106 protein-coding genes (2 of these 106 cut by a window edge) are annotated in these 114,850 nt (G+C 69.0%); 50 read left to right on the plus strand and 56 right to left on the minus strand.

What is annotated here, in order from left to right; translation table 11 throughout:
* The 4 genes from NM1_RS08785 to NM1_RS08800 all read right to left on the minus strand — a co-directional run.
* Window positions 1–61, minus strand: partial view of an FAS1-like dehydratase domain-containing protein gene (locus NM1_RS08785; RefSeq protein ID WP_211339306.1) — the start only. The gene continues 1,121 nt to the left of window position 1, outside the view; the window shows 61 of its 1,182 coding nt (coding positions 1–61); its start codon is at window positions 59–61; its stop codon lies off the left edge, out of view.
* 10 nt (window positions 62–71) lie between these two features.
* Window positions 72–1,055 (minus strand): acrylyl-CoA reductase (NADPH), encoded by a 984-nt coding sequence (gene acuI, locus NM1_RS08790; RefSeq protein ID WP_068016381.1) that lies wholly within the window; start codon window positions 1,053–1,055, stop codon window positions 72–74.
* A 113-nt stretch (window positions 1,056–1,168) separates the two neighbouring features.
* A complete protein-coding gene (locus NM1_RS08795) occupies window positions 1,169–1,939 on the minus strand; it encodes an SDR family NAD(P)-dependent oxidoreductase (protein ID WP_068016384.1) in 771 nt (256 codons plus the stop codon).
* Window positions 1,936–3,489 (minus strand): class I adenylate-forming enzyme family protein, encoded by a 1,554-nt coding sequence (locus tag NM1_RS08800; RefSeq protein ID WP_068016867.1) that lies wholly within the window; start codon window positions 3,487–3,489, stop codon window positions 1,936–1,938. The genes NM1_RS08795 and NM1_RS08800 overlap by 4 nt, the downstream gene beginning before the upstream one ends.
* Before the next feature lie 110 nt (window positions 3,490–3,599).
* On the opposite strand from NM1_RS08800, the gene NM1_RS08805 reads away from it, so the two are divergent.
* Genes NM1_RS08805 through NM1_RS08815 form a run of 3 tightly spaced genes read left to right on the plus strand, consistent with a single transcriptional unit; the run spans window position 3,600 to window position 6,801 of the window.
* Window positions 3,600–4,766 carry a CaiB/BaiF CoA transferase family protein gene (locus NM1_RS08805; RefSeq protein ID WP_068016387.1) on the plus strand — a complete coding sequence of 389 codons (1,167 nt, stop codon included), beginning with the start codon at window positions 3,600–3,602 and terminating at the stop codon, window positions 4,764–4,766.
* Entirely contained in the window at window positions 4,763–6,034 is a 1,272-nt protein-coding gene (locus NM1_RS08810) for an acetyl-CoA hydrolase/transferase family protein (protein ID WP_068016391.1), read from the plus strand. The genes NM1_RS08805 and NM1_RS08810 overlap by 4 nt, the downstream gene beginning before the upstream one ends.
* A complete protein-coding gene (locus NM1_RS08815; RefSeq protein ID WP_068016395.1) occupies window positions 6,034–6,801 on the plus strand; it encodes an enoyl-CoA hydratase/isomerase family protein in 768 nt (255 codons plus the stop codon). Before NM1_RS08810 ends, NM1_RS08815 begins: the two co-directional genes overlap by 1 nt.
* Before the next feature lie 31 nt (window positions 6,802–6,832).
* Here NM1_RS08815 and NM1_RS08820 read toward each other — a convergent pair whose 3' ends face one another.
* Together NM1_RS08820 and NM1_RS08825 are read right to left on the minus strand one after the other, a co-directional pair.
* Window positions 6,833–8,083, minus strand: coding sequence for an acyl-CoA dehydrogenase family protein (locus NM1_RS08820; protein ID WP_068016398.1), 1,251 nt, complete (start codon window positions 8,081–8,083; stop codon window positions 6,833–6,835).
* A gap of 10 nt (window positions 8,084–8,093) precedes the next feature.
* Window positions 8,094–9,245: an acyl-CoA dehydrogenase family protein gene (locus tag NM1_RS08825; protein WP_068016400.1), complete on the minus strand. Its 1,152-nt coding sequence runs from the start codon at window positions 9,243–9,245 to the stop codon at window positions 8,094–8,096.
* 145 nt (window positions 9,246–9,390) lie between these two features.
* On the opposite strand from NM1_RS08825, the gene NM1_RS08830 reads away from it, so the two are divergent.
* Both NM1_RS08830 and NM1_RS08835 read left to right on the plus strand, forming a co-directional pair.
* Window positions 9,391–10,683, plus strand: a complete 1,293-nt coding sequence (locus tag NM1_RS08830; protein WP_068016403.1) for a cytochrome P450 — start codon at window positions 9,391–9,393, stop codon at window positions 10,681–10,683.
* Window positions 10,680–10,868, plus strand: coding sequence for a ferredoxin (locus NM1_RS08835; protein ID WP_068016406.1), 189 nt, complete (start codon window positions 10,680–10,682; stop codon window positions 10,866–10,868). The genes NM1_RS08830 and NM1_RS08835 overlap by 4 nt, the downstream gene beginning before the upstream one ends.
* A gap of 126 nt (window positions 10,869–10,994) precedes the next feature.
* Here NM1_RS08835 and NM1_RS08840 read toward each other — a convergent pair whose 3' ends face one another.
* From NM1_RS08840 to NM1_RS08870, 7 genes are all read right to left on the minus strand, one after another.
* Window positions 10,995–11,861, minus strand: coding sequence for an NAD(P)-dependent oxidoreductase (locus NM1_RS08840; protein WP_342773673.1), 867 nt, complete (start codon window positions 11,859–11,861; stop codon window positions 10,995–10,997).
* A gap of 45 nt (window positions 11,862–11,906) precedes the next feature.
* Window positions 11,907–12,728 (minus strand): NAD(P)-dependent oxidoreductase, encoded by an 822-nt coding sequence (locus NM1_RS08845; RefSeq protein WP_068016870.1) that lies wholly within the window; start codon window positions 12,726–12,728, stop codon window positions 11,907–11,909.
* A 73-nt stretch (window positions 12,729–12,801) separates the two neighbouring features.
* Window positions 12,802–13,371, minus strand: a complete 570-nt coding sequence (locus NM1_RS08850; RefSeq protein ID WP_068016874.1) for a DoxX family protein — start codon at window positions 13,369–13,371, stop codon at window positions 12,802–12,804.
* Between the two features lie 5 nt (window positions 13,372–13,376).
* Complete coding sequence (locus NM1_RS08855; RefSeq protein WP_114699398.1) at window positions 13,377–14,354, minus strand: alpha/beta hydrolase; 978 nt, start codon at window positions 14,352–14,354, stop codon at window positions 13,377–13,379.
* A 155-nt stretch (window positions 14,355–14,509) separates the two neighbouring features.
* A complete protein-coding gene (locus tag NM1_RS08860) occupies window positions 14,510–16,192 on the minus strand; it encodes a thiolase C-terminal domain-containing protein (protein WP_068016412.1) in 1,683 nt (560 codons plus the stop codon).
* A 42-nt stretch (window positions 16,193–16,234) separates the two neighbouring features.
* Entirely contained in the window at window positions 16,235–16,429 is a 195-nt protein-coding gene (locus NM1_RS08865) for a ferredoxin (RefSeq protein ID WP_068016415.1), read from the minus strand.
* A 16-nt stretch (window positions 16,430–16,445) separates the two neighbouring features.
* Complete coding sequence (locus NM1_RS08870) at window positions 16,446–17,153, minus strand: SDR family NAD(P)-dependent oxidoreductase (protein WP_068016418.1); 708 nt, start codon at window positions 17,151–17,153, stop codon at window positions 16,446–16,448.
* Between the two features lie 247 nt (window positions 17,154–17,400).
* Here NM1_RS08870 and NM1_RS08875 point away from each other — a divergent pair, with 247 nt between their 5' ends.
* From NM1_RS08875 to NM1_RS08890, 4 genes are all read left to right on the plus strand, one after another.
* Window positions 17,401–18,867: an aldehyde dehydrogenase family protein gene (locus NM1_RS08875; RefSeq protein WP_068016421.1), complete on the plus strand. Its 1,467-nt coding sequence runs from the start codon at window positions 17,401–17,403 to the stop codon at window positions 18,865–18,867.
* Between the two features lie 73 nt (window positions 18,868–18,940).
* Window positions 18,941–20,149, plus strand: coding sequence for a CaiB/BaiF CoA transferase family protein (locus NM1_RS08880; RefSeq protein WP_084519298.1), 1,209 nt, complete (start codon window positions 18,941–18,943; stop codon window positions 20,147–20,149).
* A 19-nt stretch (window positions 20,150–20,168) separates the two neighbouring features.
* Entirely contained in the window at window positions 20,169–21,344 is a 1,176-nt protein-coding gene (locus NM1_RS08885; protein WP_068016424.1) for an OB-fold domain-containing protein, read from the plus strand.
* Between the two features lie 184 nt (window positions 21,345–21,528).
* Window positions 21,529–22,686: a thiolase C-terminal domain-containing protein gene (locus NM1_RS08890; protein WP_068016426.1), complete on the plus strand. Its 1,158-nt coding sequence runs from the start codon at window positions 21,529–21,531 to the stop codon at window positions 22,684–22,686.
* A gap of 21 nt (window positions 22,687–22,707) precedes the next feature.
* On the opposite strand, the gene NM1_RS08895 is transcribed toward NM1_RS08890, so the two are convergent.
* From NM1_RS08895 to NM1_RS08905, 3 genes are read right to left on the minus strand one after another with little or no spacing between them, the layout of a single operon-like run.
* Window positions 22,708–24,132, minus strand: a complete 1,425-nt coding sequence (locus NM1_RS08895) for a FadD3 family acyl-CoA ligase (protein ID WP_068016430.1) — start codon at window positions 24,130–24,132, stop codon at window positions 22,708–22,710.
* Entirely contained in the window at window positions 24,129–25,322 is a 1,194-nt protein-coding gene (locus tag NM1_RS08900; protein WP_068016432.1) for an amidohydrolase family protein, read from the minus strand. Before NM1_RS08900 ends, NM1_RS08895 begins: the two co-directional genes overlap by 4 nt.
* A 38-nt stretch (window positions 25,323–25,360) precedes the next feature.
* On the minus strand, window positions 25,361–26,908 hold the full coding sequence (locus NM1_RS08905; RefSeq protein ID WP_068016435.1) for an AMP-binding protein: 1,548 nt from the start codon (window positions 26,906–26,908) through the stop codon (window positions 25,361–25,363).
* A 115-nt stretch (window positions 26,909–27,023) separates the two neighbouring features.
* On the opposite strand from NM1_RS08905, the gene NM1_RS08910 reads away from it, so the two are divergent.
* The 4 genes from NM1_RS08910 (at window position 27,024) to NM1_RS08925 (ending at window position 31,111) form a co-directional block, all read left to right on the plus strand.
* The gene (locus NM1_RS08910) at window positions 27,024–27,740 is read left to right on the plus strand and encodes an enoyl-CoA hydratase/isomerase family protein (protein WP_068016884.1); all 717 of its coding nucleotides are present in this window, start codon (window positions 27,024–27,026) and stop codon (window positions 27,738–27,740) included.
* A gap of 363 nt (window positions 27,741–28,103) precedes the next feature.
* Window positions 28,104–28,718: a hypothetical protein gene (locus NM1_RS08915; protein ID WP_246010771.1), complete on the plus strand. Its 615-nt coding sequence runs from the start codon at window positions 28,104–28,106 to the stop codon at window positions 28,716–28,718.
* Window positions 28,719–28,974: 256 nt separating this feature from the next.
* Window positions 28,975–30,252 carry a cytochrome P450 gene (locus NM1_RS08920; protein WP_068016436.1) on the plus strand — a complete coding sequence of 426 codons (1,278 nt, stop codon included), beginning with the start codon at window positions 28,975–28,977 and terminating at the stop codon, window positions 30,250–30,252.
* Window positions 30,253–30,274: 22 nt separating this feature from the next.
* Window positions 30,275–31,111: a mycofactocin-coupled SDR family oxidoreductase gene (locus NM1_RS08925; RefSeq protein WP_068016440.1), complete on the plus strand. Its 837-nt coding sequence runs from the start codon at window positions 30,275–30,277 to the stop codon at window positions 31,109–31,111.
* Window positions 31,112–31,196: 85 nt separating this feature from the next.
* On the opposite strand, the gene NM1_RS08930 is transcribed toward NM1_RS08925, so the two are convergent.
* Complete coding sequence (locus NM1_RS08930; RefSeq protein WP_084519299.1) at window positions 31,197–32,528, minus strand: lipase family protein; 1,332 nt, start codon at window positions 32,526–32,528, stop codon at window positions 31,197–31,199.
* Window positions 32,529–32,758: 230 nt separating this feature from the next.
* Window positions 32,759–33,433, minus strand: coding sequence for a TetR/AcrR family transcriptional regulator (locus tag NM1_RS08935; RefSeq protein ID WP_068016444.1), 675 nt, complete (start codon window positions 33,431–33,433; stop codon window positions 32,759–32,761).
* A 224-nt stretch (window positions 33,434–33,657) separates the two neighbouring features.
* Between NM1_RS08935 and NM1_RS08940 the strand changes: the two genes are divergently transcribed.
* The gene (locus tag NM1_RS08940; RefSeq protein WP_174556856.1) at window positions 33,658–35,253 is read left to right on the plus strand and encodes a GMC oxidoreductase; all 1,596 of its coding nucleotides are present in this window, start codon (window positions 33,658–33,660) and stop codon (window positions 35,251–35,253) included.
* Window positions 35,254–35,286: 33 nt separating this feature from the next.
* Here the strand turns inward: NM1_RS08940 and NM1_RS08945 are convergent, their stop codons facing one another.
* On the minus strand, window positions 35,287–36,858 hold the full coding sequence (locus tag NM1_RS08945; protein ID WP_068016448.1) for an MFS transporter: 1,572 nt from the start codon (window positions 36,856–36,858) through the stop codon (window positions 35,287–35,289).
* A 104-nt stretch (window positions 36,859–36,962) separates the two neighbouring features.
* Here NM1_RS08945 and NM1_RS08950 point away from each other — a divergent pair, with 104 nt between their 5' ends.
* From NM1_RS08950 to NM1_RS08960, 4 genes are all read left to right on the plus strand, one after another.
* Window positions 36,963–37,613 (plus strand): TetR/AcrR family transcriptional regulator, encoded by a 651-nt coding sequence (locus NM1_RS08950; protein ID WP_068016451.1) that lies wholly within the window; start codon window positions 36,963–36,965, stop codon window positions 37,611–37,613.
* 814 nt (window positions 37,614–38,427) lie between these two features.
* Window positions 38,428–38,568, plus strand: coding sequence for a hypothetical protein (locus NM1_RS42085; RefSeq protein WP_157123877.1), 141 nt, complete (start codon window positions 38,428–38,430; stop codon window positions 38,566–38,568).
* A 354-nt stretch (window positions 38,569–38,922) separates the two neighbouring features.
* Entirely contained in the window at window positions 38,923–39,213 is a 291-nt protein-coding gene (locus NM1_RS08955) for a DUF6290 family protein (protein WP_068016453.1), read from the plus strand.
* 190 nt (window positions 39,214–39,403) lie between these two features.
* Window positions 39,404–39,844: a hypothetical protein gene (locus tag NM1_RS08960; protein WP_068016456.1), complete on the plus strand. Its 441-nt coding sequence runs from the start codon at window positions 39,404–39,406 to the stop codon at window positions 39,842–39,844.
* Here the strand turns inward: NM1_RS08960 and NM1_RS08965 are convergent.
* From NM1_RS08965 to NM1_RS09000, 8 genes are all read right to left on the minus strand, one after another.
* On the minus strand, window positions 39,834–41,138 hold the full coding sequence (locus NM1_RS08965) for an XdhC family protein (RefSeq protein ID WP_068016459.1): 1,305 nt from the start codon (window positions 41,136–41,138) through the stop codon (window positions 39,834–39,836). The two genes, NM1_RS08960 and NM1_RS08965, sit on opposite strands and share 11 nt — an antisense overlap.
* 66 nt (window positions 41,139–41,204) lie before the next feature.
* Window positions 41,205–42,098, minus strand: a complete 894-nt coding sequence (locus NM1_RS08970) for an FAD binding domain-containing protein (RefSeq protein WP_068016463.1) — start codon at window positions 42,096–42,098, stop codon at window positions 41,205–41,207.
* Window positions 42,099–42,122: 24 nt separating this feature from the next.
* Window positions 42,123–43,109: a CobW family GTP-binding protein gene (locus NM1_RS08975; RefSeq protein ID WP_068016464.1), complete on the minus strand. Its 987-nt coding sequence runs from the start codon at window positions 43,107–43,109 to the stop codon at window positions 42,123–42,125.
* Window positions 43,102–44,493 carry a UbiD family decarboxylase gene (locus NM1_RS08980; RefSeq protein ID WP_068016467.1) on the minus strand — a complete coding sequence of 464 codons (1,392 nt, stop codon included), beginning with the start codon at window positions 44,491–44,493 and terminating at the stop codon, window positions 43,102–43,104. The genes NM1_RS08975 and NM1_RS08980 overlap by 8 nt, the downstream gene beginning before the upstream one ends.
* Entirely contained in the window at window positions 44,490–45,122 is a 633-nt protein-coding gene (locus tag NM1_RS08985; RefSeq protein WP_068016470.1) for a UbiX family flavin prenyltransferase, read from the minus strand. Before NM1_RS08985 ends, NM1_RS08980 begins: the two co-directional genes overlap by 4 nt.
* Window positions 45,123–45,168: 46 nt before the next feature.
* The gene (locus NM1_RS08990; RefSeq protein ID WP_068016474.1) at window positions 45,169–46,527 is read right to left on the minus strand and encodes a nucleobase:cation symporter-2 family protein; all 1,359 of its coding nucleotides are present in this window, start codon (window positions 46,525–46,527) and stop codon (window positions 45,169–45,171) included.
* An 8-nt stretch (window positions 46,528–46,535) separates the two neighbouring features.
* Window positions 46,536–47,954: a uracil-xanthine permease family protein gene (locus NM1_RS08995; protein WP_084519300.1), complete on the minus strand. Its 1,419-nt coding sequence runs from the start codon at window positions 47,952–47,954 to the stop codon at window positions 46,536–46,538.
* Between the two features lie 81 nt (window positions 47,955–48,035).
* Complete coding sequence (locus tag NM1_RS09000) at window positions 48,036–49,439, minus strand: amidohydrolase family protein (RefSeq protein WP_068016899.1); 1,404 nt, start codon at window positions 49,437–49,439, stop codon at window positions 48,036–48,038.
* Window positions 49,440–49,877: 438 nt separating this feature from the next.
* Between NM1_RS09000 and NM1_RS09005 the strand changes: the two genes are divergently transcribed.
* Window positions 49,878–50,864, plus strand: coding sequence for an amidohydrolase family protein (locus NM1_RS09005; RefSeq protein WP_068016477.1), 987 nt, complete (start codon window positions 49,878–49,880; stop codon window positions 50,862–50,864).
* Between the two features lie 13 nt (window positions 50,865–50,877).
* On the opposite strand, the gene NM1_RS09010 is transcribed toward NM1_RS09005, so the two are convergent.
* Complete coding sequence (locus tag NM1_RS09010) at window positions 50,878–51,699, minus strand: GntR family transcriptional regulator (RefSeq protein ID WP_068016479.1); 822 nt, start codon at window positions 51,697–51,699, stop codon at window positions 50,878–50,880.
* Between the two features lie 141 nt (window positions 51,700–51,840).
* Between NM1_RS09010 and pucD the strand changes: the two genes are divergently transcribed.
* Both pucD and NM1_RS09020 read left to right on the plus strand, forming a co-directional pair.
* Window positions 51,841–54,204, plus strand: coding sequence for a xanthine dehydrogenase subunit D (pucD, locus tag NM1_RS09015; RefSeq protein WP_084519302.1), 2,364 nt, complete (start codon window positions 51,841–51,843; stop codon window positions 54,202–54,204).
* 45 nt (window positions 54,205–54,249) lie between these two features.
* Entirely contained in the window at window positions 54,250–54,729 is a 480-nt protein-coding gene (locus NM1_RS09020; RefSeq protein ID WP_068016481.1) for a (2Fe-2S)-binding protein, read from the plus strand.
* A gap of 52 nt (window positions 54,730–54,781) precedes the next feature.
* Here NM1_RS09020 and NM1_RS09025 read toward each other — a convergent pair whose 3' ends face one another.
* On the minus strand, window positions 54,782–55,486 hold the full coding sequence (locus NM1_RS09025; protein WP_068016484.1) for a YczE/YyaS/YitT family protein: 705 nt from the start codon (window positions 55,484–55,486) through the stop codon (window positions 54,782–54,784).
* Window positions 55,487–55,518: 32 nt separating this feature from the next.
* Complete coding sequence (locus tag NM1_RS09030) at window positions 55,519–57,282, minus strand: adenine deaminase C-terminal domain-containing protein (protein ID WP_068016904.1); 1,764 nt, start codon at window positions 57,280–57,282, stop codon at window positions 55,519–55,521.
* A 126-nt stretch (window positions 57,283–57,408) separates the two neighbouring features.
* Between NM1_RS09030 and NM1_RS09035 the strand changes: the two genes are divergently transcribed.
* From NM1_RS09035 to NM1_RS09075, 9 genes are all read left to right on the plus strand, one after another.
* On the plus strand, window positions 57,409–58,323 hold the full coding sequence (locus NM1_RS09035; RefSeq protein WP_068016485.1) for a LysR family transcriptional regulator: 915 nt from the start codon (window positions 57,409–57,411) through the stop codon (window positions 58,321–58,323).
* A gap of 186 nt (window positions 58,324–58,509) precedes the next feature.
* Window positions 58,510–59,271 (plus strand): GntR family transcriptional regulator, encoded by a 762-nt coding sequence (locus NM1_RS09040; protein ID WP_068016488.1) that lies wholly within the window; start codon window positions 58,510–58,512, stop codon window positions 59,269–59,271.
* On the plus strand, window positions 59,272–59,499 hold the full coding sequence (locus tag NM1_RS09045; protein ID WP_068016491.1) for a 4Fe-4S dicluster domain-containing protein: 228 nt from the start codon (window positions 59,272–59,274) through the stop codon (window positions 59,497–59,499).
* Between the two features lie 9 nt (window positions 59,500–59,508).
* Complete coding sequence (locus NM1_RS09050) at window positions 59,509–60,936, plus strand: ABC transporter substrate-binding protein (RefSeq protein ID WP_068016496.1); 1,428 nt, start codon at window positions 59,509–59,511, stop codon at window positions 60,934–60,936.
* A 176-nt stretch (window positions 60,937–61,112) separates the two neighbouring features.
* Window positions 61,113–61,904: an ABC transporter permease gene (locus NM1_RS09055; RefSeq protein WP_084519303.1), complete on the plus strand. Its 792-nt coding sequence runs from the start codon at window positions 61,113–61,115 to the stop codon at window positions 61,902–61,904.
* Window positions 61,901–62,671, plus strand: coding sequence for an ABC transporter ATP-binding protein (locus tag NM1_RS09060; protein ID WP_068016499.1), 771 nt, complete (start codon window positions 61,901–61,903; stop codon window positions 62,669–62,671). The genes NM1_RS09055 and NM1_RS09060 overlap by 4 nt, the downstream gene beginning before the upstream one ends.
* A gap of 23 nt (window positions 62,672–62,694) precedes the next feature.
* Window positions 62,695–65,373, plus strand: coding sequence for a fumarate reductase/succinate dehydrogenase flavoprotein subunit (locus tag NM1_RS09065; RefSeq protein ID WP_068016908.1), 2,679 nt, complete (start codon window positions 62,695–62,697; stop codon window positions 65,371–65,373).
* A 69-nt stretch (window positions 65,374–65,442) separates the two neighbouring features.
* Window positions 65,443–65,928, plus strand: coding sequence for a MarR family winged helix-turn-helix transcriptional regulator (locus NM1_RS09070; RefSeq protein ID WP_068016911.1), 486 nt, complete (start codon window positions 65,443–65,445; stop codon window positions 65,926–65,928).
* Between the two features lie 244 nt (window positions 65,929–66,172).
* Complete coding sequence (locus NM1_RS09075; RefSeq protein ID WP_068016502.1) at window positions 66,173–66,538, plus strand: hypothetical protein; 366 nt, start codon at window positions 66,173–66,175, stop codon at window positions 66,536–66,538.
* On the opposite strand, the gene NM1_RS09080 is transcribed toward NM1_RS09075, so the two are convergent.
* Window positions 66,527–67,378: an alpha/beta fold hydrolase gene (locus NM1_RS09080; protein ID WP_068016505.1), complete on the minus strand. Its 852-nt coding sequence runs from the start codon at window positions 67,376–67,378 to the stop codon at window positions 66,527–66,529. The genes NM1_RS09075 and NM1_RS09080 overlap by 12 nt on opposite strands.
* Before the next feature lie 99 nt (window positions 67,379–67,477).
* Between NM1_RS09080 and NM1_RS09085 the strand changes: the two genes are divergently transcribed.
* Window positions 67,478–67,858: a winged helix-turn-helix transcriptional regulator gene (locus tag NM1_RS09085; protein ID WP_084519304.1), complete on the plus strand. Its 381-nt coding sequence runs from the start codon at window positions 67,478–67,480 to the stop codon at window positions 67,856–67,858.
* Here NM1_RS09085 and NM1_RS09090 read toward each other — a convergent pair.
* Window positions 67,827–68,189 carry a winged helix-turn-helix transcriptional regulator gene (locus NM1_RS09090; RefSeq protein ID WP_068016508.1) on the minus strand — a complete coding sequence of 121 codons (363 nt, stop codon included), beginning with the start codon at window positions 68,187–68,189 and terminating at the stop codon, window positions 67,827–67,829. The two genes, NM1_RS09085 and NM1_RS09090, sit on opposite strands and share 32 nt — an antisense overlap.
* A 66-nt stretch (window positions 68,190–68,255) precedes the next feature.
* Between NM1_RS09090 and NM1_RS09095 the strand changes: the two genes are divergently transcribed.
* Window positions 68,256–68,645, plus strand: a complete 390-nt coding sequence (locus NM1_RS09095) for a VOC family protein (protein ID WP_068016511.1) — start codon at window positions 68,256–68,258, stop codon at window positions 68,643–68,645.
* Between the two features lie 95 nt (window positions 68,646–68,740).
* Entirely contained in the window at window positions 68,741–69,490 is a 750-nt protein-coding gene (locus NM1_RS09100) for a MerR family transcriptional regulator (RefSeq protein ID WP_068016513.1), read from the plus strand.
* Between the two features lie 16 nt (window positions 69,491–69,506).
* On the opposite strand, the gene NM1_RS09105 is transcribed toward NM1_RS09100, so the two are convergent.
* Window positions 69,507–70,958, minus strand: coding sequence for an aspartate ammonia-lyase (locus tag NM1_RS09105; RefSeq protein WP_211339305.1), 1,452 nt, complete (start codon window positions 70,956–70,958; stop codon window positions 69,507–69,509).
* 121 nt (window positions 70,959–71,079) lie between these two features.
* Here NM1_RS09105 and NM1_RS09110 point away from each other — a divergent pair, with 121 nt between their 5' ends.
* The 3 genes from NM1_RS09110 (at window position 71,080) to NM1_RS09120 (ending at window position 73,719) form a co-directional block, all read left to right on the plus strand.
* Window positions 71,080–71,961, plus strand: a complete 882-nt coding sequence (locus tag NM1_RS09110) for an LLM class flavin-dependent oxidoreductase (RefSeq protein WP_068016916.1) — start codon at window positions 71,080–71,082, stop codon at window positions 71,959–71,961.
* A gap of 208 nt (window positions 71,962–72,169) precedes the next feature.
* Complete coding sequence (locus NM1_RS09115; protein ID WP_068016521.1) at window positions 72,170–72,952, plus strand: GntR family transcriptional regulator; 783 nt, start codon at window positions 72,170–72,172, stop codon at window positions 72,950–72,952.
* On the plus strand, window positions 72,952–73,719 hold the full coding sequence (locus NM1_RS09120) for a sulfite exporter TauE/SafE family protein (protein WP_068016525.1): 768 nt from the start codon (window positions 72,952–72,954) through the stop codon (window positions 73,717–73,719). The genes NM1_RS09115 and NM1_RS09120 overlap by 1 nt, the downstream gene beginning before the upstream one ends.
* On the opposite strand, the gene NM1_RS09125 is transcribed toward NM1_RS09120, so the two are convergent.
* From NM1_RS09125 to NM1_RS09135, 3 genes are read right to left on the minus strand one after another with little or no spacing between them, the layout of a single operon-like run.
* On the minus strand, window positions 73,695–74,762 hold the full coding sequence (locus NM1_RS09125) for an acetamidase/formamidase family protein (RefSeq protein ID WP_246010769.1): 1,068 nt from the start codon (window positions 74,760–74,762) through the stop codon (window positions 73,695–73,697). The two genes, NM1_RS09120 and NM1_RS09125, sit on opposite strands and share 25 nt — an antisense overlap.
* Window positions 74,759–75,199, minus strand: a complete 441-nt coding sequence (locus NM1_RS09130; RefSeq protein ID WP_068016530.1) for a cupin domain-containing protein — start codon at window positions 75,197–75,199, stop codon at window positions 74,759–74,761. The genes NM1_RS09125 and NM1_RS09130 overlap by 4 nt, the downstream gene beginning before the upstream one ends.
* A 28-nt stretch (window positions 75,200–75,227) precedes the next feature.
* Window positions 75,228–76,145, minus strand: coding sequence for an MBL fold metallo-hydrolase (locus tag NM1_RS09135; RefSeq protein WP_068016919.1), 918 nt, complete (start codon window positions 76,143–76,145; stop codon window positions 75,228–75,230).
* Window positions 76,146–76,339: 194 nt separating this feature from the next.
* Here NM1_RS09135 and NM1_RS09140 point away from each other — a divergent pair, with 194 nt between their 5' ends.
* Entirely contained in the window at window positions 76,340–77,941 is a 1,602-nt protein-coding gene (locus tag NM1_RS09140) for an AtzH-like domain-containing protein (RefSeq protein WP_068016533.1), read from the plus strand.
* Window positions 77,942–78,029: 88 nt separating this feature from the next.
* Window positions 78,030–78,782 carry a cysteine hydrolase family protein gene (locus tag NM1_RS09145; protein WP_068016536.1) on the plus strand — a complete coding sequence of 251 codons (753 nt, stop codon included), beginning with the start codon at window positions 78,030–78,032 and terminating at the stop codon, window positions 78,780–78,782.
* 14 nt (window positions 78,783–78,796) lie between these two features.
* On the opposite strand, the gene NM1_RS09150 is transcribed toward NM1_RS09145, so the two are convergent.
* The 3 genes from NM1_RS09150 to NM1_RS42090 are packed head-to-tail and all read right to left on the minus strand — an operon-like array spanning window position 78,797 to window position 80,628.
* Window positions 78,797–79,747, minus strand: coding sequence for a PDR/VanB family oxidoreductase (locus NM1_RS09150; RefSeq protein WP_068016539.1), 951 nt, complete (start codon window positions 79,745–79,747; stop codon window positions 78,797–78,799).
* Window positions 79,748–79,780: 33 nt separating this feature from the next.
* The gene (locus NM1_RS09155) at window positions 79,781–80,425 is read right to left on the minus strand and encodes a helix-turn-helix domain-containing protein (RefSeq protein ID WP_068016542.1); all 645 of its coding nucleotides are present in this window, start codon (window positions 80,423–80,425) and stop codon (window positions 79,781–79,783) included.
* Entirely contained in the window at window positions 80,422–80,628 is a 207-nt protein-coding gene (locus NM1_RS42090) for a hypothetical protein (RefSeq protein WP_147288828.1), read from the minus strand. The genes NM1_RS09155 and NM1_RS42090 overlap by 4 nt, the downstream gene beginning before the upstream one ends.
* 13 nt (window positions 80,629–80,641) lie before the next feature.
* On the opposite strand from NM1_RS42090, the gene NM1_RS09160 reads away from it, so the two are divergent.
* The 6 genes from NM1_RS09160 to NM1_RS09185 are packed head-to-tail and all read left to right on the plus strand — an operon-like array spanning window position 80,642 to window position 86,788.
* Window positions 80,642–81,901, plus strand: a complete 1,260-nt coding sequence (locus NM1_RS09160; protein WP_068016545.1) for an amidohydrolase family protein — start codon at window positions 80,642–80,644, stop codon at window positions 81,899–81,901.
* 17 nt (window positions 81,902–81,918) lie between these two features.
* Window positions 81,919–82,677 (plus strand): ABC transporter ATP-binding protein, encoded by a 759-nt coding sequence (locus NM1_RS09165; RefSeq protein ID WP_211339319.1) that lies wholly within the window; start codon window positions 81,919–81,921, stop codon window positions 82,675–82,677.
* Complete coding sequence (locus NM1_RS09170; RefSeq protein WP_084519305.1) at window positions 82,674–83,504, plus strand: ABC transporter permease; 831 nt, start codon at window positions 82,674–82,676, stop codon at window positions 83,502–83,504. The genes NM1_RS09165 and NM1_RS09170 overlap by 4 nt, the downstream gene beginning before the upstream one ends.
* 16 nt (window positions 83,505–83,520) lie before the next feature.
* Window positions 83,521–84,690, plus strand: a complete 1,170-nt coding sequence (locus NM1_RS09175) for a substrate-binding domain-containing protein (protein WP_068016548.1) — start codon at window positions 83,521–83,523, stop codon at window positions 84,688–84,690.
* Complete coding sequence (locus NM1_RS09180; protein ID WP_068016551.1) at window positions 84,687–86,009, plus strand: FAD-binding oxidoreductase; 1,323 nt, start codon at window positions 84,687–84,689, stop codon at window positions 86,007–86,009. The genes NM1_RS09175 and NM1_RS09180 overlap by 4 nt, the downstream gene beginning before the upstream one ends.
* The gene (locus NM1_RS09185; protein WP_068016928.1) at window positions 86,009–86,788 is read left to right on the plus strand and encodes a creatininase family protein; all 780 of its coding nucleotides are present in this window, start codon (window positions 86,009–86,011) and stop codon (window positions 86,786–86,788) included. The genes NM1_RS09180 and NM1_RS09185 overlap by 1 nt, the downstream gene beginning before the upstream one ends.
* A 17-nt stretch (window positions 86,789–86,805) precedes the next feature.
* Here NM1_RS09185 and NM1_RS09190 read toward each other — a convergent pair whose 3' ends face one another.
* From NM1_RS09190 to NM1_RS09205, 4 genes are all read right to left on the minus strand, one after another.
* Entirely contained in the window at window positions 86,806–87,726 is a 921-nt protein-coding gene (locus NM1_RS09190) for a phosphotransferase (protein WP_068016930.1), read from the minus strand.
* Window positions 87,727–87,958: 232 nt separating this feature from the next.
* Window positions 87,959–88,462 (minus strand): LppA family lipoprotein, encoded by a 504-nt coding sequence (locus tag NM1_RS09195; RefSeq protein ID WP_169814221.1) that lies wholly within the window; start codon window positions 88,460–88,462, stop codon window positions 87,959–87,961.
* Between the two features lie 83 nt (window positions 88,463–88,545).
* Window positions 88,546–90,339 carry an alpha/beta hydrolase gene (locus NM1_RS09200; RefSeq protein WP_068016557.1) on the minus strand — a complete coding sequence of 598 codons (1,794 nt, stop codon included), beginning with the start codon at window positions 90,337–90,339 and terminating at the stop codon, window positions 88,546–88,548.
* Window positions 90,336–90,605 carry a hypothetical protein gene (locus NM1_RS09205; RefSeq protein ID WP_068016560.1) on the minus strand — a complete coding sequence of 90 codons (270 nt, stop codon included), beginning with the start codon at window positions 90,603–90,605 and terminating at the stop codon, window positions 90,336–90,338. Before NM1_RS09205 ends, NM1_RS09200 begins: the two co-directional genes overlap by 4 nt.
* A 160-nt stretch (window positions 90,606–90,765) precedes the next feature.
* Here NM1_RS09205 and NM1_RS09210 point away from each other — a divergent pair, with 160 nt between their 5' ends.
* The 3 genes from NM1_RS09210 (at window position 90,766) to NM1_RS09220 (ending at window position 94,444) form a co-directional block, all read left to right on the plus strand.
* Complete coding sequence (locus NM1_RS09210; RefSeq protein WP_068016564.1) at window positions 90,766–91,215, plus strand: hypothetical protein; 450 nt, start codon at window positions 90,766–90,768, stop codon at window positions 91,213–91,215.
* A gap of 201 nt (window positions 91,216–91,416) precedes the next feature.
* Entirely contained in the window at window positions 91,417–92,430 is a 1,014-nt protein-coding gene (locus tag NM1_RS09215) for a ScoMcrA-related endonuclease (RefSeq protein WP_068016568.1), read from the plus strand.
* Window positions 92,431–93,037: 607 nt separating this feature from the next.
* Window positions 93,038–94,444, plus strand: coding sequence for a serine hydrolase domain-containing protein (locus NM1_RS09220; protein WP_246010766.1), 1,407 nt, complete (start codon window positions 93,038–93,040; stop codon window positions 94,442–94,444).
* 171 nt (window positions 94,445–94,615) lie between these two features.
* Here the strand turns inward: NM1_RS09220 and NM1_RS09225 are convergent, their stop codons facing one another.
* The 8 genes from NM1_RS09225 to NM1_RS09255 all read right to left on the minus strand — a co-directional run bounded on the left by NM1_RS09225 (window position 94,616) and on the right by NM1_RS09255 (window position 104,961).
* The gene (locus tag NM1_RS09225; RefSeq protein ID WP_068016571.1) at window positions 94,616–95,494 is read right to left on the minus strand and encodes a hypothetical protein; all 879 of its coding nucleotides are present in this window, start codon (window positions 95,492–95,494) and stop codon (window positions 94,616–94,618) included.
* A gap of 141 nt (window positions 95,495–95,635) precedes the next feature.
* Window positions 95,636–96,316 carry a cysteine hydrolase family protein gene (locus NM1_RS09230; RefSeq protein WP_068016574.1) on the minus strand — a complete coding sequence of 227 codons (681 nt, stop codon included), beginning with the start codon at window positions 96,314–96,316 and terminating at the stop codon, window positions 95,636–95,638.
* 774 nt (window positions 96,317–97,090) lie between these two features.
* A complete protein-coding gene (locus tag NM1_RS09235; protein ID WP_068016577.1) occupies window positions 97,091–98,554 on the minus strand; it encodes an aldehyde dehydrogenase family protein in 1,464 nt (487 codons plus the stop codon).
* A gap of 41 nt (window positions 98,555–98,595) precedes the next feature.
* Window positions 98,596–99,360 (minus strand): SDR family NAD(P)-dependent oxidoreductase, encoded by a 765-nt coding sequence (locus tag NM1_RS09240; RefSeq protein WP_068016578.1) that lies wholly within the window; start codon window positions 99,358–99,360, stop codon window positions 98,596–98,598.
* Window positions 99,361–99,457: 97 nt separating this feature from the next.
* Window positions 99,458–99,718: a hypothetical protein gene (locus NM1_RS40960; RefSeq protein ID WP_084519308.1), complete on the minus strand. Its 261-nt coding sequence runs from the start codon at window positions 99,716–99,718 to the stop codon at window positions 99,458–99,460.
* Between the two features lie 15 nt (window positions 99,719–99,733).
* A complete protein-coding gene (locus NM1_RS09245; RefSeq protein ID WP_068016581.1) occupies window positions 99,734–101,653 on the minus strand; it encodes a hydantoinase B/oxoprolinase family protein in 1,920 nt (639 codons plus the stop codon).
* Between the two features lie 11 nt (window positions 101,654–101,664).
* Window positions 101,665–103,731, minus strand: coding sequence for a hydantoinase/oxoprolinase family protein (locus NM1_RS09250; RefSeq protein WP_068016936.1), 2,067 nt, complete (start codon window positions 103,729–103,731; stop codon window positions 101,665–101,667).
* A 141-nt stretch (window positions 103,732–103,872) separates the two neighbouring features.
* Window positions 103,873–104,961, minus strand: a complete 1,089-nt coding sequence (locus NM1_RS09255; protein ID WP_068016584.1) for a LuxR C-terminal-related transcriptional regulator — start codon at window positions 104,959–104,961, stop codon at window positions 103,873–103,875.
* 194 nt (window positions 104,962–105,155) lie between these two features.
* Between NM1_RS09255 and NM1_RS09260 the strand changes: the two genes are divergently transcribed.
* The gene (locus tag NM1_RS09260; RefSeq protein WP_169814222.1) at window positions 105,156–106,319 is read left to right on the plus strand and encodes a lactonase family protein; all 1,164 of its coding nucleotides are present in this window, start codon (window positions 105,156–105,158) and stop codon (window positions 106,317–106,319) included.
* A gap of 139 nt (window positions 106,320–106,458) precedes the next feature.
* On the opposite strand, the gene NM1_RS09265 is transcribed toward NM1_RS09260, so the two are convergent.
* On the minus strand, window positions 106,459–107,628 hold the full coding sequence (locus NM1_RS09265; RefSeq protein ID WP_068016591.1) for a PucR family transcriptional regulator: 1,170 nt from the start codon (window positions 107,626–107,628) through the stop codon (window positions 106,459–106,461).
* A gap of 435 nt (window positions 107,629–108,063) precedes the next feature.
* Here NM1_RS09265 and NM1_RS09270 point away from each other — a divergent pair, with 435 nt between their 5' ends.
* Window positions 108,064–109,710: a sigma-54-dependent Fis family transcriptional regulator gene (locus NM1_RS09270; protein ID WP_507762179.1), complete on the plus strand. Its 1,647-nt coding sequence runs from the start codon at window positions 108,064–108,066 to the stop codon at window positions 109,708–109,710.
* A gap of 80 nt (window positions 109,711–109,790) precedes the next feature.
* Here the strand turns inward: NM1_RS09270 and NM1_RS09275 are convergent, their stop codons facing one another.
* The 4 genes from NM1_RS09275 to NM1_RS09290 all read right to left on the minus strand — a co-directional run bounded on the left by NM1_RS09275 (window position 109,791) and on the right by NM1_RS09290 (window position 113,958).
* The gene (locus NM1_RS09275; protein WP_068016598.1) at window positions 109,791–110,162 is read right to left on the minus strand and encodes a DUF742 domain-containing protein; all 372 of its coding nucleotides are present in this window, start codon (window positions 110,160–110,162) and stop codon (window positions 109,791–109,793) included.
* Window positions 110,159–110,593 (minus strand): roadblock/LC7 domain-containing protein, encoded by a 435-nt coding sequence (locus NM1_RS09280; RefSeq protein WP_211339304.1) that lies wholly within the window; start codon window positions 110,591–110,593, stop codon window positions 110,159–110,161. The genes NM1_RS09275 and NM1_RS09280 overlap by 4 nt, the downstream gene beginning before the upstream one ends.
* A gap of 15 nt (window positions 110,594–110,608) precedes the next feature.
* Window positions 110,609–112,750 (minus strand): sensor histidine kinase, encoded by a 2,142-nt coding sequence (locus tag NM1_RS09285; RefSeq protein ID WP_068016601.1) that lies wholly within the window; start codon window positions 112,748–112,750, stop codon window positions 110,609–110,611.
* A 302-nt stretch (window positions 112,751–113,052) separates the two neighbouring features.
* Window positions 113,053–113,958, minus strand: coding sequence for a helix-turn-helix domain-containing protein (locus tag NM1_RS09290; RefSeq protein WP_068016604.1), 906 nt, complete (start codon window positions 113,956–113,958; stop codon window positions 113,053–113,055).
* A gap of 156 nt (window positions 113,959–114,114) precedes the next feature.
* Between NM1_RS09290 and NM1_RS09295 the strand changes: the two genes are divergently transcribed.
* On the plus strand, window positions 114,115–114,850 hold the 5' portion of the coding sequence (locus tag NM1_RS09295; protein ID WP_068016607.1) for an alpha/beta hydrolase. 191 nt of this gene lie beyond the right edge of the window; only the first 736 of its 927 coding nucleotides appear in the window; it begins with the start codon at window positions 114,115–114,117; its stop codon lies beyond the right edge, outside the window.

Below are 114,850 nucleotides of genomic sequence, written 5' to 3' on the forward strand. Positions count from 1 at the left end.
CCGGCTTGCCGACGCGGTGGTCGACATCGGTGAGGTCGAGCTCGATCGTCTTCTCGGTCACGGCAAACTCCTCAGCGATTCACGTCCACGACGAAACGGCCGCGCACGGCGCCGTCGACGAGCCGGTCCGCCGCGGCGATCGTGTCGCCCAGCGAGATCTCCGTGGCGATCGAATCCAGTGCGGCCGGGTCGAGGTCGCGGGCGAGCCGGGTCCAGGCCTCCAGGCGACGCGGCGTGGCGGCCCGCACGCTGTCGATGCCGAGCAGTGTCACCCCGCGCAGGATGAACGGCGCGACCGTGGCCGGGAAGTCCATGCCCTGCGCGAGACCGCACGCAGCGATCGCGCCGCCGTACCGAATCTGCGCGCACACATTGGCGAGGGTGTGGCTGCCCACGGTGTCGACCCCACCGGCCCAGCGTTCTCGCTGCAGCGGTTTGCCGCGCTCGGCCAGATCTGCGCGGTCGACCACGGAACTCGCGCCGAGATCTCGGAGATAGCCTGTCTCCGAGGACTTCCCGGTCGCGGCGGCCACGGTGAATCCGGCCTTCGCCAGCAGCGCGATGGCGATACTGCCGACGCCGCCCGTCGCGCCGGTCACCAGGATCTCGCCCTGATCCGGCGCGATGCCCTGCCGCTGCAGTGCGTCGACGCAGAGCGCGGCCGTGTAACCCGCGGTGCCGATCGCCATCGCCTGGCGCGCGCTGAATTCGGCGGGCAGCGGCACCAGCCAGTCACCGTCCACCCGGGCGCGCTGGGCCAGTCCGCCCCAGTGGCCCTCGCCCACGCCCCAGCCGTTGAGCACGACGGAGTCGCCGGCCGACCAGTCCGGGTGCGTGCTCTCGGCGACGACACCGGCCAGGTCGATGCCGGGCACCATCGGGAACGAGCGGATGATCGGGGATGCGCCCGTAATGGCCAGGGCGTCTTTGTAATTGAGAGTCGAGTACGCGACGTCGATGCGGACATTCCCCTCCGGTAGGTCCGCCTCGTTCACCTCCGTCAGCGCGACCTTCGGGTTCGCATCGGCCTTGTCGATGAGCAGTGCCGTGAACATTCGCCTGCGAGTTCCTTTCTCGGCGCTGTGAGAGAATATCATTCTCTCACATGTAAATTCTGCTTCTATTCTTGTTCGGGGGTCTGTCGGCGTTCCGTGGACGGAGCCGCCGGTCAGCGGGCGGTCCAGCCGCCGTCCACGACGATGGTCTGTCCGGTCACGTAGCGGGCGGCATCCCCGGCGAGCCACACCACGGCGCCGACCATGTCCTCCGGCTTCGCCTCGGCGGGTAGCGGGGTGTTGCGGCGCAGGTATGCCGCGCCGCGCTCGTCGTCGTAGAGGCTGTCGGTGATCTCGCTGCGAAAGAATCCGGGCGCCACGGTGTTCACGCGGATCGAGTGCCGCGCCCACTGCACGGCCAGCTCTGCCGTGAGGCCGGAGAGCCCCGACTTGCTCGCGGCGTAGGACGCCTGGGGGATACCCGGTATGCCGACGCGTCCGCTGATCGACGAGATGTTGACGATCGAGCCCCGCCCACGGGACCGCATGTGCGGGAACACTTCCTGCGCGAGGCGGAAGGGGGCGACCAGGTTGAGTGCCAGGGTCCGGTCGATCGCGTCCGGCGTCTCGGATTCGGCCGGATCCTCGGAGAAGCGGTTCCCGGCGGCGTTGATCAGGATCTCCGGTGGCCCGAGCGCGGCGACCACCGACGGGACCACGGCGTCGGCGCCCTCGGCCAGATCGCACGGCACGCAGTGGCCGTCGATCCGCGCCGCCAGGTCGGTCAGCCGGTCCACCCGCCGAGCCACCACCGCCACCCGGGCGCCGAGCGCGGCCAGGCTCTCCGCGACCGCCTCCCCGAGTCCGGACGACGCACCGGTGACGATCGCGACCCGGCCGTCGAGGCCGAACAGATCGGCGATGTGGTCCAGGGGCGTGCTCACGGCCGCCTCCGCGGCATGCGTGCGGTGAGATCGACTGCCGTGGCGGTCCCGGAGACGAGTTCGGCAAGGCGGGTTCGTTCGATCTTGCCCATGGCGTTGAGGGGGAGAGCGTCGACCCGCGACCAGATCTCCGGGACCTTGTAGGCAGCGAGCTCTCGTCTGCACAGCGCGGCGAGGGACTCGAAATCCACTGCCGGATGGATGCTTTCGATCACCGCGGCGACCTTCTGGCCGAGCCGCTCGTCGGGGATGCCGCAGACCGCGACCTGGGCGACGTCGGGGTGCGCGCCGAGGACTCGCTCCACCTCGAGCGGGTACACGTTGGCGCCGCCGCGGATGATCACCAGCTTCTTGCGGTCCAGCACGGCGAGACTGCCGCCGGTGTCGACGGCGCCGATATCGCCGGTAGGGATCGGGCCCGGCGGCAGGGGGCGGATGCGGCCGCCGTCCCAATGGCCGAGCATCGGCGTCCACAGCCCGGCCCACGGGCCCGACTGTGCCCCGGCGAGTTTCAGTTCGCCGGAGGTACCTGCCGGGAGCCGTCGGCCGTGCTCGTCGTAGGCGGCGACGTCGAGATGCGGCAGCACCCGGCCGCTACTCCCCGGCACCCATTCGCCGCCGGGCGGATCGATCGCGACCACGGTCGGCGCCTCGGTCAGGCCGTAGGTCGCGCGCGGCACCGGACCGTGCGCGGCGGCGAACGCGGTGCGCACCGAATCGGGAGTGTCGCTGCCGCCGCTCCAGACCTCGTGCAGCGAGCCGAGATCCGCCGTCGTGCGGCGTGCCAGATCGTAGAGCTGGGCGGGCGCGCCGTTCCAGACCGTGACTCGGTGCCCCTCGATCCACTCGGCGACACCGTCGGCGTCTCGGCGGTCCATGATGACCGCGCATCCGCCCGCCTGCGCGGTGAGCAGGGTCGACAGCACCAGCAGATTGAGCGTGGTCAGCGGGAAGCTGTCGCCCTTGCGCAGTTCCGGCCCCCAGCCGCGCGCCGCGACCAGTACCGCGCCGGGCAGCAGCAGATTGCGCTGGCTGTGCACTACCGCCTTGGGTGCGCCGGAAGTGCCACTGGTGAAGGCGATTCCGGCGGGGGCGTCCAGAGTCTGATCAATGCGGGGGGCCGTCGGCGCGGTGCGCAACAGCTCCGCCCAGCGGGCGGGGTCGATGGTGGTGCGGGAGTCCACGAGGCACCGGGGCCCGGCCAGAACCGCTGCGGCATCGCAGAGCCCGGCCAGTCGCTGCTGTTCGCTCGCCGACAGTGCCTCGCCGATCCCCGCCCAGATCGCACCTACGCGCTGGGCGCCGTGGAAGGCGGCGACGATATCGAGATCGTTGGGCAGGCAGGCGGCGACCCGGTCGCCGGGGCGCACGCCGAGCGACCAGAGCGCACCGGCCGCGCGCTCGGACCGCTCGTCGAGTTCGGCGTAACTCCAAGCGCCCGAGGCGGCTTCGACGGCCGTGGCCTCCGGCCGCGCCGCGAGGGCCGCGTCCAGCACCCGAGCGATCGGCCGGAGCGGACCCGGCGGGCCCGCGCCATTGACACTGTCCACGCAGTCCTTGATATCACTATCCTTATAAAGATTCATCAGATAGACCGAAATCGCCGAGAGTCCGGGGCCGTGCGCCCGGCGCCGGTGCGGTCGCGAACGAGGACGTGGCGATGGAATATGCAGGACCGCTGTCCGGAATCCGAGTCATCGACCTGACGGCGATGGTGATGGGCCCGTATTGCACGCAGATCATGGCCGATATGGGTGCCGAGGTCGTCAAGATCGAGCCGCCCGGTGGAGACAACACCCGCTACATCTCGACCGGGCCCGAGCGCGGGATGGCCGGTGTCTTCGTCAATGTGAACCGGGGAAAGCGCAGCGTGCTGCTGGACCTGCGCACCGCCGACGGCAGGGCGACGCTGCGCGAACTCGTCACGGGGGCAGACGTTTTCATCCACTCGATGCGCGCCGCCGCGATCGACCGGCTCGGCTTCGGCTACGCGGAGGTGGCCGCGGTGAACCCGGCGATCGTCTACACCAACTGCTACGGCTACGGCCGCCGCGGGCGCGACGCCGGCCGCGCCGCCTACGACGACACCATCCAGGCCGAATGCGGCCTGCCGTCCGTGCAGCAGCAATTGACCGGCACCGCAAGCTATGTCGGCACCATCATGGCCGACAAGATCGCCGGGCTGACCGCGCTGTACGCCACCACGATGGCGCTGTTCCATCGCGAGCGCACCGGGGAGGGGCAGGAGGTCGAGGTCGCCATGTTCGAGACCATGGCGGCGTTCATGCTCGTGGAACACGCCAACGGGGCGATGTTCGACCCGCCGCTGGGCACCGCGGCGTATCCGCGTGCGGTGACGCCGAATCGGCGGCCCTATCGCACCGCCGACGGTCATATCGCCGCGCTCGTCTACAACGACAAGCAGTGGGCGGCGTTCGTGGACGCCGTGCATCCGCCCTGGGCCGGAAGGGAATTCGCCACCCTGGAGCAGCGGGCGGCCCGCATCGACACCGTCTATGCCCGGCTCGCCGAGACATTCGCCGAGCGCACCACCGGGGAGTGGCTGGAACTGCTGCACGCACTGGATATTCCGGCGGCGCCGGTGCGCTCCCTCGACGACCTCTTCGACAATCCGCATCTGCTCGACGCGGGCTTCTTCGAGACCGTGGACGGCCCGTACGGGCCGGTGCGCTTCCCCGGGCCGCCGACCTGGTTCTCCCGCACGCCGGGACGGGTCGCGGGACCGGCTCCGCGGCTGGGCGCCGACACCGAGGAGGTGGTCGGCCGAATGCGGGCTGCCGAGGCGGATGGGCGGGTGCGCGGATGACGGCGGTGATCGAGGCGGCAGATCTGGATCTGCGCGAGATCCTGCGGCCGGGTGACCGGATAGTCGTGGGGCAGGCTTGCGGTGAGCCGACCACGCTGATCGAGGCGCTGATCGCCCAGGGTGGAGAGATCGGCGGGCTGTCGGTGTTCATCGCCACCAGCTTCTCGGGGCTGTTCACCCCGGCCGCCACCGATTCCTTCGCACTGTCCAGCATGGGCGCCATCGGTGCGCTGCGGTCCGTGGCCGCGAAGCACCGGCTGGCGATCGTGCCGTGTCACGTCAGCCGGGTCGGGCCGCTGATCGAGGCCGGAATCCTCGGCTGCGACGTGGCTTTCGTGCAAGTGAGCTCGGCCGACAGCAGGGGCGTGCACAGTCTTGGGCTGATCAGCGACTACGCTCGGGCGGCCGTCACGGCGGCTCGGGTGGTGATCGCGGAGGTGAACGATCGGGTGCCCCGGACGGCCGGCGCCGTCCTCCGGCGTTCCGAGATCGACTACGCGATACCGGCTTCCCAGCCTCCCGTGCGGGTGCCGCCCGCCCGGATCGGCCCGGTCGACGAGCAGATCGCCGCGCATGCGGCCGCGTACATCGAGGACGGCGCGGTCCTGCAGACGGGCATCGGCGCGGTTCCCGAGGCCATCCTGCGGCTGCTGCACGACCGCACCGATCTCGGCGTGCACTCCGGCATGATCGGCGACGGCGTGGTGGATCTGGTGGAGGCGGGTGTGATCACCAACGCGCGCAAGGAGATCGATCGCGGGGTCTCGATCACCGGTGCGCTCATCGGCACCGAGCGCCTGTACCGGTTCGCCGACGGTAATCCGGCCCTCCGGATGTGCGCCACGGATTACACGCACGATGCGGTGGTGCTGTCCCGGCTCGAGCGGCTGGTGACCGTCAACTCGGCGCTGGAGGTCGATCTCACCGGCCAGGTGAACGCCGAACAGAGCGGTGCGGCGTATCTCGGCGGTACCGGCGGTCAGGTGGATTTCGTTCGGGCGGGGGCGCGTTCGCCGGGCGGGCACGCGATCATCGCGCTGCCCGCCACCGCCAAGGGCGGCACCGTCAGCCGGATCACCGCGTCGCTCACCGGGCCGGTCACCACGGCACGCAGCGACGTCGACGTGATCGTGACGGAATTCGGCGCGGCAGAACTCGCCGGGCGGACCCTCGCCGAACGCACACGTCGGCTGATTGCCGTGGCACATCCGGATTTTCGAGAAGGGCTGGAGCATGCGGCGCATGTCGTCCGGCGGAGAGGCTACTGATGTCCGATGCCGTGATCTTCGAGGCCCGCACCGACGGCATCGCCGTCCTCACCCTGAACCGGCCGGAGCGACGCAACTGCCTGTCGGCGGAGGTGCGGGCCGGGCTGTTCGAGGCGTGGGACCGGTTCGAGCGCGATCCCGCGCTGCGCGTCGCGATTCTCACGGGCGCCGGGACGAAGGCATTCTGCGCGGGCGGCGATCTCGAGGAGATGGTCGACAGCGGGATGGGCGTGCCGCCCCGCGAGATGTTCCCGCTGCCCTACGACACCCTCGAACTGTCCAAACCCACCATCGCCGCGGTCAACGGCGCGGCGTTCGCCGGTGGGTGGATGATCGCGCAGGCCTGCGATCTGTGCGTCGCGAGCACCGCCGCCACCTTCGCGATCACCGAGGTGAAGGTGGGCCGCAGCTCCCCGTGGGCGGCGCCGCTGATCCACATGATCCCGCAGCGAATCATGATGGAACTGCTGCTGACCGGGCGGCCCATCGATGCGCGCCGCGCGTACGAGATCGGACTGGTCAATCGTCTCGCCGAGCCGGACGAATTACTCGGCGCCGCACTGGGATTGGCCACCGAGATCCTGGCGGGCGCGCCGCTGTCGGTCCGCGCCGCCCGCGACACCGTCATGCTCGCCACCGAGATGGGCCGCTCCGCCGCCCTCCAGGCCGCGCGGCACGCCGCGGTCGAGTGCTACGCGAGCGAGGACGCGCAGGAGGGCCCTCGCGCCTTCGCGGAGAAGCGGCGGCCGCGCTGGAAAGGATGCTGAGCCTTGATCTTCCGGCATCGGCCGGTGCGTCCTACCGGCGGCCGCGCTCGACCTGGTTGAACGGCACGTCGCGGTCGGCCGCGTATTCGCGCGGCATGCCGAGTACCCGTTCGCTGATCACATTGCGCGCCATCTCCGTGCTGCCGCCCGCCAGGCTCCACGCGGCGCGGAACAGGTAGTCGAGTCCGATCTTCTCGGTGTCGGCCGGGTCGCCCGGTGCGTGGGTGGCCGCCGTGGATCCGGCGATGCGCAGCGCGGTATCCGTTTGCAGCCAAGCGTTTTCGGCGCTGAACAGGCGGGTGATGGCGCCCGCGGAAGGCGGCAGGGCACCGCTGGCGATCGCCGCGGTGACGTGGCCGATGAGCTGATCGCGCACGACGTTCATGGCCCGTGCCTCGCCGATGTCCTCGCGGGTGCGCGGATCGTCGAGTTGTCCGGTGGCGCGGGCCAATTCGAGCAGCCGCTCCGCTTCGCCGCCCAGATGCGGGCGGGCGCCGCTGGTGTAGGGCGAGGTGCCGCCGAGCGCCGCCCGCTCGTGCCCGAGCAACCGGGACGCGGCGTCCCAGCCCTCGTCGACCCGGCCGAGCACCGCCTCCTCGGGCAGCGCGACATCGTCGAAGAACTCCTGACAGAACTCGGTGGAGCCGGTGACCTGCCGGATGCGCTGCACGGTCACGCCCTCGCCGCGCACCGGCACCAGGAACAGGGTGAGCCCGCGATGCTTGGGCGCCTCCCAGTTGGTGCGCGCCAGGCACAGCCCGTAGTCGGCGGCGTACGCGCCGGAGCTCCAGATCTTGGAGCCGTTGAGGATCCAGCGCTCCCCGTCGCGTTCGGCGCGGGTGGTGAGCCCCGCCAGATCCGATCCGCCGCTCGGTTCGGACAGGAACTGCACCAGGATCTCCTCGCCGCGCAGCACGGCGGGCAGGTGCGCCCGCTTCTGCTCCTCGGTGCCGAGATCGAGCAGGGTCGCCGCGCAGATGGCGAGCGTGGGGACGTTGAGCAGCAGCGGCATTTCGTAGGCGGCGGATTCCTCGGTGAACGCCTGCTGATGGGCGGGGGTCAGGCCGCGGCCGCCGTATTCGTCGGGGAAGCAGATGCCCGCGTATCCGCCGTCGTAGAGGATGCGCTGCAACTGCCGGGCGCGCTCCCACGACTCCTCGCTGTAGGCATCGCCGTCCGGCGGGGGAGCGGGTGGCAGATGCTGCCGCAACCAGGTACGCGCCCGGTCCCGGAATTCGGAGACGGACTCGAGGTCGGTGACGGGCTCCGTATCGGTGGTCATGGCGGCCTCCTCAGGCGGCGTCGAGTAGATCGGTGATGCGGCGGCGGTGTTCCTCGGGGGTGCCGTACAGGGCGCGGCCGAGGGTGATCCGGCGCAGGTACAGGTGCAGGTCGTGCTCCCACGTGACGCCGATGCCGCCGTGCAGCTGCACACAGTCCTGGCCGATCACCGGAGCCTTCGCGCCCACATACGATTTCGCGATGCCGACCGCCTCGGCCGCCGTCGCCGGATCGTCGTCCCAGGCCGCCGCGGCGGCGGCCGCGGTCGCCCGGCACGCCTCCAGCCAGGTCTTGTTGTCGGCCATGCGGTGTTTGAGCGCCTGGTAGGACGCCAGCGGGCGGCCGAAGGTGTAGCGGTCGGACAGCCAGGCGAGGGTGGCGTCGAAGGCGCTGTCGGCCGCGCCGACCGACTCGGCCGCGGTCAGCACGGCCGCGGTGAGTGCCTGTGCGCGGACGGCTGTTTCGGCCTCGGCGCCGATGTTCACGACGGCGTCGGAGGGAACCGCGACGTGGTCGAACGTCACTCGCGCGGTGCGGCGGACGAGGTCGAGTGTCCACGCGGGTTCCACGGTGACGCCGGGTGCATCGGCGGGAACGAGCACCTGGACCGGACCTCGGGGGCCGGAAGCGGTCACCAGGAACAGGTCGGCCTGATCACCCGCCTCGACACGGTCCTTGACGCCGGTGAGCCGGACGCCGGTGCCGTCGGATTCGATGCGGGTGGCATAGGCGGCCCGTCCTGCCGGTGTACCGGTTCCGAGAGCGTCGAAGCCGCGGCCCGGTTCATACACCGCCCACACCGCAATCCGTTCGCCGGACAGGACGGCGGTCACGATATCGGCGAACCGCTCGGCGTGTGGCGCCAAACCCGCCAGCACGGCATTGGTCGTGACGAACGGCCCCGGCGCGCACGAGCGGCCCAGTTCCATCGCGACCAGCGCCAACTCTGTCATCGGCCGTCCGGAAACCGTTCCGCCGCCGAGGGATTCGGGCACCAGCATGGCGGTCCAGCCCAATTCGGCGCCGCGCCGCCACCACCGACGGTCGAATCCGGTGCCCGTCTCGCCGAGTTCGCGCACGGTGGCGACGGGCATGGTCCCGGCCAGGAAGTCGCGGGTGGTCGCCTGGAAGAACCGCTGGTCCGCGGCGGGATCGTGGGGCATGGTGCCGGTCCTCTGGTTGACGCGGGGCTACAGATGTGGAAATCTCATACTCACAGATGAGAGGAAGATTCTCAATCACGGAAGTCGACTGGCGAACGGTCCGGAGGCCGCGCCGGTCGTGGGTGTCGAAGGGAACCGTCGAGTCGTGAAAAACTTCGAAGAGCTGGACTTCTTCCTCGGACGGGAACTGGTCGACGATCCGTACTCGTACTTCGATGCCCTGCGGGCGCAGTGCCCGGTGACGCGCGAGAAACACCACGACGTGATGATGGTGACCGGATACGACGAGGCGCTCGAGGTCTACAACGACGTCGAGCGCTTCTCCTCGTGCATCTCGGTGACCGGCCCGTTTCCGGGTTTTCCTGTGCCGCTGGACGATTCGTCGGATGTCGAGGCACTCATCGCCGCGCATCGGGACACGCTGCCGATGAGCGATCAGCTGCCGACCCTGGACCCGCCGGTGCACACCGATCACCGGGCCCTGCTCATGCGGCTGATCACGCCGAAGCGCCTGAAGGAGAACGAGGCGGCGATGTGGGCCATCGCCGACCGGCTGCTGGATCGGTACCTGGCCACCGGCGGCGACTGCATCCGGGAGTTCGCGGGACCGTTCACGCTGTATGTGATCGCCGACCTGCTGGGCGTGCCGGAGGCCGACCAGGAGGAGTTCCTGCAGGCGCTACAGCGCGATCCGCACCGGGAGGGTTCCAGCGTGGGCAGCACCGACGGGGAAGGCATGTCGCACAACCCGATCGAGTTCCTGTACGCCCGGTTCTCGGCTTACGTCGAGGACCGGCGGGCGAATCCGACCGGGGACGTGCTCACCAGCATGGCGACCGCGACGTTCCCGGACGGCCGGCAGCCCGAGGTGCTGGATGTGGTGCGGGTGGCCGCGAACCTGTTCTCCGCCGGTCAGGAGACCACCGTCCGGTTGCTCAGCTCGGCGCTGAAGCTGCTGGCGGAGCGGCCGGACATCCAGCGGTATCTGCGTGAGGACCGCAGCCGGATCCAGAATTTCATCGAGGAGTCGCTGCGGATGGAGAGTCCGGTGAAGGGCGATTTCCGGCTGGCCAAGTGCCCGACCACGGTCGGCGGGACCGAGGTGCCGGTGGGCACGGTGCTGATGGTGGTCAACGGCGCGGCGAACCGGGATCCGCGGCGCTTCGAGGATCCGACCACGTTCGAGGCGGGGCGTTCGAATGCCCGCTCGCACTTGGCCTTCGGCCGCGGCGTGCACACCTGCCCCGGCGCCCCGCTGGCCCGCGCCGAGGCCCGGGTGGCGATCGAGCGGCTCCTCGAACGCACCGCCGACCTGCGGATCGACGAGAGCGTGCACGGCCCCGCCGGCGCCCGCCGCTACCACTACCTGCCGACCTTCATCCTGCGCGGCCTCACCTCGCTGCACCTGGAATTCGATGTCGAGGAGGCCGCCCGATGAAGGTCACCGTCGACGAGGACCGCTGCCGCGGCCACGGCGTCTGCCTGGGCGCCTGCCCGGAGGTCTTCACCCTCACCGACGACGGCTACGCCGAGGTCACCACGGCGGACGTACCCGAGGAGTACGAGCGCGCGGTACAGGAAGCGGAGCAGTCCTGCCCGGAACGAGCCATCGTGATCGAGTGAGTGGCTGCGCCGCTGACTGTCCAACGCCGAGGCAGGGGCTCGGGTGCACCAGGTCGCGTGGGTCGGGACCCTTCATGATGGGCACCGCTGCCGCGTGACCCGGTAGACCGTTGGACCAGGGCACGCTCAGCCCTGCCTTGGAGTTCGCAGGGCCGTGGCGATGGCGGCGTGCAGTATTCCGAGGTCGGCGCCCAGATCGGTGGCCAGATCTCGGGCGACCGTTACGTCTTTGCGGAGGAAATCGCCGACCGAGGTGCGGAAGGATTCGACCGTGCCCTTGTGGGCGATACTTGTGAGGGCGCGGCTCGAGCTGCTGGCGTGGGGGAGGGCTGCGAGGAGAGTGCTCTCCGGGACGCCGAGTTGGTTGCCGAGGCGGACGGCGTCCGTGACGAGGCCGATTTGCGCGGCGAACAAGGCGTTGTTGACGAGTTTGACGCGTTGGCCCGTGCCGAGTGGGCCGACGTGGAGGATCGGATCGGCGTAGGCGGACAAGACTTTTCGTGCGTCGGCTGCCGCCGTTTCGACGCCGCCGACGAACACGGTGAGGTCGCCCGCGGCGATATTGTGCGGACCCCCGCTGACCGGCGCGTCGACGACCTCGACGCCGCGAGGCTCGGCCGCGGCGGCGACATCGGCGATGGTGCCGGGGCTGCCGGTCGTGTGCACGATCAGCGTGGCGCCACGCGGAAGGGACTGCAGCAGCGGCCCGCTCAGGCATACCTCGCGGACCTGCTCGTCGGTGAAGACACACACCACCGCGGCCTCGGCGTCGCGGACGGCGCCGGCGACGGTCTCGGCGGGTTCTGCGCCGAATTCAGCTAGGGCATCGCGGGTTTCGGCGGATCTCCCCACTGCGCGGACCGTATGGCCCGCTCCCACCAGTCGCCGGGCCATCGGCCGTCCCATGCGCCCCGCCCCTATGAATCCGATCCGCATGCTTCTCCTTCTGCGTGACGCCGCAGGCCGTGCACACCCGGCCGCGACAGTTGGCAGTGGCGGTGGGTTACGTTCGCGCGGTAGGGCTTTGGTTGTTCATGCTCAACGCGACCGGTCCATCATGGTGAGAGCGGCGTCGGCTGCGCCGAATACGATGCCCGGCTCGACGATGCCCGCGGCCTCCGCCAGCCGGGCCACCAGGCCGACGTCCTTACGGAGGAGATCCCCGGCGTGGTAGGCGAGTCGGTCCAGCGTGCCGCCCGCGGAAGTGATGCGGCCCAGGGCGAAGCTGTTCGCGGTGCCGTGGGTGATCACCTCTCCGAGCCGGTCCGGGCTGATGCCGAGGGCCTTGCCGAGGGTCAGGGTGCTCATGGCGGTGGCGAGATTCGCGGTGAACAGCAGGTTGTTGAGCAGCTTGGTGGCCTGCCCGGCGCCGAGGTCGCCCAGGTGCACGATCGGGTCGGCGTAGGTCGCGAACACGGGGCGGCAGCGCTCGACCGCCTCGGTCGCGCCGCCGACCATGACCAGCAGATTGCCGGACTCGGCGGCCCGGCCGCCACCGCTGACCGGAGCGTCGATGATCGAGACCTGTTGTGCCGCCGACAGTTCGGCCAGCTCCCGGCAGGTGTCGGGATGCACGGTGGAATGGATGGCGATGATCGACCCCGGCGCCATTCCGGCCAGCACCCCGCTCTCGCCGGTAACCACCTCACGCACATCCGCGTCACCGACCACGCACAGGCACACGAGATCACTCCGCTCGGCCAGCTCGGCGGGCGAATTCGCCGTCGTGGCAGGCGTATCGGCGAACGGCTCCAATGATGCTGCCCGCCGCGCCCACAGCGTCGTCGGATACCCACCCTCCGCAATCCGCCGAGCCATGGGCCCACCCTGACTCCCGACCCCGATGAACCCGACCCGCATCACCGCACCCCCCACAACTCAGGCCTCCGCGGCGCACGGTGTGTGCTGCCGGATCCGGTGGGCACGGCAGGCATCAGCGCACCTCTTCGGTTGCGGAGTCCGCTATCGGCACATCCGTTGTGGCAGAGTCGGTTCGAGTGGGCGCGGGAGGATCCGAAGCCGGGCGGTAGAACACCGCCAGGAGTCCGGCGGTGGCCGCGGCGCCCAGGAACATTGCGATGCCGCCCCCGGCCCACCCGGTGACCTCGATTCCGGCCGCATGGTCGAGGGACAGCCACCCCGGCCCGAGTAGCCCCAGCGCCACCGCGGCGGCCGCCAGCACGAGCACGTACTCGTAGCCGTCCTTGAAGACGAAGAATCCATTGCCGCGATGGGCCAGCAGACCGGCGACGAGCATGACCGACACGATCGCCGCGGCGGCGAACGGCGTCAGGAGGCCGAGGACGAGCAGTGCGCCCGCACCGATCTCGACGATCACGCTCAACCACGCCTGCAGCAGGCCGCGGCGCAGCCCGAGCGAGGCGAACCAGCGCCCGGTCCCGGCGATCTTGCCACCACCGATCCAGTGGTTGACGCCGTGCGCGATCATGGTGCCGCCCACGACCAGGCGCAGCAGAATCAGCGCGACATCAGCGGCCGCCATGGTGCTCACCTCCTCCGCGACGCCTGCGCGCCGCTGTCCGATGTGACGGCAGAGCCGTCGAATTGCTGTGCGGGCGCGGTGAATTCGCCGGTCGAGGCGGCCACCACGCACTCCTCCACGAAGGAGAGCACCTTCAGGTGGTACGCCGCCGCCGTGTAGCCCAGGCTCGAGTTGTGCCCGGTGTTGGGCTGCAGATTGAGCACCACACGCGGCGCCGCGCCGAACAGCGTGGCGATATCGGCGAGTTCCTCCGGGTCGTTGCGCCACACCGTCTCGTACTCGCCCACGCTCCAGCGCACGGGAACTCGGACCCGCGCCGCCATGCGCGGCAGATCCTTCCCCGCCCAGTCGGTGATCGACGCGGCCTCGAGCCGCGGCCCGGGCACGGCGATGGTCGCGCCGCCGAGAAGTTCGGGCGGGTACAGGCGTCCGGGCTGCCACAGCAGCGCGCCGACACCGGTCGGCCGCGTGCCCTCCGGCCACGGACCCAGCAGCTTCTCCGCCGCGGGGTGCGGGCTGCGACCGGTCCCCGCCACCTCGAGGCCGAGCAGGTCGCGCCCGCGCTCGTCACCGGCCATTCGCAGCGCGAGTTCGCAACCGGCGGAATGGGCGAGCAAGAAGACACCCGCGCCGCGCGCCCGCCCCGCGAGGTGTTCGGCGACGGCCCCGTACATCAGATCGACCCGGCGCCGCGGTGGTGCCAGCTGGTCGGTGAACGGTCCCGAACTCCCGTATCCGGGCCGGTCCAACGCCAGCGCGGTGAATCCCAGGCGCTGCGCGGTGCGCAGCAGCGACAGCTCGGGATGCCCGGGGCAGTCGAAATACGCCGCGGTGGTGGCACCGCCGTGCAGCGCGACCACGACGGCCCGCGGCGACGGCACCTCCGCCAGCAGGCCCGACACCGGGATGCCGTCGACGTCGGCGACCACGGGTATCGGTGCGGCATCGTCCACGGGCGACAGATCGGATTGCGTGAGTGTCATCGCGCCCCTGTCGAGGTCGACATGATCCGCGGCCTCCGGCGATGCGGGCTCGGCGTGCCTGAGTTCCGTTGCGTACCAACCGAAGTCAACACGGCCCTGCCCCTGTTAACTCGTCGTATTCGAATAACATTGCCTACCAATCGATGTCGAGTCGGTCAGGAATCTCTTCGCAGCAGCATCGCGCCGCCCGGGGTGAGTCCGCCGCTGGAGACGACCGCGACCCGTGCGTCCTCCACCTGGCGTGGGCCCGCGGCCCCGCGCAACTGCACCACCGCCTCGTGCAGCAGCCCCATCCCGTGCGTGCGGCCGTGTGAGAGCTGGCCGCCGTGGGTGTTGACCGGGATCGTGCCGTCGCGGGCGATGGCCTTGCCGCCGTCGAGGAAATCGCGGGCCTCGCCGATGCCGCAGAAGCCGAGCGCCTCGATCCAGGACAGGCAGTTGAAGGTGAACCCGTCGTAGAGCTCGGCGACGTCGACGTCCTCCGGCCGCAGCGTGGTGCGCGTCCACAGGTGCGCGGCCGGGCCGAGCACCTGCGGTTCGTGGGTGAGCGTGCTCTGATCCCATTCGATGCGCTCGACGATCTGGGTGCCCACGGCCTCCACCAGCACCGGCGGCGCGGGCAGGTCGCGGGCCGCGTCGACGGCCGAGACGATCACCGCGAGGGCGCCGTCGCACGGCACATCGCAGTCGTAGAGCCCGAACGGGGTGGTGATGGGCCGCGCCGCGAGATAGTCGTCCATCGTCATCGGGTCGCGGTAGACCGCGGTCGGCTCCAACTCCGCATTGGCGCGCTGGTTGAGCGCGATCCAGCCGAGCGTCTCGCGCGTGGTCCCGTAGCGGTGGAAGTGCCGCTGGGCGTTCTGCGCCAAATGATGTGCGGCCGAGGTGGCGCCGAACGGCATCATCCAGCTGGTGGTGCGCCCGCCCGACGGCGTGACGCGCCCTTGCTTCACCAGTTCGTTGAACGTCGCCTCCCACACCGTGCGGAAGCACAGCACGTGCCGGGCCAGTCCGGCCGCGACCGCCGTCATGGCGGCGATCACCGAACCGCCCGGCCCGAAGGTTTCGATGCCGCCGTTGTGCCAGGTGGGCCGCAGGCCGAGGGCGGCCTCGAGTGCGGTGACGCCGCCTTCTCCGAATCCGCCCAGATTCCCGCCGCCGGGATAGGAGGACAGGCCGTCGATATCGTCGAGGGCCAGTCCGGCATCGGCGACGGCTCGCTCGCACGCCTCGATCGTCAGCTCCAGCGGCGGCACCATCAACCGGCGGCCCAGCCGGGACATGCCGATCCCCGTGAGCGCCACCTTCTCCTCGAACTTCTCCTGCCGGATCATCGGCCGCACCTGCTCGGCGAAGCGCCCGGGGTCGATCTCGTCCACCGGCAGCGGTGCGAGCGCGGGCTGGTCGGCGACGGGCCGGAACAGCGGGAGCCAGACATCGCCGTCCCGCCGGAAGACCACCTCCAGCCGCATGCCGAGCACCAGCTCGTCCGGGTCGGCGTCGATGATGTTGGTGGTCAACCGAACTCGCGTATCCTCCACCAGCGCCACCTGCGCCACCACATAGGGCGGCGGCAGTCCGGGCAGCGCGAACCGGTGGTTCACCGTGAAGCTCGCCAGCGTGGCCGCGCCCGACACCTCCCGGATACCGAGGTCGTGCCCGCGGCAGTACCGGCACACCGGCTGCGGCGGATGCAGCAGCGCCGAACAGGCGCGGCACTCCCGGATGCGCAACTTTCCGTCGGCCCCCGCGGTCCAGAAGAATTCGACGTCCGGGGTCAGCAGCGGCAGTGGGCGGCCCGACGGCTCACCCGCCGCCGCAGAGGTCTGCTCTGCCACGCGGTCTCCTCGTGTTGTCTCCCACCGGAATTCGGCGCGGTGCTACTCGGTGACAGCGATCGCCCGCTCCGGGCAGGAATGCACCGCCTCGCGCACCTGCTCCTGCTGATCGGCGGGGACCGTTTCGTCGACCGGGGTCGAATGGCCGTCGATCTCGCTGAGTTCGAACGCCTTCGGGGCGATCATCGCGCACAGCGTGTGCCCCTGACAGCGTTCCTGGTCGACTCGGACTCTCACGTGTACTTCCTCTCGATCAGGTGTTGCGCCCGCCGTTGACGCCGAGGATCTGGCCGGTGATGTAGCCGGCCTCCTCGGAGATGAGGAACGCGCAGGCCGCGGCGATATCCCCGGGCGTGCCGACGCGGCGGACGGGGGTGCGCTGGATGTGTTCCTCGACGGAGCCGCCGAGCCGCCGGGCTTCCTCGGAGCGGCGCAGCATCGGGGTGTCGATGAATCCGGGGGGCACCGCGTTCACGGTGATGCCCGACGGGCCGAGTTCCAGCGCGAGCGCCTTGGTGAGCCCGTTGACCGCGGACTTGGCCGATACGTAATGCGACATGAACGGCTGCCCCGAATGCGTGCTCGAGGAGGAGATGTTGACGATGCGCCCCCAGCCCGCCGCCAGCATGTCCGGCAGTACCGCCTGCGTGGTGTGGAAGACGCCGTGCAGGTTCACCTCGATCACGCGCTGCCATTCGGGGAAGGAGATGTTCTGGAAGCGCTTGAAGCCGTCCACCCCCGCGGCGTTCACCAGCACGGTGACCGGACCGAGCCGGTCGCGCACGGCGGTCAGCGCCGCGGCGATCTCCTCCGGGTCGCTGACGTCGGCGCGGTAGGCGAGGTCGTCGTCGACGGGCGGGTTGAGATCCATTGTGGCGACGTGTAATCCGTCGCTGCGCAGGCGCTGGGCGATGCCGAGGCCGATGCCGGAGGCACCCCCGGTGACCACTGCTGTCTTCACGCGCTCCCCTCTCGGGTGATCTGCTCCAGCACAAGAATCTCCCTTCTAAGTATGAGAACCGTACTCTCGTCAGCTTGCTGTCCGCAAGAGTTTCGGGCCGGGCCGGGCCGGGGGATCGAACGCTCGGTGGTCGCCGGGAAGTCGATCGGCGCCAAGGGATTCTCGCGACTTGTTACGGCCCCGGCGTACGAATGTTACATTCTCTGATATCGAGAATGAAGTTTCCACGATCGGCTAGGGAGACGGGATGTCAACGCAGGAACAGGCGGTAGCGGTGGCGCGGCGGCTGCTGATCGACGGGCAGCTGGTCGAGACCGGGCGGACGCTTGCCTCGCTCGACCCCGCGACGGGTGAGGTCTACGGCCACGCCCCCGAGGCGGGGGTGGCCGAGGTGGACGCGGCGGTCGCGGCGGCCCGGCGGGCCTTCGACACCACCGACTGGGCGACGAACCCGCAGTTCCGGGCCCGCTGCCTGCACCAGCTCTATCAGGCCCTGCGCGATAACGTGGAGGAGCTGCGCGAGCTGACCATCGCGGAGGTCGGCGCCACCCGCATGCTCACCCACGGCCATCAGCTCGAGGTGCCGTTCGAGATCGTGCGCTACTACGCGGGTCTGCTGGACGGCTTCGAGTGGAGCGAGGACCTCGGCGAGGTCGAGGTCCGCGGCCAGCGGCACCGGCGCTGGGTGGAGAAGGAGGCCGCCGGGGTCGTGGCCGCCATCGCCGCCTACAACTATCCGCATCAGCTGGCGTTGGCGAAGCTCGCCCCGTCGCTGGCCGCGGGCTGCACGGTGGTGCTCAAGGGCGCGCCCGACACCCCGCTGGCCACCCTGGCGCTGGGCGAGATCATCGCCCGCCACACCGACATTCCGGCGGGCGTGGTGAACGTGCTGGCCTCCTCCGATGTCGAGGTCGGCAAGCGGATGACCACCCACCCGGACGTCGACGTGGTCACCTTCACCGGCTCCACCCCGGTGGGCCGCCAGATCATGGCCGCCGCCAGTGCCTCGCTGAAGAAGGTCTTCCTGGAGCTGGGCGGCAAATCGGCGATGATCCTGCTCGACGACGCCGACTACATCAAGGCGGCGCAGTTCGCGGCCTTCAGCGTCGTCACCCACGCGGGCCAGGGCTGCGCGCTCACCACCCGCGTACTGGTGCCCGCGCGGGAGCACGACAAGGTCGCCGAGCTGATCGCCGCCAACTTCGCGCACGTGACCCACGGCGATCCGAGCGATCCGAAAACCTATATGGGACCGCTGATCAGCGCCCGGCAGCGCGACAAGGTCGACGGCATGGTGCAGCGCGCGGTCGCCGCGGGCGCCACGCTGGTGACCGGCGGCGAGAAGATCGATCCGGGCTACTTCTACCGGCCCACGCTGCTGTCGAATGTCGACCCGGACAGCGAGATCGCGCAGGAGGAGGTGTTCGGCCCGGTGCTCGCCCTCATCCCCTACACCGACGAGGAACACGCCGTGCGCATCGCGAACAACTCCATCTACGGCCTGTCCGGCGCGGTGTTCGGCGCCGACCCGGACCGGGCCAGGGCGGTGGCTCGGCGCATCCGCACCGGCACGCTGAGTATCAACGGCGGCAGCTACTTTCACCCCGACGCCCCCTTCGGCGGGTACAAGCAGTCGGGGATCGGCCGCGAGATGGGCCGGCTCGGGATGGAGGAATTCCTGGAGCACAAGACCCTGGCGGAGGTGGTCGCGTGAGTGAGCTTGCGAGCGAACCGAGGACACTGCGTGCCCCGCGCACGACGGAGCCGAGCGCCGGCGAGGTGCAGTCGTGAGTGGGCCGCTGGCGGGCATCCGGGTGCTCGAGGTCGCCATGTACGGCTTCGTACCGTCGGCGGGCGCGGTGCTGTCGGACTGGGGCGCCGATGTCGTCAAGGTCGAGCACGCGGTGACCGGTGATCCGCAGCGCGGGCTGCGCCGGGTGGGCGCCTTCACGGTCGAGGGCGACCCGAATCCCAATGTGGAGCATGCCAATCGGGGCAAGCGCAGCATCGGCGTCGACATGTCGATACCGGAGGGCCGCGCGGTGATCCACGACCTGGCCCGCGGCGCGGACGTCTTCCTGACCAGCTTCCTGCCGCAGGCCCGCGTCAAGTTCGGGATCGACGTGGACGATATCCGCGCGGTGAATCCGGCGATCATCTACGCGCGCGGCAGCGCCCTGGGCCCGCGCGGCGGGGAATCGGACCGCGGCGGCTACGACATGACCGCGTTCTGGTGCCGCGGCGGGGTCGCGGCGACGGTCACCCCGCCCGGAACCGAAGGCATGATCCAGCCGCCCGGACCGGCCTTCGGCGACACCATCTCCGGCACCAATCTCGCGGGTGGCATCGCGGCCGCGCTGGTGCGTCGAGAGCGGACCGGGGAGCCCTCGATCGTCGACGTGTCGCTGCTGGGCAGCGGGCTGTGGTCGATCGGCCACTCGGTCGCGCTGTCGGCGCATCAGGACAAGCCCATGGTGGCCCCGAAGCCGGGAGTGCACGGGGCGCCGACCAATCCGCTGTCCGGCCTGTACGCCACCGCCGACGACCGCTACCTGTCGTTCGTGATGCTGCAGCCCGCCAAGTTCTGGGCCGACGTCTGCCGGCACATCGACCGGCCGGAGTTGGCCGAGGATCCGCGGTTCGCCGATGCCGCCGGAATCGCCGAGCACACCGCCGAGGCGGTGCAGGTGCTGCGCGAGGTGATCAAGGGTCGCACGCTGGCCGAGTGGACCGAGCGCTTCGCCACCCTCGCCGGGCCCTGGGCACCGGTGCAGGATTCGCGGCAGGTGAGCGCGGACGCGCAGATCCGGGCGAACGAATACCTGCTTCCCGCAGGCGAATTGGAGCTGGTGTCGAGTCCGGTGCAGTTCGACGTCGGGGCGCCGGAGCTGTCCGCGGGGCCCGCGTTCGCCGCGCACACCGAGGAGGTCCTGCTCGAGCTCGGGCTGGACTGGGACCGCATCATCGCGCTGAAGACCGCGGGCGCGGTCGCCTAGGGCGCGGGGAAGGTGACCGATGCCGTACATAGCGTCGATGGGGACGTATCTGCCCTGCTGGGGTGACCCGGGGCGCCGCGTTGCCGGTGACGACGAAGATGCCGTGACGCTGGCGGTCGAGGCCGGGCGCGCGGCGCTGGCCGGGGGGACGCCCGTGGAACGGGTGGTGCTGGTCAGCCGGGATCTCCCGCTGGTGGACAGCAGCAATGCCGCGGTGCTGCTGGCCGGTCTGGGGCTGGATCCGGAGCTGGAGGTGATCGAGCGGCTGGGCGGGGCCCCGGCGACGCTCGACGCGCTGAGCTCGGCCCGTCCCCGCACGCTGGTCATCGGCGTCGATCTGGAACCCGCGGGCGCCGCGGCGGCCATGGTGTCGGAGCGGTCGGGCCTGCAGGTGCGCATCGCGTCCCGCGTCGCCCGGAGCCTGCCCGCGCGCACCCGCAACGCGGTCGGCGCCGTGCACGACTACGGCGATCCCCGGCTGCTGCACGAGCGCGGGCTGGTGGCGTCGCTGTCGGCGGCCTGGCTCGATACTCCGGTGGCGGTGGCCGGCGTCGATCACAAACAGGCTGCGGCACAATGCCTTACGCCACCGCCGCTGCCGACGCAGGGGGCCGGGTCGGGGCTGTTCGCGCTGGCCTGGATGGCCGAGCGCGGCGAGGGCGGGCTGCTGGTCGGGGTGGAGCAGGCGAACCTGTCCGGGGTTACCGTGGTGCCCGGCGAGACCGAGGTTCGGCGGACCGAACCGGCCGTGCGGGAGCTGCCCGCGGGCGATTATGTGCCCGGCGGCGACCTGCCGATCTCCCTGGCCGCCTACGAGCGCGCGTTCGAGGCCAAGGTGCGTTGGGAGGCCGGAAGACACGGCGACAGTGCGGAACTGGACTTCCCGCCGCGCTACCGCGTCGGCCCCGGCGGCGCCCTCAGCACCGACTACACCCTGGTGCCGCTGCCTCGCACCGGCACCGTCTACGCCGAGACCACCGTGCGCATCCCGGTGCCGGGCTCACGCAGCCCGTACTCCCTGGTGATCGTCGACCTCGACGACGTCGGCGTGCGGGCCCTGGCCCAGGTGACCGGCGCGGATCCCGGCACCGTCACGATCGGCGCGCGCGGCCGCATGGTGCTGCGCCGGGTCGCGGTGCGCTCCGGCGTCCCGGACTACGGCTACGCCTTCGAGCCCGACGGAGCGGCAGCATGACGCGCACCGATAGCCCTCGGTCCTCCGACAGTGGTCCTCTGTCCTCCGGCAGGACCCCGCCGTCCCCAGCATGCTTCCCCTTATTCCCCGGCCTGCTTTCGGCCGGGGTCCGTCGGGAGCGGCCGATGTCAGGGAGAACCGGCGGAGCAGCCCCGGAAACCGTTGTGGGAAAGGAGGCCGCAGCATGCGGAGAGTAGCTGTGGTCGGCGCTGGGATGACGCCGTTCGCTGAGCATTTCGCGCTCGGTATCAAGGATCTGCTGCCGATGGCGTTCGCGGAGTGCGTGGCGTCGGTGGACAAGGGGATGCGGCCGGAGGAGGTGCAGGCCGCGTGGTTCGGTGCGATGGGGACCACCGACGGGCCCCCGTCCGGGGTGCTCGCCGATGCGCTCGGGCTCCCGGATCTTTCGGTCACACATATCGAGAACTCCTGTGCCACGGGTAATGACGCGGTCCGCAATGCGCTGTTCGGCATCGCTTCCGGAGCGTTCGACGTGGCATTGGTGATCGGCGCGGACAAGCTGCGGGAGACGGCGCAGAAGGACCTGCTCGGCGAGTGGGGGATGCTGATGCGGGACCCGGCGTGGGATTACCAGCTCGGGCTCTTCGGTCCGGCCGGGTTCGCGCTGCACGTCAACCGCTACCTGCACGAATCGTCGGCGACCCGGGAGCATCTGGCCATGGTGGCGGTGAAGAACCATCGGCACGGCGCACGAAATCCCAAGGCGCGCCTGCGTTTCGAGATCACCCTGGAGCAGGCCCTGGAGGCGCCGATCGTGGCCGACCCGCTCGGCGTCTACGACTGTGTCCCGCAGAGCGACGGCGCCGCGGCCCTGGTGCTGGCGGCCGAGGACGTGGTCGACCGCTACACCGACCGCCCGGTGTGGGTGCGCGGCGTCGGTCTCGGCCTGGATTCGGTGATGCACCAGCACAAGCGGGATATGACCACATTCCCCGCCACGGTCCGCGCGGCCCGCGCGGCGTTCACCATGGCGAGCCTGCGCCCCTCCGACATCGACGTCGCCGAGGTGCACGACTTCTTCACCGGCATAGAGCTGATCAGCTACGAGGACCTGGGTTTCGCCGACCGGTTCGAGGCGCACAAGCTGGTGGAGGCGGGCGTCACCACGGTCGGGGGGAGCCTGCCGGTGAACCCCAGCGGGGGACTGAAGTCCAAGGGACACCCGCCGGGGGCGACCGGCGTCGCCCAGTGCGTGGAACTGTTCGAACAGCTGCGCGGCACGGCAGCTAATCAAGTGGACGGTGCGCGAATCGGCTTGGCGCACAACCTGGGTGGTCCGACGGCGGTGTCGGCGGTGACGATTCTGGAAGGGCCTCGCTGAGGGACTGCCGAACCGCGGCGGTCAGCGCAGGAGGTCCTTCATCACCTTGCCGGTGGCATTGAGAGGTAGTTCCGAGAGAAAGCGCACCGAGCGGGGAACCTTGTACCCCGCCATACGGTTTCGGCTCCACGCGATCAGGTCTGCCTCGGTGAGCGGCTCGCGCGTCACGACAAAAGCCCTGCCCACCTCGCCCAGCCGGTCGTCGGGGACGCCGATGACGGCCGCCTGCACGACGGCCGGGTGTTCGAGGAGGAAGCCCTCGATCTCGGCGGGGTAGGCGTTGAAGCCGCCCACGATGAACATGTCCTTCTTGCGGCCGGTGATTCGCAACCGCCCCCCGGGGTCGAGGCTGCCGAGATCGCCGGTGTGCAGCCAGCCTTCGGCGTCGATTGCTTCGGCGGTGGCCCGAGGGTCGTCCAGGTAGCCCTGCATGACGCTGTAGCCGCGCACGAGCACCTCGCCGTCCCCGGCTATGCGCAATTCCACACCGTCGCAGGGACATCCGGCGGTCGTGGCGATCTGCTCGAAGGTATCGCCGGGGCGCGAAGCGGTGACGGTGCCCGCCTCGGTGAGTCCGTAACCGGTCATGATCGAACGGAACGGCAACTCCTCGCGGACGCGGCGGATCAGTTCGACCGGGATATCGGCGGCCCCCGTGACCGCCGCCCGCAGCGAGGAAAGATCGTGCTCGCCCCGGGCCGCCAGCAGCGAATGGTAGAGCGTGGGCGGTCCGGGAAGCATCGTGACCTGTTCGCGCGCAATGAGTTCCAGTACCGGTCCCACCTCGAAGACCGGCACCGGAAGGATCGTCGCACCGCGGATCAGGGAAGCGATCAGCCCCGCCTTGTAGCCGAAGGTGTGGAAGAACGGATTGACGATCAGATAGCGATCGCCCTCGCGCAGATCGGCCAGATCGCACCACTCGGCGTAGAGCCGCAGTGTCTGCAGGTGGTTCATCATCACGCCCTTGGGGCGCCCGGTGGTGCCCGAGGTGTAGACGATATCGGCGACATCGGCACCCGTGACCTCCGCCTCGAAAGGTGTTCCGCTGTCCAGGAAATCGGACCGCAGATCGATCACGGGAAGCCCCGCGACGGCGTACTCGGCGCCGCGGAAGCCCTGCTGCACCAGCACCGCCTTCGCGCCGGAGCGCCGGATGATGTCGCCCGACTCCTCGGCTCCGAGCCGGGTGTTCACCGGCACCAGCACCCCGCCCGCGGTGAGCAGCCCGAAGGCCGCGACGATCCACTCCGCCGAATTCGGCGCCCACACCGCGACCCGGTCGCCCCTGCCGATCCCGGCCGCGGCGAAGGCGCCGGCGGCCCGCCGCACCCGATCGGCGAGTTCGTGATAGCTCCACCGGATCTCGCCGTCGACGACCGCTTCGGCCGCGCCGAAGCGGTCCGCGGTGGACAGCACCATCTCCGGGATGGTCTGCCAGGTCATACCTTCAGCAGCCGCGCCAGATTGCCGCCCATGATCTTCCTCTGGTCCTCCAGCGGCATGTCCTTGATCTCGTGGATGTACCGCGCCGGTTCGGCCAGACCCTCGGGATGCGGCCAGTCCGAACCGAACAGCACGTGATCGGCACCGATCGTATTCGCCAGCTGCTGCAGGTCCTCCTCCCAGAACGGGCTGACGTAGAGGCTCTGCTTCAGCGCCTCGATCGGATCCCGGAAGCCGAACCCCTCCGGCGCCTTCTTGTACACGTCCTTCAGCTGCTGCAGCAGCGGCTCCAGCCACGAACACCCGTTCTCGATGACGGCGATCTTCAGCTCGGGGAACCGGTACAGCGCACCGTGGCACACCCACGACGCGACCGCGTCGGCGACCGGACGCCACTGGTTGACCATCTGGAAGGCATTGGTCTTGAACGGCAGCATCTCCAGACTGCTGCCGTCCCACTCGGCATCGAACCGCGAGTAACCGCTGTCGGAGGAGTGCATGGTGACCAGCACGTCGTGCTCGACCACGCGCTTCCAGAAGGGGTCGAACTCCGGCAGCGCGTAGGACCGCATGCCGCGCAGGCCGGGCACCGGCGCCGGGCGCACCATGATCGCCTTCGCCCCGTGCTCGACCGCCCAGTCCAGCTCCGCTATCGCCTTCTCCACGATCGGCAGGGTGATGACAGGGATGGTGAAGATCCGCCCGGAGTGCACGAAATTGCCGTCCTGGCCCCATGTTTCGAGCATCCACTGGTTCAGCGAGTGGATCACCGCGTGGATCAGGTCCGGGTGGTGGCGCATGCGCTCTTCGACAAGGCTGGCCAGGGTCGGGAACATCAGCGCGCGTTCCAGCTGCAGCTCGTCCATGACCTTCAGCCGCTCCACCGGATCGCGGAAGGCCGGGATGGCACCCATCGGCTTGCCGAAGATCTCCCGCTTGCTCTTGCCGTCGGGATTGCCGTTCTTGAAGTACTCCTCCATGGCGCCGGGGCGGGCCACGACATCGAAGGTGGGGTTGGGGATGTACTCGCTGATCTGGCCGAGGACCGCGATCTTGGTGCGGCCGTTGATCTCCACGTACTGGATGGCGCCCTCGTACTCCTTGGGCAGGAACCGGGTGAGGGCGTCTTTGGTCTCGTAGAGATGGTTGTCGGCGTCGAAGAGCTGGTACGGCAGCTCGAACTTGGTCATGGAACCCTCCTTGTCGAATAATGAGAATGTTATTCTCTTCAGGGATGCACCGCAATGCCGTCGGCCCGCGCGGCCGCGAGGTCGCCGCGGACCACGAACTTCTGGATCTTCCCGCTGGCGGTGCGTGGAAAGTCGTCGACGACGTGCACTTCCTCGGGCCATTTCTGTTTGGCCAGACCGGCTTCGGCGAACCGGCCGCGCACGTCGTGCAGGGTCGGGGCCGGGCTGCCGGGGCGCAGGCGCAACACCGCCGCGGTGCGTTCGCCCAGCCGCGCATCGGGCACGGCCACCGCGACCGCCTCGGTGACGCCCGGCAGGGTCAGCAGCACCTCCTCGACCTCGAGTGCGCTGATGTTCTCGCCGCCGCGAATGATCATGTCGGACTTGCGGTCCGTGACCGTGAGGTAGCCGTCCTCGTCCATGACGCCGACATCGCCGGTGTGGTACCACCCGTCGGCGTCGAAGGCGGCGGCGGTGAGCTCCGGGTCGGTGTAGCCGACGCAGAGATCCGGTCCGCGGCTGAGGATTTCGCCGTCCGCGGCGAGGCGCACCTCCACGCCGGGCAGCGCGGCGCCGTCGGTGAACAGCCGCTTGTGCTCGGGCGCGGTGTGGCGCGAGCCGGTGATCGACGGGTGCTCGGTGCTGCCGTAGGAGCGGTACACGACGATGCCGAGCCGGGCCAGGCGGGTGGTCACCGCCGCGGGCACCGGGGCGCCGCCGAGCCCGGCGTAGCGGAGGTAGGGGAGATGGTCGGGGGTGTAGCCGGGATGATCCAGCAGGCTCGTGACGTAGTAGGGCACGCCGCCGCCGACGGTGAGCCGCTCGCGGGTCATCAGCCCGAGCACCGTGGCCGGATCCCACGCGTCGATCAGGTTGATCGGCACCCGGTCCAGTACGGGGATCAGGAATGCGTTGACCATGCCGATGAAGTGACCCACCGGCGCCGCCGTGAGCTGGTTGCCGCGATCGGCCGGATACATCCCGGCCAGCTGCCGGGTCTCGTACCCGAGCGTGTGATGGCTGTGCACAACGCCTTTGGGGGCGCGGGTCGTGCCGGAGGTGAACGCGACCAGCGCGGGCTCGGCAGGGTCGATGCGTAGCGTCCCGCGCATCGGCTTGGGGTCGAGCAGGTCGTCGAAGTCCCGCCCGACCACCGCGACGATCGGGATGTCCGAGCACAGATCGGCGATGTCCGGCCGGTCAGTGGACACGAAGACCCGCGGCCGCGCCGCGGGCAGGATGTGGGCGAGTTCCCGGCGGCCGTAGAAGTGCACGATCGGCACCACCGCCGCGCCGAGGAACGCCGACGCCCAGAACACCGCCGCGGCTTCCATCCAGTTGGGCAGTTGGAAGGCGACCGTATCGCCGGGACCGACACCGCGGCGGCGCAATCCGGCGGCGAGCCTCCTCGCGATCCGCTCGACCTCGCCGAACGTGCCCGACCACGGCCGCTGCGCGGAGTGGATGCGGAATTCCGTGCCCGGGGCCGCAGCCAATCCACCGGCCAGCAGATCGCCGATCGTCTCGGAGGTCCACCAGCCCTCCGCCCGATAGCGGCGGGTCAGTTCGTGGGGGATCGTGCGCATCGGGCGAACTCCCATCCGGTGCCGGCACCGGGCGTACCGGTCCATCGTGTCCGGCGCGACAGCTCCGTATATTCTCCTGGTAAGAGAACCACATTTTCTCATGGGAGAACAAGACATGGTTGAGCTCGAGCTGGACGACGGTCTGGCGGTCGTGACCATCAATCGCCCGCAGGCCCGCAATGCCATCGCGCCGGACACGATGGACCAGTTGGACAAGGCGATCGACGCCGCGTCCGAGGCGCGGGCCCTCGTGATCACGGGGGCGGGCGACCGGGCCTTCGTCTCGGGCGGTGACCTCAAGGAGCTGGCCGCGCTGCGGACCGAGGCGCAGGCGTCCGCCATGGCCGAGCGGATGCGCGGCATCTGCGACCGGCTCGCGTCGTTCCCCGGGCCGGTGATCGCCGCGCTCAACGGGCATGCGCTGGGCGGCGGGGCCGAGGTCGCGATGGCGGCGGATATCCGAATCGCGGCCGACGACATCAGGATCGGCTTCAATCAGGTATCGCTGGCGATCATGCCCGCCTGGGGCGGTGCGGAACGGCTGGCCCGGCTGGTCGGCCAGGGGCGTGCGCTGCTGCTCGCGGGTTCCGGCGCGATTCTCGATGCCGCGGCCGCGGAGCGGGCCGGGCTGGTGGACCGGGTGCTGCCGCGCGCGGAATTCGGCGCGGGCTGGCGCGCGCTGGCCCGGTCATTGGCGACCGCGCCCGCCGGGGAGGTCAAGCGCGTGGTGGGTGGTGTATCCCCGGCCGAGGCCGTCGCCGCGTTCGCCCGGCTCTGGGTCGCCCCCGAGCATTGGGCCGCCGCAGAGCGGGTGATGAACCGCGCCAAGTGATCTCGCCCGGGGAGGCGGCGCCGGGCACGACCACCCGGCTTCCCGAGGCACGTTGCGCAACTGCCGTCCGGTGAATGAGGAGTGACACAGATCACATTTCTCGAGGTGAGGTCTGCGTCACAGCGATGGATAACCGGGTTACCGTGTCTTCGGTAGATTCCCCCGTGGGGCGATGCGGCGCTACGGTCACCAGCCCAGACTCGCCGTCCGCTCTCGGTGCGACCGTCGGCTCCCTCGGATAAGCCGCCGCCCGATCGGCGGCGCACCGACTCCGGCCGGCCGCCGGACGGCGGGGTGCCGGCACGACGGGGCCCGGCCGTGGGACTGCCGTGATCTTCACATTCGAGAGGCGGGATGAGAACCATGGCTGTGCGATCCGTCGACCCCAGTGACCAGAACGTTCGGGACCTCTACCCGGCGGCCCGCAATCGGCCCCGCGCGCGCCGACGGCCCCGGCGGTATCGCCTGGCGGTCGTCGCACCGAGCGCCGCGGACGTCATCCGCCACGTCGGGGGCTGGCTGTTCGATCGAACCTACGCGGGGTGGGAGGTCACGGTGCTGGTTTCCGACTGCTCCGACGCCCGCCCACTGGGCATCCTCGGCGCGACGGTGCTGGACCTGGAGAAATCCCTGGCCGCTCCGGTGCACAACGTCTGGCCGAACGCGGTGGCGGTGGACGCCCGGACCTATCTGGCCGACGTTCGAGTGCGCGCCGGTGTGCACGAATGTCTCGATCGCGGCCTGGCGGAGGTCTCGGTGTGGGGCGACGGGTGGCTCGGTGAACTGGACGGCCGGATCGAACCCGTTCAGCACCGGGTGAGCGTCGCCGCGCGGGCGTTCAAGGCCTGCGCGCTGGACGCGGCGGGATTCCCAGCCGACCCGGTCGAGACGACGGAGGTGTTCCGGACGGCCGAATTGATGTCCGACTGCCGCCGCTCGGGCGATCTGCTGTCGGCGAGGCCGGTCGCGGGGGTCTGACCCGGCGGACGCGGTGCGGTCACCGCGGCGATCGCCGACACGGTTCGGGGTCGCCGGGTGACCGCCGCTGTCGCATGTCCGGGTGCTCCGGCGCAGCTGGTGAGCTGCCGAATGCTCCCGCTGTACTGACGGCCGGTCGTCCCCGTGCCCACTGTTGCGCGGTCGATTATGCAAGTGTGAGAATCTAATTACCATCACACGGTAACTGTGTTACCGTCGCTAACGGTCGGCACGCTCAATCGCAGGAGTTCTCCGCATGACTGACTTCGATTCGGTGGACTACTTCACCGATCCCGCCCTCGTTCCGGATCCGCACCCGTACTTCGACCATCTGCGGTCGAAATGCCCGGTCACGCAGGAGCCGCACCACGGGGTCTACGCGGTCACCGGGTACGAGGAGGCGGCGGAGGTGCTGAAGGATCCCGGCCTGTTCTCGTCGGTGATCTCGGTGGGCGGGCCGTTTCCGCCGCTGCCGTTCGCGATCGAGGGCGACGACATCTCCGGGCTGATCGAGCAGCACCGGACCACCATGCCGATGTTCGAGCACATGGTGACGATGGATCCGCCGCAGCACACCTACGCCCGCTCACTGCTGGCCCGGCTGCTGACGCCCGCGCGGCTGAAGGAGAACGAGGATTTCATGTGGCGGCTGGCGGACCGCCAGCTCGACGAATTCCTGGCCGACGGGCGGTGCGAGTTCCTCGCGGCCTACGCCAAGCCGTTCTCCCTGCTGGTCGTCGCCGACATGCTCGGCGTCCCCGAGGAGGACCACCAGCAGTTCCGCATCGTGCTCGGCGCCGCCCAGCCCGGCGCACGCGTCGGAGCGCTCGACGACGAGGTGCTGGTGTCGAATCCGCTGGAGTGGCTGGACGAGAAGTTCGTCTCCTACATCAGCGATCGGCGGGAGCATCCGCGCGACGACGTCCTGACATCGCTGGCGCTGGCGAAGTATCCGGACGGATCCACCCCGGAGGTCATCGATGTGGTGCGGTCGGCGACGTTCCTCTTCGCCGCGGGGCAGGAGACGACGGCCAAGCTGCTGAGCGCGTCCCTGCGCATCCTGGGCGATCACCCCGAGGTGCAGCGGCAGTTGCGCGAGGACCGCAGCCGGATTCCGGCGTTCATCGAGGAGACGCTGCGGATGGACGCTCCGGTCAAGAGCGGGTTCCGGCTGGCGACCCGGGCGACGACGGTCGGCGACGTCGATATTCCGGTGGGCTCGACGGTGATGTTCTGCCCCGGCGCGGCCAACCGCGATCCGCGCCGCTTCGCGGAACCGCACGAATTTCGCTTGGACCGCAAGAACTTCCGCGAGCACATGGCGTTCGGGCGCGGGGTGCACACCTGCCCCGGCAGCCCGCTCGCGCGAGCCGAGGGGCGCATCTCGATCGAACGGATCCTGGACCGGATGCTCGATATCACCGTCGACGAGGAGCGCCACGGCCCGGCCGGGGAGCGCCGCTACGACTACGAACCCACCTACATCCTGCGCGGGCTGTCCAACCTGCACATCAACTTCACCCCCAATCCCTGAGTGCTACGAATCGAGGTAACCCATGTCCGGACGGGTAGAGGGCAAGGTCGCGTTCATCACCGGTGCGGCCCGCGGCCAGGGCCGCAGCCACGCCGTGCGATTGGCGCAGGAGGGCGCGGACATCATCGCCGTCGATGTCTGCAAGCCGGTCAGCGGCACCGACCTGATCCCGGCCTCCACGCCCGACGATCTGGCCGAAACCGCCGATCTGGTCAAGGGACTCGGCCGCCGCATCGTGACCACCGAGGTCGACGTCCGCGACTTCGACGCGCTGCGGGCCGCCGTGGACAGCGGCGTGGAGGAACTGGGGCGCCTCGATATCGTCGTGGCCAACGCCGGTATCGGCAACGGCGGCGAGACGCTGGACAAGACCAGCGAAGAAGACTGGCAGACGATGATCGACATCAATCTGGGCGGCGTCTGGAAGGCGGCGAAAGCCGGTGTGCCGCACCTGATCGCGGCGGGCGGCGGCTCGATCATCCTGACCAGTTCGGTGGGCGGGCTCAAGGCGTACCCGAACACCGGCCACTACGTCGCCGCCAAACACGGTGTGGTGGGCCTGATGCGGGCCTTCGCGGTCGAACTCGGCGAGCACTCCATCCGGGTCAACTCGGTGCACCCGACCAACGTCAACACGCCGATGTTCATGAACGAGGGCACCATGAAGCTGTTCCGCCCGGACCTGGAGAATCCGACCAAGGAGGATTTCGAGCCGGTCGCGAAGTTCATGCACGTGCTGCCCGTCGGCTGGGTCGAGCCGGTCGACATCAGCAACGCGGTGCTGTACCTGGCTTCCGACGAATCGCGCTTCGTCACCGGGGTCACGCTCCCGGTGGACGGCGGCAGCCTACTGAAGTAGGGCGGGGGTCCTGCTAAAAGCAAGCAAGGCTTGTGGTTTTCGAAACAGCATGGCCCTGCGTGCTTTTGGCAGGGCCCTGCTGTTGTCAGTCGAAAGTGCAGCCCTGGGCCGGCTTGTCGGTGAGCCGGTCCATCAGATAGGACACGGCGTTGTTGGTGCCGTATCCATCGATGAGTTCGGGCCCGAAGTGGTTGGGGAGCACCGCGCCCGGGGCGATCGGGGGCAGGGAGTTGGTGCGGAAGGTGACGGTGGCGCCGGAGGCGCACCAGTCGTCGGCGAGCCGCCGCGCCTGCCCGTAGGGGATGGTGTCGTCGTTGACGCCGCTCGTCACCAGCACCGGTGCGGACGGGGTCAGCGTTCCGATCCGCTGGTCGCGCACGATCCGGTCGGCCGCCGGGACCTCGCGCATATGGTCGCCCAGCGGACGATGATCCGCGGTGAAGTCGGTGGTGCGCGTGAACGGGTGCTCGAGGATAACGTCGGCGATGCACTCGTTCTCGAGCTCGCCGAGCAGCGCCCGGCCCGCGGGCGAGATCCGCTCGTCGAAATCCCGGTGCAGGTCGGGGTAGCGAGCGAGGAATCCGTTGAGGGAGAACCCGATTGCGGCGCCGATCAGGTTGCCGTCGATGCCGCCGATTACGGCCGCGAGATCGGCGGGCGGCGCACCGGCCCAGACTCCCTTCAGATTCAGTTCGGGGGCATCGGTCGGCTGCATCTCCGCGGCCGCGGCGGTGGCCCCGCCGCCCTGCGAGTAGCCCCAGAATGCCAGCGGCGTCGTCGATCCGCTCCCGGCCAGGTTGTTCGCGGCGCGGGCGGCGTCGAGCACCGCATGGGCCTCCTCGACGCGATTGGTATAGGTGTGGACGCCGGGGGTGCCCATGCCGACGTAATCGGTGATGAAGACGCGGGCGCCCAGCGAGTTCCAGGTGAGTGCCGACACCGCCTCCTGATTCGCCGACATGCTCAACCGGCCGAGGTCGGCGTACAAGCCCGTCGAGATCGCCTTCGAGGTAGCGCACTGGTCGCCCTGGCCGACCGTGCCGGGGGCGATGACGACGGTGGGCCGCGGGCCTGCGCCCTGCCACGGCCGGGTGGCGTCGAGGAAGATCCCCGACACCGGCACCGGATCGCCGTCCTGGGTGCGCGAGGTGTAGAGGACCCGCTGCGCGGCCGCGGGCCACTGCCCGTCGGAGCCTGGCGGCACGGTGAGAACCGGCACCGGCTCGGTCTTGACGATCGCCCCCGGCTCGGTGGCGAATTGTGCTGGCGGAGTGTAGAAATCGGCCGCGGAGGCGGTCCCCGCGGTCAGGCAGCTCGCCGCGGCGGCGGTGCACAGGGCCAAAGTCAGCGCCGTGATTCGCACGGTCCGGGTGCCTCGGGCGCGGGCCGGGGGAATGCGACGGAGGTGTGGCTGCATGGGCTTCTTTCTCTGCTGATTCCGGTCACGCGGGCGGCGGCGCGCGGTGCGGTGTCCGCGGCGCGGCGCCCGGTCGATTGCCACCGGGTCGGGGGCGGTGCATCGCCGAAACCGCTGGTGGCGTCGGCGCGCGGGTACCGGGCCCGGGTACGTCCGGGCCCTGCCGAAAGCACGGTAACACAGTTACTGTGCGGGTCGTCCGGCGTCGGCGCGGTGAGATGTCACAGTCGTCAGGCGTCGCCCGTTGTGCCCGGCCCCGGGTCGTAGGGCGAGATGAACGAGGGCCGCAGCACCAGCGTCTGCGCCGCGCCCGGTGGTGATTTCTGCGCGTGCGCGGCCGCCGCGAGGGGTTCGTTGTTGGTGGTCAGCCGGTAGATGATCCGGTCCAGGGCGGGCAGGATCTCGGTGACCTCTATGGCGCCGGTGGCGAACCGGCCGATCAGCGCGTGGACCATATTCGTCAGTATCAACCCCAGGTCGGCGATGTATTCCGGGTCAAGGTTCGCGAACAGGCTGCTGGCGGAGGGGAGGACGGCGTCGAAACCTTGGGCGTCGAGTCGCTGCGCGGCCGGGCCGGTGCGGACCAGGAAGTACGCCTCGAGCATGCGGGGGTGGCGCTCCCAGGGTTCGAAGATATAGCGCAGCATCCGCATGAGTCCGTCCCGCAGTGTCTCGTCGTCGGGCGGGGCCGGCATCTCGGTGTAGGTGTTGGTGGCCATCCAGTGCTCGATGGCGCTGAGAATCAACGCATCCCGGGTGGGGTACAGCTTGTAGACCGTGGTCAGCGAGACGCGCGCACGCCGAGCCACTTCGCGCAGCTGGACGGCGTCGTAGCCGTCGGACTCGAGTAAGGCCAGCACCGTGTCGATGATCTTCGCCGCCGCGTCCGAGCCCGTCCTGTCCACCCGCCCACAGTAACGCAGTTATTTCGGTAACCGGATTACTCTGGGGTCGCGGAAGTCCTTGACAGCCGAGTTCTACGGTGTCTAGTTTCGAATCGCCCCAGGGAGCACCGATTTCGGCCGCGAGCCGCCGACGGAGCCCTCGGTTGCCGGTGTCGGCCGGTCGTGCGCGTCATGGCCCCGAATTGCCCGCGGGGGCGTTTCCGTTCGTGGTCTGGAGGTCAGTCTTGCCCGCATTCACCCGTCGTTCCTTTCTTGCCGGTGCCGTCGTGGCGGGGGCGGGGGTGGCCGCGGCGGTCCCGGGCAGCGCGGGGGCGGGCACCGGGGCGGGAGTGCGAAGAATTCGCGCGGTGCGCGAGGAGCACCGGGTCCTCGTGATCGGCTCCGGGTTCGGCGGCGGGGTCACCGCACTGCGCCTGGCCGAGGCGGGGGTTCCGGTGACGGTGCTCGAGCGGGGGCTGCGCTGGCCGACCGGCCCGAATGCCGAAACGTTCCCGCACGCAACGAATCCCGACAAGCGCATCCTCTGGTACGGGTCCGCCCCGCAGCTGTTCGGCAGGCCGGTCGCCTTCGAGCCGTACGCCGGACTCGTCGAGGCGGTCCCCGGCGAGAACATGACGGCACTGTGCGCGGCCGGAGTCGGCGGCGGATCGCTGGTGTACCAGGGCATGTCGCTGCAGCCCGCCGAGGACGTGTTCGATGCGAACCTGCCGCAGGAGCTCGACTGGCAGACGATGAACCGGGTGCACTACCCCAGGGTCGCGCGCATGCTGGGCCTTGCCGTCGCCCCGGACGAGCTGATCGAGACGCCGAACTACCGGGCCGCGCGGGTGTTCGCCGATCACGTGCGGCGCGCCGGGCTGCCGCTGTCGAAGATCCCGATGCCGATCGACTGGAACTACGCGCTCGACGAACTGCGCGGCCGGATGAAGCCGTCCTATACCAACGGCGACGGGGCGATGGGGGTGAACAACGGCGGCAAGCATTCGGTCGACGTCACCTACCTCGCCGCGGCGGAGGCCACCGGGCGGGTGACGGTGGAACCGCTGCACCGCGTCACCGATATCGAGCGGGCCGGGGACGGCCGGTGGACCGTCCACGTCGACCGGACCGATGCGTCGGGCACGGTGCTGGAGAACAAGATTCTCACCGCCGCGACGCTGGTGCTGGCGGCGGGCAGTCTGAACACCACCAAACTGCTGGTGCGCGCCGCGGCCAAGGGGCAGATCCCGGACCTGCCGGACGGGCTCGGCGGCGGCTGGGGGACCAACGCCGATCGGATCTACGCGTGGACCTGCTTCGACGACAACGTCGGCGAGGCGCAGGGCGGACCCGTCGTCTACGGCAGCCTGAACTGGTCGGATCCGGCCACCGCCACCACCGTCATCCAGGCCTCGATTCCGCCGATGGGCATGGACGCGCGCAGCACCATGCTCGTCGGCTACGGCGTCAGCGAGGCGCGGGGGCGGTTCGTCTACGACTCGGCCACCGACGACGCCAGGCTGCAGTGGCCCGGGACCGGGGATTCGATTGCGCAGAACGGCCACATCGGCCCGCTGGTACAGCGCATCGCGGGGTCGGCGAGCGTGCTGACCGATACCAACGCCGTATTCCCGTCGACCTGGCATCCGCTCGGCGGCGCGAGCATGGGGTCGGTCTGCGATCTCGACGGCCGGGTGCTCGGGCAGCGCGGGCTGTACGTCCTCGACGGAGCCCTGATGCCCGGCACCTGTGCGGCCTGCAATCCCTCGATGACCATCGCGGCCGTGGCGGAGCGGGCGCTGGACAACCTGGTCGCGAAGGATGTCGGCACGATCATCTGACGCGACCACGCACGGCCGGTGCGGCTCGAATCGCTACTCCGGCAACGGTTCTGCGGCCTTCCCGACGGGAACCGGCTCCGGCTCCGCGCGGACGGCGGTGGGTCTCGCCCCGCGCCCCGGCGCCCAGACCGCGAGGACGACGGCCACCGCCAGCGTGATGACGCCGAGTGTTGCCGAGGCCTGCCGGAGTCCGTGGACGAACGCCGCCTCGGCCGCCTGGGCGAGCGGGGCCGCCTGCGGGCCGATGTGGTCGGTGACCTGGAGCGCGCCCGCGAGCGAACCGGCGACCGGATCCCGGATCGGCTCGGGGATCAGCGGCAGCAGCGGGCCGATGCGGTGGGAGTATCCGGCGGCGAGAACGCTTCCGGCGAGGGCGATTCCGACAGCGGCGCCCACCTCGCGGGCCGCGTCGTTGACCGCGGCCGCGACGCCCTGCTTATCGGCCGGGGCGTCGTTGACGATCGCCGCGGTGGCCGGCGCCGCCGACAGGCCCAGCCCGGTGGACATGATCAGCAGCGGCCACAGCACGTCGACGAAGGTGCTGTCGACGGACAGCCGCGAGAGCGCCAGCAGGCCCACGCCGACGATGGTCAGCCCGGCGGCGGTCGGCACGCGCAGTCCGTACCGCTCGGCCAGCCAGGGCGCCACCAGCGAGAGGGCGATCATGGGCGCGATCATCGGTGCCATCGCCAGTGCTGACATCAGCGGCCTGTACCCGAGGATCAGTTGGAAGAACTGCACGATCACCATGAACAGGCCGAAGGACACCAGGAACTGGATCGCGACCGACACCGTGCCGGTGCCGAATCCGCGCCGGGCCAGCAGTCGCACGTCCAGCAGGGGATGGCCGGACCGCAGCTCGATCAGCGTGAACACCGCGGCCGCCGCGCTCCCCGCGAGCGCGGCGGCGATCACGACCGGATCCGACCAGCCGCGCTGCGGGGCCTCCAGTGCGGCGATCACGAGCAGGCCGACCGCGGCCGCGCCCGACAGGGCTCCCCACGGGTCGAAGGGCGGCCGGGACGCGTCGAGCGATTCGGGCACCGTGCAGGCGGCGATCGCCAGCACGGCACCGATCACCGTCATGGCCACGGTGATCGACATCCACGACCAGTACTCCATCAGCAGGCCCGAACCGAGAATCCCCAGAACCGCACCGCCGCCGACGGTTCCGGCCCAGATCCCGACCGCGATGTTGCGGCCCTCCGCGGGCAGCTTCGTCGTGAGGATCGACAGCGTCGACGGCATGACGAAGGCGGCGCCGACGCCACCGAGGGTCCGCGCCGCGATCAGCCAGACCGGCCCGTCGGCCACCAGCGGTAACGCGGAGGCGAGCGCGAATATCGCGAGGCCGCCGATCAGCATCGCGCGCCGCCCGTAGCGGTCTCCGAGGGCGCCCGCCGGGAGAACCAGGCAGGCCAGCGCGAGGGTGTAGCCGTCGATGATCCAGGTCAGCTGGGACTGTGTGGCGCCGGTGTCGGCCGCGATCTCGGGCAGTGCGGTGTAGAGCGCGGCCATGGACGCCACGACCAGCGCGACTGCCAGGCACGACAGCAGCACCACCCATCGCAGCCTGGCGGACCACTGCGTCACCGTCGTGTCCATGATGTTCTCCCCGAGAAATGAAACTGACAGTATCGTTACGCTACTAGAAGTAGCATAAGTAGGGTCATCGGCGACAGCCATTCCCGAGGAGGAATCCTTCGTTCATGACCACGAGCGGTGCCGCCGATCGGCCGGGGAATGACGAGGACATCGATCCACGCAAGGTGCGGTCGCGCGCACGACTGCTCGATGCCGCCACCGGACTGCTGAAAGCCGGTGGGCTGGAAGCGGTTACGATCGATGCGGTGACGCGCGCGTCGAACGTCGCGCGGACGACCCTGTACCGGCATTTCGACAATGTCGTGCAACTGCGTGCCGCGACGCTCGAGTACATGCTGCCGCCGGTGGTCGAGGCGCCGACGACGGGAACCCTGCGCGACCGCCTGGTCGAACTGGTCGGCCGCCAGGCCGACGTGATCAACGATGCTCCGGTCCACCTGACGACCCTGGCCTGGCTCGCGACCGCGGAGCGACTCGACGACACCCGGACCTCGCGCGTCGGCTCGCTGCGCCACCAGCTCATAGAGCGCTACCGCCGCCCGTTCGACGAACTCTTCGACAGTCCCGACGCTCGGGCCCTGCTCACCGCCCGCGACCTGGAATCGGTACTCGCCCAACTCATCGGACCGGTCGTCTTCGTGCGCCTCACCGGAATCGGCCACGCGACCCGCGCGGACTGCGCCCGCATCGTCGACGACTTCCTGGCGGCCTGCGGGCGCGGGGGTGACTCGGGCGGGTCCGCCCCGAATCGGTGAGGGTGATGCAATTGCATAGCGGAACCATTCAAGTAATGGCACGCGTTGCAGTATTTCGGCCAACGCAAACACGCGGACTGGACGGTTTTGTTTTAGATCACCGTAATATTACGGATGCACGTGCATCGGTGTGACCAGCGCTTATTCCGAAGTGTCCGCGGCCGCGCGTTCGGAGGTTTGTTGCAACAAACCGGGCCCGAATGAAATTACTTACCGGTAGGCGACATTCGCCCGCCGGTGACATGGACTCCGGCAAAATTCGGAATACCCTTGGTGGGGCAACCAACCGCGGCGTCGGTTACCGGGCAGTGTTTGTTCGCCCCGGGAGTCGACAGCAGGGGGTCGGACGAGACATGTGAAGCGCTGGCTGGTCAGTCGCTCGAGAGTGAGGTGAGGATGGCCCGATGAAGGAGAGCGCCCCGGCGCCGCATCGGTGCGTGCAATCCCGGGGTGCCCTCCGGTTGGCTCGACCGAACGTGGTATGGCAGTTCGACCAGTGCATGAAGCCCGGAGAACCACCGGCCGGAGGGGAGTCGTCATCGAGCGGCGATGTGGAGCGTCGCCCTCGATGCTGGCCGTTCGCCAGCCGAGCCTGAGCTTCAGGTTACTCACCGGCGAGTAGGTCACAACCCCTACGCGGTCAATGGCCTTTGACGTCCTGTTCGCGGGATGTCGGGGAACGGTGAGAGAACGGCCCGCAAAGCCGATTCATGTACTTCTTTGCAGTCACCGCTGCCGGATGGCTAATCGCCATTTGTCGGACCACGATCGGAGTTGGTGTGGCAAGGCTGTATTTAGTGCCGAAGGATGTTTGATGCTCGAAGACAGCAAAGATCTCGAAGAGATCACGGAAGACGGCTACGTGGAGCTCACATTCGAGCTGAAGCCCGACCCGGACGCGGTGTACTCGCTACCCGGAACCGGGTTCGTCAGGGGCGAACAACCGCCCAAATGAGACTTGCCTGAAGCTATTCGAACCCATCGGGAGGTGAGGTTTGCGCGGTGCGGGCCGTTCTCTATGACGGGTCCGACCAGATAGTGACGTTGCACACGACGGGCTTCCTGAACCGGCGTTGCGCTTCGGCATCGTTCCATACTGTAGACGTTGCAAAGATGCTACGGTTCTCTGCATCCTGTCGGTCGCGGTGGTCGTGCGTGAGTGCTGTCGTCGACCACCGCGGCCGACCATCAAAGAACCCAACCTCACAGAGGGGACCCGACGTCATCGATCAGACTCGATGCCGGCGTATGAACAGCACCTGATGAGGGTTCGCCCGAACCCTTCAACTTAGGAGCTTCGACACCAGCCATGGCCAATCCACCAGCAAACAACTCGAGATCCGACACCCACGCCAACGCCAACACGACATTCAGCATCCGCCTGCGGCCCCAGGACTACCGGACGTTGATGAGCTACGCGAACCTCCGCAAGATCTCCCTCGCGGAGCTGGCGCGCGAGTTCATCCTCGACGGGCTGCGCAACGCGCTGGATCCAGCCGAGATCGAGCGGCAGATGGAAGAAGAGAAGCAGCGCCTGCTACACGCGGCCGAGCGGCTGCGCCAGGAATCGCTGGCCGGTGGCGGCCGCGACGACACCTGACCGGAGCGTCAAGGACGGAGCCCACGGGCTCCGTCTTTTTGTTGCCCAGATGATGCTGGAAACCATCGGCCGCACCGGTTCTCAGCGGGTTGTGGCGGCGGTTCTCTGGTGCTGTAAGCTCGCGTGTGCCCGAAGGCGCCGACCGGTCGCTCACCGGGTGAACGCGGATGGAAGGAGCCCTTGCGCGACGATGGTCATCTCTTCAGGGAACGCGGAACCCGGCGAGGGTCCGGACGGCGACGGCAGCGCCGACAAGGGGGAGAGGCTGCGGGGCAACTGGATCGATGCCCGCGTGTACGGGCTGGTATTGGTCGGCCTTATCGCGGGGGTTGTCTACGGTGTGGTGACTCGGGCGACGGGATTGCCGCTACCGGCCTCGGTCGCGGCGGGTTTCGGCGCCGGGATCGCAACGGCGTGCTGGATGGAGCGCTTCGATTGGCGTGCGCTGTCGACGACACAGCGTGGTTGGAAGCTGATGGCCGGATCCGCGTCGGCGGGGATCTTCATGGCCTGGACGACCTTCGCGGTCACCCCCGGAGAACTCGCACTTCGGATATTCGCGGCCCTGACCGCCTATGCGATCGCGTTCGCCGGGGCGCTGGCGTTCTCCGACCACATCGTCAAACCGTAGGTGCGACGGCGCGGTGGTGGATGGGGCCGTCGGTGGTGCTCAGTGGTGCTGTCTCGCCGCCGTGTCGGGTCGCGATGAATTCGGCGGCGATGGCTACGGCGGTCTCGGCGGGGGTGCGGGCGCCGAGGGCCAGGCCGATGGGGGAGTGCAGGCGGGAGAGTTGGTCGTCGCGGATTCCGGTGGTGCGGAGGCGGTTCAGCCGGTCGTGGTGGGTGCGGCGTGAGCCCATCGCGCCCACGTAGGCCAGTGGGAGACGCAGGGCGAGGGCCAGCAGGGGGACGTCGAATTTGGCCTCGTGGGTGAGGACGCATACCACGGTGCGCGCGTCGATGAGGCCGCGGTCGGACTGGTCGGCCAGGTAGCGGTGCGGCCAGTCGACGGTCACCTCGTCGGCATCGGGAAACCTTGTGCGCGTGGTGAATACGGGCCGGGCATCGCACACCGTCACGTGATAGTCGAGGAGCTTTCCGGCGCGGGCCAGTGCGACCGCGAAGTCGGTCGCTCCGAATATCAGCAGGCGCGGCGGTGGCGCGAACGTCGCCACGAACAGGTCCGTGCCCGGGTGATCCGGCAGGGGCAGCAGGCCGGTCCGGTTCGCGTCGAGCATGGCCCGGGCCTGATCGACCACCGATGCGTCTAGATCGGCTGTGCTGGTCGTGCCAGCCCCGCTGGTCGTGTCAGGCCCGCCGGTCTTGCCCGTCGTGCCGGTCGTGGCAGTTGTGCCGGTCGTGCCGGTCGTGCCAGTTGTGCCGGTCGTGCCGGTCGTGCCAGTTGTGCCGGTCGTGCCGGTCGTGGCAGTTGTGCCGGTCGTGCCCGCCCCGCCAGCCCCGCCGGTCCCGCGGGTCTTGCCTGTCGTTCCAGTGCTGCCGGTCGCGCCGAGGTGGCGGTCGGGCCAGATCGCGATCATCGAGCCGTGGGTGTCGAGAACCTGTGCGAGAGCTACACGTTCGCCATTCGCGATCGCTGCGAGGGCCTGTTGCGGCACCGGGCCGGGCGCGACCGCCACGTCGAGGGTTCCGCCGCAGGTCAATCCGACCGCGAAGGCGTCATCGTCGCTGTAGCCGAAGGATTCTCGCAGGGCGCGCCCCGTGCGCAGCGACTCGCGGCACAGCTCGTACACCGCGCCGTCCACGCACCCGCCCGATACGCTGCCGACCGCGTCGCCCTCGGCCGACACCGCCAGCGCGGTGCCCGGGGCGCGCGGGGCGCTTCCGGTCACCGCCACGATGGTGGCAACGGCATACCGCACCCCGGCCACGTTCCACTCGCGGAGTTGCCCTAGGACATCACGCATTTCGCCCTCCCGTCGGCGCGCCGAGACCAGCGGCTCCTGTGCGGCAGCGCTCCGTTTCGAGCCGAATCACCGGACCTGCCGTGGGGCGCGCGTTTCCGAGCGCCGGTAGTCGGCCCAGGCCCAGCTCAGGGTTCGGCGGGCGATGACCGACAAGGCGTGGCGGCGGTAGGCGGCGGTGCCACGCACATCATCGATGGGCGACGCCGCTTCGGCGACGAGTTCGCCGAAGCGGGTCACTGTCTCGGGGGCCAATTCGGCCCGTGACTCCCATAGCCCGGCCGCGGCCAGTTCCTCGCCGAGGAACCTCTCCGCCGCATCGGCCCTGCGCGGCGTTGGCGCCGCGGAGCCGAGTCCCGTTCCGACACTGCCCCTTTCGGGGTGTAGTGCCAGCGCGAAGGTGGCGACGGCGATGACCATGGCGTTCCGGGTGCCGATCTTGGAGAACTGTTGCGGTCCGGTGGCGGGCGGCACCAGGAAGGCGGCGATCAGTTCGTCGGGTGCGAGGGTATTGCGTTTGACGCCGGTGTAGAAGTCACGGACGGGAATTCGGCGGATACCGCGAACGGAATGCGCCTCCACCAGCGTGTCGTCGGCGAGCAGCGGCGGGTGCGCGTCCCCCGCGGGTGAGGCCGCGCCCAGGTTCCCGCCGACCGTGCCCCGGTTGCGGATCTGCGGGGAACCGACCGTGCGCGCGGCCATCGCCAGCCCCGGAAGCCGTTGGCCGAGTTCGGCGATGATCCGGTGGTAGGTGACCCCGGCCCCTACTCGGAGACGCCCCTCGGCGGGCGCCCAGTCGGCGAGTTCGCCGATCCGGGTGAGGTCCAGCAGCGCGGCCGGGCGCGCACGGTCGAAGTTGAGCTCGACCATCACATCGGTGCCGCCGCAGAGCGGCACCGCGTTCGGATGCTCGGCTTTGGCGGCTAGGGCATCGGACCACGTGGCCGGACGCAGGAACTCCATATCGCAGGGCCTTTCCAGGGAGGGTTACTGTGTGAGGCAGGACCGCAGTCCCCGGGTGAGCTCGGTGCGGTCGAGATCGCGGCCGATGAAAACGACCTTGCCGGTGCGGTTTTCGCCGCGCCACGGCGTCGAGGGCCGGATATCGAAGATGCCGTGGACGCCCTGCAGCACGAATCGGCGCGCGTCCCGATCGACCGCGAACAGGCCCTTGACCCGGTACACGTCGTCGCCGCGCTCGCGCAGATGCGCGGTCAGCCACTGCTCGAGGGCCCGCTGGTCGACGGTCCCCTCGAGTTCGATGCCGACCGAGGCCAGTCGCGGATCATGCTGGTGCCCATCGTCTTCCAGCCAGTTCGGGTCGCCCGACATGGGGCGCGACAGGTCGAACGCCTGGATGCCCAGCACATCGCCGAGATCCACGTCGGCGTAGCGGCTGTCGATGATGTCGGCCGTCGCATTGATCGCCCGCATCTCCTGCCGGACCGTCTCCACCACCCCCGCATCGACCAGATCGATCTTGTTGATCACGATCCGGTCGGCGAAGGCGATCTGGTCGACCACCGCGGAACCCAGCCCCTCATGACCGGATTCGGCGAGATGACCGCGGATGTGCTTGGCGTCGACCAGCGTCACGATGGCGTCCAGCGTGAAGTTGGCGGCGACCTCGTCGTCGACGAAGAAGGTCTGCGCGACCGGATTGGGATCGGCGAGACCGCTGGTCTCGATGAGGATGCGATCGAAGTGGTCGCTGCGGGCCAGCAGCGACCGCAGGATCTCGATCAGGTCGGTGCGCGCCGTGCAGCACAGGCAGCACCCGTTGCTCATCTCGATGATCTTCTCGTCCGCGTTCAGCACGAGCGTGTGGTCGATGGGGATCTCCCCGAATTCGTTCTCTATCACCGCGATTCGATGCCCGTGGTTGGCGGTGAGAATGTGGTTGACCAGTGTCGTCTTGCCGGATCCGAGGAATCCGGTCAGGACGGTCACCGGGATCCTGTTGTGCTCAGCCATGATTCGCTCCCGTCGTCAGGATGTTTCGGGCGCGCAGCAGCGCGTCCTCGGATATCTCGATTCGCCGACCCTCGAATCCGGGCCCGCGGGTGGCGTCCAGCCCCATCCGCGAGGTGGTGCCGTCGCCGGCCGAGGACGGATCCAGCGGTGAACCCGGCAACCCGTCCACGGTGAGGAGGTCGCGGTGCGGCTGGAAATGTGTTGCCAGCGCCCACAACACGGCGCGATCGTCGGTGATGTCGATATCGCTGTCGACGGCGACGACGGTCTTGAGGTAGGGATCCCAGCCGAGCAGCCCGAGCATGATCTGGCGCGCCTGACCGGGCCGCGACTGCCGCACCGCGACATAGCAGTGGAAGTGCGTGCCCGAGGTCGGGTAATGCACCGCGGTCACGTCGGGGAACCGTTCCCTGAGTTTCTCGGCCATCTCCGACTCCCGGGGAACGCGAGCCAGATTCAGGTGCTCGGCCGTATTGCCGCCCTCGACGTCGATCAGCATCGGCCGGTGCCGCCGCAGGAGGGTGTCGACCCGCAGCACGTTGTGGGTGGACCGGTTCGAGGAATAGCCGGAGAACTCGCCGAACGGCCCTTCCTCGGCGCGTGCGACGGGATCGATGACGCCTTCCAGCACGAAATCGGCCCACGCCGGAACGTCGATACCGTATTTCGGCGTCGGCACCACCTCGAGCGGTTCCCCGAACAGGCCGCCCGCCACCGCGCGCTCGTCGACCTCGTATCCCACCCGTGCCGAGCCGGCGAGCATGAACAGCGGGTGTCCGCCGACGACCATGGCCACCGGCATCGGTTCCCCGAGTTCGGCACAGCGGGCGAGGATCCGCCACAGGTCGCCGCGCGAATGCAGGCTGGTGGCAAGCTCGTTCGGTGAATGCACCATGGCGCGGTGGTAGCTCATATTCCCCACCCCGGTGCGCGGATCGGCGGCCACGATGATGCCGCTGGTGATGTAGGGCGCGCGGTCGGAAGCGAAGTGGCGCAGCATCGGCAGGGCGCCCAGATCCACCTCGGTGCCCGAGCGGACGTCCTCGAGGATCGGGCCGGAGCCCACCTGCCGCGGTGGCAGCGGCGTGGCGGCCCGTGCGGCGAATGTCTCGTGCAGGGCTTCCGGGCATGCGCCGAGCATCCGTGCGATCCGAGTGCGCGAGGCGAACATATTGCTCACCACCGGCACGCCCACCCCATCGACGTTGCGGCACAACAGCATTTCGTCGCGTCCGCGGGCGGCGAGCTCGTAGATCAGGCCGGTGACGCCCTGGTCGGCGGGCACTCGATCCTCGATGACGAGCACGTCTTCGGGATGCTCGGTCCGGTAGTCGTCCACGAAGGCGTGCGGATCCTGCCGGGGGGAGAGGTGGGAGTAGGTCATCGGGCGGCTCCGATCGTTCGGGCGGTCACGGGCCCCTCCCAGCGGGGAGACAGATCGTGGGCGATGCCGAACTGGTCGAGGACCTTGCCGCTCAGATGCGCGAGCAGATCCGCGATGGAGTCGGGCCGCTGATAGAAGGCGGGCACCGGCGGCAGCACGACCGCACCGGCCTCGGTCACCGCGGTCATATTGCGCAAATGCACCAGGCTCAACGGTGTTTCGCGGGCGACGAGCACCAGGCGGCGGCGCTCCTTGAGGCAGACATCGGCCGCCCGGGTGAGCAGGTCGTCGGAGTAACCGTGCGCTATCGCCGCCAGCGTCTTCATCGAGCACGGCACCACCACCATACCCATGGTGAGAAACGACCCGGAGGCGATGGACGCCGCGATATCGCCGCGCTGATGGCAGACATCGGCCAGTGCGGCGAGTTCGTCGGGCCGCACTCCGGTTTCGAGCTCGAGGGTGCGATGCGCGGCGCGCGAGATCACCAGATGGGTTTCCACGACCGCGGATCGGCGCAGTGCGGTGAGCAGGTGAACGGCCAGCTGGGGTGCGCTGGCGCCGGTGACGCCGACGATGAGCCGGGGCCTGCCGGGCGGGGGCCCGCCGTTCGAACGGTCGAGAGTCATGCTGATCCTTCTCGGGATATGCGGGGCGGCAGGGGAAGTCGATGCGTCAACCGGTATCCGGCTGCGCATCGTCGGGCGCCCGGCGGCGCGCATGGAACACGGCGTTGAGCCCGATCGCGAGGACCGTTCCGGTCGCTACGCCGCTGTCGAGGAACATCTCGGCGAAGTCGGGCAGTTGCCGGTAGAAATGCGGCGCGAACGCCGGCACCAGCCCCACACCCAGCGAGACCATGACGATGGTCAGGTTCGCCGGACGCTCGAAATCGACCCGCGACAGAATCTGGATGCCGGACACGGTCAGCGCCCCGAAGGTCATGATGGCGGCGGCGCCGATCACCGGCGCCGGGATGGCGGCGGCCACGCGCCCGACGGGCTGCAGCACACCGCATACGAGGAGCAGCACTCCGACCACCACCACCGGGTAGCGGCTGCGGACCCCGGTCAGGGCGATCAGGCCGATATTCTGCCCGAAGGTCGTGTACACGAACCCGTTGCAGAATCCGCTGCACAGCGTCATCAGCCCGTCCACGCGCAGCAGCCGCGCGATGTCCCCGGGACCCACCGGCTTGCCGACCACCTGACCGACCGCGAGCCCCTGTCCCGAACCCTCGACCATGAGCACGAAGACGATGACCAGGAACAGCAGGATCGAGGGAATGTCGAAGCGGAGCGCGCCGAAATGCATCGGGCCGATGATTCCGACGATCGATCCGTCGCCGACGTGGGCGAGGGAACCGATTCCGGTCGACCAGCCGACCACCGCGCCGACGACGAGCGCGAGGAGGATCGACAGTTGGCCGAGCAGTCCGCCGAAGATCCGCCGGAAGATCACCATCAGCGCCATGGTCGCCGCCGCGAGTGCGAGATGACCGAGCCGACCGTAATCCGTTGCGCCCGAATCGGAACCGGCGACGAGCCGAATGCCGACCGGAATGAGAGTCAGGCCGATCAGCGTGATCACCGTGCCGGTCACGACGGCGGGGAACAGCCGCAACAGCATGCTGAAGTAGGGAGCGACCAGAATCCATACCGCGCCCGCGACCAGCAGCGACCCGTACACGGTGGGGAGTCCGTGGCTCTGGCCGACGGCGATCATGGGCACGATGCCGCTGGAGGCCGCGCCGACGACCAGCGGCATGCGAATCCCGAACCGCCAGAACCCACCGGCCTGTAGCAGTGTGCCGACTCCGGCGAGAATGAGATCGATGCTGACCAGATCGGCGATCTGCGCCTCGTCCAATCCGAGTGCCGCGCCGACGACGATGGGAACCACCACGGCGCCGGCGTACATGACCAGGGTGTGCTGCAGTCCGAGTAGCACCATGTGCCAGAACGGCATTCGCTGATCGACGGCGGAACTCGCACCGCCCTCGGCGGCGGCACGGTGGGGCTTGTCCAGTGTCATGACAGCACTCAGCTCGCCGGGTTCGGTTGCGCGGGAGCGGATTCACCGTGCGCGTCGTGATCGGTGCCTTGCCCCTCGCCGGACCGGTCGTGGGCGGTGTCCTTTCGTTCGACGCCGTTGAGCAGCAAGTTCAACACGAACGCCGCGATGCCGCCCGCCGCGATGCCGCTCGACAGCACGGTCTGCAGCGCGCTCGGAAGATGGGCGTAGAACTCCGGAGCGCCGACCGGCATGAGCCCGAACCCGAAGGCGATGGCGACGATGAGATGGTTGCGCGGTCGGCTGAAATCGGCTGCGATCATGAACTTCACGCCGATCGCGCCGAGCGTCCCGAACATGACGATCCCGATGCCGCCGAGTACCGGCCCGGGCAGCGAGGCCACGATCGCGCCGAGCTTGGGCATCAGCCCGATGATCACCAGGATCAATCCGGCGGCGGCCACGACGTAGCGGCTCATCACCCGGGTGATGCTGACCAGCCCGACATTGCCGCCGAAGGTGACGAAGGTGAACGAGCTGAACAGCCCCGCCAGCGCCGTGCCGACGCCGTCGGCACGCAGCGCCCGGGCGATATCGCGCGGCCCGAGGTCGCGCCCCACGATCTGCCCGGTGGCGAAGGTGTCGCCGGTGGACTCCACCATGTTCACCACCTGCACGACCAGCATGGGCAGGATGGCCGCCACGACGAAGACGGGCACACCGAACGAAAACGGATGTGGCAGACCGACGATCGGCGCGGACGCGGTGGCCGAGAAGTCGGTGAGCCCGAGCGGCCACGCCACCAGGGTCCCGATCAGCAGCGCGATGAGGATCGCGAACCGGCCGACGGCCGGTCGGGCCAGCCGCTCGATGAGCACCACCAGCACCACCGTGCCCAGTGCCAGCAGAAGTCGTTTCGGCGCACCGTGATCGGCGGCCGTCGGCGCCCCGGCGATCAGTCGCGATGTGGAGGGCAACAGGGAGAAGCCGATGATGGCGATCGTCGTGCCGGTGACGATCGGCGGGAAGTAGCGCGCCAGCTTGGCGAACCACGGCGCGACCAGCCAGGTGAGTATGCCGACGACGATGGTGGCGCCGAAGACGGCGGGCAACCCGGCGTCGGTGCCGACGATGACCGCCGGGGTGATCCCGGTGAAGGTGGAACCCATCACGATGGGCAGCCGGACGCCGATATTGAACACCCCGAGGCTCTGCAGCAGTGTCGCGATCCCGCTGACGAGCACGTTCGCCGTGACCAGGGTGGTGACCTGCGCGGGGGACAGGCCCAGGCCCGCGCCGATGACCAGCGGCACCGTGACCATGCCGGAGTACGCGACGATCACGTGCTGCAGTGCGAGCGGAACCAGGTGCCGTACCGGCGGCAGCGAGTCGACGGGATCGCGTGGCGTGGTGGGCTGCTTGCGCCGACGAGGAAAGAGGGTGTTCATGGTGACTCCTGGACGAGCGGTGCGGCGTGGGCGGTGCGCCGCGAAGAATCGGAGGCTCGAAAGGTATTGGGCCGGTGGCGATCAGCGCGCCGACAGTGGACGGAGCGACCGCATGCCCGATCGCGCGAGCAGCCGGTGCGATCGGAACTCGGCCTCCTCGGCCGCGGCGTCCTGGTCGATGAGCAGGCAGCGCCCGTCCCGGAAGACGATGCGACCGTCGACGATGGTGATCTCCACGTCGGAACCGCGTGCCGAATACACCAGGGCACTCACCGGATCGTGCACCGGTCGCAGGTGGGGCCGATCCAGGCCGACGACGATGATGTCGGCGAGCTTGCCCGGCGCGAGCACCCCGGCATCGATTCCGGCGTAGGCCGCGCCCGCACGGGTCGCCAGCTCGAGGGCGTCCTCGGCGCGGCAGGCGGTGGGGTCCAGGGTCGCGAGCCGCTGCGCGTAGACGGCCAGTTTCATGGCCTCGAAGAGGTCTTGGCGGTGTCCGCAGCTGGGTCCGTCGCTGCCCAGGGCCACGGTCGTCCCGTGGCGGCGGAGGTCGCCGAGACGCACTGTGCCCGAGGCGAGATAGGCGTTGGAGGAGGGGTTGTGGGCGACCTTGGCGCCTGCCGCGCCGACCTGCTCGATCTCCTCGGCGTCGAGCCAGATGGCGTGCGCCAGGGTCGCGCGCTCGTCGAGCAGCCCGGCCTTCGCCAGCCATTGCACGGGTCGAATACCGTAGGCATCCAGATAACTGGCGGGATCGCTGCTGCTTTCACAGCAGTGCGTATGCCAGTGGGTGTCGAATTCCGCGGCGAGCTCCACGCACCGGCGTACCAGCTCCTGATCGACGTACGTGAGATTCAGTGCGGCAGGCCATATTTCGACCTTCGAACCGCGCGGCCGCTGCTGCATGGCCTCGCGGGTCATGGCCAGCTCGGCGGCGGTGTCGTAGCGGAACAGCCCGTCCGGCTGTCCGCGCCGGGCGGCGACCTCGGTGCGGTCGCCGAGCATGCCGCGTGCCACCGCGCCTCGCAGCCCGGCCCGTTCGATGATGCCGGCGACGGCCATGGTCGTATCGAGATCGCTGGGCGCGTAATGGTTTTCGACAATGGTGGTGATGCCCGCGCGCAGGGCCTCGACCACGCCCAGCCGGGCGGCGGCGACGGCGTCCTCCGGCGTCACGGCGATGGAGTAGGGCCACATGAACTCGCACAGCCAGGGCACGATGGACATGCCCTCGCCGAGTCCGCGTACCAGCGCCTGCGCCAGATGATTGTGGCCGTCGACGAGGCCCGGGAGCACCGCGCGGCCGCGGCAGTCGATCGTGGAATCGGCGTGCCAGCCGCTGAATTCGTGGTCCGGTCCGATCGCGGCGATGCGGGATCCGCTGATCGCGACGGTGCCGCGCTCGTACACGGTCCGCGCATCGTCGACGGTGATCACGGTGCCGCCGGTGAGCAGCAGATCGCAGTGTGGATTCGAAGAAGTCATGGCCGCCTGGGCCTTCCCGGGCGGCCGCTCGGGCCGCCGCATTCCGTAGGCGAACGGGAGTCGCGCTCCCGGACCAGGACGCGAATCCTGGTGTCAGCCGAACGGTTTAACCCAAGTCGGGAGGTCACCGGCAGTGCCGCCGGGTAGTGTCCCGGCTGCATATACATGTAAACCAGGGGCAAAGTCATTTGTCAACGGCGAAGTTTGACCAAGATCACACGAGACTTTCGAATCGAAAGCTCCTGAACTGGAGATTCGCGAGATCATCACGATCGAAAATTACATGCAATTCGTTGACGCCGTGCCGCTCGCTGTGGTCCACTCGTGCTATCGAGCCGCCGGTCCGGCCGGCTCGACCACCGCGAGAGCCGGTGGGCCCGTAGGTGCGTGTGATTCGCGGCCGGGGATTCGAACCCGATCTGATCGAGGAGAATCACTGTGATCATCGATACCCATGTTCATCCGACCGATCTCGTGGACGAGGCGTGGCGCCACACCGGCGAGCCGTTCACCGGCGAACGCGTGCTGAAGATGATGGACGGCCCGTTCTGGATCAACGGCAAGCCGCGGCGGGTGGACGTCAGCTGCATCATGCCGCCGCCGGGAAACACCGCCTGGCGCGAGGGCAATCGCAGTGGCCGCGAAGGGATCCGGGACTACCAGGCGTACATCACGTCGCTGGTGCAGAAGTATCCGGACCGCTTCGTCGGGAACTTCATCTACAACCCGCGGTTCGGCCCGGAGAACGGCGCCGCCGAATTGGCCTTCCATGTGCGCGAATACGGCTACAAGATGATGAAGCTGCACGCGAACATGCACTCCTACCGCCCGGACCGGGCGCTGGACTGGCTGCGCCCGGCCCTGCGGGTCTGCGACGAACTGGGCGTGACAGTCCTGATCCACACCGGCGACGGCCCGTACTCCATTCCGACGCAGTTCTATCCGATCATCCGCGAGTTCCCGGGCGTGAACTTCATCCTGGGACACTTCGGCATCCAGACCGGCGGCGTCTACTGCTTCGAGGCGTTCTGGATGATCCAGGACTCGCAGAATGTCATCGGCGAATCCGGCTGGCTGCTGCAGTCGCGGATCGTCGAGTTCGCGAAGGAGATGAAGAAGTCGAAGATGGTCTTCGGCACGGACTCCCCGCCCAACGAGCCGGGCATGTGGGCGCGGGAACTCGAGGTGCTGTGCCACGAACCGCCGCAGGGCCTGAGCCTGTCCGAAGACGACCTCGAGGGCTATCTCGGCAACAATATGGCCAAACTGCTGGGGCTGGCCCCGACCCCGCCGCCGAAGGATCGGGCGGAGGCCGAGGCCTACCTGCGCGGCGAGGTCACGCAGGCGTCGGCCGCCAACTCCCATGCCGATCACTACAGCGGCTACACGCCCTCGGCGTGGGCGGAGGAGGCCGCGCTCGGCTGAGGCGCCAGGAGGTTCACCCGGTGGCCCGGACACGATCTCGTGCCGGGCCCTCGGCCATTGCCGGTACCTCGCCGTCGGTGAGTACCGGCTTGCGGCGCCGCGTCCCGGACGCGGCCGGTGCCTCGCGAAACTTGGCCTGGGACAGCCGGGTTCGCAGCCGCGAGATATGGCGGCGGGCCGCGGCCTCGGCGAGCTCGGGGTCCCCGGTGGCCATGTCCGCCACGATCCGGGCATGCTCGTCGAGCGCCAGCCGCGGGGCGTCGGCATTGCGCCACAGGGAATGCAGCGCGATGTGCGAGCGCCCCGCGATCGGCTCCAGGGCCGCCGTCAGGTGCGGGTTCGCCGCGATCTCGCGCACCCGCCGGTGGAAACGCACGTCCAGCTCGATATGCGTCGCCTGGTCCGCGCCCGCCGAGAGCGCCCGTTCGTGCTCGTCGACGATCGCGCGCAGGCCCTGCAGCCCGCCCGCGTCCAGTCGTTCCGTGGCCAGCCGGGCGGCCAGGCCCTCGAGCATCTCCCGGACCACGTACAGCTCGCGCAGATCGTCGATGCCGACCTGGCTCACCTGCGCGCCGCGGTGCGGCGCGTGCACGGCCAGCCCCTCGTGGATCAACCGCTGCACCGCTTCTCGCACGGGCGTGCGGCTGACCGCGAGCTGGCGAGCCAGCTCGGGCACGCTCAGCGGAGTTCCGGGCGCGAGCTGATTGCGAAAGATCGCGGTCTTCAGGGCCTCGTAGGCGCTGTCGGTGAGCAGCGCGGCGGCCGGGACGGCCGCCGGGGCAGGCGATTCCGGTATGACGGGCCTCCTGGAACGGATCTCGAATATTACATGCAATTCTAGGGCACGGCGGTTAGACTTCCGCACAGGGTTCCGGCCGGGATGCGCCGCAGGCGGCGGTGGGTGATCTGTCACGGGGATGGGCCGACCTGTTCCGATCTCCGGCGTCGTCCGACGCCTCGCAGGGCAGGAGCTCGCATGACGCTCGAAACTGTTGGCAGACATCGTATTCCGACCGCGTACGGCGGCACACAGTCGCTGGTGCACGGCGACCGGACCGGCGCCGGGCTGGGCGTGGGGGTCAGTGCCCGGCGTCCGGACGGAGTCCTCAAGGTCACCGGCGAATTCGCCTACTCGTCGGACCTGTGGCTGGCGGGCACGGTGTGGGCGACCACGGTGCGCAGCCCGCACGCCAGCGCTCGAATCCGGTCCATCGATATCAGCGAGGCTCTGGCCGTGGACGGCGTCCGCGCGGTGCTCACCCACGAGGACGTTCCGGGCGCGAAGACCTACGGCATGAAGGTCGCCGATCAGCCGGTCCTCGCCATCGACAGGGTGCGGTATCAGGGCGAGCCGGTGGCGCTCGTCGCCGCAGACCACCCCGAAACGGCCCGGCGCGCAGCAACATTGGTGAAGGTCGACTACGAGGAACTCGATCCCCTCACCGACGCCGAACGTGCCCTCGACCCCGAGGCCCCGCGGCTGCACGAGGGCCCGAACCTGGTGCGGCACGTGAGGATTCGGCACGGCGATATGACGCAGGCGCGTGCCGCGGCCGAGGTCGTGGTCACCGGCGAGTACGAGGTCGGCATGCAGGATCAGGCGTTCCTCGGGCCGGAATCCGGCCTGGCGGTGCCCGACGCCGACGGCGGCGTCGAGTTGTACGTGTCCTCGCAGTGGCTGCACAAGGACCTCGAGCAGCTCGCCCCCTGCCTGGCGCTCCCGCCGGAGCGGGTGCGCCTGACCATGGCGGGCGTGGGCGGGGCATTCGGTGGGCGCGAGGATCTTTCGGTGCACGTGCACGCCTGCATGCTGGCGCTGCGACTGGGCGCGCCGGTGAAGATGGTCTACAACCGCTACGAATCGTTCTTCGGTCACGTGCATCGCCATCCCGCGAAGATGCGCTACGAGCACGGCGCGACCCGCGACGGGAAGCTCGTCTACGTCAAGGCCCGCCTGGTGCTCGACGGCGGCGCGTACACCTCCACCTCGCCGGTGGTGATCGCCAACGCCTGCTATTTCGTCGCGGGCGCCTACGAGGTCCCGCATGCCGAAATAGACGGCCTCGCGGTCTACACCAACAATCCGCCCTGCGGTGCCATGCGCGGTTTCGGCGCGGTGCAGTCGGCCTACGGATGCGAATCGAATATGGACAGGCTCGCGCGCGCCCTCGGGATGGATCCGCTGGAGCTGCGCCGGCGCAATGCCATGACGACCGGGACGATACTGCCCACCGGGCAGCCGGTCGACGGTCCGGCGCCGGTGCGGGAATTGCTGGACGCGCTGCGCGCGCGGCCGTTGCCGCCCGCGGTGACGGGCCGGGACGCGCGCATGCTTCCGGGGGGCGTCGGCAATACGACCCACGGCGAAGGCATTCGCCGAGGCGTCGGCTACGCGGTCGGGGTCAAGGCGATCGGCTATTCCGGTGGGGTGGACGACATCTCCACCGCCCGGGTGACGCTGTCGGTCTCCGCTGGCGACCCTGTCGTCTCGGTTCACACCGCCGCCGCCGAGTGTGGCCAGGGGATCACGACGGTCCAATCGCAGATCGCCACAACGGAATTGGGTGTGTCCCGAGTCGTGATACTCCCGGCGGATACGCGCATCGGAGACGCCGGTTCCGCGTCGGCGTCGCGGATGACGTGGATGTCGGCCGGTGCCGTGCAGGGCGCGTGCAGGCAGGTGGCGGGCGAGGTGCTGCGCCGCGCCGCGATCGTCACCGCGCGCGAGGCGAACGGGCTCGTGCTGCGGGACAACGCCGTTGCCGATCTGCTGACGGGCGCGACGGTCGCATCCCTGCACGACGTGCTCGGGCAGGACGCCGTGGAGGCCGTCTTCGAGTACCACCATCGCCCGACCCAGGTCATCGATCCGGAAAGCGGGCAGGGCAACGCGCACATCGCGTTCGCGTTCTGCGCGCACCGGGCCGTCGTCGACGTGGATGTGGAGCTGGGTTTGGTGCGGGTGGTGGAGCTGGCCGCCGCCCAGGATGTCGGCAAGGCCATGAATCCGATGGCCGTCGAGGGGCAGATCGAGGGCGGCAGCGCGCAAGGTCTGGGCCTGGCGCTGATGGAGGAGATCCTGCTGGATGACCGTGGGCGGCTGCGTAATCCGTCGTTCACCGACTATCTGATCCCCACCATGCTGGATGTGCCGCCGATGCCGATATCGCTGTTCGAGTTCCCGCATCCGGATTCGCCGTACGGGCTCAACGGAGTCGGGGAGCCACCCACCCTGTCGTCCACCCCAGCGATTCTCAATGCCCTGCGCGACGCGACCGGACTGCCGCTGCCGCGCGTCCCGGTGCGGCCCGACGATATCGCGTTGCGCGTGGGCGGCTGAGATTCCGTGTGACCGAAGAGATTTCCGACCGAAAGGAGGTGGCCGATGCGCGTCACCTTGACCGTCAACGGCGCACTCGAGACCGCCGACGATGTCCGGCCCGGCGAGAGTCTGCTCGCCCTGCTCCGGGAACGCCTGAGCCTGCCCGGCGCCAAGAACGCGTGCGAGCAGGGGGAGTGCGGATCCTGCACCGTGTACCTGGACGGGGAGACCGTCTGTAGCTGCCTCGTCGCCGCGGGCCAGGCGGAGGGACGCGATGTGCGGACCGTCGAGGGGCTGGCCACCGGATCCCGGCTGGACGATATGCAGGAGGCATTCGTGGAAGCCGGTGCGGTGCAGTGCGGCTTCTGCACCCCCGGCCTGATCGTGCAGGCGCACAACCTGATCGAACACAATGCCCACCCCTCCGATGCCGAGATCCGCGAAGCCCTCGCCGGAAACCTCTGCCGCTGCACCGGTTACGAGAAGATCCTGGACGCCGTCCGCCTGGCGGCGGAACGCCGTCGGGCCGAGGTGACCGAATGACGAAGGTGCCTGCGATGGTCGCACCACCGCAGGCACCGTCACGGTCTGCCTCCTAGTCCGCCACGGGATCGGCGACAGCCGGGGCGGGCGCTTTTCGTGCCGCGTACTTCTTGTACAGGAAGAAATACAGCTTCACGTACTGGCCGACCAGGATCGCGTTGATGATCGTGCCTTCGCGGATGAAGTGCGGGGCGCCGAGGAAGATCAGGCCGATACATGCCGACAGGGCGAGCAGCGTGCAGTCGAAGACGGTCTTGATATTGCCCCACTTCCGGCCCGTCATCTGCTGAATGGTGTTGACGAACAGGTCGATCGGCATCAGCACCAGGTTGGCGCGGATCATCAGGAACAGGCCGAATGCCAGCATCGCGTCGGCGAAGAACAGCAGCACGAGGTTGCCCAGGTACGGTTCGACCCTTATCCACTCGGTGAGCATCAGGTTGAAATCGAGCAGCAGCGCCAGGATCAGCGCCGGAATCATCGACAGCAGATTGCGGCCCTTGAATGCCCTGGGCCTGATCAGAAAGGTCAGCACGAGCATGATGACCTCGAGCACGAGGTTGAAATTGCCCTGGCTGAACGGGGGGAGTACCAGCGTCATCGTGCGGGTGAGGCTGCTCTGCGGGGAAATGCCGATTCCGGCTCTGATGGCCAGGCTGAGGCCGAGCGTCAGGACGTAGATCCCGGCAACGTAGGTGATCCAGCGCCGCACCTTGTTTCCGGTGTCGGCCACTCCCGCGTCTTTGTCGTGCTGCATAACGGTCGCGTCCCTCGATCTCGGTGGCCGGGCTACTTCATGAACCCGAAGCGGTCGAGCGAGATGAACAGCGTCAGGAGTTTGTTGACGACCGGTTCGCCCTCGTTGTGGTGGCCCAGCTGCGCCAAGGCGGCGTCGATCGAACGGGTCGCGTCGACGAGTTCGGTGAGGTTCATATCGGCCATCACGCCGTAGAAGTCCAGCGGCAGAACCGCTTTCACTCGCTGATCCTCGGTCACGACGCAGCCGCCGACGAGACCGTCCAGCCGCTTCAGGTTCGCGCACATCTCGGTGCTGTCGGCGCCGACCACCACGAAGTAGGCCGACGGTGCGGGCCAGAAGGTCGAGACCGCGCCGCGCTCGATCGAAACACCCTGGAACAGCCCGTTGACCACGTGCCGCGCGCCGTCGGCGTAGCGCTGTACGACGGAGATCCGGTTGAGCCGCACGCCGTCGTATTCGGAAACGACGGCGCCGTCGCGGTACGGGACCCAGACCTCCTGCGCGAACTTGCGGTGCCCGCGGCCGTACACGTCGAAGAGCAGCACCCTCGCCCGCGTGCCGTCGTCCGAGACCTCGATCGGCACGATATCGAGCTGCTCCGCCCGCAGGTCGCCGAGGCCCGGATTCGGCCTCTTGGACAGCACCGAATAGTCGATGCCGACCGGCTCGATCAGCTTGCGGTCCTTGGCGACGAGCCTGCCGCCCTTGAACACGTAGCGCGGGTTGATCTTCGAAAGACTGTCGGTCAGGACGATATCGGCGAATCGCCCCGGACTCAGCGAACCGAGGTCGCGGTCCATATGGAAGGAGCGTGCGGCGTACAGCGTGCCCATCTTGATCGCCGGGATCGGCGGCATGCCCATCTCGATCGCCAGGGAGATCACCCAGTCGATGTGGCCCTGCCGCAGCACGCGGTCGACCGAGATGTTGTCGGCGCAGAGCGCGAAGTTCTCGGCGGGCCAGCGGCGTTTCACGATGGCGCGCAACATGGTTCGAATGACCTCGGGGCTGCCGACGCCGAACTTGATCTGGGTGTTGAGGCCGTAGCGGATGCTCTTCTCGATATCCGCCTCGTTCCACACATCGTGGTTGTTGTCGACGCCGATCGCGGGCATGTAGTTCAGCAGCGTGTCCGACAGCGACGTGACACCCCAGTGGCAGTTCACGAATCCCGCGTTCGCGCGCCCGAGCGCGGACTTGCGGAAGTCGTCGGCGTCGCCGGTCATATAGGACAGGTGCGCCAGCTCCCCGAGCCCGATGACCGGATCCATCCCGAGCATCGCCTCGGTGACCTCGGGCGAGGTCTTCTTGCCGGGTGCGAAGGCGTAGAGCCGGTAGGGGAGCCTGTCGTGGTCGGTGAACAGCGCCTTGGCGGCGTCGACGGCGTCCGCGCCCGCCGCACTGGCGAAGTCGAGGGTCTCGCCGAAGACCGTGGTGGTTCCGCTGGGCACGATCGCCTCGCCGAACGCGGCCGGATGCGCCAGCTGGGATTCGAAGTGCAGGTGCGCGTCGATCAGGCCCGGGATCGCGTACAGACCCTCGCCGTCGAAGGTTTCGCGGAACCGCACGATCGATTCGTCCGGGTTCAGCGCGATGATGCGCTGGCCGTGCACCAGAAGCGTTCCGGGATAGACGGTTTCGCTGTGCACGTCGAGGATGTTCAGGTTGCGCAGCAGTAGGTCGGCCTCCTGCTCGCCCTCCAGAATGCCGAAGATCATCCGTACGTGATCGTCCTGGGCGGCCACGTCCGCGGGGTCTGCGAATCGGGCGGTCGTCGAAACCTGTTGGGTCATGGCGGTCCTCACGTCGAAGTTTCCATTCGATGGAACGGGATCGGTACCGTTGCTGACAAGCATCCGTTTTTGCACAACCTGTACTCTTTTTTCGAACACTCGGAAATATGGGAACGGAGGCCCGCGGTGCTCCACTCGCGATTGCTCGAGTACATCGACGAGGTGGCGCGGCTCGGGTCCATCCGCGCGGCGGGCGCCCGGCTGCACGTCGCCCCGTCCGCGATCAACCGCCAGATCCTGCTCCTCGAGGCCGAACTCGAGCAGCCGCTGTTCGAGCGCCTGCCCCGCGGTATGCGCCCGACCCCCGCGGGGGAGGCGCTGCTCGCGCACATCCGGCGGACGCTGCGGCAATACCGCGAGACGGTCGCGGACATCCGCGATCTGCAGGCCGTCGGCAGCGGCGAGGTCGTGATCGCCACGATGACCGGTCTGGCCAGCGGTGTCGTCGCCACCGCCGCGGCGACGTTCCGCGCCCGGCACCCGCGGGTCCGGATATCGATCCGCACCATGACGACCCTGGACATCCTGCGGGCGGTGGAGAACAGCGAGGCCGACCTCGGGCTCGGGTTCAACATCCCGTCCTCGGCGCAGCTCGAGGTCCGCTGGCAGATGAACACGCGGCTCGGAGTCGTTGTCTCCCCGCATCATCCGCTGGCCCGCATGGATGCGATTCCGCTCGCGCAGTGCACGCCGTATCCGCTGATCTTCGCCGATCGCTCCATGGTGATCCACGGCATCGTCGCCGAGGCGTTCGCCAAGGCCGGTCTCGACATCCAACCGGCCTTCCATACCAACTCGATCGAGACGATGAAACGCCTCGCCACCTCGGGCGAGGCCATCGCCTTCCTCAGCGAGTTCGACATCGCCGAGGAACTGCGGGACGGCCGCCTGGCCTTTCGCCAGGTCCGAGACGCCTTCAGCAACAACATCGTTTCTCTGGTGCGCCGGGAGAAACACGGCCACGGGCTGGCCGATTTCCTGCTCGCCGACGAGATCGTGGCCGCGCTGCAGCCCGGAGAGCAGGCATTCGGCTCAGCGTGATTCCAATGTCGGTCTCGGGGTGCCGGGTGGCGTAATGGCGGAAATCACGGTGATTCGAGCAGGATGCGCGGCCCGCCGGGCGGCGGATAGCTTGCGCCGTCCTTGACGCCCGGCGGCGACCGCCCGAGCCCACCGAACCCTGCCTTTACAGTCGTCACCGCAGGTCAACGGCGGAAGGGAGATGAGGTGACGTCGCAAACGGCGCCGCGCGGCATCCGCCGCGCCGACCGAGCCCGGCAGGTGGCCGATGTGCTGCGCCAGCAGATACACACCGGCACCTTCGATACCGCACTGCCCGGCGAATCCGATCTGGCGGCCGAATTCACGGTGTCGCGCAATACGGTTCGCGACGCGCTGGCCCTGCTCCGGGACGAGGGCCTGATCGAACGCGCTCCGAAGGTGGGAACCCATGTGGCACAGCGGAAGTACGACCACGGCCTGGATGCGCTGCGGGGGTTGAAGGAGACCCTGCGCGGCCACGGCGAGGTGCGCAACGAGGTGCGTGCCGCCCGCCGGATCACCCCGCCACCGGCGGTCGCACGCCGACTGCGGCTGGAACCCGGCGAACCCGCGGTCTACCTCGAGCGGCTGCGCTTCCTCGGCGATCTGCCGCTGAGCCTGGATCTCACCTACCTGGTCCCGGATATCGGCGACGAGGTGATCGCCCGCGACCTCGAGAGCAACGACATCTTCGCGCTCATCGAAGAGCTGGGCGGACGCCCCCTGGGTTCGGCGGACGTGGCGCTGGAGGCCATCACCGCCGACGCGCACTCGGCCGCGACCCTGCAGATACCCGAGGGCGGCGCGCTGCTGCTGCTCGAACGACTCACGAAACTCGAGGACGGCCGCCCGGTCGACCTCGAGTACATCCGGCTGCGCGGTGATCGAATCACCATGCGCGGCAGCCTTGTCCGCCCGATCGACAGCCCCGATTGGAGGTTGATCTGAATGGCTCTGGTCAATCAGCGCGCCGACGTTCCCGTGACGATCGACGAATCGCTGTGCATCGAGGGATGCACGCTGTGCGTGGAGATCTGCCCGCTCGATTCGCTCGCGATCAATCCGGACAACGGCAAGGCGTTCATGCACGTCGACGAGTGCTGGTACTGCGGCCCGTGCGCGGCGCGCTGTCCCACCGGCGCCGTCACCGTGAACATGCCCTATCTGCTGCGCTGAGGAATTCCCATGAGATACCGCCGTGCCCGCCTCACCGCGGTGGCCGCGATCGTCGCGCTCACCGCCGCGGGCTGCTCGCTGGAGCAGGCCGCCACCGGTGACACCGTCAAGGTCGTCGTCGGCTACCAATCGAAAACCATCAACACGGTGACGGCCGGAACCCTGTTGCGGGCGAAGGGTTTTCTGGAACAGCGCCTGGCTCGGCTGACCGCGTCCGGCGGTAAGAAGTACCAGGTCGAGTGGCAGGACTACGACACCGGCGCGCCGATCACCGCGCAGATGGTGGCGGAGAAGATCGATATCGGGTCGATGGGCGACTATCCGCTGCTGATCAACGGGTCCCGGACACAGGCGAACGAGCGGTCGCGCACCGAATTCGTCTCCGTGACCGGGTATCAGCCCCGGGGCTCGCTGAACATGATCGTGGTCGACCGGGATTCGCCGGTCCAGTCGGTGCGGGACCTGTCCGGCCGGAAGGTGTCCTCCAGCGTCGGATCCGCCGGCGACGGCCTGCTGCGGCAGGCGTTGAACCGTGCGGGAATCGATCCGGAGTCCGGCGTCGAGGTGCTCAATCAGCAGCCGCAGATCGGTGCTTCGGCCTTGGAATCCGGTCAGGTCGAGGCGCTTTCGCAGTTCGTGGCATGGCCGGGGCTGCTGGTGTTCCAGGACAAGGCGAAGCTGCTGCTCGACGGCGCGGAGCTGAACGTGCCGACCTTCCACGGTGTCGTCGCGCGGCGCGACTATTCCCGGCAGCATCCGGAGGTGCTCGACGCCTTCCTGCAGGCGCAGCTGGATGCCACCGAATTCGTGCACCGGCAGCCGTTGGAGGCGGCGAAACTGGTAGCGGAGGGCTCGGGTCTGCCGCAGGAGGTCGTCTATCTCTACAACGGTCCCGGCGGCACCTCGTTCGATACCTCGCTGAAGCCGCAGCTGATCCAGGCGCTCGAAGGCGATGTGCCGTACCTGAAGTCGATCGGCGACTTCGCCGACCTGGACATCGACGGATTCGTCAACGATGCGCCGCTGCGCAAGGCGTTCGCCGACCGCGGCGCCGACTACGACGCGGCGGCGGGCGCTCTCGGCAATCCCGCGCCGATCACCGGGACGGACCCGGTATCCGGCCGGGCCGTGCGCGATCCGGCCCTGGCGAGCGAGCTGTGGGTCGACGGTCAGGCCGCCACCCAGGCCGCATCCGATCCCACCGGGCTGCTGCGCGCGGTGAAACAGGCTCGTGCCCAAGGCAAGACGGTGCGTGCCGCCTACGTTCCCGATGCAGAACTCGGGACGCGCTGGTTCGCCGACAAGGCGCAGTGGGTACGCGACGGCGAGACCTACCTCCCGTTCACGACACCCGCTGGCGCGCAACGCTATCTGACCGCGCACCCCGGCTCGGCGCTGACGTCCTACGAACAGGCGATCGGGGAGGTGCGGTCGTGACGACGGCAGACAGTGCGGCGGTGCGGGCAGCCCGATCCGACAGTCAGCCCGGCGCGCTCGCCGTAAGCGCAGGGGGCTCGCTCGATCCGAGGGTCAGCGAGCGCGTGAGTACGACGAGTGGTGTCCTCGATTCCGCGACCTCGACCGCAATCGAACAGGATACCCCGGCGCGAAGCATGGGTACCGCCGCGGGATGGCGTTCCCGAATCATCCGCATCCTGTCCGTCCTGGTGGCCATCGCTGCGTGGCAACTGCTGACCGCCAACCACATTCGGCTCTGGGTACGGTTCGACACATTGCCGACGGTCACGCAGACACTCGGCGCGCTGCAGCGGCAGTGGGGCACCGAAACCTACTGGCTGGATCTGGGGCAGTCGCTGATCCGCATCCTCAGCGGCTTCGCGCTGGCCGGGTTGCTCGGCGTGGCCACCGGTGTGGCACTGGGGCGTTCGCGGCTGTTCGCGGACGTCGTCGGCCCGCTGACCGAACTGGCCCGGCCGATCCCGGCGATCGCGATCGTGCCGGTGGCCATCCTGCTGTTCCCGACCGACGAGGCCGGAATCGTGTTCATCACGTTCCTGGCCGCCTACTTCCCGATCATGGTCAGCACTCGGCACGCGGTGCGGGCGCTGCCGACGATCTGGGAGGATTCGGTCCGCACCCAGGGCGGCGGCCGCTGGGCCGTGCTCGTGCGGGTCGTCCTGCCGGGCAGCCTGCCCGGCGTATTCGGCGGGCTGTCGGTCGGCGTCGGGGTGGCGTGGATCTGCGTCGTCTCGGCCGAAATGATCTCCGGGCGTCTGGGTGTCGGCTACCGGACGTGGCAGGCCTACACGATCGTGGACTATCCGTCGGTCTTCGTCGGCATCATCACCATCGGCGTGCTGGGCTTCGCCACCTCGGCGGCGGTGGAGCTGCTGGGCAGGCGATGCACCCGCTGGCTCCCGCGCGTCTCGGAGGTGGCACGATGACCGAAAGTGGCAGCGCGGCAATGGGTCTGCGTCTGGATCGGGTCGAACTGGCGTATGCCGGAACGCCGGTCGTCCAGGAGCTGACATTGGATATCCGCCAGGGTGAGATCCTGGTCCTGACCGGACCTTCGGGCTGCGGCAAATCGAGCGTGCTGCGGGCCCTGGCGGGACTGCTGCGCCCGGCGGCGGGACGTGTGCTCGCCGACGACGCCGACATCTCCGGCCCGTCCCGCGACCGCGCCATGGTGTTCCAGGACAACGCGCTGCTGCCGTGGCGCACCGTCCGCGCCAATATCGACCTGGCCCTGAAGCTGCGCGGCGAACCACGCGCCGGGCGCCGGGCGCGCGCCGAGCGCTGGATCGACGAGGTCGGCCTGACCGGTTTCGGCGACTACCTGCCCAAGAATCTGTCCGGCGGCATGCGCCAGCGCGTGCAGCTGGCGCGCGGTCTGGCGGGCGCGCCGCGAGCGGTTCTGATGGATGAGCCGTTCGGCGCGCTCGACGCCCCGACCCGCGCCACCATGCAGCGCCTGCTGGTCGACACCCTGCGGGCGCATCCGGCGACGGTCGTGTTCGTCACCCACGACGTGGACGAGGCGCTGCTGCTCGGCGACCGGATCGCGGTCCTCGGCCGCGCCGCGCGACCGCTGCGTGCCCTGTTCGATGTGCCGCGCCCGCGTGAGACGAATGTCGACCGCTCGGCGGTGTGTTCGGAAATCATTGCCGCCCTGGACTATTCGGGCGATTTCTCCGTGTCCGCGGCCTGACCTTTCCCAGGAGCGTTGTGCTGATGCATATTCCCGACCTGTCCGAAACCACCCGCCTCGACTGTGACGTGCTGGTGATCGGCGGCGGCACCGCGGGCACCATGGCCGCACTCACCGCCGCCGAGCACGGCGCGAACGTGCTGCTGTTGGAGAAGGCGCACGTCCGGCATTCCGGTGCGCTGGCGATGGGCATGGACGGAGTCAACAACGCCGTCATTCCGGGTAAGGCCGAACCCGAGGACTACGTCGCCGAGATCACCCGCGCCAATGACGGAATCGTCGACCAGCGCACCGTCTATCAGACCGCGACGCGCGGATTCGCGATGGTGCAGCGGCTGGAGCGCTACGGCGTGAAATTCGAGAAGGACGCCTACGGCGAGTACGCGGTGCGCCGGGTGCACCGCTCCGGGTCCTATGTGCTGCCCATGCCCGAGGGCAAGGATGTCAAGAAGGCGCTGTATCGGGTGCTGCGGCAGCGGAAGATGCGGGAGCGGATCCGCATCGAGAACCGGCTGATGCCCGTCCGGGTGCTCACCGACGGCGGCCGCGCGGTCGGGGCGGCCGCATTGCACACGCGCACAGGGGAATTCGTCGCCGTCGGCGCCAAGGCGGTCATCCTGGCCACCGGCGCCTGCGGGCGGCTGGGGCTGCCCGCCTCCGGCTACCTGTACGGCACCTACGAGAATCCGACGAATGCGGGCGACGGCTACGCGATGGCCTATCACGCGGGCGCGGAGCTGTCGGGTATCGAATGCTTCCAGATCAACCCGCTCATCAAGGATTACAACGGACCGGCCTGCGCGTACGTGGCCAACCCGTTCGGCGGATATCAGGTGAACGCGCAGGGCGAGCGCTTCGTCGATTCCGACTACTGGTCCGGTCAGATGATGGCCGAGGTCAAGCGGGAGATCGAATCCGCGCGCGGGCCCATCTATCTCAAGGTCTCGCACCTGCCCGACGAGACGTTGTCGGCGCTCGAGGACATCCTGCACACCACCGAGCGGCCCACCCGCGGCACCTTCCACGCCAATCGCGGGCACGACTACCGCACCCACGACATCGAAATGCACATCTCCGAAATCGGGCTGTGCAGTGGGCATTCCGCCTCCGGGGTGTGGGTGGACGAACACGCCCGCACGACCGTGCCGGGCCTGTACGCGGCGGGTGACCTCGCCTGCGTGCCGCACAACTACATGATCGGTGCGTTCGTGTACGGCGACCTGGCCGGTGAACACGCCGCCTCCACCGTCGCGAGTGTGACTGCGCCACAAGAGCTTCCGGCCGATCAGCTCGAGACCGCGCACGCGCTGGTCTATCGGCCGCTGCGCAACCCCGACGGCCCGCCGCAGCCCCAGGTGGAGTACAAGCTGCGCCGATTCGTCAACGACTATGTGGCGCCGCCGAAGACGGCCACCAAACTCTCGCTGGCCGTCGAGACCTTCGAGCGCATGCGCGAGGAGATCACCGGCATGGGCGCGGCCACCCCGCACGAACTGATGCGCTGCTTGGAGGTCAGCTTCATCCGCGACTGCGCGGAGATGGCCGCGCGCTCCTCGCTGACCCGGACCGAATCCCGCTGGGGCCTCTACCACGAACGCGCCGACCTGCCGCAGCGCGACGATACCGAGTGGCGTTACCACCTGAACCTGCGCAAGGCCGCCGACGGCATGGAATTCGTGAAGCGTCCGGTGGCACCGTATTTCGTGCCGGTGCCGGAATTCGCCGATGTGCCGTCCACCGGGCCGGAGCGAGCGGTGGCCCAGCCCGAGATCGCCACCGGCCCGCCACGGACGAGCGCGTCCGGACCGTCGACCTCCCGTCGCGCGGCCGACGTCGCGGCGAGCGCGAAAGACGCTGCGGCGCCACGGATCGCCGCCCTGCTGGCGCTGGACGGCCCGACCACCGGCGAGCTGGCGTCCTACCTCGACGACCGCGAGCCGCGAGTACGGGCCACCGCCCTGTCGGTGCTGACCGAGGAAACCCCGGACGGCTTCGCGGACCGCTTGATCGGCGCGCTGGGTGACGCGGATCCGTCGGTGCGCGCCGCGGCGGTCTCCGGACTGCGCGAACTCGTCGAGATCCTGCCCGCCGCACACGGTCTGGCGGCCTTCGCGGATTCGCCCGATCCGCTGGTGCGCGCGGCGGTCGTCGACCTGCTGCGCGCCACGCGATCCGGGGAACCCGATCTGTTCGGCAAGGCGGTGGTCGACACCGATCACCGCGTCCGGATCGAGGGTGTGCGGGCGCTGGTCTCCCTGGACGACTGGCGGGCGCTGACCACGGCCGCGCACGACGAGAACCGCGAGGTGCGCGTCGCGGCCGCACACGGCCTGGCCACGATCGGCCGCGGCGGCACCGAGACCGTCCGCGCCCTGACCTCGGACCGGGATCCGCTGGTACGCGCCGCCGCCCTGGCCGCGCTGGCCACCCTCGGCGACGCCGGCGACACCGCGACTCTCACCGCGGCACTGGGCGATTCGGCCTGGCAGGTGCGCGTGGGCGCGGCCCGCGGCTGGGCCGCCCTGGGCCCGGCCGACGCCCTGCGCGCAGCGCTGGCCGACACCCACCCGGACGTCCGCAAGGCCACCGTCCTCACCCTCGGCACCTGGCCGGGGGACGCCGCGGCACAGGCGGCGCTGCGCCAAGCCCTCGACGACACCGACGCCGACGTCCGGGCCTACGCCCGCCGGGCCCTCACCTGAACGAACGCCCGGCCGGTCCGTATATTATGAGAATCATACGAACTCGGTGTCTGGGTGGAGGTGTACGAGGTGGGTGGCGATCGCACCGCGGCGCGGAGTCGGCGGAAGCTGACGGTGGATGTCAAGGATGCGTTGCGGGAGTTGAACATTCAGCTGTCGTTGCTGAATCGGCGGTTCGGCGGCCGGGTGGAGGTTCGCGACGTCGATTGGACGTGCCTGGATCTGATCAACCGGCACGGGCCGATGTCGCCGACCGACCTGTCCCGCCGCGCCGGCCTGCACCCGGCCACCCTGACCGGCATCCTGGATCGCCTGCAGAAGGGCGGCTGGATCGTGCGCGAGCGCGATCCGGACTCCGCGGACCGCCGGGCGGTCACGCTGCGGGCCGTGCGAGAGCGCAACTCCGAGCTGTACGAGGTGTTCTCCGGAATGAACGGCAGGATGGACGATCTGTGCGGCCGCTACTCCACGGCGGAACTCGAGGTGATCGCCGATTTCCTGCGGCGCACCCGCGCCGCCGGGCAGGAATCCGCCGAGGAACTCGCCCAGCGCTGAGCCACCGTCATTCGCTATCGGATTGCTGTCTGTAACGACTGTTCACGACAAAGCGGTATGCCCGGCTGGGAGTGATCACAGCGCCCGGTGCGTGCCCCGTTGGGCATCGAGTGAACGGTGATGAATCCTCGCGGACATCGTTGGGGCACTGTCTGGAGCTTGACGTGAGCCCGGAATTACGCGCTCTCGACCGGGTGTGGTTCGTCCAGATGACTGTTTGCCGGATGTTCGGTATGTTCTAGGGGTGGCGGATGCTACGGAGTTGCTCACCTACGAGGTGACGATCTCGCAGCCGGACAGTGTCAGCCGAGCGTGGTGGCAGATCGGCAATGCCGGTACCCCGCCCCAGGTGGCCGCCGCACTGTCCGAGCTGGCGATCCGCTGTGCCCGGGAGTTCACCGACTCGGCCGCGCTGTCGGCCTGGCACTGGTACATCTGCGAGGTCCGCGGATCCGACGGAGCGCAACTGGACTACTTCGTGGGCGCCGTGCGCGCCGTCCATCTGCCCGGCCAGCTCGACGACGTCGCCCGGCGGGTACTGGAGCTGGCCTCCGCCGCCCCGCCCCGCACCGGCCATTCGATGCCGCCGCGGCGGCGATCACGAGGCTGAATCCGACGCGAGGAAGTTCGTCAGCAGGGGGAGCAGGGCCGCTGGGCGGTCGAGGGGGATGATGTGGCCGCAGTCGGGGATGATGTGGCCGGTCAGGTCGTCGGCCAGGGGGCGTAGTTGGCGGGCGAGGGCGTCGCCGACCGGGTGGGCGCCGAGTGCCAGTGTGGGCATCCGCAACCGGTGAGTGGCCGCCGCCCGGGCGATCTGGTCGGCGGTGTCGGGCATGGCGCGGTAGTGGGCGAAGGCGCAGCGCAGCGCCTCGGTCCCGGTGTACGCGTCGACGAAGGCGTCGCGGTATTCGGCGGGCAGACCGCGGCCCTGGGTGCCGGTGGTGAGGAACCAGTCGATGTAGGCGGATTCGGTTCCGGCGAGGACGTTTTCGGCGAGACCGGGTACGGCGTGGAAGCCGAACCACCAGGGCGGGCCGCCCGCCAGGAAGTCGTCGGCGCCCGGCAGTCCGCCGAGCACGGCTTCCATGACGACCAGCCGGCGCACTCGCGCGGGCCGCTGCATCGCCAGCAGAAACGCCACCGGGGTGCCGAGATCCATCGCCACCACGTCGGCGGTGGGTTCGCCCAGCGCGTCCAGGACGGCCTCCGCGTCGCGAGCGAGGTTCGCGCCGTCGAATCCGGATGTCGCGCGCTCGCTGCCGCCGAGCCCGCGCAGGTCGGGTGCGATGACGCGATATCGCGGCGCGAGCGCCTCGATGACGGGCCGCCACAGCTGCCACGTGTGCGGAAAGCCGTGCAGGAGAAGAACAGCCGGGCCGGTTCCCGCCGTGGCGATCTGGAGTTCGGTGCCGTTGCCCGATACTCGGCGCATCGTGATGTCAGTGGTCATGCGACTGTCCCGTCCAGTTACGATTAGTTACTAGATGAACATAAGAAACACGATGTGAACTGCCAAGAAGGCACTTCTCTGACAGGTGGTGAGGTCGAGGTGACTACCCGGCGGGGTGATCTGTTCGATCCGGCGTGCCCGACCCGGCGGCTACTGGACCGCATCGGCACGAAGTGGGTGTCGATGGTGGTCAAGGTGCTCGCCGAGGCCCACCCCGGCGAGGTCCGCTTCGCCGAACTGCAGCGCCGCATGTCCGGCGTCTCCCAGAAGATGCTGTCGGTCACCCTGCGGAACATGGCCCGCGACGGCCTGATCGCCCGCCGAGTGGAACCGACCGTCCCACCCCGGGTCCACTACCGCCTCACCGACCTCGGCCTCTCCCTCGAGGTCCCCCTCTCGGCCCTGCGCGCATGGGCGGAAGAGCACATGGCCGAGATCGACGACGAGGTCAGTGGCCGGGGTGGTGGATCGGGGCGGTGAGGAGATCGTTGAGATGTGTGCGTGACCAGGTGCACAGTTCGTGGATTGTGTGCACGAGTGCGGTTCCGGCCTCGGTGAGGTGGTAGTCGACGCGCGGGTTGGCGGTGCGGTGGTCGTATCGGCTTACGAGGGCATGGGTTTCGAGTTCTCGTAGGGTCTGGGTGAGCATCTTGTAGCTGATGCCGTCGACAGCTCGGTGGAGCTCGCGGAAGCGATGGTGGCCGCCGTGGATTTCCTCCAGGATGCGCAGCCCCCACTTCGTGGATACGACGCCGAGCGCTTGCCAGGCGATACCGCGGGAGGTCTGTTCGTCACCGTCGCCACCGTGCATCGGAAATGCCGCTCACCTTCAAGTGCGTACTGCCGCCTCGGACAATCCCACCCTAGCGTCGGCCACATGCAGATTCTGAAGACCTATGCGCGGTTGTTCGTCGCCGATCTCGACACCGCACTGCCGATCTACGAGGAACTCGTCGGCGCCCCAGCGGATCTCAGATTCACCTTCGAGGAGGCCGAACTCGCGGCGATCGGGGACTTCCTGCTCATCGCGGGCGCACCCGAACACACCGACCGATATCGCTGGACGGTCGGCCCGGTGATCGTCGACGATCTGGATCGGCTGATCACCCGGCTCACCGCATCCGAAGCGGTCGTCACCGGCGGCCCCGTCACCGGCGACACCGGCCGATTCGCCTACCTCCGCCACCCCGACGGGACCCACGTCGAATACGTCGAATGGTCACAACAGATACGAACCCGCGTACTCGGGTCCCCATCGCGCCACTGAATATGTCATCAATTGATGTAATATGACGCCAATTGACGTCACATGCTGAGAGGAGGCGCTGCCCGCCGAGGATTCGGTGTGGTGGTCTGAGGGGTATGGCGGCAGGGGCAGAGTTCACGATCAGTTCACTGGCGGACGAGTCCGGTCTGACGGTGCGAACACTGCGTGACTACAGCGTTCGTGGCCTGCTGCCGCCTCCGGAGATGAGGGGCCGCACCGGGTTCTACGGCGAAGAACACCTGAACCGGGTGCGAATCATCGGCCGATTGCTCGAGCGCGGGATCACCCTCAACGGCGTCCGCGGCCTGCTCGAGGCATGGGATCGCGGCGACGACCTGGCCGACGTCCTCGGCGTCGCCGCGCCCCCCGCAGCGCCCGAGCGGCCGACCCACCCGATTTCCGAGAAGCTCATAGCCGCAACCGATCTCGCGCAGTTGGTTCACGATGTGCCGGACGGCCTGCGCCGAGTGGTCGCCGCGGGCATCTACGAACCGGTCGATGCCACGACCTACCGGGTGGCCAACGGCGAAGTGGCGGAACTGCTCGAGCAACTCGTCGCCGACGGCGTGCCGGCGGCCGAAGCGGTCGGCGAGGTCGAACGGTTGCGCGCCGACTGCGATCACATCGCTCGGAAGTTCGTCGATCTCTTCGAACGGTCCAGCGTGCGGCCCTTCCGGCGGTCGGGACGCACGCCGCAGGACGTGGACCGCCTCACCGAACGCCTGACCGCCGCGCGTACCCGGCCCGGCCGGATGGCGACCGCGTTGATCGACGAGTTCGTCGGCCGTCACCTGGCCTACCTGGTGACACGCGACCTGAACGACGTACCACTCGACCGGGGCTGAGGTACCCGCCGGGGGCCTAGTCGGCGGGGATCATGCGCGGGTGCGCGACGGATTCCGGCCGCAGCAGCCGCTCCAGCTCGTCCGGGGGCAGCAGCCCCTGCTCGAGCACGAGTTCGGCCACCCCGCGGCCGGATGCCAACGCCTCCTTGGCGATTCGGGTCGCGGCGTAGTAGCCGATGGCCGGGTTGAGCGCTGTCACCAGGCCGATCGAATTGTCGACATAGCCGCGCATGACCTCCGGGTTGGCGGTGATCCCGGCGATGCAGCGGCGTGCCAGCACCAGGCAGCCCGACCGCAGCTGGGTGATGCTCTCGCCGATCGAATGCAGGATGACCGGCTCGAAGGCGTTGAGCTGCAACTGGCCCGCCTCGGCGGCCATCGTGACGGTGAGATCGTTGCCGATCACCCGGAACGCGATCTGGTTGACCACCTCCGGAATCACCGGATTGATCTTGCCGGGCATGATCGACGATCCGGCCTGCACGGGCGGCAGATTGATCTCGTTCAGCCCGGCCCGCGGCCCCGAGGCGAGCAGCCGGAGATCGTTGCAGCCCTTGGACAATTTCACCGCGATCCGCTTGAGCACGCCGGACAGGTGCACGAAGGCGCCGCAGTCCTGGGTGGCCTCGACCAGGTCGACGGAGGTCTGCACCGGCACGCCGGTGATCTCGCGCAGGTGACGGCAGGCGGCCTCGGCATACCCGGGCGCCGCGTTCAGGCCGGTGCCGATGGCGGTGGCGCCGAGATTGATCTCGTGCAGCAGTGTGGCCGCCTCGTCCAGGCGCTGCCGGTCCTCGCCCAGCATGACCGCGTAGGTGCCGAACTCCTGGCCCAGGGTCATCGGCACCGCGTCCTGCAGCTGGGTGCGGCCCATCTTCAGCATGTCGGCGAATTCCGTTGCCTTGTTCCGGTATTCGGTGCGCAGGACGGCCATCGCCTCCGACAGCTCACGCAGCGCGCCGATGGTGGCCAGCCGCACCGCGCTCGGATAGGCGTCGTTGGTGGACTGCCCGAGGTTGACGTGCTCGTTGGGGTGGACGCGGGCGTAGTCGCCCTTGTCGTGCCCGAGCCGCTCCAGGGCGCGATTGGCGATCACCTCGTTGGCGTTCATATTCGTCGAGGTGCCCGCGCCGCCCTGCATCACGTCGACGATGAAATGGTCGTGCAGCGCGCCGGAACGGATATCGGCGCAGGCGGCCACGATCGCCTCGGCGACATCGGGTGCGAGCAGGCCGAGTTCGGCGTTGGCGCGGGCGGCCGCCTCCTTCACCGCGGCCAGCGCCGTGATCAGGTGCGGATACGCGGCGATCGTGACGCCGGTGATCGGGAAGTTCTCCCGGGCCCGCGCGGTATGGATGCCCCAGTAAGCATCGGCCGGAATCTTCTTCTCACCCAACAGGTCCTGTTCGGCGCGGTAGCTCATGAGGCGTCCTTCGCGGTGCCGTGCGGCGGAGAGTCGATGTGTCATCGCTCGACGTACTATAACATCAAATGATGGCACATAGAATATGGCAATGTGTCTGTCCGCTCGATCGGGTGGCCCGATCCAGGCGTTGACGGCCACGGCGCGGTGTCTGATGCTGTGCCGCATGGATATCGGAATCGCGTTGCCCACGATGTGCCGCGGCTACGACCGGCGATCGACCGTCGACTGGAGCCGGCTCGCCGACGAGGGGCCGGTGTCGAGCATCTCGTGCGGTGAGCGCATGACCTTCCACAATCCGGAGATGTGGACGACGCTCGCGGCGGCCGCGGCGGTGACCGAGCGGGTGCGGATCATCGCGAATGTCTCCGTGCTGCCCGCGCATCCGGTGGCGCTGGTCGCCAAGCAGGCCGCGACGATCGATGTGCTGTCCGACGGCCGGTTCACCCTCGGCGTCGGCGTCGGCGGGCGGACCGACGACTACCGCAGTCTCGCAGCGGGATTCGGCCACCGCCACGAGCGGCTGGACCGCGCCGTGGGGGAGTTGCGGTCGCTGTGGTCGGGCGAACCGCCCTCGGGCGCAACCGATCCGGTGGGTCCGGCGTGCGTCCAGCCCGGCGGCCCGCCCGTCCTCGCCGGGGCGCTCGGGCCGAAATCGCTGGCCCGCGCCGCGCAGTGGGCGGACGGCGTGGTGGCGTTCAGCGTCGGGGGGACTCCCTCGGAGATCGCGTGGTCGGCCGAGGCGGCGCGGCGGGCCTGGGCGGACGCGGGCCGCGATGCGCCGCGCCTGGTGAGCGGTTGTTTCTACGTTCTCGGCGTGCCGGAGCCCGACCGCGTGCTACGGGATTTCACCTCCGAGTATCTGGGATTCCTCGGTGCCGAGAATGCCGCGGGCGCAGCCGCTTCGATGAAGACCTACGATTCCGATACGCTGCACCGCACCCTCGACGCCGCCGAGGCCGCCGGACTGGACGAGTTCATCCTGGTCCCGGGATCCGCCGACATCGCCGTCTTGGAAGCGACACTGAACCTGATCGGTTCCCGCTGAACCGATCGTGTCGGCGCGCCCTTCCGCGTCATCGGTGACCCACGAGATGTCGCCGGTGGCGGAAGGCTTTGATCGGGAAGCCTAGGCCCTGGTCACATGTTTATGCTGGTCAACCTAGGTGGCGTAACTCTGGCGTAATGTGCGGCTCGTTAGTGTCGGCGATATGAACCGAACTACCAGCGTTTCCGGAAGGGACTCCGGTCGGAGTATGCCGACGAGGCGGATTCCCGAGGAGTGGGTTTCTTCCCGGCCGCGGGCCGAGCGGGCGCGGCAGGTGGCCGATGTGCTGCGGCAGCAGATCACGGCGGGCCGGTTCGTCGACGGCATGCTGCCGGACGAGCGCAGCCTGGGCAACCAGTTCGGGGCGTCGCGGAACGCGGTGCGGGAAGCGTTGGCGCTGCTGGTCCGGGAGGGCGTGATCACTCGTCGGCCGGGTGTCGGCACCACGGTCGTGCGGCCCAAGTACGGGCACGGATTGGATCGGCTGGTCGGACTGGCCGAGACGATGATCGGTTACGGCACCGTCACCAACGAGATCCGGGTGGCCGAGACCGTGGCGGAGCTGCCCGCTCCGATCGCCGAGCGGCTCCAGGTAGCGGCCGAGACAGGCGGGGTGTATCTCGAACGGCTGCGGTGGCTGCAGGGAACGCCGCTGTCCCTCGATGCCACCTACCTCCCCTCCGATATCGGCCCGGCCGTCCTGTCCGGTGATGTGGCGGGACGGGATGTGTTCACGTTGATCGAAGCGACCACAGGCCATCTGCTCGGGCGCGCCGAGGTCACCGTGCATGCCATCACCGCCGATTCGGATACCGCAGCGCTCCTGCAAGTACCCTGCGGCGCACCGCTTTTCGCTCTCGAACGGCTCACCTACCTCGCGGACGGGCGTCCGGTGGATGCGGAGTCGATTCGCATCCGTGCGGACCGGATGACCTTTCATGCCACGATGCACCGCGGACGAGCCACCGCGGCCGAGCAGCAGGCGCAGTAATGGTGGGCTTGTCGACGCCGGTCTTGGCGCTGCTGGGGCTGTTCGGGCTTGCCGGAGGTATCGGTATCACCGCCGTCGGCCCCGGGGGAATCCTCCCTACGATCGGGCTGTTCGCCCTGACCGGTCTGTCGCCGGCCGAGGTGGCGGGCACCGCCATCGTCACCCATATCGCCACCGGCGTCTTGGCGACGGCCGCATACACCCGCTCCGGCCAGCTGCGCGAGCTCGAAACCCGCCGCACCGCGGTGATTCTGGCCGTCACGGCCGTGATCGGCACACCCCTCGGGGTGCTGCTCAACACCTTCGTGTCCCAGCGTGTGTTCGGGGTCGTGCTCGGCGTGCTGGTGACCGTGGTGGCCGCCCTGGTGGCGTATCGCGAACATCGCGCCTGCGCGTCGGCGCGGGCGCACCCGGCGGCACTGCTGGTGGTCGCGCTGGGGCTCGCCGTGGCCGTCGCCTCGGGGATCGTCGGAATCGGCGGGCCGATGCTCACCGTCCCGCTCCTGGTGGCGCTCGGCGTGCCCGTGCTGGAATCCCTAGCCTCCGCCCAGGCACAATCGGTCACCATCGCGACCGTGGGCACCCTCGGCTACATCGCGCACGGCGTCATCGACTGGCCCCTGGCCGCCCTGGTCGGCATCCCCGAACTGGCCGGTGTCCTCCTGGGCTGGCGAATCGCCCACGCACTGCCCACCCGCAGCCTGAAATACGCGCTGATCATCACCCTGCTCGCGCTCGCGCCCTACCTCGCGTTTTGCGCGGAGTAGTGGTGGGTGAGGTCCGCCAGATCGGACTTCCGGATCCGGCCGTGTATCCCGCAGACCTGGTCGACCACTTGGGATACGGCGAAATCGCCCGCGGCCGACAGGTAGGCGTAAGCGTAGGCCGGATGCATTCCGGCGGCGACGAGCAGGTCGACCGCGCCGTGGACACAGGCCCGCATCGCCTCGTCGAGATCTTCGTGCAGGCCGATCGGGATCAGCAGATCGGCGGTCTCGCCCCACAGCCGCCGGGGTGCGGCGAGTTCGGCGGCGGGCACGAGATCGAAGCGCAGGGTCGCTCGCAGCGGGGCCTCGAACGCGGTGAGCGCCACCTCGCCGTCGCCCTGCGCGTAATGGGGGTCGCCGATATAGGCGACCGCGCCCTCCACCTGCACCGGGAGATGCACGGTGGAGCCGACGCCGAGCAGGGAGATATCGATGTTGCCGCCGTGCGGGCCGGGTGGCACCGAGTGGACGCGGCGGTCGACCGCGACCGCTACGCCGGTGATGCCCAGGAACGGGCGGAGCGGGAAGCGCACGAACCGATCGGCGCCCGGCCCGGTCGGCAGCACACCGCGTCCGGCGGCGTCGACGCGGCCGAGGATCGACAGGGTATCGGTCGATCCGTCGACCGGGAACCGTTCCGGCAGGGCCCCTTTGGCGTGCCGGTTGGACACGATGCCGTAATCCGCGCGCAGCTCCAGGCGTTCCACTGTGATCGAGAGGACGTCACCGGGCCGGGCGCCGCGCACCCGGATCGGGCCGGTGACGATATGGGGGCCGTGGCGGGAGGGGTCGTGATCCACCTCCGCCGCCACGGCGATCGCGTCCGGGAGTACCGCGCCGGCGTCGATGCCGCGCTCGGTGAAGAAGCGCAGCGGGTCGCGGCCCTGGTCCTCGAGCATGCCCTCATGGCTCACGGAGTCGATGACCAGGCTGTCGCCGGGGGAAACCGTTGTCACCGGATCATCTGCGGCACAGGGTAGTTCGCCCCAGAGCACGGTATCGGGAGTCGAGGAGAGCAGGGCCTCGGCGGGCAGGACGGTCACGGCGCATCCCATCCCGCCGCCAGCGTGCGAATGTCGCCGGGAGACAACGTGACCGGAGCGCCACCGTCGACGAGCGCGGCAAACCCGCCGTCGTCGGCCATCACGGTGATCGTGTACAGCCGGTCGGTCGCGGAGGTGTTGACGATGCGGTGTTCGGATCCCGGCTGCAGGATCAGCACGTCGCCCGCGGCCAGATCGATTGTGTGCGTATCGCTGTGCGCCTGCGCGGCGCCCGATAGTACGAGGAAGATCTCGGCCGAATCCGGGTGCGAGTTCAGCGGCTGCGCGCCGCCGGGCTCCCAGATCTCGAGGAATACGCTGGCGCTGGAACCGTGTTCGGGTCCGGCGAGGGTGCACAGCCGCACGGTGTCGCCGGGAGAGATCAGCGAGGCGGAGAGGTCGGCGAGGTGCCGCAGGACGGGGGGAGCGCCGGTCATGGTCGGATCCTTTCGGGGAGTGCGCGATTCAGCCGAGCGACGGGGTGAGCAGGGTGACGGGTCCGACATCGTGGCGGGTGACCGGCTGCCCGAGCATGTCGCTCCCGGGCCGGGCGGTCGTCGCGCCCGCCAGCAGTGCCGCCGCGGCCCGGGCGACCTCGGCGGCCGCGCGGGCCGGCAGTTCGCAGACGAGGTTGTGGGCGGCCAGGATTCGGGTGATCGGGAGTTCGGCCAGGCGCCGCGTGGAGGCGGCAAACCCGGCCGGATCGGCGCCGGGGCCGTGCAGCCAGTGCGCCGCGGCGAGCACCGTGTCCCCGGCGAGCAGGATGCCGCTGGCGCGCTCGAACAGGCACAGCGTGTCCGGCGCGTGCCCGGGGGTGTGCAGCACCTCGAATCGCCGCCCGCCGAGATCGACGACCTCGCCGTCGTCCAGCGTGCGGCCGATCGGGACCGGCGCGACCTCCCAGCGGGTCAGATCCGGCAGTGGGCGCGGGCGGCCGAGCCGGGCGAGGGTGAAGAAGTACTGCTCGTCCAGGCGCGCGAAACGCTCGTATTCCTCGATTACCCGCGTCATCGCCGTGCCGTAGCTGCGCAAGAAGGCCGGATCGGCGGGACCGTGCAGACATCCGGACGCGGGATCGGTCGCCGCGGGGTGGGCGGCGAAGTCGACGACATCGGCGTGGGCGGCCAGATCCGCATTGCCGCCGCGATGGTCCACGTGGTGGTGCGACGACACCACCAGCAGCGGCAGCGCCGTCAGCGCGCGCACCGCCTCGGAGATCGGTGCGATGCCCAGCCCGGAGTCGAACAGCAGGGCGGTGTGCTCGCCGAGGACGAGGTAGCTGGCGACATGGCCGGGCTCGTTGATCAGGTGGATGCCGTCGCCCACGTCCCGGACGTCGAACCAGTCGGGGCCCGCGCAGAAGGTCGGAACTCGCGATGCCACCACACCTCCTCGAATGTTGATGACAGTTACATTTCCGAACCTAAGGGCCCTCTGTTTCCGTGAGGTAAAGGTTGCGGTCCAATCGTGAGAGCACGAATGCCACAGTATGACAACGAGTCTCGGTGTGGAAGTTTCACATTGTCGTTACGCGCTGAATGTTCATCACATCAACATTCGCGACTACTGTCCCTCCGATGATCTCCCCTTTCGACGACCTGGACGGCGATCTGCGCGCGGCCTTCGCGCGCTACGAACGCGCCCTGATGGCCAACGATCTCGCGGAGCTGGATGCCGCATTCGCGGACGGGCCGCGGACGATCCGCGGCGATGCGAGCACCGCGCTGGTCGGTCACGACGCAATCGCCGAATTCCGGGCGGGTCGCGCGGGCGCACCGGCGCGCTCCCTGGTCCGCGTTTATGTCCGCCGGCTGGGGCCGGATGCGGCGGTGATCGTCGCCGAGACCCGCCGGGCCGACGGCACGCACGGCATCCAAACCCAGGTATGGGAACGCGGTCTCGGGCCGTGGGAGGTCACCGTCGCGCACGTCTCCGGCGGCGCCCCGCCTGCGCGCGGTGCCGACGTGGTGCCGGACCAGTCGATCTGGCGCGTCGCGCCGGGCGACCGTCCGCTGGCCGTCGGCGGTGCGGGACCGCTGCGCGGCGCGCGCGTGGCGGTCAAGGACCTGTTCGCGGTGGCGGGACAGGCCGTCGGCGCGGGCAATCCGGCCTGGCTGGCGGCCGCGCCGGTGGAGTCCGGCCACGCCGCCGCGGTGGCCGCGCTGCTGTCCGCCGGGGCCGATATCACCGGCATCGCGGCGACCGACGAGCTCGCGTTCTCGCTGTCGGGCGTCAACATCCACTACGGCACCACGCCGAATCCTCTTGCTTCCCAGCGCATCAGCGGCGGGTCGTCGAGCGGGCCAGCCGCCGCGGTCGCGGCCGGTCTCGCCGATATCGGGCTCGGCACCGACACCGCGGGCTCGATCCGCGTCCCGGCCTCCTACTGCGGGCTCTACGGTGTGCGCACGACCCACGGGGCGGTGGCACGGGACGGTCTGGTGGGTCTGGCCCCGAGCTTCGATGCCGTGGGCGTGCTGACCCGCGATCCCGACCTGCTCGCGCGGGCGGCCGCGGCGCTGCTGCCGGTGCGGCAGGGCCATCCCGTCACCGCGGTCCTGGTGGCTCCCGAGCTGACGGAACTGCTGGAACCCGCAGCGCGAGAATCCTTCTCGGCCGCGGTGCAGGCATTGACGCTGCGCGATGCCGCGACACGGGGCGAACTGCCGCCACCGCGGGCGGTGTCGCTGGACTATCCGGACGGTGGGGGACTGGACGCGGTGCTCGCCGCATTCCGCACCGTCCAGGCGGCCGAGGCGTGGCGGACGCACGGCGAATTCGTCGCCGGACACCCGGACGCGCTGGCACCGGAGGTCGCCGCTCGATTCCGTGCCGGAAGCCACGTCGACCCGGCCGCCGAATCCGCCGCGCGACAGCTGCTCGACGAGATGAGCGCCCGCCTGCGGGGCCTGCTGCCGCCGGGGACCGTGCTGGCCCTACCGAGTGCGTCCTCCGCCGCCCCGCGCTGTGACGCGCCCGCCGACGCGGTAGAGACGGTGCGGCAGAACACCTTGCGGCTGACCTGCCTGGCCTCGCTGGCGGGACTGCCCGCGCTGTCGCTGCCGATGGCGGTCTCGGGGACCCTGCCGATCGGGGTGTCGCTGCTGGCCGGTCCCGGCGAGGACGCCACCCTGCTCGAATTCGCCCGAACGCCCTTCGCCACCGGTGCGAGGGTATGACCACCAGCGCGCGTCGACCACGGCCCCAGCCGGGACCTCCACCGGCTCTGCGTGTTTCGCGATATTCCTCCGATCGACAGGACCATCCATGTACCGCAATTCCTGGACGCTGACCGCCGAGCATGCGGACCTGCGGCGGCGGGACGAGCCGAGCCGCCCGCTCGCGCTCGACGCCCTGCCGCAGCGGCTGACACTGGATCTCGCGCGGACCGCACTGGTCGTCGTCGACCTGCAGAACGACTTCTGCCACTCCGAGGGGTGGCTGGCGAGCATCGGGGTCGACATCTCCGCTACCCACGCGGCCGTCGACGCCGTGCGGGCCGCGCTCCCGGCCCTGCGGGCGGCGGGCGTGCCGGTCGTCTGGGTGAACTGGGGTAACCGCCCCGACCGCGCGAATCTGCCGCCCGGCGTGCTCCATGTCTACGACCCCGCGGGCTCCGGTTCCGGAATCGGCAGTGCGGCAAGCGCTTCGAGCACCGCTGTGCTCGAAGCGGGCAGCTGGGGCGCCGCCGTGGTCGACGAACTCGAGGTTGCCCCCGGCGATCTGCGCGTGGACAAGTATCGAATGAGCGGGTTCGTCGATACCGTCCTGGATTCCGCGCTGCGCAACCTGCGGGTCGACACGCTTCTGTTCGCGGGCGTGAACGCCGACCAGTGCGTGCTGTCGACACTGACCGACGCCGCGAACCTCGGCTACGACGCCGTGCTGCTGACCGACGCGGTGGCGACCACCTCCCCGCAGTACTGCATGGACGCGACCGTCTACAACGTCCGGCAGTGCTTCGGATTCACGGCGACGAGCGCGGATCTCGCGCACGCACTGGACTCGCCGAACGGGTAACGACCCGCACACTCCTACAGCTCGAGCACCAAACGGCTTCCGGCGCAGCGGGATACGCAGATCATCATCGACTCGCCCTCGGCGCGTTCCTCCGCCGACAGGATCGAGTCGCGGTGATCGATCTCGCCGCTGACCACGCCGGTCTCACAGGTGCCGCAGGTGCCCTCCCGACACGACGCCGGCGCCACCACACCGTGGTCCTCGGCCACCGCGAGGATGGATCGAGTAGGCGGGACCGTGAGCGTCAGCCCCGACAGTGCCAGTGATACCTCGAAAGGCCCTGCGGCCGAGGCGGACCGGTCGCGGGCGACGAATCGCTCGGCGAAGACATCGACCGCCGCCAGCGGCGCGCAGGCATGCTCGGCGGCCTCGATCAGGCCGTGGGGGCCGCACGCGTAGACGGCGGTGCCCGGCGCCGAATCCGCCAGCGCCGCTGCGAGATCCAGGCGGCCGCCCCGCCGCGAGTAGTGGATGACCGGTGCGTCACCGTACCGCTCGCGCAGTTCCGCGGTGTACGCCATGGCCGATTCGTCGCGACCGGTGTAGATCAGCCGCCAGGGACGCCCGCTGCGGTGTGCGGCCGCGGCCAGCGCGAGGACGGGTGTAATGCCGATCCCGCCCGCGATCAGCACGTACTCGAGCGCACGCACCAGCGGAAAGTGGTTGCGCGGCGGGCGGATCGAGACCTCCGTGCCGATCCGGAGCGTGTCGTGGGCACGCACCGAACCGCCGCGTCCGTGCTCCTCGCGCAGCACCGCGATGCGGTAGTGCGTCGCATCCGCGGGATCCGAGCACAGCGAATACTGCCGCACGATGCCGTCGCCGAGCAGCAGATCGACGTGCGCGCCCGCCTCCCACTCCGGCAGCGGGTCACCTCCCGGCCGGGTCAGCGTGAACTCGTCGATGGCATCGGCCACCCGGCGGCGGTCACGGACGACGACGGCGAGGAGATCGGAACTGTGCATGGTGGCCTCTCGAAAGACGAGGGCCCCGCCTGATTATCGGTCCCAGCCACGGGAATCCGGTTCGCGCGCGGCCGCTTTCACGACGATGAGCCTGGCGCGCGGGCCGTCCACCACATGCCACCGATGCGGTGTGCCGCCAGTGTAGTAGAGGCTGTCGCCCTCGGCGAGCCGGGCGTTGCCGTGGTCGCCGAGGTCGACCATGATCGCGCCCGCCACGACGTAGACCCACTCGTCCTCGTCGTGGGTGAAGTACGGGCCGAATTCGGTGTGCACCTCCACGAATTCCTGCGGATAGAAGTCCGCGCGGCCGTGCACCAGCAGCCGCGTCGACCCCTCCTCCCGGCCCCGCCGCGCGATGCCCCGGGGCAACTGGACGCCCTCGTGCGAGCGGATCACCCGGCGCTCCGCGGTGCCCTCGGGTTCCCGGTCGCGGGTGTCGGAGGCCAGCATGAGTTCGACCTGGGTGGTGCCCAGCGCCTCGGCGATGCGGGCCAGCGTCATCATGCTGGGCCGGGCCAGCCCGCGTTCGAGCTGGCTGAGGAACGGATGCGAGATCTTCGCCTGCTCGGCCAGCCGGACCAGGGTGAGGCCGAGTTCGCGGCGCCGACGCCTGATCTCGGCTCCGAGCAGGGCCTGCGTGTCCCGCGGGGCGGTGCCGGTCACGTTGTCCACGTTCATATCTCACCATTCGGTCGTTGCGATGCCGCGCCGGTGCTGCAGCTCATCCGGTGCCGGGTCGGTGAATTAACAAGACCGTAGCTGACTCGTTCATCAACTCGAAACACGGCGGCTGGATAGTGCTGAATGTTGATCACATCAACATTAGCTCCCATCCGCAACGCCTCGCCGACCAGCCACGGGCGGGCCACCATCTCGCTCATTCGAAGGAACCCCATGGATCATCCGTTACCGCATCGGGTTTCGCGCCTGTGCGGCGCGACCTTGGCCGACGGCTCGGTGGTCGATCTCGATCTCGGGCACGGTGGCGAGCACGCGCTGGTGACCGATGTCCGCCCCGGTGTCCGGGACCCGAGCCGCGAAACCTCCGCCTCGGCACTCGATCTCACCGGCTACGTCCTGCTCACCGCCCCTGCCGAACCGCACGCACACCTGGACAAGGCCCTGTCGTGGGATGTCCTCACGCCGCCGTTCGGCGATCTCGGCGCGGCGATCGCCGCCTGGCGGCACGGCAGCGCGGGCCTGGACGAAGAGTCGTTCCACGAGCGCGCCACCGCGGCGGCGCTGGCACTGGTGCGCAACGGCACCACCGCCGTGCGCACCCACGTCGACATTCTCGGCGGCCCGGACCCGCTGCGCGGCATCCGCGCGGTGGACCGCGTCCGCCGCCGGTTGTCCGGGCTTCTCGATATCGGCATCGTCGCGCTCGTTCACACGGGCACGGACCCCGCTCTGGTGCACGCCGCCCTGGACGCGGGCGCCGATCTGGTCGGCGGCGCACCGCATGTCGCTCCGGATCCCGTCGCCGAAATGGCTCGGCTGCTCGATATCGCCGAGGCCCGCGGCGTCGGCGTCGACCTGCACGTCGACGAATTCCTGCACGGCGATCACCACACGCTCGCCCACTTCGCCGAGCGGGTCACGGCCTGGCCCGCCGACCGCGCCCGCACGGCGGGGCACTGCTGCCGCCTGGGCACCATGCCCGAGGACGAGCTGGCCGAGCTGCTCACGGTCGTCGCCCGCAGCGGGATGGGCATCGTCAGCCTGCCGCTCACCAATCTGTATCTGCAGGGCCGCGACGACCCGATAGCCACGCCGCGGGGACTGACCGCGCTCGCCGCCCTGCTCGAGGCCGGTATCCCGGTGGCGGCCGGAGCGGACAACGTGCGCGACCCGTTCAACCCGGTCGGCCGCAGCGACGCGCTCGAGACCGCCGCCCTGCTGATCGCGGCGGCCCACCTGGCGCCGGAGGCCGCCGTGCACCTGGTGACCGACGGCGCCCGTGCCGTGCTGGGCCTGCCCGAGGCCGGAGCGAAACCCGGCGCCCGCGCGGAGTTCCTCGCGGTGCGCGGCGCCGGCCTGCTCGATGTCGTCGCCAACGCCCCCGCCGACCGCATCGTCATACACGACGGCGCAGTCGTGTCCGTCAGCCGAACCGACCATCGCACAGCCGATTTCGCCGCCCTGGAGGTCTGATGTCCCGCATGCCGACGATGAGCGCCGCGCCACCGCGCCCCGGTAGCCAGGTGCTCGGATTCCGATCGACCGAACTGACCTATCCCAACGGGACCGTCGCGCTGTCGGGTGTCGACCTGACGGTGCGGGCCGGTGAATTCCTCAGCGTCGTCGGGCCTTCCGGCTGCGGCAAGTCGACGCTGCTGCGGATCGCGTCCGGACTCGAGTCCGCGACCGGCGGCTACACCCAGGTGGGCGCGAACCGGATCGGATACGTATTCCAGGACGCGACCCTGCTGCCGTGGCGCTCGGTGCGCGACAATGTCGCCCTGCTGGCCGAACTCGACCACCTCGGCAAGGCCGAGCGATACCGCCGCGCCGACGAGGCCATCGACCTGGTCGGGCTCGCGGGCTTCGCCGACCACCTGCCCCGGATGCTGTCCGGCGGGATGCGGATGCGGGTGTCGCTGGCCCGCTCGCTCACCGTGGATCCCGAATTGTTCCTGTTCGACGAGCCTTTCGGCGCCCTGGACGAGATCACCCGCGAACGGCTCGGCGACGAGATCACCGAGCTGTTCCACAGCCGCCGGTTCGCGGGGCTGTTCATCACCCACTCGGTCAGCGAGGCGGTGTACCTGTCGACCCGGGTCGCGGTCATGTCCGGCCGACCGGGGCGCATCGTCGAGGAGGTCGAGATTCCGTTCGACTTCCCGCGGCGCCCGGAGATCCGGTTCACCCCCGAGTTCACCGAGCTCGCGGGGCGAGTGTCGCTGGCACTGCGAGGGAGTCACGCATGAGCACCGAAACATCCTCTCCCGCACAGGTATCGGTCACCGGGCGGTCGAGCAGGCAGCTGCGCGCCGTGGTCGCCCCGCTGGCGGTGCTGGCCCTCGTCATCGGCGTCTGGTACTTCGTGTCCTACCAGGTCCTGGCGCCCGCTCGCCGATTCCTGCTGCCGCCGCCGCATCAGGTCGTGACCAAGGGGCTGTTCGGTCCCGCGGCGCCGGATATGTGGGAGGCGCTGCAGCGCACCACCACCGTCGCGTTCACCGGACTGGCGATCGCGGTCGTGCTCGGCATCGCGTGGGCCGTGCTGATGGCGCAGGCGGGCTGGGCGGAGACGGCGCTGTTCCCCTATGCCGTGGTGCTGCAGTGCATTCCGATTCTCGCCCTGGTCCCGCTGATCGGGTTCTGGTTCGGATTCGGTTTCACCGCACGGGTTTTCGTGTGCGTTCTGATCGCGCTGTTCCCGATCGTGTCGAATACGCTGTTCGGGCTGAAATCGGTGGACCGCGGCCTGCGCGAGCTGTTCGCGCTGCGCAGCACGAGCCGGTGGACGGTATTGCGCAAGCTCGAGTTTCCCGCGGCGCTGCCCGCCATCTTCGCCGGTGTCCGGATCTCGGCCGGGCTCGCCGTGGTGGGCGCCATCGTCGGTGACTTCTTCTTCAAGCAGGGCGATCCCGGCATCGGCATCCTCATCGACAACTACCGCTCCCGGCTGCAGGCGCCGCAACTGTTCGCCTCGATCCTGCTCGCCTCCGCCCTCGGCGTCCTCGTCTTCGCCTTCTTCGGCTGGCTGTCTCGCCGGCTGGTCGGCGCCTGGTACGACGCCGCCCGCAACTGACTCCGTGGGAGAAATCATGAGAAACACATACCGCCCGGTTCGCTCGGTCCTCGGTGCCGCCATCCTCGGGCTCGCCGCCCTGACCGGCTGCGCCGACTCCGGCGGCACCGCGGCGACCTCCGGCTACAGCGGCCCGATCGGATCGGTCGACCTGCAACAGGTCTGTCCGGCCAAGATCGTGGTGCAGACCGACTGGAACCCCGAAGCCGAGCACGGCGGCCTCTACCAGATGCTCGGTCCGGACCCGGTCTTCGACGCGGGCGGCAAGAAGGTCACCGGTCCGCTGTTCGCGCACGGCGAGTACACCGGCGTGGACGTGGAGATCCGCGCCGGGGGACCGGCGATCGGATTCCAGTCCGTGACTTCGCAGATGTACCAGGATGATTCGATCATGCTGGGGCTCGTCGACACCGACCAGGCCGTACAGTCGGCGTCCACCAATCCGACCACCGCCGTGGTCGCCCCGTTGCGTATCAACCCGCAGATGATCATGTGGGATCCGGCGACCTATCCGAACGTGCGCACCATCGCCGATCTGAAGGCCGCCCGCGCGACGGTGCTCTACTTCGAGGGCGCCGCCTACATGGACTACCTGACCGGCGCGGGCATCCTCGACAAGGGCCAGGTGGACGGCAGCTACGACGGCACTCCGGCCAACTTCGTCGCCGCGGGCGGCGCCAAGGCGCAGCAGGGCTTCTCCAGCTCCGAGCCGTACCTGTATCAGCAGCAGCTGGCCGAGTGGCACAAGCCGATCGCCTACCAGCTGGTGCACGATGCCGGGTTCCCGCTCTACAAGTCCACGCTCGCCGTCCGCTCGGGGCAGCTGGAGGATCGGTCGGCATGTCTGCAGCGCCTCGTCCCGGTGCTGCAGCGGGCCCAGGTCGACTACTTCGCCGATCCCGCCCGGGCCAACGACGTGATCGTGCAGGCGGTCGAAAAGTACAGCACCGGTTGGGTATACGACGCCGGTAACGCCGCGTTCGCCGCGAAGCAGATGCGCGACTCCGGCATCGTCGGGAACGAGGGCGCCACGGTGGGCGCCACCGACCCCGCCCGGGTGCAGCGGATCATCGACCTCACCCGGCCGATTTACTCGGCTCAGAAAGTGACTGTGCCCCAGGGGCTTACACCGGAACAGATCGCGACCAACCGCTTCGTCGACCCCACGATCGGATACCCGTCATGACCGCCACCCTCGCCGAAACCGGCCGTCCCGACTTCGGACCCGACGAGGTCGACGCGCTCGTCGACGACCTGCTGGCGCTGCTCGGCCCGCGGGGGGTGTCCACCCTCGACCGCGCGCTCGACCGCGCCTCCCGCGACGGCTCGGGCATGAGCCCAATCCTGTCGGCCCGCCGCCCGCTCGGCCGACCGCATGCCGTGTGTTATCCCAAGACGGCCCGACAGGTTCCGCAGATCGTGCGCGCGGCGGTGCGCCGCGGCGTCCCGATCACCGCCCGTGGCAAGGGAACCGGCAACTACGGGCAGGTGGTGCCCCGCTTCGGCGGCCTGGTGATGGACATGACCTCGCTGGCCGGGATCCGCGCGATGACCGATACCGCCGTCACGGCCGAGGCGGGCGCCCGGATGATCAACCTGGAGCAGGCGGCATGGGACGCGGGGCGGCAGCTGTGGATGTACCCGTCGACCGCGCAGTCCACGCTCGGCGGCTTCCTCGCGGGCGGGTCCGCGGGCACCGGAACCATCGTGCACGGCCGCAACCACATGGGCTTCGTGGAATCCGTCGACGTCGTCTACGCCCACGAGGACGCCGAACTGGTGCATCTCGAGGGCGAGGCCGCGCAGCCGATGGTGCACACCTACGGTGTCGCCGGGATCATCGTGTCCGCCACCGTTCGCGTGGAGCCGCTGCAGGACTGGAGGTGCGTGTATGCCAGCTTCGACTCGCATTACGACGCGTTCCCGGCCGCGCTGTGTGTCGCGGATATCGAGCCGAAACCGCGGCTGCTGTCGGCCGACTGCGCCACCGTCGTCGCGGCGCTGCCCGACGATCCCGCGCTGGCGCCCGGCCGTGCCAGCGTGCGCGGCATCGTCGACGCGGACGCGCTCGAGGAGAACATCGCCGTGCTGACGGCCGCCGGTGGCCGGATCGAGGCCGTCCGCGACGGGCTGGCGCAGACGATGCGGCTGAGCACCCTGTCCTACAACCATCCCACCTGGTGGCTGCAGAAAGCGGTGCCGGACACCTACTTTCACATGGAATGCCAGGGCGACGCGCTGGTCACCCGGCTGCGGGAGGTGGAGGACGTCTACGAGGGCGGCATGCTGCATCTCGAGGTCGGGCACCGGACGATGTTCGGAATGATCAACGGCGTCTATCGCAGCCCCCAGCAGGTGTACGCGGGCGTTCCGGTCCTGGAGGCGCTCGGTGTCCGCGTGCACTCGCCGCATCAGTCCTACGTCGACCTCGACGCCGATCGGGTTCGCGCGCTGGCGCGGTCGACCGACCCGAACGGACTGTTGAACCCGGGAAGGTGGCGGTGATGACCACGTCCACCCGGCGCTTCGCCGATCTGAGCACGACGGAGATTCCCGATGTGCTGCACCGTGATTCGATCCTCGTCCTGCCTACCGGAGCGATCGAACCGCACGGCCCGCATCTGCCGCTGCGCACCGATCTCGTGATGGCCGAGGCGGTCTCGGCCGCCGCGGTCGACCGCGCCGCGGCGCAGGGCGAGGACGTGTGGCTGCTGCCCGCCCTGGGCTACACGAAATCCGACGAGCACGCCAACCTGCCCGGCGCGATGTGGCTGCAGGCGGAGACGATGCTGCGCGTCGTCACCGACCTGGGCCGCAGTATCGCCGCGACACCGGCCCGCCGACTGCTGTTCGTCAACTGCCACGGCGGCAATTCCGCGCTCCTCGAGGTCGCGCTGCGCGAGCTGCGGCGTCGCTTCGGCCTGCAGACCTTTCTGTACGCCTCGCCGGCCCGTCCCGGACCCACCGAATCCGGTTTCGGCATCCACGCCGGCTGGGCCGAAACCTCGATGATGCTGCACCTGCGACCCGACCTGGTCGACATGACGCAGGCGAAACCCGCCGTGCCCCACGCGCTCTCCGGGCACAAACACGTCGGTTTCGGCAAACCGGTCCGATTCGGTTGGCTCGCCGACGATTTCGCCGAATCGGGCGTAATCGGCGACCCCACCGGCGCCGACGCCGCCGTAGGAGCCGAATTGTTCGCGGCCGCAGTGGATTCGCTGCTCCAGTCGATCCCCGAGATCGCCACGTTCGACCCGGGCCGGGTGACAGAGCGAGGGTGACGGGCCGGTCGGGGACGTCAGGCGTTGGCGCGGCGGAGCCGTTCGGCCGCCTGTGCCCAGAGCGCTTTGCCGGATATCGCGGTGTAACCGTGGAGCGCTTCCCATCGGACGTCGTGCGCCGCCGGCCATAGGCTGGCCGCCCACGCGACCTGCTGCTCCTCTGCGGTGAACGGGCGGCCCCGAACTGCTTGGTAGGCGGCCAGGAACGCCTCGGTGCTGTCGATCGGCGGCAGCGTGGCCGGGCCCCGCTTCGGGAATACCGCACTCGCGGCTCCCGCCAGGGCGGCTTCCGGTTGCCATGCCAGGCTGTCCCAGTCGTGCACCGTGTGCACCTGTCGGTCGTGCCATCGGAGGTTGTGTGCCTCGAAGTCGGCGTGACCCAGCACGGAGGGCAGGCCGGCGGCCAGCAGGCGCCGACGGGCCCGCTCGGCGGTGTCCGTGACGTAGGCGGGGACGAGGTTCCGGTCTTTTCCGTCGAGCGACTCGATCGAGGGCCACGGCCCCGGATCTGTGTGGTCCCACCGCACCCAGCGCGGATTCGGCAGCGGCGGCGCGACATCGAGGTCGGCCAGCCCGATCGTCGAGCGGGCGAAGACCTCCCCGTAGCGCGCGGCCACCTCCGGCGAGTTCCCGTGCAGCACTTGGCCTCCGGGCCGGAATTCCTCGGCGTGCACAGCCAGCGGACCGACGCCGACTACCGGCGTGAGCGGGCGGGCGCAGGGAAACCCGTTCTCGGCCAGCCGGGCCTGTGCCGTCACGCACGACGCCGCCCGGCCGTCGTCGTCGCGCGCCTTGACCACGACGGCAGGACCGTCGGCCAACCGGAGACCGAACACCATCGACATCGAGTGCTGCCGGAACAGCACGGCGACGGGTCGGCTCCCGAGATGGCGCAGACACCACGGCGGCAACCAGTCCGGCAGACCGTTCGACGACACAGTGACGACTGTGTCATAGACACCCCGAACTCCGACGTCGGTGACTAATCGAGGGGGCGGGCTCCGCGCAGGAAAGCCCAGCGTCTGGCCCCGCACAATCAAGTCGTTCATCAGCGTGAACGGTGCCTCGGCCGCCTCGACGATCCGTGTCGCGCCCGGCCGGTGCTTGCTGGTGTACATCAACTCGAGCAGCGCGGCATTCCGCAGGCTGACGGATATCGCGCGGCCGGCCCTATGACGTAGGGCGGACAGGTGTGGCGAACTGGTCGTGTGGGAGTCGGCAGCCGACGGTTCCTCCGATGACGGTGGTGGCCTGGCTGCCGATCTTGATCGTGGTGCCGTCGTCGGGGTTGACGAAGCGCACGTCGTGCTTGCCTGTCTGGTCCTGCATGGTCTCCGGGGCGGTGGCGCCCACGGTGGCGGCGAGGGGGCGTACGCGTTCGACGAAGCGGGGCCAGATGTCGTCGGGGAGGGGAGTATTCGGGGTCGAGACGTACAGGCGGAGGTTCAGGATCCTGCCGTTGGTCCGGTCGTACGGTGGCGGGCAGGCTTTCGACATTTCGTCGTTCTGCCATTCCCATCGCAGTCCGGGGACGAGTTCGGTTGCGGCCGCGCCGATCTGTTCGACGAGCTGCTGGAGTTGCGCCGCGGAGTCCTCGAGGCTGGGCCGCTGTTGGAGGCGCTGCGCCGCGGCGGCCGTGTCCTGCGGACCGGTCGGCGTGTGCTGGTCATCCACGAAACAGCCTCCTATCAGTAGGGTCCCGGCAGCGGCCGCGGCCAGCGCGGTGGCCCGCCGAACGGCTGTTCGGTTGCGCCGCATCATTTCCCGCCGTTGATCGCGTTGTCGGGAAGCCCGGCCACGACCGCCGCGAGGTTGTATCCGCTGCGGTGCAGCGTCTGGGTGTCGTTGTCGAGCCGTGGATACTCGGCGTGCCCCGACGCCCCGGTGTAGGTGCGGCCGTCGGCGGTGATCGGATCGGTGCTGAGGTGGTTGACCCAGTCCATCTTGCCCGGGCTGCGCCCGAACCGATCGAGGTTGGCGACCGGGTCGCCCTTCTCGGTCATCTCGTAGACGTGACGATCCTGCAGCCCGAGATCGCCCGCGTTGTCCACGGTGTCGTTGAGCCCCGTTTCGGTGGCGAGCGCGCCGACGGGATTGATGATCGCTCCCAGTCCGCTGGCGCCCAGTGCCGGCGCATGTCCGCCGAGGCCGGGGGAGCCGTAGAAGACGACGTCGTCGACGCCGCCCGCCTTTTCCTGTAGCGCCAGGCTCGTGGTGAGCGACCCGTAGGAGTGTCCGAGCGCAGTGATGTGCGGATCGTTGTCGGTGCTCGCGACGTCCAGGCCGTTGTAGAAGTCGGCCAGCGGTTTCGCGCCCTCCTGTGCCCGGCCTTCCCACATGACATTGAGGGTGTCGAGCTTCGGATCGTCGAAGCTCCCTTGCGGCGGGTCGTAGCCGAACCAGGCGATCGTGGAGACCTTCTCGTCGCCGCGGCCCGCCATCGTCAACTGCCACTCGGTCTCGGCCTTCATATCGTCGGCCTCGCCGACCATCCCTTCGAGGGACCGGTCGATATTGGATCCGAGCCCCGGTGCGGAGACCGATACATGGTCGGCGCTGTCCGGATCACCGACGGCCACGGCCGCACGGCCCTGCCGCCCCGACTGCATATCCAGGGACATCAGCTTGCGCGGGGCCTGCTTGTCCTTCGGTGCGAGCGTTTCCTCGATCGCCGTCAGATCGTCGAGGCGCTTGCGGGAGTCGACCTTTCGGCGGGCCGCGTCCCCGTCGGCCGGGTTGGCGGTCAGATCGGCACTGGCCGTGGTGAATTCCTGCTCCAACCGCGCCCGCTCGACGGGGATGCGATTGCGATTGGCCTGGTCTTTCACGTCCGCGGGCAGCCCGTCCAGATTGCCGACCGAGGCGGGTTGGGTGCTCACCATGTCCGCCTGTTCCTGTGGCGTCAGGGAGTCCCACCAGGCGCGGTTCTCCTTCGGGCTCCCGTTCGTCGGCGGTTGTTTCGCTTCTGGTGTGGGAGTTGTTGCGTTGCCGAAGGATTCGGCGGTCGGTAGGTCGGCGAACGCCTTGGTGATCTCGGTGACGGCGTTGGTGTCGGTGGTGGCGGCGTTGTCGAGGAGCCGTTTCATGGTCGCGGTTTGGGTGTCGGCATCGAGGGTGAGTGCCGCCATCGCGGTGTTGTACTTGTTCTCGTCGCCGCCGACCGAGGAGTAGAGGGCCTGCTTGCGCTCCTCGGTGACGTGGCAGGTGCCGTCGTCCTCGACTCGCATGCCGCGGGATTCCACGGCCTGTTTCTGGTGTGCGAGAAGGCTTTTCGCGGAGGTGAAGTTCAGGCTGGCGATTCTCGCGGCGTCTCGGCCGCCTTCCAGCGCGTCGAGTACTGTGCGTGCCTTCTCATATACCTGGGTATACCGGTCGCGCATCGCGTCGCCGGACTTGCCTCGGAAGGTTTCGTGGGAGCCGTCGACGGCTCGGTGCTGCGTGTCGACCTTCGTGCGCAGTTCGGTGGCCTGGCGGTCCCATTCGTTGGCCTGCTCGGTGAGAGAGGCCGGGTTCCAGGCCAGGACCTGGCGGACGGTGAGGTGGTCGCTCACCGCACCGGCTCCCCGGTGGCGGCGATGCCCTGAGCGCTCGCGGCTTCCTGGTCTCCGAAGCTCGCGATGGCGCCCACCAGGGTGCCGCCCATCTCCATCATCGCCGTGCCGACCGCGCCCATTGCGTTATCCGCGGCGCGCGACGCCGTGTGGTAGGCGTCGGGGGTCTGGGCTCCCTGGAGCCCGCCGGTCAGGCTGTCGACGACGGCGCCGCCCTTACCGAGGACCTGCAGCTCCTGCCCGGTCGTGCCGAGCCCATCAGCCAAGGCACGGCATGCCGGTTTGTCGACCCATAGGACGTCCCCCGGTCCTGATCCCACGCGAGCCCCCTCGTTCGCGCCGACCGGCATAGAAGGTCGGCTGGTTCGTGATCTTGGCTCACTATAGGGTCCAAGCAGCGGAAACTGAAACGGGGAGGGCGCGCACATGACCGATATCGACCCGCTGACCAGCAACATCGAACAGCTCCACACGTCCCTGGCGGGGCGCGCCACTGCCGGTGACGTCGCCGAGGTCGAGGTCGGCCCCGATGGCAGCCTGCACGCGATCCGCCTCACCGACTACGGTCGCCGACTCGACCCCGACACCCTCGTCGACGCCCTCGTCCGACTGCACGCCACCGCACTCACCGAAGCCCGCGCATCCGTCGCGGCCGCCGTCGCCCGGCTGGAGAACGACCCACGGCTACTCGCACAGCGCGAGGACATGATCGACGCCGCCAACCAGCCACTCCCGCCGCAGTCGGCCGGAGCGTCCCGGTCGGCCGATGCGCCGTGGCCCGAGCCGAGTCCACGACCGGCTGCGCACCGTGAGCCGACATTGGAAGATGACGAGGAAATGGACCGCTACTACCAACGCAAGAGCTGGCTGGAGTAGTGAGATCACCCGACCGGCCGGCAAGCAGGTGCCGGGTCCGGCACGGCGACCCGACCAGTGCCGAACAAGCTACGGGCACAACGTCGTTGGCCGGGTAGCGCGAGACAATGCGAGCGGACGGAGCGTGGGCGGGTCTCCAGCACGATCTATCACGGCAAGAACCACTTCGAAGGTGTCGGTTGCCAGCGCTACTGTCTCGGCGTGGGAATAGCTGACATCACTCGGCCGGCTGTCTTGGCAGCTCTGCGCGAATACGACAGGCTCGGCGAAGACGCGTTCTTGGCACGGTACGGCTTCGATAAAGCTCGCGTCTTCTACCTGCGATACGACGGTAAGCGGTATGCCTCGAAAGCAATCGTCGGAGTAGCCCACGGCTACCTGGACGGACATGCGCCGCTGCGGTCCGGTGACTTCACCGGCGGTGAGCAGACAGTTGCGCGGAAGTTGCGGGACCTCGGATTCACGGTTCCGCCGCGACGGTCTCCCGACTGGACCAGAGACGAAGTAATCCTCGCGTGCGAGATCGTCGCGGACAACGGCTGGCGCCAGATCGAGGACACTGACCCGCGAGTAATCGAACTCTCCGGCTTGTTGCAGCTTCTCCCGATCCATCCGCACGAACGGCGGAGCGACACCTTCAGAAACCCGAACGGCGTGGCACGCAAGACGGCGGACATCGCATCACAGCATCCCGACTATCGCGGCCGACCGACCAACGGTGGCGAGATGGACAGGCACGTCCTTCAAGACTTCCTCGAACAGCCTGAGCACATGCGTGTCATCGCCGCGTTCCTGCGAAACGCAGCGCGGGACGAGACGTTTCAGCGGTCGGAGATCCTCTCGACCGACGAACCAGAACTCGATGTCGACGCTGAGACGGAGGCGAAGGAAGGCCGGCTACTGATGCGGTGGCACTACGCTCGCGAACGTGACCGCGGACTTCGGAATAAGAAGATCAAGAAGTTCGCGAAAGACAATGGTCACGTTTTCTGCGAGGTCTGTTCGTTCGACTTCGAGAAGGTTTACGGTCCGCGGGGTGCACTGTTCGCCGAGTGTCATCACGTGGTGCCGCTCCACGCGTCGGGCGACACGGTCACAATGCTCGATGATCTGATCCTGTTGTGCGCCAACTGCCACCGCATGATCCACCGCAGAACGCCCTGGCTGACACCAGATCAGCTTCGTGCGCTCGTCACGGCCAACCGAACATCGTGACACCAAGCCGGCGACTGCGAGTGGTCAGTTGGCCAGGAGTGGCCTGAGCCGAGCGCACGACCGTCCGCTCCGGCTGCGCTAGCGAGTTCGTCACGCCTTTAGGCACTGTCGGTGACGTCGCCGAATTCGAGATCGGGCCGGACAGTAGCTTGCACGCGAACCTCCTCACCGGTTGCGGCCGCCGTTTGACCCCGACAGCCCGCTGATCCTCACAGCCGATTGAGACCTCGGCTTGTTCGTCGGCCCCGAACTGCACGCCGTCGCCTTACATCGCGCCTTCGACGCAACTCGTGTATCGCAGCAACCAGCTGGCGCGGACCTTAGCGAGATCCTGAACGCTTCGACGGGTAAACATCGGCACGAAGAACTGCCCTGTACTACCAACTCGGCATGTTGGTCTACGCGAGCTCCGAGATGAGACAGGTTTACATATCGAAGGCGGCCGCGCGGGCGACGTGATGACTGTAGGGATCCCGAGTTCCGTGGACGGAAGGGCGTTCGTAATCGGTAGTGGGTCAGCCGCATTCATGACGTGATCGCCGCCGCCAGCTCCCTGGCTCACGATGGAAGCCATATACCCGCATTGCCCCCCGGGGACCAGTAGCGAATGTTCTGGTCGCAGTCGATCTCGACGCCATCTTTGCATTGGCTGCCAGTTCGGATCGGCGTGCCACGCCGCAAGATGCTTCACCGATCGGCCGGCTCTGACACCAACTCGGGTCGCTCGTGCTGGCACCACCAGAAACCGGGGTGTCTGCCGGGCGGGAGGGGTGATCAGGCTTATGTAGCTTGGATCCTGTTGGTGCAGAATGCTTTCCGCTGTCATGGCGGGGACAGGGGATCTACCTTGCGGGTGAAGGCTTTTCGTCGATTGCTGACCAGAGTGGCGTTGTCCGGAGGATTGGTGGTCTTCGTGGCTGTGACATCCTGTTCGGTCGAAGGTGTCGATGCGACCGAGTCTGTCCCGGGCGATATCGGACGTCCGGAGGTCACCCGGGCACTCGACCATTTGATCGCCGACGACGGGCTGCCCGGCGCCCAGGTCGTGGTGAACGATCGGAAGCGCAGCTGGACCGCTGTGGCAGGAGCGGGTGACCTCGAACGCCGCGCGCCGTTTCCGGACGAAGCCCGGGTGCGAATCGGGAGCAACACCAAGACATTCACGGCCACCGTCATGTTGCAGCTGGTCGCCGAGGGCAAGGTCGACCTCGACGCGCCGGTGGAACGGTTCCTGCCGGGCATCGTTCGTGCTGACGGCATCGACGGTAACGGCATCACCATTCGAAATCTGCTGCAGCACACCAGTGGACTGCCCGAATACACGGATCTCGTCGACCCGGAGTTCCAAGCGAACCGGCTGATGCATTTCGACACAATGGACCTGCTGCACCGCGCGTTGACCCAGCCTCCGCAGTTCCACCCCGGCGCGAAATGGAACTACTGCAACACCAACTATCTGGTTGCGGGCATGGTGATCGAGCGAGTGACCGGCCATCCGGTCGGTACCGAGATCACCCGCAGAATCATCGAGCCCCTCGGCCTGCGGGATACCTACTACCCTTCGGCCGGTGACACCACGCTTCGCGACCCGCATCCGAGCGGCTATGTCGCCGCAGACGGCAAGCGCGCCGATGCCACACGGTTGAACACGTCCGTAGCCGGGGCAGCAGGCGCCATGGTGAGCACCGGCATCGACCTGAACCGGTTCTTCACGGCATTGCTGTCCGGCCGACTGCTGCCGCCCACGCAGCTGGCGGAGATGAAACGTACTGTCCCCATTGATGTTCCGGGAGCCCTGGTCGGCGACGCCTATGGACTCGGTCTCGTGCACCGCTCGCTGCCCTGCGGCGCCGAGAGTTGGGGCCACGGTGGCGATATCGACGGATTCGAAACCCGCGGCGGCACCACCGACAACGGCCGCGCGGTGACCGTCATCGTGAACCAGATTCCCGAGACACGAGAAGCATCGGCCGACGTCCTGAAGGTTGTCGACGCGGCACTGTGCGCGACGTGAACCGCAGCCGCACGGGCCCGGAGCAGTGGGGACTGGACCGGCTTCGCGACAGTTCCGACTCGGCCGCAGCGCCTTGAACTCTTGCGCTCGCCGGCTGCATCGTGAGCACCGTACCAGCGCCGCGCCCGGTCCAGGCTGGGCAGTGCTCGAGATCGGGTTCTGCGAATGCCTTCAGGTGGTTCCGTACGAGATCGTCGTGTGTGGTGAGGTGTGGCGGCTCAAGTGTGCGGCTTCGGCCTCGAGAGCTGCTGCCTGCAGGTAGATTTCGGTTGAATCCGCCAGCCGTGTCGACCAGACCGTCACCCGGCGCGCGCACCGGGCCACGCGTTCGGAGGCGGCATCGAGTGCATCGACCTCAGCAGTGGCTGCGACGTGCCGCTCGTGGCGCTGCGCGTCGGCCAGGCACTGCTCGGCCTGGAACAGCTTGCGACGGCAGTGATCCGGGTCGACAACCGTGTCGCGGAGGTCGGCCGCTTCCTCGTACAGGTCATCGATCAACAACTGGCCGGGATCGCGCACGTCGAGGCTGGGCGGCATCTCGACCACCGCGCCGGGTTGCATGCTGTGTGGTGGCTCGGTGGACCAGGTGTAGGTGTCGTCGTCCGGTTCGCGGTGGTCGCGCAGGTAGGCGTCGCGTTCGGCGGCCGCGGCCATCATGTCGAGGTACGCGGTGACGTCGTCGGCGGTGACGGGTTTGTCGTCCAGGCGGGCGGTCATGGACATCAGGTCGGTGCCGGTGCTGTCGCGCAGCCGCACGGTGACCGAGGTGACCGGTTCCGGGGCGGGCCTGCCGTCGGCGCGGGCTTCGATGATCGCGTCCCGGCTCTCGTCGGCCGCGTACACGCATACCTGACCGAACAATTCGGCCCCGGCCTGGAGGTATTCGTCTCCGGTGTTGATGTGGCCGGTCCACGGATGCTCCTCGCCCAGGCCGACCACCCCGAACTCGACGACGGCGCCGTTGTGGGCGATCTCCCATGAGTATCCGCCGGAGTTACTGGCACGCTCGCCGACATCGGCGGGTTCCGAACTGGTCTGGTTGGCTGACACGCGATCGATTCTGTCCTCTTCCGGCGTCGGGCAGTGACCGATTGCCTGATTCCCCAGGGCGAGATGGTCGCCCCCCAAGCGTTTGCTGGCTGAAGGCGTTGCGCTGTCGAGGAATCTGGACCCACGGCTGCCCAGAGCTACTCAGGACGTTGGAGCTGGTTCGGTCCAATAATCCGGGTTTCGGCCGTAGTTGGGTGTCGTGTACGCCCGGTCCCACGAGGCGTTGTCGGCCGGTAGTTCCTTCCATCCGGCCACTTCGACGTAGAGCACGCGCATTGCGTTGAGTGATCCATGGTGGAGGTCGGGGCCGTCGGTAGTGACGGCGTCCTCGGCGACGGCGACGTCGTAGTTGCGTTCCAGTGCGGCGCGCACCGTGGCCTCGACACAGACGTTGGTTTGCAGCCCGGCTACCAATAACCGGTGCACGCCAAGGCTTTTCAGGACCGGATCCAGTTCGGTATAGGCGAAGAAACTGTGCCGGGTCTTGTCCAGCACGATGTCACCCGCCTGCGGCGCGACAGCGCCCATGATCTCGCTGCGCCGTCGCTTGTCGTCCGGAGACAGGCGCGGTACCCGGTCGGCGCGGGAACGCAGGTGGCGGGCGGCGCGCGGGTTTGCTGCGAGCGTCCCCGCCGGGCTGGTCACCTGCCGGGAGTAAACGACCGGGATCGCGGCGGCGCGGGCTGTGGCGAGGAGGTCGGCGCATTCGCCGATCACTTCGTCGAGCCGCCAGATCGGCGGCCATCCGAGAGCGTCGCGGACTCCGTCGTCGGCCAGATAGCCGGCCTGCATGTCGATCATCAGGACAGCGAGTTCGCGCATCGAGTGACCATCTCCTCACCACGCCCGGCACGTGTGTTCACCGACCATTGTGAGCCCGAATCCACTGCGGCACATGGAAATCAAGGTAAGCTACAGCGGCCGGTTCTGGACCTGCCCGGCATCGGCCGCACCGCCGTCCTCACACTGTGAGGTCGCCCAGCGGATCCCACTTCAACGTCATCGCATTCTGACCCCAGCACAACGACACTCACCAACCAGCGCACCACACAAGACCTTCGGCTGGCATTCGGCACGTTCTGACATGCCGCCTTACCGCCAACGCGCGACTGGTGATTGCTCTCAGTCGAACATGCTGCGCGGCAAGTTGTTTCGCGCTGCTGACCTCGTCTCGAGGCATAGCAATGCAGGCCGGGTAAGGGGTCGGTGGACGCCCGCGGTGGGCCCGGCCGCACCGGACCTCACGCACCGCCGCCCTGGAAAAGACTCTGAACGAACCGGACCCGTGGCGCTGATGATCCGATCATTCCACCAATAACGCAGAGTTTTCCGCACGGGGCAGCCGACGGCGGCGTCGACCACGTGGGTATTCGGCGAATCGCTCGATCCCCTGCAGCACAACACACTGCGGTAATCGCGTGAGCGCCGGACATGGAGGCACGACCATGCCGGGTGCACAGCCGCAGCGCGATATCGACGGGTTCGGGCAGCGTCGAGCGGTCAGAGCCGACATGGCCCGACCGAAAGCACGGCTGCATACGGCGACATCTCTGTGAACTGGAGGTGGATGACGGCTGGACCTTCGAGTGTCTCCGGCTACACCGGCCACTGCATGTGCTTGATCTCGAAGAACTCGCGTAAGCCCTCCTCGCCGCCTTCCCGGCCGATACCGCTGTAGCCCGGTCCGCCCCAGGGTGCGTCGGCGCGCATTCCGCCGCCGCCGTTGATCGTGACGGTGCCCGAGCGAAGTCGGCGACCGAAGTCGATGGCGTCGGCGGTCGGCCCCCAAACGTTGGCGTTGAGAGCGTATTTGACGTCGTTGGCCATGCGGACGGCGTCGTCCAGGTCGGTGTAGGGGAGCACCACGCCCACCGGCGCGAAGAGTTCCTCCTGGGCGATTTCCGCCTCGTTGGGTACGTGGGTCACCAGCGTCGCCTCGAGGAAGAAGCCGTCGCGGAGACCGGCCGGGCGGCCGCCGCCGACCGGCACCTGTGCGCCCGCGTCGCGTGCCCTCGCCAGGAATCCTTCGACATTGATCCGATGGGCGTCGGAGATCAGGGGCCCGAGGACGGTCTCGGGTGCCAGCGGGTCACCGACGGTGAGGCTTCGCAGGAATGTCCCCGATCGCTCGACATATTCGTCGAAGTCGTTCTGCGGCACCAGGGTTCGTGTCGTGGCGCCGCACGCTTGTCCACTGTTTCGAGTGAATCGGAGCACCGAGGCGGGCACCGCGCGTTCTAGATCGGTGCCGGGCAGGACGATATTGGGCGATTTGCCGCCGAGCTCCAGCACCACCTTCTTCACCGTCGGCGCGGCGAGTGCGAGGATCTTGCTGCCGACGGCGGGGGAGCCGGTGAAGGTCACCATGTCCACCTCGCGCGCCTCGACCACCTGGCCGGTGGTGACCGGTGGGCCGAAGACGAAATTGACGGCGCCGGAGGGGAATCCGGCCTCCTCGAACAGTCGCACGATCGCCGACGTCAGCAAGATCGCCCGCGGCGAGGCGACCAGCACCGTCGAGCAGCCCGCCGCCAGGGCGGCGCCGAGCTTGTACGCGCACATCATGACCGGCACGTTGTAGGCGACGATCGCGGCGACGACGCCGGCGGGTTCGCGCAGCAGCATGCTGCTGGAGGTGACCGGGTCGTGGTCCAGCGGCAGCGGCTGCTCGTATCCGTCTCGCGGTCCGCGGATCGCGCTCTCGGCGAACCACCGGAAGAACTTCACCGGGAGGTCCACGTGCAGTGTGGGCGCGCTGCTGACCGGGGTGCCGATTTCGGTGGCAGCCAGCTGGACGACGGCATCCCGGCGTTCCTCGAGCAGGTCCGCGAATCGGTGCAGCAGGGCGCCGCGGTCGGCGGGGCCGAGTCGGCCCCATGCACCGTCGTCGAAGGCGCGGCGTGCCGCCGACACCGCCGCGGCCACCTGGGCCGGTCCCGTCGAGGGGGTGAGCGCGAGTTGTCGGCCGGTAGCGGGGTTGATCGATGCGATCGGTTCGCCGCCGCCGACGACCCAGCGACCATCGATGTAGCTCGCGGCCTCATCGATCAGAGCAGTCATCAGAATCCTTCGTGAAATATGTTCGGGGAAGAAATAATTCGCTATCCCGCCAGGTAGCCGCCGTCGACGACGAACTCTCCGCCGGTCGCGTAACCAGCGCGGTCGGACAGCAGCCAGCACGCCATCTCGGCGATCTCCTCGGGCTGGGCGAGCCGGGCCGAAGGGATGCGTGCCATGATCGCGTCGCCGCTGCGGCGCTTGGCGTCCTTCATCAGATCGGTGTCGGTGTAGCCGGGGCACACCGCATTGATCCGGACGGCGGGGGCGTACTCGATCGCGGCCGTTTTCGTCAGGCCGACCACGCCGTGCTTGGCCGCCGAGTAGCCCGCGGTGGTCTTGAACCCGGTGAGGCCCGCCAGCGACGCGGTGTTGACGATGGCGCCGCCACCCTGGGACACCATCTGCGCGAGTTCGGCGCGCAGGCACAGCCACACACCTTTCAGATTCACCGCGAGGGCGAGGTCGAAGGCCGCCTCGTCCCACTCGGCGACCCGCCGTCCGCCCTGCCCGATCTGCCCGCCACTCACCCCGGCGTTGTTGAAGGCACCGTCGAGGCGCCCGTAACGATCGGCGACCGCCGCGACCATCGCGTTCACCGAGCCGCCGGCCGTGAGATCGGCGGCGAGGGCAATGGCCTCTGCTCCGGCCGCACGCACCTGCGCGGCAGTCTCCTGCACGCCGTCCTCGGCGAGATCGGTGACCGCGAGCCGCGCACCCTCGTTCGCCGCGAGCAGTGCGGTGGCCCGCCCGATCCCGCCCGCCGCGCCGGTAATGAGGACGACCTTCCCGTCCAACAGCCCTGCCATCGTATTCCCTTTCGATTCTTGTGCGGTACCACTCTGTCTCCCGCGCAATACAATTCACATTTCCGAGCGCCGGTACGAGGTATCGTCGCGGCCCGTGCTATCCGGCGCGCGAGGAGGGCCAGTCGCGCGCGGGCGACCGCCAGGCGGGCCAATTGTCCTCGGGCTCAGGGCGAGTCACCGAGACGTGGTGGAAGCATTCCTGGCATTTGACGACCATCCGGGGGCCCAGGTAATTGGCCACCGGATAGCGAGCCAGATGACGCGCGCCGCAGGCCGGGCAGGTTCCCTCGGCGGGGATCCGGTCGACGTAGACGCGTGGAGTCTCGGGGCGGGGGAACAGGAGTCGATCGACTGCCATGGCGATGCCTTTCTCTCAGAGGGTCCAGGTGCGGGGCGTAGCCACCGGCACTTGCCAGCGCCCTTGCGTACGGTCGGCGGCGAGGTGCGCGCGCCGGGCTGTGGTCGCTTCGGCGTCGACTACCCCGTCCGCGATCACGACTCCGTATGCGTCCGTGGCGAATTCGTGGCTGACCAGCCCGGCTCGCACATCGGCCGCGACGCGCTGTGCGTCGCGCTCGAGCGGGTCGCCCCAGCCGCCGCCACCGCCGATGACGAAGCGCAGCGCGTCGCCCGCCTTCAGGACCAGGCCCGAGAACTTGCCGGTCCGGTAGCGCGCGCCGCGCCCGAACTCACCGTGATCGGGATCGGGCCTGCCCGCTTCGTCGAACATGCCGAACAGCGGCTCGGCCCCGCGCAGGTCGAGGGGGTCGCCGTGCCTGGCGAGGTCGAAGTCCTCGATGTACCAGCCGTACGCGGGTGCGCCTGCGCCGCCGCCCTGGGATCCGGGGGCGCCGATGCGGACCCGGTCGGCGGTGATGGTGACCATCGTGTCGGATTCGGCGTAGATCGAGTACACCGATCCGGCTCCGCCGCGGAACCGACCGGCGCCCGCGGTATCGATCACCATCTCGTGCTGGACCACGACCAGCGGGCTCTCGATCTCGAGGTGCTCCTGAACCGACGTGCGGCAGTTGCCGATCGGTATCACGCAGAACGAGACGCCGTCCTCCTTCCATGTGCCTCCCCAGCCGCCGCCCGCGAGTGCGAACGCGCCCCAGGGCGTGCCTTCGTGGCCGGGCCGCGTGTCGATCCCGCCCAGGCTGACGACGACCGCCGTGCCGGTGTCACAGGCGAAGGAATCGCCGGTCGCCCGGCTCAGCGCCCGGGTGACGACGTTGATGCCGCGCGCCCCGATGTCGGCGTGGTTGGAACAGCTCGACGGCGGCAGCACCTGCACGACGCTGCCCGGCGGCAGCAGGGTTTCGATCGGCCGCAGCGTGCCGCTGTTGACCGGGGTGGACGGGTCGACCATCAGCTTCACCGCCTCGATGCAGCGGGTCGCCTCGCACCAGGCCGTGCCGCAGTTGCCCAGCGGCTGGCGGCCGGACCCGGAGAAGTCGATCTCCATGGAATCGCCGCGTACCTTCACTGTGACCGCGACCGGAACGGGTTCGTCGCCGATGCCGTCCTCGTCGAGGAAGTCCTCGGCGGCGTAGTCGCCGTCGGGGATGCTCGCGATGCCGCGGCGCATACCCGCCTCGGTAGCCTCGATCGCGTAACGCCCTGCGGCGCGGACCTTTTCGAGTCCGCTGCGGGCGATTATCTCCTGCAGCTGCCGTTCCCCGACGACCAGGCAGCCGTGCAAGGCGCGCAGGTCGCCGAGTACCAGCTGCGGCACCCGGTTGTTTTCGAGGATGAAATTGAACGCCGACCGCACCGGAATGTCGTTGGCGTACAACAGCGTCGGCGGCAGTTTCAGCTGCTCTTCGAAGTGTGTCTGTGTACCGTTGGAGAAGCCGCCCGGGATCGCACCGCCGAGGTCGACCAGATGCGAGGTCGAGTGCAGCAGGAACTCCACGCGACCGTCGACGAACACCGGGCGCAGCAGATTCACGTCGGACTGATGGATCGTGCCTCGCCACGGGTCGTTGACGAAGATGACGTCACCGGGCTGCATGCGATCGATGTCCCAGTCCTCCATCACGAAGTTCGCGATGTGCGGGGCGGTGAAGGCGTGCTGCATGCAGCCCTCCCACAGCGCGACGGTCTCCCATCCGTCGTCGGTGCGCATGTGGATGGCGCTGGTGCAGTCCAGGATGTCGCGGCAGACCGGCGAGAACGCGCTGCGCATCAGCGAATCCAGCATCTCGCGGGCCACCTCGGTCAGGCCGTGGCGAAGGATGTCGAGTTCGATATCGACCACGCGATCGGTGGTCACGGGGGTGATGGTCATCGTGTGGCTCCTCAGCGCTGGGGCTCGATGATGAGATTCAGGTCGTCGTCCACGAAGGCCGTGCGGCCGGGCAGGACGAGGGTCGTCGCGAATTTCTCCGCGACCAAGGCCGGGCCCGGCACCGGGCGATTCGGCTCCATGCGTTCGCGGACGTAGATCGACACCTCGGTGGGTTCCGTTGCGCCGGGCAGTGTTAGGCGCGTCGTCCGCAGGAAGGCGTCGCCCTCGTCCGCGGTGCGGTCGACCGCGCCGTGCCCGCGCGGAATCACTGCGGTCACCTCGACGGTCGACACCACGACGGGAATCTCGGCCGCCGCGAAACCGTATGTCTGCCGGTAGAACTCGTGGAATTTCGGTATCAGCTCACCGGCGCCGCCGGACGTGAGAGCGTCCGGGGGGATCGGTAGCCGGTTGTCCCAGGTTTGCCCGCGATACATGGCGAAGATCGCCCGTTCGAAACGCAGCCGCGTCACGTCGATGTCCTGGCGTTTCAGGTCGTTGCGGATGCTGTCCTGCAGCGCGGCGAAGGCGGTCTCGATGGTGCCGGCGTGGTCGGGCGACAGCGGCGTCATGATCGACCGTGCGCGGGTGACCATCAGATCGCTGCGCAGCAGGCCCAGCGCGGAGAACTGTCCCGGGCTGCGCGGCACGATCACCCTGTCGAGGCCGAGGATCTGCCCGATGCGGTCGGCGAGCATCGGGCCCGCCGAACCGGACGGCTGCAGCGCGAACTCGCGGATGTCGAGTCCCCGGTAGACCGAGATGCTCCGGACCTTCGCGGCGATGTCCTGGCACGCGACTTCGTATGCGGCCGAGGCGAGTTCGACAGCCGACATGCCCCACTGCCCGCCCGCCGCGCCCAGGGCCGCGACCGCGGCGTCCGCGTCGAGCCGGAGGGCGCCGTCGGCGAACAGGTCGGGCTGCAGGATTCCGAGCGCGGCGCAGGCGTCGGTGAGGGTGGGCTCGACGCCGCCGCGTCGATAGCAGACGGGGCCGGGGTTGGAGCCGGCCGAGGCCGGACCGACGGCCACGGTGCCGAGTGCGCTGGGGCGGATCAGGCTACCCGCGCCGGAACCGATGCTCTCGACGTCGACCAGCGGCATGGTCAGCGTCAGCCCGGTCTCCAGGGTCCAGGTGTCGGTGAGCGGGGTCTTGCCGGCGCGGATCGCGGCCACGTCGGTGCTGGTGCCGCCGACGTCGATGGTGAGCAGATTCGGTGTGCCGCTCTCGTTCGCGAGTTCGACGCTGCCGCTCACCCCGCCCACAGGGCCCGAGACCAGCTGGAACACCGGGGCGCGCCGGGCGTCGGCGAATGTCGCGACGCCGCCGTTCATCATCATGATCCACAAGGTGCCGCGGTAGTCCTGCTCGGACAGCCGCGTCATCAGGCGGTCGAGATAGCCGACGACGGCGGGTCCGACGTAGGCGTCGAGCGCCACGGTGGCGGTGCGCTCGTGCTCGCGAGTGACCGGATACAGCGCCGACGTCTGGACGTAGGCGCCGGGCAGTTCCTCGGCGACGATCTCCGCGGCGCGGCGTTCGTGGCCGGGGTTGGTGTAGGAGTTCATCAGGCACACCGCGACCGATCGCGCGCCCTGGCCCGCCAGGTCCCTGGCCGCCCGGCGCACCGCGTCCTCGTCCAGCGGCAGCAGTGGGGTGCCGTCGTAGCGCAGCCGTTCGGGGATGCCGAAACGCGACTCGCGCGGCACGATCGGCCGTTGCTGGTGGGGTCGCAGCCAGGTGGGGTCGTAGAAACGCTCCCCGAATTCGCGGTGCATGCGCCCGATGTCGAGCAGATCGCGATGTCCGCCGGTCGCGATGAGGCCGGTGCGCTCACCGGTCCTGCTGAGCAGCGCGTTGATGCCGACCGTATGCCCGTGCACGATCTCGGCGACGTCCGGAACCGCGATGCCGATCGCCGACAGAGCCTGCAGCACGCCGACCTCTTGTTCCTCGGTGGACAAGACCTTCCCGTCGCGGATTTCCCCTGTATCCCGGTTCAGGCCGATGATGTCGGTGAAGGTCCCGCCCACGTCGATGCCGACGATCCAGGACTCTGCCCGGCCGGTCTGTGTCATCTCCACGCCTCCAGTGCCGTGTACCGCGGCGGCCGACCGATTGCGTCGCCCGCTCTGTGTCACAGCTCACTGTTCCGGGCGACGGGCGCCGCGACATCCGGCGCAGGTCAGATATTCGTACGACCTTCGGGCGGAGCTGAGTCAGACCCGCGGCAGCCGGTGCGGCGCATCGGCGCCGCGCAGCCAGATCGATACCGCCTCGGCGCGATTCGCCGCGCGGAGTTTGCGCAAGATCCGGGTGATATGGGTCTTGACGGTGCCCTCGGAAATACAGAGTCGGCGAGCGATCCTCCCGTTCGAATCGCCTGCCGCCATGAGCCGCACGATCTGCACCTCGCGGCGAGTGAGGACCGAGTCGTCGTCGCGGCTCAGCGCAACCGATTCGGCGACGGCGGGCCCCGGTGCCCGCCATCGATGCAGCCCGTCCAACTGTCCTCGGATAGCCGAGATCCCTTCCAACACAGTGACTCTCGCCAAGTGTTGACTCAGCCCTTCGGCGAACGCCGACAACAGCATTCGGTCGACGTCGGTCAGTGCTCGGCGCTGGTGGTAGCAGTCGCCGTGTACCAGCCCGACGACCTCCCCGTCGACCAGGAGCGGCGCGATTCCGTACGACGAGGACTTGGTGATCTCGGCGAGCGGCCGGTTGACCCGCGGATTGTCCTGCACCTCGTGGACGAGCGTGGTGCGCGCGCCCACCACCGTGTCGTTCTCGATCAGGGTGCGATCCAGCACGGGCGGGCTCTGCCTGCCCACGGCGACGATCTCCTCGGCCCAGCGCGGCTCCCGCACGACACACATCGTGTGCAGTCGCCACACCGTGTCCACCGTCGACACCAGCGCGCGGTCGAAGCCGAGACCGCACGCAGCCTCCGGGGCTCGGGCGAGCAGCGCGTCGACCGTGTTCGCATTGCCGACCTCGCTCAATGCGGTCCCGACTCGGGCCAGTGTCCGGGTTCGGTGGGCAAGCCGTAGCTGCGCTGCCATCGATTCCGCTGCTCGGATCCGGCTGAGCAATGTGGTCATATCGGTCAGGCGGTCCGGCGAAGCCCGGCCGGCCGACCGGATCATCTCGGCGGTCACCAGATCCCAGAGTTCGCCCAGCATCAGCGCTTCCTGCCTCCGGTCGTCCGGCGGCTCGCGATCGAGCAATCTGTGCGCGTCATCGGCGATCTCGGCGATCGCGGCCCGCAACACGGCGGCATCCCGGCGAATCGAGGAACTGTCCATATAGAACTCCTGTGATCTGACCCACTATGCATAATATATCCAGTCGGTCAGTGTCCAGGTATTTGGACACTGACCAGCGGGTTCGTCGGCTTAGGTTCGGCATGCGGTCGATCGGCGTAAATGCCCGGTTGCCGTGCGGAGACGGCGGTGTTGCTTTCGGGGGCCGCCGGAAATGACGAACCATGGAGGTTCCCTTGACGACTCACGATTCACCGGCAGCCGGACGACCACGGTCGGCGCGGAATATGTGGCTGCGGCGCGTGCCCGCGATCGCCCTGGTCGCCGGGCTCACCGCGGGCGTGTCCGTCGGTACGGCGGCCGCGGCACCGGTCGACGGGGTGGTCCCGAGCTACCTGCTGGTCGGTGGCACGGGCTCCTCGAATATCGGTGTGCTGCGCGAAGTGCAGGGGCGGCTGACGCGGGTCGGGCCGATGGTACCCATCGATGCCTTCACGCTGTCGATCGCTGTCACGCCCAACCAACGCTTCGCCTACGTGGCACATACCGTTTCGGGAACTCTGCAGGGCTTCCGTGTCAATGACGACGGCACGCTCGCGCGGCTTGCGGATGCGCGCCTGGACCCGGGTGCGCCGATCGTCGGTGCGGTCGTGAGCCCCGACGGCAAATGGCTGTTCGCCACCGTGGGTTCGATGACCAATGAGGTGCGGACCTTTGCCATCGGGCCGTCCGGGGGTCTGAGCCCGGTCGATTCGGCCGCCATCGCGGGTGCGACGAGCGGGCTTTCCATTCCGGTGGTCTCGCCGGACGGCCGTTACCTGTTCGCCCCGAGCTTCATCGGGGCGACTATGGACTCGTTCGCGATCGGGCCGGACGGGCGGCTGACCCCGGCCGGGCCGCAGGTCCGCACGGGCGACCGTCCGGCGCTGCCGTCGGTCACCCCGGACGGCAGGTTCCTCTACATCACCAACGAGGGCACCAACGACGTGTCCGGATACCGCATCGAGCCCGGCGGCGCCCTGACGCCGATCGGCCGCTTCCCCACGAAGATGGTCCCGCACGGCATGGCCATCACACCGGACAGCAGGTATCTGTACCTCCCGCAGACCGGTGGCGCGGCCGTGAACGGATTCGAGATCCGCGACGACGGCGCCCTGATTCCGTTGCCCGGCGCCGACGAGCCGAGCGCGCCGGGCCACTTTCCGGGACGCGTGGTGCTGAGCCCGGATGCCGAACGGCTCTATGCCATCGACACTTTGGCGGTGACCGGCACGGCCCAGGTGTTCACCTACCGGGTGCGGCCGGACGGTTCGCTCGACCCCGGCGGCGAACCGCCGGTCGACGCCGGTGTCATGTTCTCCGACGGCGCCACCGGTGTATTCGCCACTCCCGGTGCATGATTGGAAGCTGGAACTTTCGCCCGCCAGGCGCGATCGCGAACGGCCGCAGCGAAAGATGCTGCGGCCGTTCCTATTCGGTCAGATGTGGATCGGCGGCGCCGCAGGAAACGCGGCGCGAGCCGGGTCGGTGGTTCGGGTCCTATTCGTGCGCAGGCGGTTTCGGTGCGACTCGCCGCCTGCGGGACGGCGCGGGGGGATTGGTCTGGTGACTGCGGGCGATCAGGGCCGACCGTAGGTACCACAGGCCCTCGGGCCGACCGGCGTCCAGGCCGGTGAGTTGCGCGATGCGGTGGAGGCGATAGTCGACCGTGTTGGGATGCAGGTGCAGCATCCGGGCGGTGCGCTTGCGGCTCAGGTCGTTGGCGAAGTGGTGTTTCAGGGTGGTGAGCAGATCGGGCTGGTTGTCCAGCGGTGCGAGTAGGGAACTCAGCACGTCGAGCGCTGGTCCGGGACGGGTGAGCTGATATTCCAGTGCCAGATCGGCGAAGCGGTGCAGACCACCCACCAGCCCGAGCCGATGAACCAGGTCGAGTAGCTCATGGGCACGGTCGACTCCGGCCGGAATGTCGTCGGTCACCGAGCGCATCACCGCCGCTGTGACGGGAACCTCTGCGGCACAAGATAATTCGTTGACAAGGGCGTCCAGGGAATCGTCGTCGGCGACTGCGGTCGGTAGGAGAATGGTGCCGCCGTCCGGCGACAGGACGGGCAGTGCGGCGCCGGCGAAACACTCGGCCAGTGCGACTCGAAGACGCGGCAGCGCGCCCTCGGCGCGGCGGCGTGGCTCGGTTCCGATGGCGGCGGGCGCCGGAGGGAGGAGGAGGGCGAGTATCCAGTACTCCCTGGCGATCTCGATGCCGTTCTGGCGTGCCAGTGTCGAGGTGGGCCGCCCGTCGACCAAGGCCGCCGCCAACGCCTGTCGCACCGCGTGGCGGTGGGTCACAGTGTGGAGTTGCGGTGCGTAGGCTCGGGCGACCGTCGCTGTGACGGTGTTCAGCAGGCCCAGAACCAGATCGGTGTCAACCGCACGCAGGTGATCGGCTGCCGGTTCGATCGCCGCGCCCGTGAGTTCGATGCCGAGCCGGAATCCGTCGTGGACCAGCCGCAGGACGGTGACCATCGGGATGCCCTCGCGCGCCCATCGCGCCGCTTCCCGCTCCAGCCGGCGGAGCTGCTCGGGGCGTGCCCGCCCGTCGAGCATGCAGATCGACAGCTCGAGGCAGTCACCCATGACGGCGAACAGGGCGTTGCCGGTCGGCGGGGGTTCCTCGGCGACCAGCCCGGCCGGTATCGAATGTGTGCTGGTCACCTGTCACCCCCGTGCCGATGTCGTCGATAAGTGTCGAGAGTGATCACCGTGGCCCCTCTCGTGCGCGGCGCACTGCGTCGAACCGTGTGACCCGACATTAAAGAGGGGCGCGACGGGAAACTGTCCAGGAATTGGACAGGGGAGCCGACGCGGCCCACGCCCGCGTCGGTGAACCGGCCATCGTCGATCGGCATCGAATGCCTGCGAGATTGCTCCGCCCGCATAGGAGTTGCCATGAAATAGCCACATTGGTGGCCGTGCTCGCCGTCGACCGGCAGATGGTCGCGAGTTCCCTGTGGGCCGATGTGTTTCAGGTGTGGCGACCTAATCTCCGGGGGATCGATGATCGGCGTCGGAATGGTGGCCGGTGCGGGATTCGGTCGAATCGACTACAACCAGTTTCAACATAATATATCGTTTCACGGAGGTTAACTGATCGCCGATTCGCATCGAGACCGTCGGCGGGACAGGTGGTATTGGATGACGAGCGTTTCGCCGCAGTGCGATGTGGAGCCGACCCGGTCCGAGATCGCATCGTCCTGGACGCGGTCGCGGTTGAACGGACTGCGCGAAGATGCTCTACCGCGACTGGTTCGCGAGGCGATCGTCCCCGGCGGGGCCCTGGCCCGGGCGGCGCACCCGGTGCTGCGGCGAATGGCCGACGAACTCGAGGGGACCACCGTCGCGCTGGTGCTCGCCGACAATTCCGCACGTGTGGTCGACGTCCAGGCCGCCGATCCCGCGGTGGGCCGCGGGATCGCCGAACTCGGGCTGGCGCCGGGTGTGCGGCTCGGCGAGGAGGAGGTCGGCACCAACGCGGTCGGCACGCCCGTCGAGACCCGCCGCGATGTGCTGGTCCGCGGGCCCGAGCACTACCTGACGGCCTTCCGTTCCTTCACCTGTTACGGGCACCCCATCATTCATCCGACGACGCGAAGGCTGGCCGGGGTTCTCGACATCGGCGGCCCGGCCTCCGGGCCCGACAGCCTGTTTCGCCCCCTGGCTCGCGGCATGGTCCGCGACATCCAGGAGCGGCTGCGGCACGACTCGACCCGCGATCAGCGACTGCTGTTCGACGCATTCCAAGCGGCCGGGCACCCGCGCGGCCGCCCGGTGATGGTCGTCGGGCAGGGCCTGGTGCTGGCCACGCCGGCGGCGCTGGACCTGCTGGACCCTGCCGATCACGCCGCCGTGCGAACGTGCGCGGAGGAGGCCGGTTTCGCCAGCGGGCAACTGCGTCGGCTCACGTTGGTGTCGGGGCGGAGCGTCGTGCTGTCGTGTACGCCGATCGACGGGGTGGACGGGTCGCTGGTCGACATCGTCTCGGACGACGCGTTCCGCAGCGGGACCGGTGCGGGTGTGACGGCGCGGTGGCCGCTGCTGGTGATCGGCGAAATCGGAAGCGGCCGTAGCACGGAGGCGTACCGGGCGGCCGGCGCCGACGCGATCGTGCTCGATGCGACGGAGGTGGTCCGGCAGGGTGAGCGGGCGTGGGCGACGGCCGTCGCGATGCTGCTCGAGCAGGATGGGCCCGCCGTCGTCGTCGAGAACATCCAGCTGCTGTCCGAGCGATTGTCGACACTGCTGGCCCAGTGCCTGCGCGAGGCGCGTCGCCATATCGTGCTGACCTCGACGCCCGATCATTCCGAGGGTGTGCACGCCCCGCTGGCAGCCATGTGCAATGCGCGCCGCACCTTGCTTCCGCTGCGGCGCCGGCGCCACGAGATCCCGTATCTGGCGCAACGGATGCTGGCGGACCTGGACGGCACCGACCGCCTCCGGTTCACCGCCGACGCCCTGCGCGTGCTGGCCGCCCAGCCATGGCCCGGTAACCTCGCCGAACTGCATCGTGTGGTGCGGTCCGTCGCGGAGGTCCGCTCGGCCGGGGACATCATCCCGTCGGACCTCCCGGCGTCCTACCGCGGTGGGCCCGCGCCGGGTTCGCCGCTGCGGGAGGCCGAGCGGGAGGTCATCGTGGCGGCGATCGAGGCCGCGGGAGGCAACAAACTCCGCGCGGCCCGCGCGCTCGGGGTGAGCCGGTCGACGCTCTACAACCGCATGCGGGCCTTACACATCGGCTGAGGGCGAGGTGGCTCGCACTCGGTGAGCCGACGGACCGGTGTGTCGGATTGCCCTGGGGGAGGCGGGATTCCGCCTGGGGCTCAGATCCGGCGGATGCCTTCGAGGACGGCACGCAACAGTTCCGGATCCGGGGCGTAGTCGGGTGGCGCCGGGGAGTGGAAGGTGACGTAGCCCGCCGTTATCAGGTCGCCTACCAGTACCTTCGCCGCGGCCACGAAAAGTCCCAGATGGGCAGCGATTTCGGCGACGGACAGGGGGCGCTCCGCACAGAGTCGGAGGATTTCCCGGTACTCCCGGTCCAGTGTTCCGGCGTCGGGGCCGACGGCGGACACGAGCGTCAGAAGGTCGAGGTCGCGCACCGCGGTGTGCGCCCGGCCGCGCGTGACGGCGAACGGCCGGACCAGCGGGCCCGGATCGTCGGGCGGCCACGGGTCGTCCGGGTGGCGCGTCACTGCCCGTAGTGTCCGGCGATGGTGCGCGTTCTGGGCGCGGCGGACAGCTGGTCGCGAACCTGCCCGACGATCACGTTCATCTCGTAGCCGACCAGGCCGAGATCGGCGTCGCCGCCGGTCAGCAGCGCCAGGCAGGAGCCGTGTCCGGCCTCGGTCACCACCAGGTAGCCGTGCTCCAGCTCGATCATCGTCTGCTGTAGCAGGCCCTTGCCGAAGTGGGTTCCGATGCCGCGGCCGAGGCTGTGCAGGGCGGAGGCGATGGCGGCGAGATGTTCGACCTGATCGCGCCCGAGGCCGTCGGACCCGGCCACGGGCAGGCCGTCGGCGGACAGCACGACCGCGCATTCGGCGCCGGAGATGCGGTCGACCAGGTTGTTCATCAGCCAGTCCAGGGAATCGGCGGAGTGACCGGGCATTGCGTCGTTGCTCATGTTCTGACCGTTCGTTTACGGATGGGGATGCCGGAGGCGACGCGCGCGGCGCGTTCCTTGCTGCAGCGCGGCCAGCGACGTCCGCGCGGTGGCGGGGCTGCGCGGGTGGCCGGGTGAGGTGTCGGCAGCGATCTCGTCGTCCGGCGGAGCGAGGGTGCGGGGTCGTTGTCGTCGCGGGAGCGGTGGTCTCCGGTTCTCGGTGGGGTCGACGGGTGTCCGCGCCGCGGCCTGGCCGTCGAGCGCCGGGGGCGAATCGGCCGCCGGGACAAGGGCAGCGGCGGTTCGAGTGTCGCGGGCTACCTGCGCGCTCGTGCGATCCACCGCCGACCACGGAATCAGCACGATCGCAGTGACTCCGCCGTAGGCCGATTCCTGCAGGCTGACCGTGACGGCGTGCCGGCGCGACAGCCGCCCGACCACGAACATGCCCAGCTGCCGCTGCCCGGCCAGCGCCATCTCGTGGAATTCGGGTGGCTCGCGCAGCAATCGATTGATCCGCTCGCGCTCGTCGAATCCGATGCCCAGGCCCTGATCGACGATCTCGACGACCACCCCGCGGCCGACCATGGTCCCGTGCACCGAGATCGCCGCCTCCGGCGGCGAGAACGACGCCGCGTTGTCGATCAGCTCGGCGAGCAGATGGATGAGATCGGCGACGGTGGGGCCGAGAATGCCGACCGCGGGCAGCCGGACCGTGCTCACGCGGGCGAAGCCCTCGGTCTCCGACGCCGCGCTGCGCACGATCTCTTCCAGGTCGACCGGATCGCGCCAGCGTCGGCCGGGTGCACGCCCCCCGAGGATGAGCAGGTTCTCGGCATTGCGCCGGGCCCGGGTCGCCAGGTGGTCGAGCTGGAACAGCAGCTCGAGATGTTCGGGGTCGAGCTGCTTGGACTCCGCGATATCGAGGACGTCGAGCTGCCTGCGGACCAGGGCCTGGCTGCGGAAGGCGATGTCCAGGAAGACCTTGTTGAACCCCTCGCGGGTGCGTGCCTCGGCCACCGCGGCGTCGACGGCGGTGCGCTGCGCGATGGCGAAAGCGTCTGCCACCTGGCCGATTTCGTCGGTACCGCGGTCCACGACCACGTCCTGTTCCATAACAACCTGCTCGCCGCGATGGATGCGCTCGATGGCGGCGGGCAGGCCTTGCCGCGCCAGATCGAGGCTGGCCGAGCGCAGCGAGCGCAGTCGCCGCACGAGACGGTTGGCGAGCAGCAACGCGGCCGTGGCGGCGGCCAGTGTGACAGCCAGGACGGCGGCGCCCGCAGCGAGCGATCGTGTGAACGCCCGACCGGCGAGATCCTGGGACATCGCGACGGTGCGCTGGAACTGATCCCGGAGCAGTCCCGTGAGCCGGACGCCGACGGACTGCTCGGCCGCCAGCCACTCGGTGTAGGGAACCGTGAGTATTCCGTTGTCCGCCAGCCCGTTCCGGGCAGCGTCGACGAGACGCCATTCGGGGCTGTCGACAAGTTCCCGGTATCGGGCCTCGGCGGTGGGCATCAGGTGCGCGGCGACCGCCGCCAATTCCTGCCGATACGCGCCTCCGAGCTGAGTGATCGCCAGCCGTTCGGAGGTGTCGAGCCGGTCGCGGACCAGCCCGGATCTGATGAGCCCGACGACGTGTGCATGCGTATCCGTCGCTCGCAGCAGGGCGTACCCGCTCATCTCCGCAGCCAGTACGTCGTTATCGGAGGCATTGTGCACGCTGCTTTCCTGACCACCGTCGGCGATGGCGCCGACGAGCCGCGTGTAGAAGTCGCCGACCTCCCGCGAGGCGATCCGGCGCTCGTCCACGGCCCGGCGGACGGTGGGCAACTCGGTGAGGAGCTGCCCGAAATCGACGGTGAAGCGAGAGATCGCGGCCTGGTCGAGGTCCTTGGCGCGCTCGGAGATCCGAACGGTGGCGTCGAGCGCGGCGTTCATATCGGCTCGCCGGGCCTGCAGGTCCGACTCGGCCGCCGGCGACCCTGCCAGCATGGACATGCTCCCGGTCCGCTCTTCCTGCACCGTGCCGACGAAGCGCAGGAGCGGGTCGATCACGGTTGCGCGGTAATCCGACCACTCCCGCGCGGAGTACGCGTCCGCCGTCAGCACGGTGGCCGTCGCAGCGCAGGTCACGAACATCGCGGCACTCGGGACGAGAGCGATCGCCAGCACTTTCGAACGGACGCTCGGCGACCGGAACTGCCACCTGCGCAACGGATTTCGGGATCGTCGGGTACCGGAACTCGGCTGATCAACCGGCGATCGCACGGGCTGGCTCCTCTGGTACGACGTCGTCCCGTATCGCCTGGACGGCGACCGGCTCGGAGGATGTGACGTATCGGCTGTTGTCAGAGGATACGGTAGCAAGGCACTATATATTATGTTGCATGTTCGGGCAAGGAATGCGGGCAGCCGATGAAAACGGTTGTCGCACCATGCAGTCGGTGCGGGGGCGGTCGGTCGGCGACGCGCGGCTACTCGTCGGGCCTGGACACTGTTGTGTCGGCGCGGTCGGTGGCAGCAGGGGAGTGCTCGGTCGCGACCCAGCTCGCGAGTAGTTGCAGCGCCTCGTGCGAGGGCGAATTCGGTTCCGCGGTATAGCCGAACATCGTCAGGCCGGTGTCGCCCGCGAGCGCGAGGGCCTCGAAGCGCAGAGTCATGTCGCCGACCAGTCGATGGTGGAATCGTTTGGTGCCGCGCCGGTGGGCGCGGACCTCGTGGGCGGCCCACCGGGTCCGGAATTCGTCACTGCGAGTAGCCAATTCGCCGATGAGTCCGGTGACGGCCGTGGAGTAGGGGGACCGTGCCGCCTCGACACGCAGCAGTCCGACGACGTCGTTGGCGGCTTTTTCCCAGGCGGGGAACGTCTCGCCGGCGCGGGTGTCGAGGAAGATGAATCGGGCCAGATTGGGTACTCCGGACGACCGGTCGAAGACGTCGGCGTAGATTGCTCGTCCCAGCGCGTTGGCGGCCAGTATGTCCATGTGCCCGTTCTGGACGATGGCGGGGGCCGTCACCATCGCGTCCATCAGCGCCTGGACGCCCTCGGGAACCACCTGGCGTGCTATCCGGGCACGGGATCTGGTCTTACCCGACTTCTCCGTGGCGGCGCGGGCCAGATCGAACAGGTGCGTCGTCTCCTCCTCGTCGAGCAGGAGGGCCGAGGCGATGGCCTGCAGCACCTCGTCGGACACACCGGCGACGCGCCCCCGCTCGACCTGGATGTAGTACTCGGTGCTGACCCCGGCCAGGCGTGCGACCTCCTCCCGGCGCAGGCCCGCAACCCGGCGGCGCCCGACGACCGGCAGCCCCACCTGGTCCGGGGTGATCTTCGCGCGCCGGGTCATCAGGAAGTCTCTGATGTCCTTGGCGATCTCCATATGACCAGGTTATGCCGGTGCGGCTCGGTGATGGAGAGGCTGCTGGTCCCCCCTATAACCGCGCACTCCCACGCGCGCGTCCGAGGTCGCAGGCTGGAGTCACCGCTCGGACCGACCGGCCGAGCGAAGAACCGGACAACAGTGAGGGAGTCACTCATGGAGGCCATCAGCTTCCGGAACGGCCCGATCAGCATGGCGGGCAATCTCTATCTTCCGTCGGACTTCGATCCGAAGGGCAGCTACGCCGCGGTCGTGGCGGTCCACCCCGGCGGCGGCGTGAAGGAGCAGGCCGCGGGGCTGTATGCGAGCAAGCTGGCCGATCAGGGTTTCGTGGCCGTCGCCTACGACGCGTCGTTCCAGGGGCAGAGCGGCGGCGAACCGCACCACCTCGAGGATCCGGCCGCCCGGGTCGAGGATGTGCGCGCCGCCGTGGACTATCTGCAGACCCTGGAGTACGTCGACCCCGAGCGCATCGGTGCGCTCGGCATCTGCGCCGGCGGCGGGTACGCCGTCAATGCCGCGATGACCGACTACCGAGTCAAGGCGATCACCACGGTCAGCGCCGTCAATATCGGCACCTCGTTCCGCCGCGGCTGGTTCGGCGCCGATCCCGACTCGGCGGCGGTGCCGACACTGCAGGCGGCGGCGCAGCAGCGCACCGCCGAGGCGCAGGGCGCGGATCCGGTGTACATCCCCTACGTGCCGCCGGAGCCGGACGAGAACACCCCGGCCGACCTCGTCGAGGCCAAGGACTACTACCTGACCCCGCGCGCCCAGCACCCGAACGCGAAGAACAAGCAGCTGTTCACCAAGAGCATCTCGCGGATCTTCACCTTCGACGCCTTCCACCTGGTCGAGGACCTGCTCATCCAGCCGGTACTGATCGTGGCGG

The sequence above is a fragment of the Nocardia mexicana NBRC 108244 genome (assembly GCF_001613165.1).
Lineage (GTDB): Bacteria > Actinomycetota > Actinomycetes > Mycobacteriales > Mycobacteriaceae > Nocardia > Nocardia mexicana.

Coding starts and splice junctions, on each gene's coding strand:
- acuI (WP_068016381.1), bottom strand. CDS start 1,055: ATGTTCACGGCACTGCTCATCGACAAGGCCGATGCGAACCCGAAGGTC.
- NM1_RS08805 (WP_068016387.1), top strand. CDS start 3,600: ATGGAATATGCAGGACCGCTGTCCGGAATCCGAGTCATCGACCTGACG.
- NM1_RS08810 (WP_068016391.1), top strand. CDS start 4,763: ATGACGGCGGTGATCGAGGCGGCAGATCTGGATCTGCGCGAGATCCTG.
- NM1_RS08815 (WP_068016395.1), top strand. CDS start 6,034: ATGTCCGATGCCGTGATCTTCGAGGCCCGCACCGACGGCATCGCCGTC.
- NM1_RS08820 (WP_068016398.1), bottom strand. CDS start 8,083: ATGACCACCGATACGGAGCCCGTCACCGACCTCGAGTCCGTCTCCGAA.
- NM1_RS08825 (WP_068016400.1), bottom strand. CDS start 9,245: ATGCCCCACGATCCCGCCGCGGACCAGCGGTTCTTCCAGGCGACCACC.
- NM1_RS08835 (WP_068016406.1), top strand. CDS start 10,680: ATGAAGGTCACCGTCGACGAGGACCGCTGCCGCGGCCACGGCGTCTGC.
- NM1_RS08845 (WP_068016870.1), bottom strand. CDS start 12,728: ATGCGGGTCGGGTTCATCGGGGTCGGGAGTCAGGGTGGGCCCATGGCT.
- NM1_RS08850 (WP_068016874.1), bottom strand. CDS start 13,371: ATGGCGGCCGCTGATGTCGCGCTGATTCTGCTGCGCCTGGTCGTGGGC.
- NM1_RS08855 (WP_114699398.1), bottom strand. CDS start 14,354: ATGACACTCACGCAATCCGATCTGTCGCCCGTGGACGATGCCGCACCG.
- NM1_RS08875 (WP_068016421.1), top strand. CDS start 17,401: ATGTCAACGCAGGAACAGGCGGTAGCGGTGGCGCGGCGGCTGCTGATC.
- NM1_RS08885 (WP_068016424.1), top strand. CDS start 20,169: ATGCCGTACATAGCGTCGATGGGGACGTATCTGCCCTGCTGGGGTGAC.
- NM1_RS08890 (WP_068016426.1), top strand. CDS start 21,529: ATGCGGAGAGTAGCTGTGGTCGGCGCTGGGATGACGCCGTTCGCTGAG.
- NM1_RS08895 (WP_068016430.1), bottom strand. CDS start 24,132: ATGACCTGGCAGACCATCCCGGAGATGGTGCTGTCCACCGCGGACCGC.
- NM1_RS08900 (WP_068016432.1), bottom strand. CDS start 25,322: ATGACCAAGTTCGAGCTGCCGTACCAGCTCTTCGACGCCGACAACCAT.
- NM1_RS08905 (WP_068016435.1), bottom strand. CDS start 26,908: ATGCGCACGATCCCCCACGAACTGACCCGCCGCTATCGGGCGGAGGGC.
- NM1_RS08910 (WP_068016884.1), top strand. CDS start 27,024: ATGGTTGAGCTCGAGCTGGACGACGGTCTGGCGGTCGTGACCATCAAT.
- NM1_RS08915 (WP_246010771.1), top strand. CDS start 28,104: ATGGCTGTGCGATCCGTCGACCCCAGTGACCAGAACGTTCGGGACCTC.
- NM1_RS08920 (WP_068016436.1), top strand. CDS start 28,975: ATGACTGACTTCGATTCGGTGGACTACTTCACCGATCCCGCCCTCGTT.
- NM1_RS08925 (WP_068016440.1), top strand. CDS start 30,275: ATGTCCGGACGGGTAGAGGGCAAGGTCGCGTTCATCACCGGTGCGGCC.
- NM1_RS08930 (WP_084519299.1), bottom strand. CDS start 32,528: ATGCAGCCACACCTCCGTCGCATTCCCCCGGCCCGCGCCCGAGGCACC.
- NM1_RS08945 (WP_068016448.1), bottom strand. CDS start 36,858: ATGGACACGACGGTGACGCAGTGGTCCGCCAGGCTGCGATGGGTGGTG.
- NM1_RS08950 (WP_068016451.1), top strand. CDS start 36,963: ATGACCACGAGCGGTGCCGCCGATCGGCCGGGGAATGACGAGGACATC.
- NM1_RS42085 (WP_157123877.1), top strand. CDS start 38,428: ATGCTCGAAGACAGCAAAGATCTCGAAGAGATCACGGAAGACGGCTAC.
- NM1_RS08955 (WP_068016453.1), top strand. CDS start 38,923: ATGGCCAATCCACCAGCAAACAACTCGAGATCCGACACCCACGCCAAC.
- NM1_RS08960 (WP_068016456.1), top strand. CDS start 39,404: ATGGTCATCTCTTCAGGGAACGCGGAACCCGGCGAGGGTCCGGACGGC.
- NM1_RS08965 (WP_068016459.1), bottom strand. CDS start 41,138: ATGCGTGATGTCCTAGGGCAACTCCGCGAGTGGAACGTGGCCGGGGTG.
- NM1_RS08970 (WP_068016463.1), bottom strand. CDS start 42,098: ATGGAGTTCCTGCGTCCGGCCACGTGGTCCGATGCCCTAGCCGCCAAA.
- NM1_RS08975 (WP_068016464.1), bottom strand. CDS start 43,109: ATGGCTGAGCACAACAGGATCCCGGTGACCGTCCTGACCGGATTCCTC.
- NM1_RS08980 (WP_068016467.1), bottom strand. CDS start 44,493: ATGACCTACTCCCACCTCTCCCCCCGGCAGGATCCGCACGCCTTCGTG.
- NM1_RS08985 (WP_068016470.1), bottom strand. CDS start 45,122: ATGACTCTCGACCGTTCGAACGGCGGGCCCCCGCCCGGCAGGCCCCGG.
- NM1_RS08990 (WP_068016474.1), bottom strand. CDS start 46,527: ATGACACTGGACAAGCCCCACCGTGCCGCCGCCGAGGGCGGTGCGAGT.
- NM1_RS08995 (WP_084519300.1), bottom strand. CDS start 47,954: ATGAACACCCTCTTTCCTCGTCGGCGCAAGCAGCCCACCACGCCACGC.
- NM1_RS09000 (WP_068016899.1), bottom strand. CDS start 49,439: ATGACTTCTTCGAATCCACACTGCGATCTGCTGCTCACCGGCGGCACC.
- pucD (WP_084519302.1), top strand. CDS start 51,841: ATGACGCTCGAAACTGTTGGCAGACATCGTATTCCGACCGCGTACGGC.
- NM1_RS09020 (WP_068016481.1), top strand. CDS start 54,250: ATGCGCGTCACCTTGACCGTCAACGGCGCACTCGAGACCGCCGACGAT.
- NM1_RS09025 (WP_068016484.1), bottom strand. CDS start 55,486: ATGCAGCACGACAAAGACGCGGGAGTGGCCGACACCGGAAACAAGGTG.
- NM1_RS09030 (WP_068016904.1), bottom strand. CDS start 57,282: ATGACCCAACAGGTTTCGACGACCGCCCGATTCGCAGACCCCGCGGAC.
- NM1_RS09045 (WP_068016491.1), top strand. CDS start 59,272: ATGGCTCTGGTCAATCAGCGCGCCGACGTTCCCGTGACGATCGACGAA.
- NM1_RS09050 (WP_068016496.1), top strand. CDS start 59,509: ATGAGATACCGCCGTGCCCGCCTCACCGCGGTGGCCGCGATCGTCGCG.
- NM1_RS09055 (WP_084519303.1), top strand. CDS start 61,113: ATGGGTACCGCCGCGGGATGGCGTTCCCGAATCATCCGCATCCTGTCC.
- NM1_RS09060 (WP_068016499.1), top strand. CDS start 61,901: ATGACCGAAAGTGGCAGCGCGGCAATGGGTCTGCGTCTGGATCGGGTC.
- NM1_RS09065 (WP_068016908.1), top strand. CDS start 62,695: ATGCATATTCCCGACCTGTCCGAAACCACCCGCCTCGACTGTGACGTG.
- NM1_RS09080 (WP_068016505.1), bottom strand. CDS start 67,378: ATGACCACTGACATCACGATGCGCCGAGTATCGGGCAACGGCACCGAA.
- NM1_RS09090 (WP_068016508.1), bottom strand. CDS start 68,189: ATGCACGGTGGCGACGGTGACGAACAGACCTCCCGCGGTATCGCCTGG.
- NM1_RS09095 (WP_068016511.1), top strand. CDS start 68,256: ATGCAGATTCTGAAGACCTATGCGCGGTTGTTCGTCGCCGATCTCGAC.
- NM1_RS09100 (WP_068016513.1), top strand. CDS start 68,741: ATGGCGGCAGGGGCAGAGTTCACGATCAGTTCACTGGCGGACGAGTCC.
- NM1_RS09105 (WP_211339305.1), bottom strand. CDS start 70,958: ATGACACATCGACTCTCCGCCGCACGGCACCGCGAAGGACGCCTCATG.
- NM1_RS09110 (WP_068016916.1), top strand. CDS start 71,080: ATGGATATCGGAATCGCGTTGCCCACGATGTGCCGCGGCTACGACCGG.
- NM1_RS09115 (WP_068016521.1), top strand. CDS start 72,170: ATGCCGACGAGGCGGATTCCCGAGGAGTGGGTTTCTTCCCGGCCGCGG.
- NM1_RS09120 (WP_068016525.1), top strand. CDS start 72,952: ATGGTGGGCTTGTCGACGCCGGTCTTGGCGCTGCTGGGGCTGTTCGGG.
- NM1_RS09130 (WP_068016530.1), bottom strand. CDS start 75,199: ATGACCGGCGCTCCCCCCGTCCTGCGGCACCTCGCCGACCTCTCCGCC.
- NM1_RS09140 (WP_068016533.1), top strand. CDS start 76,340: ATGATCTCCCCTTTCGACGACCTGGACGGCGATCTGCGCGCGGCCTTC.
- NM1_RS09145 (WP_068016536.1), top strand. CDS start 78,030: ATGTACCGCAATTCCTGGACGCTGACCGCCGAGCATGCGGACCTGCGG.
- NM1_RS09150 (WP_068016539.1), bottom strand. CDS start 79,747: ATGCACAGTTCCGATCTCCTCGCCGTCGTCGTCCGTGACCGCCGCCGG.
- NM1_RS09155 (WP_068016542.1), bottom strand. CDS start 80,425: ATGAACGTGGACAACGTGACCGGCACCGCCCCGCGGGACACGCAGGCC.
- NM1_RS42090 (WP_147288828.1), bottom strand. CDS start 80,628: ATGAGCGAGATGGTGGCCCGCCCGTGGCTGGTCGGCGAGGCGTTGCGG.
- NM1_RS09160 (WP_068016545.1), top strand. CDS start 80,642: ATGGATCATCCGTTACCGCATCGGGTTTCGCGCCTGTGCGGCGCGACC.
- NM1_RS09165 (WP_211339319.1), top strand. CDS start 81,919: ATGAGCGCCGCGCCACCGCGCCCCGGTAGCCAGGTGCTCGGATTCCGA.
- NM1_RS09170 (WP_084519305.1), top strand. CDS start 82,674: ATGAGCACCGAAACATCCTCTCCCGCACAGGTATCGGTCACCGGGCGG.
- NM1_RS09175 (WP_068016548.1), top strand. CDS start 83,521: ATGAGAAACACATACCGCCCGGTTCGCTCGGTCCTCGGTGCCGCCATC.
- NM1_RS09180 (WP_068016551.1), top strand. CDS start 84,687: ATGACCGCCACCCTCGCCGAAACCGGCCGTCCCGACTTCGGACCCGAC.
- NM1_RS09185 (WP_068016928.1), top strand. CDS start 86,009: ATGACCACGTCCACCCGGCGCTTCGCCGATCTGAGCACGACGGAGATT.
- NM1_RS09210 (WP_068016564.1), top strand. CDS start 90,766: ATGACCGATATCGACCCGCTGACCAGCAACATCGAACAGCTCCACACG.
- NM1_RS09220 (WP_246010766.1), top strand. CDS start 93,038: ATGTTCTGGTCGCAGTCGATCTCGACGCCATCTTTGCATTGGCTGCCA.
- NM1_RS09230 (WP_068016574.1), bottom strand. CDS start 96,316: ATGCGCGAACTCGCTGTCCTGATGATCGACATGCAGGCCGGCTATCTG.
- NM1_RS09235 (WP_068016577.1), bottom strand. CDS start 98,554: ATGACTGCTCTGATCGATGAGGCCGCGAGCTACATCGATGGTCGCTGG.
- NM1_RS09240 (WP_068016578.1), bottom strand. CDS start 99,360: ATGGCAGGGCTGTTGGACGGGAAGGTCGTCCTCATTACCGGCGCGGCG.
- NM1_RS40960 (WP_084519308.1), bottom strand. CDS start 99,718: ATGGCAGTCGATCGACTCCTGTTCCCCCGCCCCGAGACTCCACGCGTC.
- NM1_RS09245 (WP_068016581.1), bottom strand. CDS start 101,653: ATGACCATCACCCCCGTGACCACCGATCGCGTGGTCGATATCGAACTC.
- NM1_RS09250 (WP_068016936.1), bottom strand. CDS start 103,731: ATGACACAGACCGGCCGGGCAGAGTCCTGGATCGTCGGCATCGACGTG.
- NM1_RS09255 (WP_068016584.1), bottom strand. CDS start 104,961: ATGGACAGTTCCTCGATTCGCCGGGATGCCGCCGTGTTGCGGGCCGCG.
- NM1_RS09280 (WP_211339304.1), bottom strand. CDS start 110,593: ATGAGCAACGACGCAATGCCCGGTCACTCCGCCGATTCCCTGGACTGG.
- NM1_RS09290 (WP_068016604.1), bottom strand. CDS start 113,958: ATGGAGATCGCCAAGGACATCAGAGACTTCCTGATGACCCGGCGCGCG.